Genomic DNA, 105103 nt, shown 5'->3' with positions numbered 1-105103 from the left:
GACGAGCAGGCGGCCAGGCAGCCGTCGGACGCCGGATGACGCGACGATGAGGCTGGTCAGCCGGCGCGCCCGCGCGCAGTGGCCGCTGCTGGCAGCCCTCCTCGGGGTCGTCACGATCGGCGCGACACTGCTGGGTACCTGCACCCTGTTGGTCACCCGCACCGCCGAGCGGGCGCTGGAGGTCGCCATGGCCCGCGCCGCCCCCGCCGCCGTCGACGTGACCGTCTACACCGGCACCGTCGAGGGCCGGGACACGTCGTCCGTCGCCGCCGACACCCGCACCGTGGTGGCCTCCACGCTCGCCCCGTTTCCGGTGACGACAACCGCGCGGGCGTCGACGGTGCTGCGGGCGCTGCCGCCCGCGCTCGCCGCTGGCACCACAGTGCCGGCCCAGGCGTACCTGTCCGGGCTGGACGACCTGCCGACCCGAGCCGAGCTGGTCACCGGGCGCTGGCCACAGCACCCAGGCGACGCGGTGCTGCTGGAGTCCACCGCACAACTGCTCGGCCTCACCCCCGGCCGCCGGGTACGCCTCGGCGCCGAACTGGCCCACGCGCCCGTCCCGGCCGTCGACGTGGTCGTCGTCGGTGTGGCGCGCCCGCTGCCGGGGCGCGGCTGGGACCGCGACCCGCTGGCCGCGGCCGGCTCCGCCACCGGCTACCGGGACGGACGCTTCCAGCAGCCGGTCAACGCCTACGGCCCCTTCCTCGTCGACCTCGCCGACCTGGTCACCACCGGTGCCACAGTCGACCGGCTGGAGGTCACCGCCCATCCGGACCTGTCCGACAGCAACCGCCACGACCTGGAAACCGTGGCCGGGGCCGTCGGCAGTGCCGACGACCGGCTGGCGGGCACCCTCGGCGACCGCGTCCGGCTCGCACGTGTCGCCTCCGAACTGCCACTGACCCTGCGGGCCGCCGACGACCAACGGCACGTCACCGCCGCCGTCGTCCTGGCCATCGCCGTCCTCGGCGGTGTCCTGGCCGCGACGGCACTCGTCCTCGCCGGTCGTCTGACCACTGGCATACGTGCCGACGAGACTGCCCTGCGGTCCGCCCTGGGCACCAGCCGTCGCCAACTCGCCGCCACCGCGACACTCGAGGCCGGGCTCGTCGCCGCCGTCGCCGCCGCGATCGCGATACCGGCCTCGTCGGCCCTGCACGCCGGCCTGACCCACCTGCCGCCGCTGGACGGTGCCGGCCTGACCGTCCGGCCGGCGATCGCCGGTGCCCAGGTCCTCGCGGTCGCCGGCGGCGCGCTGGTGCTCGCCGCTGTACTCATCGTCCTGGCCGTCCGGCCCGTCCCGGCAGCCGGCGACCAACGAACCCGCCGCGAACTGCTGGCCCGATCCGGCGCCGACCTGATACTCGCGGTGTTCGCCGCCGCCGGCTGGTGGCAGCTGTACGCGCAGTCCACCGCCGCCAGCCCACGCGCCGACGCGGTCCGGGTGCTCGCGCCGGCGCTGTTGCTCATCGCAGGCGCCGCCCTGGCTCTCCGGGTGGTACTGCCCGCCCTTCGCGGCGCCGACCGGCTGGCGTACCGCGCCCGCGGGCTGGCGCTTCCGCTGGCGGTCTCCGAGGCCGCCCGCCGGCCACAAGCGGGCGCCGCCGGACTGCTCGACGGACTGGCCTGCGCGGCCGGAACCTTCGGCCTCGCCTTCGACGACACGTGGCACCAGTCGCAGCGCGACCAGGCCGCGCTCGCCGTCGGCACCGACCTCGCACTCACCCTCGGCACGGCGCCGGTGGCCGGAGACGGCGCGATCGTCAGCGCGGCCACCGCGGGGGCCGTGAGTCCGGCCCTCGACCGTGGCACCGCCGTCGGTCAGTGGCTCGGCAGCGCCGGCGACGCGCCGCGCCTGGTCGCCGTCGACACCACCCGCGCCGACGCGCTGCTGCGCGGGCGGCTGGACAACGACCGCGGATGGGCGGACGTGGGCGCCACGCTGGCGCCACGCACCCGGGTCGACGGCCTCGCCGTTCCGGCTGGCGCCCCACTCGTCCTGACCGGGACCGCCGCCGGCGACACCCCGCTCTCCGTGACGCCCCGGCTGATGCTGCAGGACGCCACCGGCCTACGCACGTCCTGCACCGGTCCCGCCGTACCGCTCGACGGCCAGGACTTCCGGCTGCCCGCCTGCGCGACGGCTGACGGGCTGCGCCTCGTCGCGGTCGCCCTGCCGGTCACCGCCGACGCGGTCGGCGGACCCGTCGCCGTCGCCGTCACACTCACCGTGCCGCCCGCCGGGTCGGCGGAGAGGCCCGCTGACGGATCGGAGTGGACCGCCACGTCCGCGCCGCCGGTCCCGAGCAGGTTGAGTGACCCGACCGTCACGGTGTCCGCCACCCCGACGGGGACCACGCTGCGAATGGCCGCGACCGTCGACCTCGGCGGCGCCGAGGACGCCGCCCGGACCCTCGTCGCCACCGCCTTCCCGGACCCCGGCCCGGTGCCCGTCGCCGTCTCCGCCCGCTTCGCCAGCGAGGTCGGAGCCGAGAACGGCAGCAAGCTCAGCGTCACTGTCGGCATCACGCCCGTCCCGGTCGTCGTCACCGAGGTCGTGCCGACCGTACCGTCCGCCCCCGGCGCCGTCGCCGTCCTTGCCGACCTGGACACGCTGTCGCGCGCACGTGCCGTCACCGGCGACCTGACGTTCCCGGTCGACGCCTGGTGGGTCGGCCACCCAGCCGGCCCCGGTGCCGCCGAGCGGGCCACCGCCCTGCACCTGGGCACCGTCGCGACCCGCGAGGCGGAGACCGCCCGCCTCACCGGCGGCCCGCTGCTCGCCGGGCTGCCGGCCGCGCTGCGCCTCATCGTTCCGGCCGCGGCCCTGCTGCTGCTCGCCGGCGTCGTCCTGCACGTCACCTGTGACCTCCAGGTCCGCGCCGTCGAGGTGACGCGGCTGCGCGGCCTGGGGATGTCCCGGCGCGGCATCCGGGCCGTGCTGCTCGGCCAGCACGCCGGCGTTCTGCTGCCCCTGCTCGCGGCGGGCGCGGCCGTCGGCGCGCTCGCCACCCGCGTCGTCGCTCCCCTGCTCGTGCGCTCCGAAACCGGTGCCGCGCCCGTCCCGGCCACCCAGCCACACTGGCCGTGGCCGGCCGAGGCCGCACTGCTCGCCGTACTGCTGGCCGGATGCGTGCTGGCGGTCGCCGCCGTGGTCACCGTCCAGGTCCGCCGGGCCGACGCCGCGCACCTGCGGGTGGCCCCGTGAACCGGTGGCTGACCCGCCGGTGGCCGGCGCTGCACTGGCCCAGCATCCGTGGCCGTGGCCGTACCGACGCCGGTCCGCTGCTGCTCGCCGCCGCCGTCATCGCGGCCGTCGCGCTGCTCGCCGGGGCCGCACCGGCGCTGCTCCGCGCCGCCGCCGACAACGCCGTCCAGGACACGGTCCGCCGCGCCGGCAACGACGCGAACGTCCTCGTACACGCCAACTGGGAACGCGACGACGGGCCGACCGGCGGGCGGGTCCGGATGCCCAGCCTCGCCGAGGACCTCGACAACTTGCGCGCCCGGGCGACATCCGCGCTCGGGCCCGATCTGGACGCCGCGCTGCTCCCGCCCCTCGCCGCTGTCAACGGCCCGATCCTCAACATCACCGACGGTAGCGCGCCACGTACCTTCCAGTTCACCTACCTGGCCGGTGACGCCGGCGGCCCGGACGTGACCTGGGTCGCCGGCAGCCCGCCCGGCCCCGCCGTCTCCGACGATTACGTCGAGGTCCCCTACGACGGACCGCCCTGGCCGGTGCAGGTCGGCCTCTCCGAGGCGGACGCCGCCGCACTCGACCTCGGCCCCGGCGATCGATTCCCGGTCACTGACGGCAAGGGTCGCGACAAGGACGTCCGGATCAGCGGAATCTACCGACCCACGGACAGCGCCGACCCGGCCTGGCGGCTCGCCCCGGCGCTCCTGCGCCCCGTGCCCGGCGCCGACGGCATGGGAACCACCCGGTTCGGCGGCCTGCTGTCGCGCGAGTCGTTACCGGACGCCCGGCTCGCCATCGACGAGGACCAACTGCGGCGCACCGTCCACTTCGCACCCGTTCCCGGCGCGCTCACCTGGGACGCCACCGCGGCGCTCGCCAGCCAGGTGGTCAAGCTCAAGGCGACGTCCGGCTCATCAAGCGACCGCGAGCAGTCCCTGAAGTGGGAATCGCAACTCGACACCGCCCTGCGCGACGCCCGTGCCCGCAACAGCGCCGCTTCCACACAGGCCGCCGTCCTGCTCGCCGGGGTACTGACCGCCACGGTGCTGGTCCTGCTGCTCGCCGCCGACCTGCTGGTCCGCCGCCGTACGCCGGTGCTGAGCGCCACCCGGCAGCGTGGGGCGGCGCTACCCGACCTCGGTGCGGAACTGATCATCGAGTCCACAGTGGTGTCGGTGTCGGCCGCCGCCGTCGGGCTCACGCTCGCCCGCGCGGCCGCTCCGGGCGTCTCCTTGACCTGGGCCGTTCCCGTGGTCCTGGCCGGCGCCGTCGCCGGGCCGGCGTTCGGCATCCTCGCCGCCGCCCGCGCCAGCCGGGACCGGCGCCAACCCGCCAACCCGGCCGCTCGGCGCTGGATCCGGGCCACCGGTCAGTTGCGCCGCGCCGCAGTGGAAGCCGCTGTCCTGATCGCCGCGGTCGCCGCCTTCGTCACACTGCACCAGCGCGGGCTCCTGCCCGTCGCCTCCGACGCTGACACCGGTGAGCTGACCGGCGATCTCGTCCTGCCGGTCAGCGCCCTCGCTCTGGGTGCGCTCGTCGGCGCGCTCGTCCTGCTCCGGCTACTGCCCCTCGGGGCGCGGTTCGCGCTCCGCCAGGCCCTGCGCTCGCGCCGTCCGCTGGCGGTGTTCAGTGCCGCCCAGGCGACCACAACGGCCGGACGCGCGCTGCCGCTGCTTGTTCTGGTCAGCACCACGGCGCTCGCGTCGTTCGCGCTCATCCTCGGCGCCACAGTCACCCGAGGGCTGACCGACGGCGCGTGGAGCACCGTCGGCGCAGACGCCCGCCTCGACGTCGGCGCCGACGCCGAGGCCGCCACGCCCGCACTCGCCGAGCGCATCGCCGCCGCACCAGGGGTAGAGCGGGTTGTCGTCGCACAGGTGACCGACTCGGCACGCGTCTTCGCCGAATCGACGCTGCTCACCCCACGCCTGGTCATCGTGGACACCGCCGCGTTCCAGCGCCTGCTGGCCACCACTCCGCTGCCCGACGCGCCGGCGTTGGCCCGGCTCACGGCTCCCGGTCCTGGCCCCGGGGAGGTCCCGGTGCTGGTCCGCTCGAGTGGCGGCGATCTGCGCACCGGCACGCGGCTGCAGCTACCCCGGGACGGCGCCCCGACCATCCGGCTCGCCGCAGTCGGTACCGCTCCCTCCGTCGGCGGCGCCGACGACGTCGTCATCGTGGACGCCGCGGCCCTCGCCGACGCCGGGCTGCCCGCCGTTCCGAACACCGTCTGGGTGACCGGCCCCGGCGCGGGGCGGGCCGTGTCGAACACCGGAGTCACCTCCGACGTCGTGCTGCGTGCGGACGTCCTGCGGGCGCAGCGGGTGGCTCCGCTGACGGCAGGGCTGGTACGGCTGGCGTGGACGACCGCCGCGGTGCTGCTGGCGCTGGGGTTGCTCGGCCTCACGCTCGCCGCCGCCGCCGGCGCCTCGGAGCGGTGGCAGACCCTGACCCGACTGCGGACCCTCGGCCTGCGGCCACGCGACGCCCGCTGGGTCGCCGCCGGAGAGCTGCTGCCGCCGGTAGTGGTCACCGCGGTGTACGGCCCGCTACTCGGGGCCCTGCTCGCACGCCTGACGCTCGGCCCGCTCGACCTGCGGCGACTCACCGGCCAGGCCGCCGACCCGACGGCGGTCCTGCCGTGGTGGCTGCTGGGCCTGGTGAGCGTGGCGCTGCTGGCGACGGCCGCCACCGTCGTACCTGTCGAGTCGGCGCTGCGGCGCCGCGACCGGCTGAGCGAGGTGCTCCGCGCCGGGGAGTGACCGATGGTCTCTCCGCCCGTGCGGGAAGCAGAAACGCCGAGACCCGTTACCGATATCGGTAACGGGTCATCTGATCCGCTTGCATGGATGGTGGGCGATACTGGGTTTGAACCAGTGACCTCTTCCGTGTCAAGGAAGCGCGCTCCCACTGCGCCAATCGCCCGTGGCGGCCCCGTGGGGCGCATCGCGAGCGGACGACGGGATTCGAACCCGCGACCCTCACCTTGGCAAGGTGATGCGCTACCAGCTGCGCTACGTCCGCACGTCCCCGGCAAGCGCCGGCGACAGGTGAACTCTACCCGATGCCAAGATCGCTTGGAACGGCACCCTGGCCGGTCGCGGTTGCGCTGGTACCCGCCGGGGTACTGAAGGGCTCGACAGCGCACCACACCCCCTTAAGGAGGCTGTCGTGGGTATCGGCACCAGCATCTTCCTGATCGCGCTCGGCGCGATCCTCACCTTCGCACTGGACGCGAGCGTCGGCGGTATCAACCTCGACGTGGTCGGCTGGATCCTGATGGGCGCCGGCGTGCTCGGCCTGATCATGACCACGCTGATCTGGGGTCGCCGCCGCCAGGTCGTCACCACCACCGAGCAGCCGGTGGAGTACCGCCAGGTCGAGGAGCGGCGGGACATCGCACCGCCGCTGTGACCCGGCCAGCTCCACCGCTGGCGGAACCGCCAGACCACCGTGATTCCGGGCCGGCCGCCTCGCCGAAGGCGGCCGGCCTTTCGCACCGACAACCCCACGCCGGGCAGGCGTCGCCGTCGGCGATTGGACCACAGTGCTCCGGCGGTGCCGGCGGCGGCGGAATCAGAACTCGATGACCAACCGGCCGCGTACCCCTCCCGCTTCCAGGAGTTGATGCGCGCAGGCCGCCTCCTGCGGCGGGAACCGGCCGGCGACCCGCAGGGTCAGCACACCCTCCTCGGCGAGTCGCCGAAGCAGGTCGAGCTTGTCGCGGCGCCCGTCGTACTCGTGCACGTACGCGGAAACCATGGTGATCCTCCGCTGGTCGGCCTGCGCCCGCAGCACCGGATCGGGCCCGCCGCGCAGCAGCGCCACGGCACCACCCTCGCGCACGGCGGGCAGCAACGCGCCACCGAGCAACGCGGTGTCGACAGCGGCGTCCACCCCGTCCGGGGCATGCTCGCGGAAGCGGTCGGCGACGCCCGGACCTCGGGTCACCGTCACGTCGGCACCGAGCGCGGCGACCAGTTCGGCGTCACCCGGCGCCGCGTCGGCAAACACCCGGTGACCGGCGGCCTTGGCGAGCTGTACCGCGTACCCGCCGACGGCACCGGCCGCGCCGGTCACCGCGAGGGTGCTGCCGGGCGGCAGCCGCAACTGGTCCAGGGCGTGCAGGGCGGTCAACCCGTTCAACGGCAGGGTGGCCGCCTCGGCGGGTGACACGCCCGCCGGAGCGGGCACCACCCAGGCTTCCGGGAGCACTACCCATTCGGCGTACCCGCCACCGGCCGCCCTCGTCGGGTTGACCATGGCCATCACCGGGTCACCCGGGGCGAGTACGCCACTGGTGTCGGAGCCCACCTCGTCGATGGTGCCGGCGATGTCCTGGCCGGGCAACAGCGGGTCGCTGCCGTGCAGTCGCACCGGCGTCATACCGGCCCGGATCAGCGTGTCCGCCGGGTTGACCGCCGCGGCGCGTACCCGGATGCGGACCTCACCGGGGCCGGCGTGCGGCGTCGGAAGCTCGACCACCCGCAGCACCTCGGGCCCGCCGTAGCGCAGCAGTCCGACCGCTCTCATGCTCGACTCCTCATTCGGGTGACCGGCCGACCACCGTGTCCGGCGGTCAGTTCAGGCAGGTGAGCGCGACCTCGGCGTACCGCGTCAGCGCCGCCCGGTCCGGGTTGATGGCACCCATCACCCGCAGGCCCTGGAGACTGGTGACCAGGAAGCCGGCCAGGTCGGTGGCGCTGCGGTCGGTGGTGATCTGACCCCGCAACTGCGCCTCGGCGAGCAGGTCGTAGAGCGCCAACTCCAGGGACTGGGTGGTCGAGCGAAGCCGCTCGGCGACCCGCACATCCTGGTGTGCCCGTTCCATCGACGCCCCGACGATGAGGCAGGAGAGGTGCCGGCCGTCGCCGGTGATGTCGTCCACCGTGCCGATGAACACCTCACGGATCACCGCCCGCGCGTCGTTGCCCGAGCGCAGCAGATCGACCATCGGTGTGGCGTAGCGCTGCCGGTACAGGTCGAGCACCGCCAGGTAGAGGCCGTCCTTGCTGCCGAACGCCGCGTAGATCGAGCCGCTGCCCAGGCCGGTCGCCTCGGAGAGGTCCCGCATGGAGGTGCCCTCGTAGCCCTTGCTCCGGAACACGTCCATGGCAGCGTCGACCGCGGCGTCGAGGTCGAACTCACGGGTGCGGGCCATGGCTGAACGCTACCCGCTATCTGGAACGATCGACAAAGTACCGCCGGTCACAGCCGCCGATCCGAGCCGTTTCCGCTGGCCGTGGGCGTGCCGACCCCGCGTTACGATCCAGATCATGGAGCCTCTCGACACGGTGCTGGCCGCGCACCGGGCGTACCTGCTCGGTTGGAACATCGGTGTCGCCGGCGGGCCGGACCTCCCGACCTACCGCAGTGACGTGCCGCACGCACCCCTCAACGGCGTGCTGCGGGTGGTCGGGCGCACCCCGTGGGACGCGCTCACCGAGGCCCGGAAGCGCCTGCACGGCGTACCCCGGATCTGGTGGGTCGGCCCGGACAGCGACGCCGGCGCCGCGGACGGCCTGGTCTCCCTCGGCGCGGTGCAGGTCGCCCGCATGCCGATCATGACCGTGGGGATCGGGTCGGTGGCCGAGGCGCCGACTCCGGCCGGCGTGCAGATCGCCGAGACCACCGACCTCGCCGCGTTCGTCCCGGCCTATGCCCGGGTGTCCGGAATCCCGGCGGACGGCGTGGCGGCGACGATCGAACGGGAGAAGGCGTTCACCGGCGACGGCACCGTGCTCCGGCTGGCCGGTCGCCTCGACGACGGCCGGGTCGTCGCGACGGCCGTCGCCTGGATCAGCCACGGTCTGGTCACCCTCTACTTCGTCGGCACCCAGCCGGAGCAGCGCCGCAGGGGCATCGGCGCGGCCATGACCAGGGCCGCGCTCCATCTGGCTGGCGAGCGGGGCGCCCGCACCGCCGCCCTCACCTCGTCGGCCGTCGGCGAGTCGGTCTACCGCGGCCTCGGTTTCCGGCCGGTGGGCGAGTTCCGCCTGTTGACCTTCTGAGAGCGAGCGCGCTACCCGGCGAGCCCGAGTGGATCACGGGGGTGGCTGTCCGCCGGAAACCATTGACTACAGGGTTCGGACAGCGTTGTCTTTTACTGGCGCCTGGGGAGGTACGACAGTGATCGACGATGTGTCCCTCGTGTTCTGCGTGACCGCCGACGTGTCGGTGCGCGAACGGATGGTCCGACGCCTGGACGGACTGGGCACCCTGGTCATCTGCACCGACCTCGCGGAGCTGCAGGCGATGATCGGCGGGCCGGTCATCAGCGGACCGGGACGGCTCCCCAGCCCCACCACGGCGTCCGCCCCCGCTCCAGCCCCAGCCGCTCCAGCCGTCGGCGTGGCCGGCCAGATCAACCTCGGTGACCTCACCATCGACCCGCTCGACCATCGGGTGACGTGGCGCAAAGAACCGCTGGCCCTGACCCGACTCGAGCGCAACCTGCTCACCCAACTCGCCACCGCACCGGTCGGAGTCTGGACGTACCAGCGGCTCTTCGAATCGGTCTGGGGCTGCGCGTTCCTCGGCGACACGTCGATCCTGCACTCGGCCGTGAAGCGGTTACGGCGCAAACTGCACGCCGTCGACGACGCCCTGTGTGTGCACACCGTGCGAGGCATCGGCTACCGGCTCAGCGTCGACTGATGACGTGGCGCCACAAGCGAAACGGCTCGTCACCGGGTCTTCCGGTGACGAGCCGTTCTCCTCTGGTGGGCGATACTGGGTTTGAACCAGTGACCTCTTCCGTGTCAAGGAAGCGCGCTCCCACTGCGCCAATCGCCCGTGCTTGTTGCCGAGGTGGGGACGGGATTTGAACCCGCGTACACGGCTTTGCAGGCCGTTGCCTCGCCTCTCGGCCACCCCACCGAGGTTGCCCCCGTCATACGTGGCGGCAGCTCCGAGCGGACGACGGGATTCGAACCCGCGACCCTCACCTTGGCAAGGTGATGCGCTACCAGCTGCGCTACGTCCGCACGCCCCCGGACGTTCCCGGGTGACGGATGAGAACTTTAGCCGAGTGGGTGTTTGACTGCCAACTCGGGGTCGCCTCGGCGCGTCCCGGGTGGCCGGGGCTGGAGCGGAGTCACTCTCGGCCGGCTTCCTAGGTGGCTGGCCCGGTGCCGGGATCCAGCACTGACCGTCACACTCAGACATTCCTCGGCAATGATCGTCATCATCGCGTCGCATGCCCGACCGTCGACGTCTCCACTACCCGACACCGGGCAGCGGACCTCGACGAACACTCTCCGTGGAACGACCGACGACCCCCGAAAGAAGTGTCCGGCTTCCGACTGTCACCGCGTGAATCGGCGCGTGGTGGTAACTGTTCGTGTTCGGTCGGATGGGCTACGGTAACGGTCGTGACGAGACGTGCGGCCGAGATCCGCCTGGATGCCCTGCTGCGCACCGCCTGCGACGTGATCGTGGAGCGCGGTCTGGCCAACACCCGGACGGCGGACGTGGCGAATGCCGCGGGCGTGAGTCAGGCGTTGGTCTTCTACCACTTCGCCACCAAGGAGCGGCTGCTCGCGCAGGCCTTCGCGTACGCGGTCGAGCAGGATCTGGCCCGCCTGGACGCGGTGACCCGCTCCTCGGCCACACCGCTGACCAAGCTCCGCCGGATCCTCAAGCTCTACACCCCGGCCGGGCGGGCGACCTCCTGGTCCATGTGGATCGACGGCTGGTCCGAGTCGCTGCGTACCCCCGAGTTGGAGAAGGTCTCCCGGCGGCTCGACCTGCGCTGGCGACAGGACCTGGCCGCGGTGATCACCGCCGGGGTGGCCGACGGCACCTTCCAGTGCGCCGACCCCGACGGGGCCGCCTGGCGGATCAGCGCGGTGATGGACGGCCTCGCCGTCCAACTCGCCGTGCACGACCGGGTGATCTCCCGCCGCCAGTTCGGCGAGTGGGTCCGGCTGGTCACCTCCCGAGAGCTCGGCCTGGACCCGGCCGACCTGGACTGAGCTGGGCAGCCAGCACCGATCCCCCCGCACCGGGCCGGGCAAAACGGGCTCAGTCCGCCCCGTCGACCGGAACAATCGGCAGCATGGACCTCCTGGAGGCGTACCGCCGGAGCCTGGCCGAATTCATCGACCGGGTGGATCAGATCGAGCCCGGCCAGTGGTCCGACCCGACACCCTGCTCGGACTGGGACGTCCGCACGCTCGTCAACCATGTGGTGACCGAGGACCGGTGGAGCGTTCCGCTGCTCGCCGGCCGGACCATCGACGAGGTCGGCGACCGGCTCGACGGTGACCAACTCGGCGCCGACCCGATCGCGACGGCCCGGGAGGCCGCCGCGCAGGCCGAGATCGCCGCCACCCACCCCGGCACGATCGATCGCACAGTGCACCTCTCCGGCGGCGACACCCCGGCCACCGAGTACCTCCAGCAACTCCTCGCCGAGCACCTCGTGCACAGCTGGGACGTGGCGGTGGCGATCGGCGCACAGCCCCGGCTCGACCCGGACGCGGTGCACGCCGCCGCCCAGTGGTTCGCCGGCCAGATCGACGCCTACCGGCGCAACAAGCTCGTCCACACCGGCGTACGGGTGCCCGACGACGCCGACGAGCAGGACCACCTGCTGGCCGCGTTCGGCCGCGACCCCGACTGGGCGCCGAGCGACTGAGCAGATCTCGATCTGTTGGTGCGACAGCGGCTCGGGACCTTGCCGTGACCTCGGGAGACTGATATCCACAGATGCGCATGCGTCACCGCGCATCTGTGGTCGGCGACTGGCCGACCATCTCGCTCCCACGAGGAGGTCCCGTGCCACAACCGGAGTGGTCACCCCCGATGAGCCGGCGTCGACGCCGGCTCATCGCCATCCTGGCGACGACGGCGACGGTCGCCGCGCTGCTCCCCACCGGCGTGAGCACCGCGGCCCCCACCGGCGGCGCGGCGTCCACCGAGCGCCGGTCCGGGCCGTTCGCCGAGGGACACACGCCCGCCGACGCCGACAACCGCACCGGTACGGCGGCACCCGACGCCCGCCAACGCGGCCTGGCCCGCGCCGTGGACCCCGACGTCCGGTGGAACCGGCTCGGCACCCCGCAGGCGCTCGGCCCCGGTCGTACTCCGCTCGCCAGCGGGCTGCCCGCCGACCCGGAGGCCGCCGCCCGCGCCTACCTGGCCGCCAACCGCTACCTGTTCGGCATGGACGCCGCGACGGTGGACAGCATGGAACGGGTGCTGGTCCGGCCGATCGGCAGCGGCACAGTGGTCACCCTGAGGCAACGCTTCGGGGACCTGCCCGCCGGGCCGGACGGCCTCGTCACCCTCGCGGTCGCCGACGGCGCGGTGCTCTCGGTCAGCTCCTCACTGGCCCGCAACACCGGCACACCAGCGCCGGCGACCCGCACCCCCGAGCAGGCGTACGCCGCCGCGCTCGCCGACGCCAAGCTGACCGCCGACACGGTGGCCAGCCACACCATCCGGTCGGTGGCAGTGCCCACACCGCTGGACGGGCCACGGGCCGCCTACGAGGTGACCATGATCGGCGCGGACACCGAGCACCCGGCCGCCTTCACCAGCTATGTGGACGGCAGCACCGGGCAGGTGCTGGTCCGCGAGGACCTCGTCGACTTCGACTCCGACAATCCGAGCTGGGCGGTCTTCCCGGCCACCCCGCCCCGCGACCTCGGCCCCGGGCAGGACCCCCGGGTGCGCTGGTGCGGCGACCCGGCCCCCGGCTGCCAGGCCGCCTGGCGTGACCCGGCCACCGGCCAACCGTGGGACGTCGACGCAGCCACCGGCACGCCGACCTTCACCTCGCGCGGCAACTCGGCCAACACGGTGCTGTCCTGGGGTGCGAACACCCCGGTCGTGCCGGCCCCCACCAGCCCGGAACGCCGCTACGAGTACCCCTTCACCGACCAGTGGCACCAGGCCAAGTGCAACCCGAGCGTGTTCACCTCGACCCAGCGCAACGACGCGGACGCGTCGATCGCCAACCTCTTCGCCATGCACAGCCGGATGCACGACTGGTCGTACCAGCTGGGCTTCACCGAGTCGGCGTGGAACCTCCAGGCGGTCAACCTCACCCCGTCCGGGCTGGGCGGTGACGCCGAGCAGGGCCGCGCCCAGCAGGGCGCGCTGAGCGGCAACCGGAACAACGCCAACCAGGGCACCCCGCGCGACGGGCTGCCGCCGACCACAAACATGTACCTGTGGCAGCCGCAGGCGGGCGGGCCGTACCCGCCGTGCGTGGACGGCGACTACGACATGACGGTGATCGGTCACGAGTACACCCACGCGATCACCAACCGGATGATCGCCGGCCCGGACAGCGGGATCAGCGGCCACCAGGGCGGGGCGATGGGTGAGTCCTGGGGCGACCTGCTCGCCGCCGAGTACCTCTACCAGCACGGGCTGCGCGCGCCCGGCGAGACGCCCTTCATCACCGGCGGCTACGTCACCGGCAACCTGGTCAGCGGCATCCGCAACTACGACCTGAGCCGCAGCCCGCTCAACTACTCCGACATCGGCTACAACACCGCCGGCCCGGCGGTGCACGCCGACGGGGAGATCTGGGGCGCCACCAACTTCCGGGTCCGCTCCGCCCTGGTGAAGCGGTACGGCCTCGGCACCCCGCAACGGCAGCTCGACTGCGCGCTGGGCAAGGTCGCGGCAGATCAGTGCCCGGGCAACCGGCGCTGGTCACAGCTGGTCTTCGACTCGTTCCTGCTCCAGGCCGCCAGCCAGGTCAGCATGCTCGACATGCGCGACAACATGCTCACCGCCGACCTGCTCCGCTTCGGCGGCGCGAACCAGGACCTCATCTGGGCCGAGTTCGCGCGCTCCGGGATGGGCCGGGACGCCGCCACCAACGGTGCCGGCGACACCGACCCGACGCCGAGTTTCGCCTCGCCGCGCGGTGGCAACGCGACGCTCACCCTGCGTCCGCGCGGGGACAGCGCCGAAGCACCTGTCCGCGTGTACGTCGGCGCGTACGAGGCGCGGGCCGTGCCGGTGGCCGACACCGACCCGGCGACGCCGATCCCGGACACGGTGGAGATGGTGGCCGGCACGTACGACCTGCTCGCCGTGGCCCCCGGGTTCGGACACCAGCGGCTCAGCGTGGTCGCCAAGTCCGGTCAGGACGGGTACGTCGACCTGCGAATGAGCCGCAACCTCGCCTCCACCGCGTCCGGCGCCACAGTCACCGGCGACGGGGTCAACCTGGACCGGGTCGTCGACGACACCGAGGCGACGAACTGGGCCAGCCTGGACGGGGTCGCCGGCCGGCAGCTCACCGTGGCGCTGCCGGGCGACGCCCCGCAGACGGTCAAGCGGGTGAACGTCAGCGCGATGCTGCGCCCGGCGATCACCGGTGACGCCGACACCGGCGCCCAGAACGCGCTCAGTGCCCTGCGCTCGTTCGCGGTGTCCGCCTGCAACGCGACGACCACCGACTGCACGGATCCGACGCGTTGGCAACGCATCTACACCAGCGCGGGGGACGCGTTCCCCGGCGGGGCGTACCGGGCGTACAGCCGCGACATCAACCTCCGGACGTTCGCGGTACCCACCACCCTCGCCACCCACCTGCGCCTCGAGGTGCTGGCGAGCCAGTGCACCGGCGGCCCGAACTACGCGGGCGAGCAGGACGACGACCCGGCCACGACGACGGACTGCGCGACTGCCAGCCCGGCCCGGAGCCAGGTCAGGATCGCCGAGTTCCAGGCGTTCTCGAAGTGACACGGTGGGGCCGGCGGATGTCCGCCGGCCCCACCGTGCTCGATCAGCGGTGCGCCCGACGCCAGGGGTCGGCGACGGCCGGGCGCTCCCAGCGCCGGTCCACCGGGGGGTCGTCGGCCTCGTCGGCGTCCCCGGCCACGGCCCGGGTCAGGTGTCGCAGCCGCAGCAGCAGCCCCACCCCGAGGAAGAGCAGCAGACCGCCGAGCAGGAAGGCGACCTGCACCACGCCGAACGCGCCGGACTGCGAGACCGGGCGGTTGGCCGCCGGTGGCGCGGCGTCGGCGGCCTGCTCCGCGACCGGCTCCTCCGTCGCCGTACTCTCGCCCTCGGCCGGAGCGCTCGCGGATTCGGTGGGCTCCGGCGGGGTCGCCGTCGGCTTCGGCTTGCTGGTCGGGGCACCGCCCACCCCCACCACCGAGCGGGTGGCGGTCTGCCGGGCCAACAGGCGCAGGTTGGCGTCGTACGCCTCGGCGGCGAGGGTGACCCGCCCCTGGGTGACGTCCTCGTCGAAGGCCACCCGGTAGCGGGCCGTGACAGTGCGGCCCGGGCAGAGCGTGCCCGGGTCGAGCTGCCGGTCGGTCAACCGGGCCACGTCACCCTCGGTACGGATCTCCAGCGGAAAGTCGCCGGTCTCCTCCACCCGGTCCATCTTCACCTGGTCGAGCCGGAGGCCCCCCTGCACGGTGAGCACCATCGACCAGCGCACCTTCGCGCACCTGGCGCGCCGGTCGGTCTGGGAGACCACCGCGGAGATCGTCCGCACCTGCTCACCGGCGGTGAACCGTCCCGGCAAACCGCTCATCTCGGTGGTGAAGGCCGCCTGTGCCGGGGCGGCCACCGCCAGCTCCACCCCGCTCAGACAGGCCAGCACCACCCCTGCCCTCAGCGCATACCGCCACACCGTCACCACCGCCGTCCTCCGTTCGGTCGCCTCCACCCCGCAACGCTAGAAGCGGGGCACCGCGCCGACCAGACGGGTGTGTTCGCACCGGACGGCAAGGACGGGGTGGCTTTTCACCGACCGTGGTGAACCGGTCACCGCTCCCCCGCGACACGCCGGGAGTCGGGCCGCTGGGAGAATCGCACCGTGTCCGAGCTCTCCAGCACGTTCGTCCGGCTGCACGCCCGGCTGGCCCCGGTCCCCTTCGTTCCCGAGGTGCTGCTGCACCAGGCGGACGAGCCGATCGGCCTGTGGGAGCTGACCGAGGGCGAGTTCTCCAGCGACCGGCCGCCGCCGTTCTGGGCGTTCGCCTGGGCCGGCGGGCAGGCCCTCGCCCGTCACGTCACCGACCACCCGGAGCTGGTCGCCGGCCGGCGGGTGCTCGACCTCGCCTCCGGCTCCGGCCTGGTCGCCATCGCCGCCGCCCGCGCCGGCGCGGCGTCCGTGCGGGCCGTCGAGGTGGACGAGCTGGCGGTGGCGGCGGTCGCCCTCAACGCGGAGGCCAACGGGGTACGCGTCGACGCCGAGTTCGGCGACATCCTCGACGGCGACGCCGGGGACGCCGAGGTGGTGCTCGCCGGAGACGTCTTCTACAGCGACGCGATGGCCCGCCGGGTGCTGCGGTTCCTGCTGCGCGCCGCCCGAGCCGGCGCGCCGGCGCTGGTCGGTGACCCCGGCCGGGCGTTCCTGCCCCGGGACCGCTTCGACGAGGTGGCCGGGTACGACGTGCCGGTGCCGGAGGCGCTGGAGAGTGTGCGGGTGAAGCGCACCACCGTCTGGCGGCTGCGGGCCGGGCTGCCGAGGGCCTCCGGCTAGCGTGTCCGGGTGCTGTTCCGCAGCTGGGCGCAGGTGGCCGACGCCGCATGGCCGGACGTGGCCCGGGTGCCGGACCACGTCGGCGGCACCCACCTGGTCGTGACCCGGCACCCGCTGGTCCGCCAGGTCCTCGCCGACCCGGTGACCTACCGGCCGGACAACGCGCTGGACGCGGTGACGCCGATGCCGGTGACCGCGCTGCGGGTGCTCGCCGGGCACCGGTTCCGGTTGCCGCCGACCCTGGCGAACAACTCGGGTGTCAGCCATCCGCAGATCCGGGCGATCGTCGCGCAGGCGTTGCACCCCGCCCGGGTGGCCGCCCAGCGGCAGTGGCTCACCGCGCTGGTCCGGGACCGGGTCGCCCGGATCGGCGCCGCGCTCGACGCCGGCGAACCGGTCGACCTGTACGCGGACCTCGCCGCCGACCTGCCGCTGCTGGTGCTGGCCCGGCTGGTCGAGTTGCCGGACGCGCCGGTCGGCGCGGTCAAGGAGTTCGCCCGCGCCGCGCTGGAGTTGTTCTGGGCACCGCTGGACGCCGACCGGCAGGTGGCGCTCGCCGCCGAGGTGGGCCGGTTCCACCGGGTACTGCGGGACTTCGCGGCCGTCGGTGGCGGTCTGGCCGCTGAGCTGCGCGCGGCCGGGCACCCGCCGGACGTGGTGGTCGGCGCGCTCTTCTTCCTGTTGGTCGCCGGGCAGGAGACCACCTCGCAGTTCCTCACCCTGCTCCTGCACCGGCTGGCGAACGAGCCAGTGGTCCGGGCCGGCCTACGCAGCGGCGAGGTCGCGGTGGCCGACGTGGTGGAGGAGGGGTTGCGGCTGGAACCACCGATCGTCACCTGGCGGCGGGTGGCGACGACGGAGAGCACCCTGGGCGGCACGCGGGTGCCGGCGGGCAGCAGCCTCGTGCTGTGGCTGGGCCGCGCCGGTCGGGACCCGGCGGTGGTGGAGTCGCCCGACGAGTTCCGTCCGGGTCAGCGTGGATCACGCCGGCACCTGGCGTTCGGGGCGGGGGCGCACCGCTGCGTCGGGGACGTGCTGGCCCGGATGGAGGCGGCCGTGGTGGTGGCCGAGGCCGCGCCGCTGCTGGACGGGGTGACGGTGCTCCGTCCGCCCTGGTGCCCGGACAATCTCACCTTCCGGATGCCGGACGCGTTCGTGGTCCGCCGCTCGCCCGGGGTCACCGGGCTGACCGGATCCTGACATCCGCTCGGTATGTTTCCGGGCGTGTCAGCCATCCCCACCCGTCGGATCCCTGCCGTCGTAACGCTTCTGGTCCTGCTGACGTTGACTGCCTGCACGGTCGGTCCCGGTCACCCGGCGCACGCTCGGCAGGTCACCGCGGCCCAGCCGACTCCGTCCGCCTCGGCGCCGACCCCCTCGGCCTCGCCGTCCCCGACCGCGAAACCCGCGTTCAAGAGCCTGGCCTGGTACGTGTCCCAGGTGCCGACGTTTCCCGAGGCACCGCAGCCGCAACCGGTGACGCTGCCCGCTACCGGTTCGGCGGCGTTCTGGCATCGCCTGCCGACCGACCAGAAGGTCGCCTTCATCACCATCGACGACGGTGGGCTGGCCCGCCCGCCGGAAGTGATCGACTTCATCTGGGAGGCGCGTATCCCGGTGACCATGTTCCTCAACTCGCCGGCGGCGGCGGAGCACACCGACTACTTCCGGCAGATCGAGGCGGTGGGCGGGGTCGTGGAGAACCACACCATCAGGCACAACTCGCTGGCCGGCCGGTCGTACGACTACCAGAAGCAGGAGATCTGCGGTGCCGCCGACAAGCTGGAGGAGCTGTTCGGCAAGCGACCCACCCTGTTCCGCCCACCGTTCGGCGAACATGACAGCACCACGCTGCGGGCCGCGCACGACTGCGGCGCGAAGGCGGTCTTCCACTGGACCGAGACCGTCCACGAGGGGAAGGTGCGCTACCAGACCCCGGAGAAGGTGGTCCAACCCGGCGACGTGCTGCTGATGCACTTTCGACCGGCGCTGATGGACGACCTGCTCGCGGCGTTGAGGGCGATCCACCGGGCCGGGCTCACCCCGGCACTGCTGGAGCAGTACGTACGGTGATCGGCCCGTCGCCGACCTGACGAAAGTCAGGGGTGGGTGGTGCCGTTCGGGCGCGGTGGGGTGGCAGGTCGCTCGCCTAGCGTCAGCGCATGATCACACTACGTGGGTTGACGAAACGGTTCGGGCCGACAGTCGCGGTCGACGCGTTGACAGTCGACATCGCGCCCGGCCGGGTCACCGGCTTCCTCGGCCCGAACGGCGCCGGCAAGTCCACCACCATGCGCATGATCCTCGGGCTGGACCGACCCACCGCCGGGCAGGCCCTGGTGGGCGGGCGCGCGTACCGGGAGCTGCGCCGGCCGCTGCACGAGGTGGGCGCGCTGCTCGACGCCCGGGCCATCCACCCGGCCCGGTCCGGCCGGGCGCACCTGCGCGCCATGGCGCACAGCAACGGCATCCCCGCCCGCCGGGTCGACGAGGTGCTGGACACCGTCGGGCTGGACGGACGGGCCGCCGGCAAGCCCGGCCGGGCCCTCTCCCTCGGCATGGGCCAACGACTCGGCATCGCCGGGGCGCTGCTCGGCGACCCGCCGGTGCTGATGTTCGACGAGCCGGTGAACGGCCTCGACCCGGACGGGGTGCGCTGGGTGCGGCAGCTGACGCGCTCACTGGCCGACGAGGGGCGGACGGTCTTCGTCTCCAGCCACCTGATGAGCGAGATGCAGCTCACCGCCGACCAGCTCGTGGTGATCGGCCGGGGACGACTGCTCGCCGACTCGCCGATCGGCGAGGTGATCGCCCGCAGCACGGTAGCGGTCCGGGTCCGCAGCCCACACCCGGACGGGCTGGCCGCGCTCGCCGCGCGCCTCACCGCCGCCGGGGCGAGCGTCGAGACCGCCGACCGCAACGAGCTGACCGTCACCGGCGTCACCGCCGACCAGGTCGGCGACCTGGCCCACGAACTGGGAGTACGACTGCACGAGCTGAGCGCGCACGCCGCGTCGCTGGAGCAGGCGTTCATGGAGCTGACCGCCGACAGCGTCGAGTACGACGGCGGTCCGACCGAGGGTGGGCAACGATGAGCACGCAGACCGACGCGGGCACCCGCCCCGCCAGCACGCCGGCCGCAGGTGCGCCGGCCACCTTCCGGGGGGCGGTGGCCGCCGAGTGGACCAAGCTCTCCTCGGTGCGGAGCACCTGGTGGACGGCACTGGCCGGGCTGCTGGTGATGTTCGCGAGCGCCGGCCAACTGGCCATCTACGTCGCCAACGACAACACCAACGACGACCCGACCGACGACCGGGGGATCGTCACCGTCGGCAGCGTGCTGATCGACTCGGTCGAGCTGACCCAGTACGTGGTGCTGGCGCTGGGCCTGCTCGCGATCACCGCCGAGTTCACCAGTGGCACCATCCGGACCACGTTGCAGTGCACCCCGTCGCGCGGTCGGGTGCTGCTGTCCAAGGCCGCGGTCGCAGGGGCGGTCACCTTCGTCCTCGGGCTGGTGCTCGGCGGCGTCGGCACCCTGGTGGCCCGACCGGTGCTCGGCGAGTGGGGCAGCGCCCCGGCCGCCGACACGATCGGCGACATCGTGGCGGTGGCGACCTACCTGGCGCTGGTCGGCGTGCTCGCCCTGGGCCTCGGCGCCGCGTTGCGCAGCGCGGTGCTCACCCTCACCGTGCTCCTCGCCACCCTGATGATCGTGCCGCTCTCCCTTCAGGAGCCGGACATCGACGTGCTGAACCGGATCGCCGACGTGTTCCCCGGCGTGGCCGGCGGGCACTTCCTGGCCGGCGACACCGAGCCGTACCCGAGCGTGGTCGGGCTGCTCCTGCTCGCCGGGTGGGCCGCCGCCGCGCTGCTGCTGGGCCGGGCCGCACTGCGCCGCCGCGACGCGTAGGGCCGGCGAGCTGGGCGGAGGCCGACCGGCCCCCGCTCAGCCGTCGACCAGCCCCGCCTCGTACGCGAGGATCGCCGCCTGCACCCGGTTACGTACGTCCAGCCGGGTGAAGATGCTGGTCAGGTAGCTCTTCACGGTGCCCTCCACGAGGTGCAGCCGGCGGGCGATCTCGGCGTTGGAGAGGCCCGCCCCGACCAGGGCCAGCACCTCCCGTTCCCGCTCGGTCAGCCCGGCCGTCCGGTCCCGGGCGGCGGGTCGGCGGGCCAGCCGGCCAGCCCCCAGCTCGATCACCCGGCGGGCCACCCTCGGCGACAGGTACGCACCACCGTCGGCGACGGCGTGCACGCCCGCGATCAGCTCACGTGGGTCGCCGGCCTTGAGCAGGAACCCGCTGGCGCCGTGCCCGAGCGCCCGGGCCACGTGGTCGTCCTCGCCGAAGGTGGTCAGCATGATCGTCGCGGTGTCCGGCACGACCCGGCGGATCTCGGCGGCGGCGGCCAGCCCGTCCAGCCGCGGCATCCGGATGTCCAGCAACGCGACCCGGGGTCGGTGGGCCCGGACCAGCTCCACCGCCGCGTGCCCGTCGCCGGCCTCGGCGACCACCTCGATGCCGGGATCGCTGGCGAGGATGGCCCGGACGCCGGCCCGGACCATCGCCTCGTCGTCGGCCAGCACCACCCGGATCGGCGGTGCCCCGGTCGTGTCGGTGTCCACTACGCGATCCACTCCTTGCTGACCAGCCGGCCATCGGTGAAACAGAGTCGCCAGGTCGGCGCCGCGAGGGGGAAGTTGCCGTCGGTGTAGTACTCGCAGCCGGCCCGGTCGACCGGTGTCTGGCGATCCAACTGCCGCCGGGGCAGCCCGACCAGCTCGGACCGGGCCGCGCCGACGCGCATCTGGTCGAAGGTGGCCCGGTCCAGCACCGTCCCGGCGGTCGCCACCGGGTAGTAGACGAACGAGAGCACCAGGGCGAAACCGACCGGGGCGACGAGCGCCACCAGCAGGCTGCGCCGAACCCGCCGCCGGGCGTCGTGCAGCCGCCGCTCGGCGTCCACCGGCCGCTCCGCCGGACCCGGGCGCTCGTCGGACCAGGACGCAAGCCCGGCCTCGGCCGCCGACCCGATCGCCTCGGACGCCGCCGCGGTGGCCGGCAACACCGCCCGTACGGCGAACCCGCCGTCGGCCCGGTGGCCGGCGTCGAGCGTCCCGCCGGCGAGGCGGACCCGCTCGGCGAGGGCGAGCAGCCCACTGCCCTGCGAGGGCGGAGCGGGCAGCGGCCCGGCCGGCGGAGCCTCGTTGACGACTGTCACCTCGACCCGGTCACCGTCGCGGGTGAGGCGTACGTCGACCGGGGCGCCCGGCGCGTACCGGGCGGCGTTGGTCAGCGCCTCCCGGACGATCCGGTGCGCCGCGTGACCGGTCATCGCCGGTAGGTCCGCGACCGCCGGGGCGGCGTCCACCCGTACCGCCATGCCGGCCTCCCGGGCACCGTCGACCAGGTCGGCCACGGTCTCGCCGCTCGGACGCAGCGACGCGCCAGCCTCCTCGCGGAGCACCCCGATGATCTCGTGCAGTCGCTCGGTGGCGGCGGAGACGCTGGCCCGCAACTCCCCCGCCGCGGCCCGGTGCCTGTCGTCCAGGTCGGCGGCGACCTCCAGGGCTGCGGCGCGCAACGCGATCAGGCTGAGGTCGTGACCGAGCGAGTCGTGCATCTCCCCGGCGATCCGGGCCCGCTCACGCAGTCGGATCCGCTCGGCGGCACCCCGCTGCTCGCGGGTCAGCGCGTCGACGTGCCGGCGACCGGCGTCGGTCAACTCCTGCTGCTGGCGCCGGTACCGGCCGACCAACCAGGGGAACACGGCGGCGAAGAGCAGCACCGAGGCGAGTAGGAACCAGGTTGCCGCGCCGGCGCCGAGCAACCCCAGGTTGAGCGCCGTGCCACCGGCCGTGATCAGCACGAAGACCATGATCGCCGGACCCACTGTGGCGCTGCGCCGCCCGGCGAGATAGCTGAAGACCGGAATGGCGAACACGAAGTTGCCGTCGACCAACGACCCGAGCACCGCCAGCACCAGGGCGACCAACGGTTGACGTCGACTCGCCACCACCGCCACACCGAGCAGCAGCAGCTTGCCGACCAACAGCGGAAACGTGTACCGCGTATAGGGCGGGCTGGCCTCGGCGTAGCCGACCGGGGCGGCCACCACCGCCCAGAGCAGCACGTCCAGCAGCAGGCGACGCCGCCGGTGCAGCCAAGCCGGCGGCGGGGAGTCGAGGATCCGCACGGCGGTCAGGCTACCCACGCCCGACCTGCGCGGACACCGACGAAAGTCAGGTGTTCAGCCGCTCTCCTCGGCCCAGACCCGCCAGTCGTCAAGCACGCCGTGCAGGGCCGGGGTGAGCCAACCCGGCGCGGACCGCCGGAACACGCCCGGGTCCATCGCGCCGGCGCCGTCCGGCAGCGCGCCGAGCAGATTCGGTACCAGGTCGGTGAGGTTGGTCCAGTGCACCAACTCCGGCCGGGCCGGCCAGGCTCCGATCACCACACCGGCCGGCACCGCCCTACGGTCCAACGCCTCCAGGGTCAACGCCGTGTGGTTGAGCGTGCCCAACCCGGCGCGGGCGACCACCACCGCTGGCGCGCCGAGCGACACCGCCAGGTCGGCCATCGTCCACGGCTCCCCCGACGGTCGCAGCCCCATCGGAACCAGCAACCCGCCCGCGCCCTCGATCAACACGAGGTCGTGCTTGTCGGCCTCCGCGCGGACGGCGTCCACCGCCGCGTACAACTCCAACGGCGGCAGGTCGGCCACCCGCGCGGCGGCCAACGGGGCGAGCGGATCCGGGTAGCTGGCCAGGGTCCGACCGGTCAGCGGCGCAGCCAGCCGATTCACCGCGTCCACATCGCCGGGCTCACCGCCGGCCGTACCGGTCTGACCGGGTTTGATCACCGCCACCCGCAGCCCGGCGGCCTGCGCGGCGGCCGCGATCGCCGCGGTCACCACCGTCTTGCCGACCTCGGTGTCCGTCCCGGTAACGAGCACCGACCCCGCCCACCCGGTCACGGCGCCACCTCGGTTCGCGACTGCGGGGCTCGCAAACCCCGCTCACTCCTGGCGCTCACGGCGCGGTGTCCACTATGACGTCCAGCGCCCGCTCGAACTCCGCCCGGGGCACCCCCGCGCTGACCGTGAGGCGCAGGCGGGAGCGGCTGTCCGGGGTGGATGGTGGCCGGAAACAGCCCACCGCGACGCCCCGGTCCCGGCAGTCCGCGGCCCACGCGGTCGCCGCCTCCGGCCCCGGGGCGGTCACCGAGATCACCGCCGCGTCCGGGGCGGAGACGGTCAGCCCGGCCGCCCGCAGCCGGCCGACCGCCAGTCCCACCCGGTCGGAGAGTTCGGCGCGCAGGTCGTCGCCGGCCTGGGCGAGCCGCAGCGCCGCGTGCACACCGGCGGCGACCGCCGGCGGCAGTGCCGTGTCGAAGATGAACGTGCGCCCGGTCTCGACCAGATGCCGGACGAACTCGGCCGGGCCGGCGACAACGCCACCCGCGCCACCGAGCGCCTTGGACAGGGTGGCGGTGACCACCACGTCCGGCTCGCCGGCCAGCGCGGTGGCCGCCACCGCGCCCGCGCCGGCCGGGCCGGTCAGGCCCAGCGCGTGCGCGTCGTCGACCAGCAGCAGCGCGCCGTGACGGCGGGCCACGGCGTGCAGCCGAGCCAGCGGGGCGAGGTCACCGTCGACCGAGAAGACCGACTCGGTCACCACCACCGCCGGGCGGCCGGGAGCGGCGGCGAGCGCGGCGGCCACCGCGTCGACGTCGGCGTGCGGGGTGACCACCGTCTCGGCACCCGAGATGCGGCAGCCGTCGATCAGCGACGCGTGGTTGTGCGCGTCGGAGACGAGCAGCGTCCGAGGTTGGACGAGCGCCCGCAGCGCGCCGAGGTTGGCCAGATAGCCGGACGAGAAGACCAGGGCGCCATCGGTGCCCAGCCAGCGGGCCAGGTCCTCCTCCAGCGCCCGGTGCGCGTCGGTGGAGCCCCGGACCAGTCGCGACCCGGTAGCCCCCAGCCCGTACGCCGACAGGGCCGCCGTGGCCGCGGCGATGACGTCCGGGTGGGTGGCCAGGCCGAGGTAGTCGTTGCCGGCCAGATCGGTCATCTGATCGTCGGCCGGACGCGGATGCAGTCGCCTGGTGAGCCCGGCCTTCGCCCGCAGCTCCGCGCGGCGGTCGAGCGCCGCCAGCCAGTCCGCCACCGTCACCCTCCCCCGCTGTGCGTGCCGGTCAGCCCGACACCCGCCGGGCGAAATTACCACCCGCCGGCACCAGCCCGACGATTCCACTCGGTGCGAGTGCCGACCGGGCCGCCAGGGCATTCCGGCTGATCGGGCGGCCCCAGGCCTGTGCGAGAGTCCCCGGCCGGCCTACGACGGACCCAGACAACGACCGGCCGCGTTGGATGTTCGTCTGGATACAACACCGGTATCCAGACGAACATCCGCCTTGCCGGACCGCCGCCTGGACTCCGTCTCGGCTCGACCGGGGACTCTCGCGCAGGCCTAGTAGGGTACGAGCCATGTCAGAGATCCTCGACCAGGCCCGGACCCAGGTCCTGGGTGACGGTGTCGGCCTCGATCAGGCCGGCATCCTCGCCGTGCTGAGCCTGCCCGACGAGCACCTGCCCGCCGCCCTCCAGCTCGCTCACGACGTGCGGATGCGCTGGTGCGGCCCGGAGGTCGAGGTCGAGGGGATCGTCTCGCTCAAGACCGGCGGCTGCCCGGAAGACTGCCACTTCTGCTCGCAGTCGGGCCTGTTCACCTCGCCGGTGCGCTCGGTCTGGCTGGACATCCCGTCGCTGGTCGAGGCGGCGAAGCAGACCGCCGCGACCGGGGCGACCGAGTTCTGCATCGTCGCCGCGGTCCGCGGTCCGGACGCCCGGCTGATGAAGCAGATGCGCGAGGGCGTCGCCGCCATCAAGGCGGCCGTCGACATCCAGGTCGCCGCGTCGCTGGGCATGCTCAGCAAGGAGCAGGTCGACGACCTGGTCGACATGGGCGTGCACCGCTACAACCACAATCTGGAGACCTGTAAGTCGTACTTCCCCAACGTGGTCACCACGCACTCGTGGGAGGAGCGCTGGGAGACGCTGCGGATGGTGCGCGACTCCGGCATGGAGGTGTGCTGCGGTGGCATCCTCGGCCTCGGCGAGACCGTCGAGCAGCGGGCCGAGTTCGCCGCGCAGCTCGCCGAGCTGAACCCGCACGAGGTGCCACTCAACTTCCTCAACCCGCGTCCCGGCACTCCGCTCGGTGACCGTCCGGTGGTGGAGGGCAAGGACGCACTGCGGGCCATCGCCGCGTTCCGGCTGGCCATGCCGCGCACCATCCTGCGGTACGCCGGTGGTCGCGAGATCACCCTCGGCGACCTCGGCACCCGTGACGGTCTGCTCGGCGGCATCAACGCGGTGATCGTCGGCAACTACCTGACCACGCTGGGTCGACCGGCGACGGCAGACCTGGAGCTGCTGGACGAGTTGAAGATGCCGGTCAAGGCGCTGTCCGCCACGCTGTGACGACAATGACGACGACGGAGCTGTGGTGTGACCGGTGCGGTGAGTCGGCGACGGCCACCGCCCATCCGGCCTGCGCGTCGGCCCGTCAGTTGGAGCCGCCCCGGTTCTGCCCACGCTGCCGTCGCCGGATGAAGGTGCAGGTGCTGCCGGTGGGCTGGGCGGCGGTCTGCGTCGAGCACGGCGAGATCCAGGGCTGAGCCGGTGCTGCGGGGGCGGGCGGTGACACTACGACCGGCGACGGTCGCGGACGTGCCGGCCCTCGCGGCGATCCGGGCCGACCCGGAGGTACGCAGGTGGTGGCGGGGCGGCGACGACCTGGCCGACTCCGTGCGCGCCGACCTCGCCGACGACGACCTGCACGTGTACGCGATCGAGCACGACGGCCGGGTGATCGGCGCGATCCAGTGGTACGCCGAGGCGGACCCGGACTACCGGCACGCCAGCCTGGACGTCTTCCTCGACCCGGAGGAGCGCGGCGCCGGCCTCGGCGGTGACGCCATCCGCACCCTGGCCCGACACCTGATCGACGAGTACGGCCACCACCGCTTCACCATCGACCCGGCCGCGGCGAACAGCGCCGCCATCCGGGCGTACGCGAAGGTTGGTTTCCGCCCGGTGGGGGTGCTGCGCCGCTACGAGCGTGGCGCGGACGGCCGCTGGCACGACGGCCTGTTGATGGACCTGCTCGCCGACGACCTGGTGGAGTGACTCAGGCGTCCCACAGCAGGTGGCCGTCGGGCAGTCGGCGGGCGCCCTCGGCCGGCCGGTGCGGGCTGATGCGGCCGTCCGGCATCAGGTGCGCCACGGGGACTCCGCCGCCCAGCGTCGCGACGTCGGCGATCAACCGCCGGTGGCAGCGCCACCACACGCTCTCGCTGCACATGATCGCGGTGGTCCGACGGTCCACCCCGGCGAGCACCTCGGCGAGCGCGTCGTCGAACTCGGCCGTCCGCGTGTGGGCGGCGTACGCCCGGAACGCCGCGACCGTCCACCAGGTGTCCGGCTCCGGCTCCCCGGCGGGGACGTGGCGTCGTCCGCCGAGCCGCGGCTCCCAGCGGTAGTCGACGCCCCACTCGGGCAGCCACAGTTCGAGTTCCTCGCGGCGGACGTCCGGGTTGGTGCGGCTGGCTGGGTATCGCCGCACGTCCACCACCTGGGCGATCCCGGCTCCGGTCAGCAACTCTCCCAGCCGGCCCCGATCGGCGGCGCCGTGCCCGACGGTCAGCAACTCCCGCACGGTGTTGGCTTGCCCGGAATTCCGCCGACCTATCCCACCCGAGTCCGCCCGCGACGGCCGGGCGCCGCGGATCTTGGACAGTTACCGCCCGCGAGCCCGCGAGCGGTAACTGTCCAAGATCTCGTCGCGGTGTCGGTCAGGCGATGGCGCACTGGGTGTTGTTGACGGTGAAGGCTGTCGGTTTCGGGTTGGCGCCGCTGTACGTGCCGTTGAAGCCGAAGCTCACCGACGCGCCCGGGGCGATCGTGCCGTTGTAGGACAGGTTCGTGGCGGTGACCGCCGCCCCGCTCTGGCTGATCGTCGCCGACCAGCCCTGACTGACGCTCTGCCCACCGGGGAAGCTGAACCGTAGGGTCCAACCGTTGATCGCGGTGGTGCCGGTGTTGGTGATCGACACGTTGGCGGTGAAGCCGCTGCCCCAGTCGGTGGTGGCGTACCCGACCGTGCAGGTGCCGCCGACCGGCGGGGCCGCTGTGGTCACCGCGACCGGCGTGGACGCCGCGGAGGTGTTGCCCGCCGCGTCCACTGCCACCACGTAGAACTGGTACGCCGTCGAGGCGGTCAATCCGGACACCGCCTGGGTGGTGCCGGTCGGCGAGCCGACCAGCGCGTCGGTGGCGCCGGCCTCGCGGTAGACCCGGTAACCGGTGACGCCCACGTTGTCGGTCGACGGGGTCCAGGCCAGTGTGAGCCCGGTGGCGGTGACGGCCGAGGCGACCGGCGTGCCGGGGGTGCTCGGCGCTGTGGTGTCGGCGGTGCCGGTCGGTGGCGTGGTCACGCTGAGCTTCGGCGAGGCGGCCGACTCGTTGCCCGCGCCGTCGCGAGCCACGATGGTGTACTCGAACGTCCGCTCCGGCAGCAGCGTGGTGATGGTGATCGAGTTTTCGGTGACCCGTCGGGTCGCCACCACGTCGTTACCGACCATGAACTCGCGGACGTCGTACCCGGCGAGGCCGCTGCCGCCGCTGTCAGTGGACGGCGCCCAGGTCAGGGTGACAGTGCGGGGGCCGAGGTTGGACGCCACCGGGGTGCCGGGGACGGTCGGCTTGGTGGTGTCCGGTACGACCGGGCCCGGCTCCTCACCCCAGACGCGGGTGGCGCCGGAGTAGAGCGGGACCTTCCGGTTGGGCCCGGCGGTGGCCTGGTACGACGGGTCGTTTGTCGGGTCCCAGGTGCCGCCCTCCGGCACACCGATCTTGAACTGGACCTCCATCCGGTGCTGCGACTGACCCGCCGGGGCGATGGTGTGCCCGGCGCAGTCCACCTCGACGTACCAGATGTCGCCGCTGAACTGCTTGGCGGTGGTCGGGGACGGGCAGCCCTGGGTGTAGCCGGCGGTGACCTGCACCGGGCCGGTGCCGTCGGGCCGGAAGTAGTACCGGAACCGGCCGTCGGTCAGCGCGCGGGCCGGGAACGCGGACTTGTTGTAGACCATCACCTTGAGCCCGGTGGCCCGAGGTTCGGCCTGCGTCACAGTGGTCTCGACTGTCAGCTCGTCGATGTCCGGCGTCTCGGCGACCGGGAAGTTCGCCAGCGGCGTTCCGCCGTACTCGGAGGTCAGCCGAACCAGCGCGGACGTGAAGCCGGCGTTGTAGTCGGTGGCCACCTCGTTCATCACGTAGTCCGAGCGGCTGTCGCTGTACGCGTCGTTGGCCGAGGACGGGCCGCCGACCAGCGCGCCGTAGAGGGTGTGCCGGGTCTCCACCGGCACGGTCTGGCTGTCCCACCAGGAGCCGTGTGCGGTGCGGTGGTGCGGGTTCTTCGGTGCGTTGGCGCCGAACCCGATGACGTAGCTGGAGTTACGGGGGTTGTCGCCGAGCGCGTAGTTGATCTGCCGGACGGCGAAGTCGTGGTAGCGCGCCTTGCGGGTGGTGTCGGTGGTCTTGTCGCTGTAGACCAGCGCGGCGAAGGAGGTGTTCGCGGCGTAGCGCAGCGCGCCCCAGGAGTCGAGCACCGCCATCCCGCCGGGCGAATACGGAACCCGCTGCCCGTTCACGCCGACGGTCCAGTAGTCCAGCCACCGGTTGGCGTCGTCGACGTACTTCTGCTTGCCGGTCAGGTTGGCCAGCAGCACGTACGCGCCGAACTGCTTGTTGTCCCAGGCGATGGTCCACTTGTAGGAGCGGGTGGTGGACTGGTTCTCCGTGCCGAGCTTGTCGTACTCACTCTCGGCCTTGGTCAGGTAGCTGGCCTCGCCGGTGGCCCGGTGCAGCCAGATCGCGGCCCAGACCAGCTCGTCCTGCCAGCCGCTCCACGAGCGGTAGAAGCTGGTGGCGTCGGTGATGCACTCGTGGTAGGCCTTCCGCACCGTGTCGGCGAAGGTGTAAAGCTGCCGGGCGTGCCCGAGCAGCTTGTCCGCGTAGGCGGCGTCGGTGGGCCGGAACACCATCGAGGAGGCGGCCATCGCGGCCGCCGTCTCCCCCGCCAGGTCCGCGCCGCCACAGCTCGCATCGATCTTGTACGCGGGCCGCGCCATCGGCATCACCTCGGCCGGACCCCACCACTTGTGGTCGTCGTCGCCCTTGCCGACCTGTCCGTAGAGGACGTTTGCCGACGGGTGTGCCTTGATGAAGTAGTCGTTGACGAAGCGCAGGTTGTTGAGCAGGTGCGGCAGTTGCCCGGAGGAGGTGTAGCCGCTGCGGTACTCGACAGCGCCCCAGGCGAGCATCGTGGCGCTGAACGCCATCGGGAAACCGAACTTGACGTGGTCGCCGGCGTCGTACCAGCCGCCGGTGAGGTCCACACCCGCGCTGGCGCCGTCGGTGAGGGCGCTGTCTCCGCGCCAGGAGACCCGGTTCCAGTCGGGCAGTCGACCGGACTGCTGCGCCTCGTAGAAGAGCAGCGACTTCTGCAACGCCTCGGCGTAGTTGTAGGTCGCCGCCGGCGCGGCAGCGGCGGGCCCGGACGGTGGCGCGGTCACCGCGAGGGACGCGCCGGTGAGCAGCGCGACGCCGAGGGCCAGCAGCCGCCGCGGCCAGGGCTGGTCGGCGGCCGGCGACCGGCCGGGCTGGCCGCTGAACGGCCGGGTCAGGTGGCGCATGGCGGACTCCTGTCGGAGGCGCCGCCGGCGGTCGCACCGACGCGGGACGGCGTACGGGCGGCACGGCCACCGGCGACAGCGGGGTGGCGGTGTGACCACGGGTCATGGAAGCGCTCCCATGGATAACCGACAATGTAATGGGCGGGTCGCTGGTTGGGAAGCCTGCCAACCGGGGCCGGTGCGTGCGACGCCGCTTCCGTACTCGCGAGTAACCAGTGCGGACCATCTCACACCATCGACGCGCTTCGATTAATGCTCGCCGTTTGCGCAGCTCACGACGGGAGCCTCCGCGAAGACTGTCGCGCTGTTCGAGCGCTCCGGCGGCCAGCCAGACGAACGTACTGTTGCTGACCCACTACCAAGCGCGAGACAGTACCGCTCACCAGCGGTGCCGTCGACGCCGCCGCTCCCTGGTCAACCCTGAGGAGAAGCGATGGCACCACGACTCGCCGACGACACCGCCTGGACCGACATCCTGGCCCGCGCGGTGGCCGCCACCCCGGAGGCGTTCGGCGCCGAGGTAGGCGGCGTCACCACACTGCACAACCTGGTCGAGGGCGAATGGCGGGCGGTCGGCCAGCCCACCCCGGTCCGCACCCCGGTGGACAACACCGTCCTCATCAACCTGCCCCGGGTCGACGCGACCACCGCGCGCGCCGCGGTCGCCCACGCCGCCGCCGCGCACCGGGCCTGGGCCCAGACCCCGCTGGCCGACCGCAAGGCCCGGGTCGCCGAGGCCCTGGACTCGCTCACCGCCCACCGCGACCTGCTCGCCCTGCTGCTGGTGTGGGAGATCGGCAAGCCGTGGCGGCTGGCCTGCGCCGACGTGGACCGGGCGCTCGACGGCGTCCGCTGGTACGCGGGCGAGATCGACCGGATGCTCGCCGACGGCCGCGAGCCGCTGCCCGGCCCGGTCAGCAACATCGCGTCGTGGAACTACCCGATGAGCGTGCTGGTGCACGCCGAGCTGGTGCAGCTCCTGGCCGGCAACGCGGTCATCGCCAAGACTCCGTCCCAGGGCGGCGCGGTGTGCCTGACCGTCGCGCACGCGCTGATGCGCCGGGCCGGGCTGCCCGCCACACTCGTCTCCGGCAGCGGCGGGGAGCTGTCCGAGGTGCTGGTCCGGGCACCCGAGATCGGCGCTGTGGCGTTCGTCGGCGGTCGGTCCAACGGCGGCAAGGTGGCCGCCGCGCTGCTCGACAGCGACAAGCGGCACTTCATCGAGCAGGAAGGTCTCAACGCCTGGGGCATCTGGAACTTCTCCCAGTGGGACCTACTCGCCACGCACCTCAGGAAGGGCTTCGAGTACGGCAAGCAGCGCTGCACCGCGTACCCCCGGTTCGTGGTGCAACGCGACCTGGTCGACGAATTCCTCGACATGTACCTGCCGGTCGTCCGCTCGGTCCGCTTCGGTCACCCGCTCGCCGTCGGCGACGACTGGGCCACCGGTGACCCGCTGCCCGAGCTGGACTTCGGTCCGCTGATCAGCGCCGCCAAGGCCGACGAGCTACGCCGCACCGTCGACGAGGCGGTCCGCGGCGGCGCGATCCCACTGCACCGGGGCAAGCTCACCGGCGCGCCGTTCCTGCCCGGGCAGGACACCTCGGCGTACGTGGCACCGTCGGTGCTGCTCGCCCCGCCCGGACGGTCCCGGCTGATGCACGCCGAGCCGTTCGGTCCGGTCGACACGATCGTCGTGGTGGACACCACCGACGAGCTGCTGGCCGCCATGAACGCCTCCAACGGTGCGCTGGTGGCGTCGCTGGCCTGCGACGACACCGACGAGGCCGGCAAGCTCGCCGTGGACCTTCAGGCGTTCAAGGTGGGCATCAACAAACCACGCTCACGCGGTGACCGGGACGAACCGTTCGGCGGCCGGGGCGCCTCCTGGAAGGGCGCGTTCGTCGGCGGCGACCTGCTGGTGCAGGCAGTCACCGTCGGCGGCGACAGGCGGCTCTACGGCAACTTCCCCGACTACAACAGCTACCCCACCACCTGAGCACCGCAACGGGAGAGGCCCCCTTGTGGACGCTGGCGCGCACAAGGGGCCCTCGTCGGGCCCTAGACGCCCGGCGTGACGAACGCGGCCTTCCGGTCCGCCGGCGCGGCGACAACGAGCGGGACGGTGAGGGTGAGCAGCCCGCCGTCGCGCTCCGTCGCGGCGGGCCTGCCCAGCCGGTGCAGCGTACGCAGCATCGGGTCGTTGGTGGCCTGCACGTGCAACACCAGCGCCGCGTACCCGGACCGGTCGGCGTGCTGGACCACCCGGCGCAGCAACGCCGAGCCGAGCCCGCGCCGCTGCCAGTCGTCTCGCACCAGCAGCGCCACCTCGGCCTCGTCGCCCTCGCCGAGCAGGTTCGCCATGGCGACCACCGACTCGGCAGTGCCGTCGGCGCCGGTGGTGCTGGCGATCAGCGTCAGCCCTCGGCTCGGCTCCAGCAGTCGACGCAGGCGGGCCGGCTGCGGCAGCGCCGCGCCGCCCAGGTAACGCCGCTGCCGCGTACGGGGTGAGCACGCCTCGTGCAGCTCCGCCACGCCGGACAGATCGTGGGCGCTGGCTGGCCGGACGGCCACCTCCGCGCCGTCGGGCAGCACCACTGTGACCTGTTCGGCGGCCCGGCGCGCCACTGTGGCGGCCAGCTCGACAAGGGCCTGCGCCCGCGCGTACTCCGCCGGGGTGAAGTCGGGCGCGGCCCGGCGCAGCGCGAACGAACCGCCCGCCGGGTCGGCCAACAGCATGGCGGCCCCGGTGATCCCCCGCTCGCCGCCCACCGACGCCGGTCGCCAACTGACGACGTCGGCGGCGAGCAGGGTCTGCAACGCCTCGCCCGTCGCGTCCGGGTCACGCACCAGCCGGTTGGCCAGCCCGAGCACCCGGGTGGGCTGGTCGGCCAGACCACGCGCCTCACTGCGCGCCACCCAGCAGTCCCGGCCCCGACCACGCTCGACCGCGGCGATCAGCTCGGCCTCGTCGAGCGCGTCCGGCGCGTCGACCAGGAAATCGTCCACCGCGCCCTGCTCGGTGGGCTGCACCTGCACGGTGAGGATGTTGACCCCACGCAGCGCGAGGCTCGCCGTGAGCACCGACAGGTAACCCGGTCGGTCGTCCACAGTCGCTCGGATCCGCCACAACGTCATGGTTGGCTCCCTTCCCCGGTAAGAGCCTCATCCCCGCCTGTTGCCGCCCGGTTGCCCGGCGGTGTCGGCCCGGGAACTCCTCGGGTCGCTCAGGGGCCGGCGACCACCGGCGGCGCGCCGACGAGATCGAGTCGGTCACCGAGGATCACCGCGCAGGCGCGGACGAGCTGGGTGAGCCGATCCACCTCGGTGCTGTGGAACGCCGCGGCGGAGAGGGTCTCGCTGCGTTCACGGGCCACCACCAGCACCAGGCCCGCCCGGCCGAACGGCGCGATCGCGTGGTGGGTGCCGTCGGGCGTGGTCATCGACCGGCCGCGCAGCGGGGTCACCTCCGGCAACCGCGGGGGTATGGGGGCACGCCAGCTCGCGTGCCCCACTGTCGCCCCACCGCCCCCGCTCCGCGAGGCCCAGTCGACCGGCACCACGGCGGCCACGGCCCAGTCGGCGGCCAGCAGCCCCGGCACCGCGTCGACCAGGGTGGCCAACCCGTCGGCCGGGTTGGCCGCGACCTGGGCCAACAGCTCCGCGTCCTGGCCGGTGGTGGTGGGCGCGCCGATCGCCCGCCACACACCGTCCACCCGCACTCCGGGGATCGCCGCGAGGCCAGCCAGCAGCCGCTCCACCCGCGCCGCGCCCGGCCAGACGACAGTGAAGTCGTCCACGGCACGCCCGCCGAGCCGTTCGAGGACCACCACCTGGACGATGTCCGCCCCGGAGACGCCCAAGGTGCGGGCGACCTGACCGAGGGTGCCCGGACGGTCCGGCAGGGTGACCCGAACTCGCAGCAACATGTCTGTCCCTCCGCTCGGCGGGCCGGCAAAAAGAGCGGCCGGCAGGCTGACCCCAGCCTGGTAGTTGACCATTTCGTCCCTGTTGCAGGGGCATGTCCCGAGCGGAAACTCTGACCTTGACAACGTGAGCGGGCTGCCATCAACTAGTCGGATGAGCGATCCGGCCGTCGACGCGTCACGGCCGAGGGCCGATTCCGTCTCCCCGGCGGGGCTGGCCCTGGACCGTCTCGCCGACCATCTGGCAACGCACCGACCCGAGCTGGCCGTCGGGCCGCTGCGCGCCCAGCTGATCGCGGGCGGCAAGTCCAACCTCACCTACCTGCTGCGCCTCGGCGACCGCGAGGTGGTGCTGCGCCGCCCACCGCTGGGGCACGTGCTGGCGACCGCGCACGACATGGCACGCGAGTTCCGGGTCATCTCGGCGCTGGCGCCGACCGAGGTGCCGGTCCCGGGCGCGCTGCTGCTCTGCACCGACCCCGAGGTGATCGGCGCGCCGTTCTACCTCATGGAGCGGATGCCCGGCGAGGTGTTCCGCACCCGCGCGCAAACCGACCCACTGGGCGACGAGCGTCGCCGGGCCCTCGCCATGGCGATGATGGACACGCTCGCCGCGCTGCACAGCGTCGACCCGTCCAGCGTCGGGTTGGCTGACTTCGGCCGCCCCGAGGGCTACCTCGCCCGGCAGGTCCGCCGCTGGGCCGGGCAGCTCGACCGCTCCCGCAGCCGCCCGCTGCCCGGCATCGACGAGCTGCGTGACCTGCTCGCGGCGACCGCCCCGGAGGGCGCGAACGCCGGCCGGATCGTGCACGGCGACTACCGACTGGACAACCTCCTCGCCTCGGCCGACCCGGTCGCCGTGCACGCGGTGCTCGACTGGGAGATGGCCACCCTCGGCGACCCCCTCGCCGACCTGGGGCTACTACTGACGTACTGGGACGTGCTCGGTGGCAGCGACACCGCCGCGGGCAACCCCGTCGCCGACGGGCTCGGCCCGCGCGCCGGCTTTCCCACCGGCGGCGAGCTGATCGACAGGTACGCCGGTCGCAGCGATGTCGACGTCGGGCCGCTGCACTGGCACGTGGCGCTGGGCTGCTTCAAGCTCGCTGTCATCTGCGAGGGCATCCACTACCGCCACACGCTCGGGCAGACGCTCGGCGAGGGCTTCGACCGGATCGGCGAGATGGTGGCACCGCTGGTCGCGCACGGGCTGACCGCCGCCAGGGAGCGGTGATGGACTTCTCATACGACAGCCGGACCGAGGAACTGCGCGCCGAGCTGACCCGGTTCCTGACCGAGCACGTCTACCCGGCCGAGGCCGTGCACGCCGAGCAGGTGGCCACCGGGGACCCGTGGTCGCGTACCCCGGTGTTGGCCGAGCTGAAGGCGGAGGCCCGCAAGCGCGGCCTGTGGAACCTCTTCCTGCCCGACCCGCGCTACGGCGCCGGTCTGACCAACCTCCAGTACGCTCCCCTGGCCGAGCTGACCGGGCGCAGCCCGCACCTCGCGCCGGAGGCGGTCAACTGCGCGGCACCGGACACCGGCAACATGGAGCTGCTGGCCGAGTTCGGTTCGGAGGCGCAGCAGAAGCGCTGGCTGATGCCGCTGCTGGAGGGTGAGATCCGCTCGGCGTTCTGCATGACCGAGCCCGACGTCGCGTCCTCCGACGCCACGAACATCGCCACCCGGATCACCCGCGACGGCGACGAGTACGTGATCAACGGACGGAAGTGGTGGTCGTCCGGGGCCATGGACCCGCGCTGCGAGATCTTCATCGTGATGGGCAAGACCGACCCCGCCGCCGACCGGCACCGCCAGCAGAGCATGGTGCTGGTCCCCCGGGACACCCCCGGGGTGACAGTGCGCCGGGGCATGACCGTCTTCGGCTACACCGACGGTTCTCACGGCGGGCACGCCGAGATCGACTTCACCGACGTCCGGGTGCCAGCGGAGAACCTGATCGGCGCCGAGGGCACCGGCTTCGCCATCGCCCAGGCCCGGCTGGGGCCCGGCCGGATCCACCACTGCATGCGATTGATCGGAATGGCTGAGCGGGCATTGGAGCTGCTCTGCCGCCGCGCCAACGAACGGATCGCGTTCGGCCGACCGCTGGCCGAGCAGGGCGTGGTCCGGGAGTGGATCGCCGAGTCCCGGGTCCGCATCGAGCAGGCCCGGCTGCTGGTGCTCAAGACAGCCTGGTTGATGGACACCGTCGGTAACAAGGGCGCGCACACCGAGATCCAGGCCATCAAGATCGGCACGCCGGCCATGGCGGAGTGGGTGATCGACAAGGCCATCCAGGCCTACGGCGGCGCCGGTGTCAGCCAGGACACGCCACTGGCCGCCCTCTGGGCGCAAACCCGCACCCTGCGCCTCGCCGACGGCCCCGACGAGGTGCACCGCAACTCCCTGGCCAAGCGCGAACTCCGCCGCTGGACCCCGTAACCCCCTTCCCGTGTGGGGGTGGTGGTGGGTTAGGCGGAGGCTCGATGGACCAGTTGGGTGTCCAGGAGGATGTGGGAGGCGGGTAGCTCCTCGCCACGGATCCGGGCCACCAGCAGGCGGGCCATCTGCCGGCCCATCTCCTCCACCGGCTGGAAGACAGTGGTCAACGGCGGCTCCGCCCGCAGGGCGATCGTCGCGTCGTCGAAGCCGATCACCGCGACGTCCTGCGGCACCCGCCGGCCGGCCTCGCGCAGGGTACGCAGCGCACCGAACGCCATGAGGTCGGAGGCGACGAAGACCGCGTCCAGGTCCGGACAGGCGTCCAGCAGGCGACGCATGGCGGCCGCGCCGCTGCCCTCGCTGAAGTCGCCGTACGCGATCAGGTCGGGGTTGACGCCGGCCCCGGTGGCCTTGACCGCCTCGGTGTAGCCGGTCAGCCGGGCCAGGCCGACGCCCATGTCCTGCGTTCCGGCGATGGTGGCGATGCGCCGCCGCCCCTGCCGGGCCAGGTACTCCACCGCCTGCCGGGCCCCGCCAACGTTGTCCACGTCGACAAACCAGGCCGGTTGGGCGCCGGGTTGCAGCATCCGGGCGGGCCGACCGCCGAGCACGGCCGGCAGGCCGCGCTCCTCCAGCAACGTCGGCAGCGGGTCGGAGTCGTGCAACGACAGCAGCAGTACGCCGTCGACGTGCTGGTTGGTGAGGTGGTGCTCGACCCGCTCCCGTTCCACCGGCGACTGGGCCATGGCCAGCCAGAGCTGCATCGGCGTCTCCAGCAGCCCGGAGCTGATCCCCCGCACGATGCTGGCGAAGAACGGCTCGGTGAAGACCCGCTCGCCGGATTCGGACACCACCAGCGCGACGGAGTCGGTCCGCTGGGTGACGAGCGCACGGGCGGCCCGGTTCGGCACGTACCCCAGCTCTGCGATGGCCTGTTGGACCGCGGCCCGGGCCTCCGGGCTGACCTGGGGCGAGCCGTTGACCACGCGGGAGACCGTGCCCCGACCGACGCCGGCACGCGCCGCGACCGCGTCGAGGGTCGGGCGCCCGAGCGACCGGGTGCGCTGCGTTGTCATCGTCTGCTCCTCCGACGGCGGGCGGACCCGGCGCCACCTGCGAGAGGTGGACGCCGGGGCCGTCCTGATGGCTGGCCCGAGCCTATTGTGCGGCCAGACCGTTGCGCCGGATCACCGAGGCGTACCACTTGGCGCTGGACTTGGGGGTGCGAACCTGGCTGTCGTAGTCGACGTGGATCATGCCGAACCGCTTGGTGTAACCCCAGGCCCATTCGAAATTATCCATCAGCGACCAGGCAAAGTATCCCCGCAGAGGCACTCCGGCGTCGATCGCCTCGTGGGCGGCGCGCAGGTGGGCGTCGAAGTAGGCCAGCCGGTCGACGTCGTCGACCTGCCCGTCGACCACCGAGTCGACGAACGCGGAACCGTTTTCGGTGACGTACAGGGGCAGGTCGGTGTAGCCGTTCACCCGACGCAGCGTCTCGGTCAGACCCGGGGCGTCGATCTCCCAGCCCATGTCGGTGACCGGAACGCCACGGGTGACGAACCGGACGTCCTCGCTGCCCGGCCAGCACGAGGGGGCCGGGTCGGCCGCCACGCCCTCGACCGGCGCGGCGACCACGTGGCGGCTGTAGTAGTTGACCCCGACCAGGTCCAGCGGCGTGGAGATGGTCGCCAGGTCGCCGTCGCGCACGTGCGCGAAGTCGGTCACCGTGCTGAGGTCGGCCACCAGGTCCTCCGGGTACGACCCGCGCAATAGCGGATCCAGGAAGAACCGGTTGGCCAAGCCGTCGATCCGCCGGGCGGCGTCGGAGTCGGCGGGACTGTCACTGGCCGGGTCGACCGGGTAGAGGTTGACGGTCACGCCCACCTCGGCGGCCGGGCGGGCGGCCCGCAGTGCCTGCACGGCCAGGCCGTGACCGAGCATCAGGTGGTGTCCGGCACGCACCGCGTCCGCTCCGTCGGTGCGGCCGGGGGCGTGCACGCCGGAGCCGTAGCCGAGGAACGCCGAGCACCACGGCTCGTTCAGCGTGGTCCAGTAGCGCACCCGGTCACCGAGCGCGTCGGCCACCAGCGTCGTGTAGTCGGCGAACCGGGCGGCGGTGTCCCGCGCCGGCCAGCCGCCGGCGTCTTCCAACGGCTGCGGCAGGTCCCAGTGGTAGAGGGTGAGCCACGGCTCGATGCCGTTGGCCAGCAGCTCGTCCACCAGTCGCCGGTAGAAGTCCAGGCCGCCCGGGTTGGCCGCGCCGGTGCCGGTGGGCTGCACCCGGGACCAGGAGACCGAGAAACGGTACGACTTCAGGCCCAGCTCGGCCATCAGCGCGACGTCGTCGCCGAGGCGGTGGTAGTGGTCGCACGCGACGTCCCCGGTGTGCCCGGCGACGACCCGACCCTCGGTGTGGCTGAAGGTGTCCCAGATCGACGGGGCGCGGCCGTCCACGGCCGCCGCCCCCTCGATCTGGTACGCCGCCGTCGCGGCCCCCCAGAGAAATCCGGGTGGAAAGGTCAGCCCGGGGCGCTCGTCGAGGACGTCGACGGCGGGTGGGCTGGCGGGGTTGCTCACGACTTGACGGCACCTTCCATGATCCCGCCGATGATCTGGCGGCCGAACACGAGAAAGACGATTACCAGGGGGATGGTGCCGATCGCCGTGGCGGCGAACACCTGGGAGTAGTCGGTGTAGTAGGCGTACGAGAGGAAGGAGAGCGAGACCTGGAGGGTCGGGTTCTCCGGGGTGAGGATGGCGTACGGCCAGATGAACGAGTTCCAGGTCTCCATGAAGGTCAGCAGACCGAGCACGCCGGCGGCGGGACGTAGCGCGGGCAGCACGATGCTCCAGTAGATCCGGAACGTGCTCGCCCCGTCGACGCGGCCGGCCTCGATCAGCTCGTCGGAGATGGCCTGGCTCGCGTACTGCCGCATCATGAACACGCCGAAGGCGCTGACCAGGAACGGCACGGTGACCGCGTAGAGGGTGTCGTACCATCCCAGGTCCTGCATCATGGACCAGAGCGGGATGAGGCCCATCTGGGTCGGGATCATCATGGTGACGATGATCGCCAGCAGGAGGGCGTTGCTGCCCCGGAACTTCAGCTTGGCGAAGGCGAACCCCGCCAGTGAACCGGTGAGCACCACCGACACGGTGACCACCGAGGAGACGATGATCGAGTTCATCATGCCGGTGAGGAAGTTGGCGGCGTCGTTGTCGAGCACCCGCCCGAAGTTGTCACCGAACGCGCCACCGGGGGTCAGCGGCGGCGGCACGTCGTTGATGTTGTCCAGGCTGCGACTGCCGATCACCAGCATGTAGTAGAACGGGTAGATCGACAGCAGCGCCGCCAGGACGAGCGCCAGGTAGGTCAGCGGGCTGGTGCGCCACAGGCGCTGGGAAGCCGAGATCATCGATCTCTCCTCACTTCGCCGAGCGGCGGACGAGTAGGAAGTTGAACAGCGACACCACGATGATGATCATGAAGATCGCCCAGGCAACCGCTGCTCCGTAGCCGGCGGTGTTCAGGTTCACGATGCCCATCTCGTACATGTACATGGCCAGCGTCTGGAACTCCCGCTGGTTGCCGCCGATGATGTTGCCGTTGCCGAAGAGCAGGGGCTCGGTGAAGAGCTGCATGCCGCCGATCGTGGACAGGATGACCACGAAGATGAAGGTGGGCTTGAGCATGGGCAGGGTGATCTGCCAGAACTGTCGCCACGGGCTGGCGCCATCGATCTCCGCGGCCTCGTAGAGGTCCTTCGGGATCGCCTGCATGCCGGCGAGCAGGATCAGGGTGTTGTACCCGGTCCACCGCCAGTTGACCATGGAAGAGATGGCCGTCCAGGAGCTCCACCGGTGCCCGTCCCAGTCGACCGGGTCGACACCGACGAAGCTGAGCAGCCAGTTGAACAGGCCGAACTCCCGCTGGAACAACATCCCGAAGACGATCGCGACCGCGGCCACCGACACCACGTTCGGCATGAAGATGGCCATCCGGAAGAAGGTCTTGGCGCGCAGGAGGGTCCGGTTGAGCAGGTTCGCCAGGAAGAGGGCGAGCAACAACTGCGGGATGGTCGACAGGGCGAAGATGCCGAACGTGTTGACCAGCGCGTTCCAGAAGTACTCGTCGGACACCAGCCGGGTGTAGTTGTCGAAGCCGATGAACGTGTGCTCGCCGATCATGTCCCAGTCGTGCAGCGACATCCAGGCGGTACGCAGCATCGGGTACAGCCCGAATAAGCCGAAGATCAGGAAGAACGGGGCGATGTAGAGGTACGGCGAGTACTTGACATCGAGGCGGTTGAGTAACCTTCCCCGTCGACGTCGGCGGTCGACGTCGGGAGAAGGCGGTGCTGCTGGCGACGGCCGTGCCGTCGTGGCCGACAGGCTCATGCGAGTTTCCTTTTCCGGCGAGGCCCGGGGGCCCTCGCGCAGGGCGCTACGCGGAGGGGACCGGCCGGTGGCGTCCGGGAAGCCCCGAACGCCACCGGCAGGGAATCACTCAGAAGGCACCCTGAGTCTTGGCGTCCTTCGTGAACTGCTCCCAGGCCTTGGCCTTGTCGGCCTGCCCGTTCTCGAACGCCCGCAGGGCCGGCTCGAGCGCGTTCTCCTTCACCGCCTGGTGCTTCGGGCCCAGGTGGATCGGCTGGATCTTGGCGACGCTCTCCCCGAAGATCTTGCCGGTCGGCGCGTTGCTGAAGTACTCGTTGGTGTAGCTGAGGAAGGCGTCGTTCTTCAGCGCCTCCAGGTTGGTGGGCAGCGGGCCCTTGAGCTTGAAGGCCTCGACCTGGCTCTTCGCATTGGTCAGGTACTCGGCGAGCTTCGCAGCCTCGCTCGGGTACTTGCTCTGCGCCGGAACCGCGAGCCACGAGCCGCCCCAGTTACCGCCGCCGCCCGGCACGGACGCGACATCCCACTTGCCCTTGTTGGCCGGACCGGAGTTGTCCGACACGATGCCGAGCATCCAGGACGGGCAGAAGGTCGCCGCGAAGGTGCCCTGCTTGAAGCCACCCGACCACTCCGGCGACCAGGTGGACGCCTTGGCGGAGATGTCCGCCATCGAGGTGGCGGTGTCCCAGGCGTTCTTCACCGCGGGGCTGGTGTCCGCGATGATGTTGTCTTCCTTGTCGTAGAACAGGTCACCGTTGCCCTGGAAGAGCACCCCGTTGGAGACGGCGGTGATCGAGTCGATGAACGCCTTGCCGCCGCTGCCCTGCTTGTACTTCAGACCGGCGTCGTGGAAGCCCTTCCAGTCCGGCCAGAGCGCCGACACCTGGTCGCGCTCGGCGGGCAGGCCGGCCGCCTGGAACAGGTCCTTGCGGTAGCAGACGGCGAGGCTGCCGACGTCGGTCGGCAGGCCGATCAGCCGGCCGTCCGGCGCCTTGCCCAGCTCCCACTTCCAGGGCAGGAATTCCTTCGAGTGGTCGGCGACCAGCGGAGTGAGGTCGGCCCAGTTGCGCGCGTTGGGCTTGAACTCGTTGAGGATGCCCTCTTCCAGGGCGGTGACGTCCGCCGCGCCCTTGCCGGTGGCCAGGTAGCGGACCAGCTTCGGCCGGTACTCACCGAGCTGCGCGGTCTTGCGCAGCTCGACCTTGATGCCGGTGTCCTTCTCGTACTGCTTGACGAGCTCGTCGTAGCCCATCTCGCCGAAGGTGTCGACGACCAGCTTGGCCGGCTTCTCGCCGGCCGCCGGCTTGTCGTCGTCGTTGCCGCAGGCTGCGAGACCGCTGACCGCGGTGATCGCGGCCAGGGCAGCGGCCGCCAGGCGGGTACGCCGCGTGGTGACACTCATTCGCTGACCCCTCTTTCCGGTGGTGAGGCTGATGTGTGTGGTGGGGGGTGCTCATCGCGCCGGGCCGGGGTCCGTGAGTGACACACACCACCTCCGGGAGCGCTCCCATGAGATTGCCGGCGGGTAACGGGAGTGTCAATAGGACGTTGGGAGCGTTCCCAGATCGTTACCGCTGACCACTCCCACCGCACCCACCCCAACCACACCCCCCGCCCCACCTCGGTGATCAAGAGGTTTCGGTCAGGAAAGGTGGCGCCGCTGACGCAAACTTCTTGATCAACAACACCCGGCCCCGGAGGGCCGGGCGGGGGCGGTCAGCAGAAGCGGCGCAGGAGGGTGGTTGCGCGGGTGGGGTCGAATCGGGACGGGTCGAAGGTCGAACCCGCCCAGTCGCGCAGCATCGCGTGGCGGGAACTGGCGGGGTCGGCCGTGGCGTCCTGGTCGTCCAGGGCTTCCAGGAGCGCCTGGTAGCCCAACGGCCCGCCGACACCCTCCGGCGGGCAGGCCCGCTCGCCGGTCAGGCAGACCGGATACCGCTCGTCGGGGTCGGCGGTCAACGCGTCCTCCACGACCAGGTCGTGTTCCCACCAGTCGCCGAAGTCGTACGTGTAGGAGAACCGGCTGCCCTTGCCGAGCACCGCGTCGAGCCGCACGTCCAGCTCGTCGTGCAACGCCAACTCCCCGTCCGGGTCCGGCTCGCCGTACTGCATCGCGTCGATCTCGAACGAGTGCAGGTGGCAGTCCCGCCAACCCATCGCGTGCTGCACCACCCGGTGCAGCCGGTCCAGCGTGTAGCCGGCCGGCACGAGCACCCGGCGCCACACCGGCGGGCGGGTCCCGGCGAGGGACATCTTCAGCTGGAAGATCTGACGCGACATGCTGTCCTGTCCTCCCGCGGCTTAGGCTGCCAGCATGATCTGCCGAGCGTGCCGGGCCCGGCGACACGACGACTGCCCGGGCCGGAACTGGTGCGACTGCCAGCACCGTACCGCCGAACCCACCCCTCCGGTCACCGGTCCGGCCGGCGAATGACCGTCGGAATTCCGATCCGACGGCTCTGGCCCGAGCCGTCGACGCAGCCGCTCGACGACGCCACGCTGACCGCCCTCTACGGCCGTGCCGACGAGCCCCGACTGCGGATGAACTTCGTGACCAGCCTGGACGGCGCGGTCACCGTGGACGGCTACTCCGCCGGGCTCTCCGGCGAGCCGGACAAGCGCGTGTTCGGTCTGCTGCGGATGACCTGCGACGCCCTGGTCGTGGCCGCCGGAACACTCCGCCACGAGGGGTACCGGGCGGTCCGGCTCAACGAGCGCCGCCGCGCCTGGCGTCGCGAGAACGGGCTGACCGAGTACCCGACGCTGGTGGTCGTCTCCGGTTCGCTCGACCTGGATCCGGCACAGGCCGCCTTCGCCGACGCGCCGACCCGCCCGGTGGTGCTCACCCACAGCGCCGCCGATCCGCCGCCCGGGCTGACCGACGTCGCCGACGTGCTGCGCTGCGGCGCCGAGCGGGTCGACCTGGCCGCCGGCCTCGCCGAGCTGCACCGCCGCGGGCTCACCCAACTGCTCTGCGAGGGCGGCCCACACCTGTTCGGCGCACTCACCGCCGCCGACCTGGTGGACGAGCTGTGCCTCACCGTCTCGCCGCTACTGGCCGGGCCCGGCCCCGGCCGGATCACCGCGGGAGACGCCGCACCTCCCCGGCACCTGCCACTGCGCCACGTGCTCGCCGCCGAGGACGGCGTCCTCCTGCTCCGCCACGCCCGTCCGTGACCCGCCGTCGCCCGGTCGCACACCCACCGTCGTCAGTGTGACGGCGCATGGTGTCGTCCGCCGCGTCGCGTGGCGACCTGTCGTACTCCTCGGGCAGGATGCAGGGCATGCGCGCCGACCGTGATGCCCGACCGACCCGAGCCGCCCGATGACCGACGCCGAGCTCGACAGCCCGGGCGAGGTGGTCGGGCGGGTGCTGGGCACCGCCGACGCCACCCCGTTGCAGTTCTGGACGGCCGTGGCGCCCGGCAGTTACCTCCAGCTCGACGACGTCGTGGTCACGCGACGGGAGCTGCCGGACCGGGAGCCGGTGACGATCGCCGGGGTGGTCACCCAGGTCCGCGCTCGGCACGAGGGCGCGCAGTTCGAGTCCGACGTGTTCGCCATCGCCGACGGCACGCTGCCCGCGCAGGTGCAGGAGGCGGCCGAGGTGACCACCACCCGGGTCGATCCCGAGCTGTACGTGCCGCCGACCCCGGGCGCGGTGGTGCACCGGGCCGAGGGGGACGCCCGGGCCCGCGCGCTGCACTTCGACCGGATGGAGCGGCGCATCCCGATGGGGATGGGTCGCGACGGGGTCCCGGTCTACCTCAACGCCGACTTCCTCGACGGCAGTCGGGGTGCGCACGTCTCCATCTCCGGCATCTCCGGGGTGGCCACCAAGACCAGCTTCGCCACGTTCCTGCTCTACTCGGTGTTCCGCTCCGGCGTGCTGGGCGGCGACGCGGTCAACGCCAAGGCGCTGATCTTCAACGTCAAGGGTGAGGATCTGCTCTTCCTGGACCACCCCAACACCCGCCTCGACGAGCCCACCCGCGCGGCGTACGCGAAGCTCGGGTTGAGCGCCGGCGCGTTCCCCGACGTGCGGGTGTACGCCCCGCCGCGCCCCGGCGACTCGGCCGGCACGCCGGATGTGAGCAGCCGGCTCACCGGCGTCGACAGCTTCTACTGGACGCTGAGCGAGTTCTGCACCGACCGCCTGCTGCCGTACGTCTTCGCCGACGCCGACGACGAGCGCCAGCAGTACACGATGGTGGTCCACTCGGTGGCCGCGCACCTGGCCCGCTACGCCCAGCCCGCCGACGGCGGGGTGAGCATCGACGGGGTCCGGCTCGGCTCCTACGGCGATCTGGTCGACCACATCGTCGATCAGCTCAACGACGACGAGACCCGCTCCGACTGGGCGGGCAGCGCGGTGGGGCTGGGCACCGTCAACGCGTTCGCCCGGCGGTTGATCGGCAGCAAGAAGGACCTGGCCCGGCTGATCCGCGGCGACCTCGCCACCCGCCGGCCCCACTCGATCAACACGAGCGAGTCGGCCCAGGTCACCGTGGTCGACCTGCACAACCTTCCCGACCGCGCGCAGCGGTTCGTGGTCGGTGTGACGCTCAAGAGCGAGTTCGAGCGCAAGGAGAAGTCCGGCACCGCCAAGCCGCTGCTCTTCGTCGTCCTCGACGAGCTCAACAAGTACGCCCCCCGGGAGGGCTCCTCGCCGATCAAGGAGGTCCTTCTGGACATCGCCGAGCGGGGCCGTTCGCTCGGGGTGATCCTGATCGGCGCGCAGCAGACGGCGAGCGAGGTGGAGCGGCGGATCGTCACCAACTCGGCGATCCGGGTGGTCGGCCGGCTCGACCCGGCCGAGGCGTCCCGCCCGGAGTACGGCTTCCTCCCGCCCGCGCAGCGTCAGCGGGCGTTGCTGGCCAAGCCGGGCACCATGTTCGTCAACCAGCCGGACATCCCGGTGCCACTCTGTCTGGAGTTCCCGTTCCCGGCCTGGGCCACCCGGGTCTCCGAGGCGGGCCGGGCACCTTCGGAGACGCTGCGTTCGATCACCCAGTCCGCCGACCCGTTCGCCGTGGTGGGCTCCGGCGGTGGCACCGACGACGACATCCCGTTCTAGCTAGGGGCCAGCACAGCCATGAAGATCCTGCACACCTCCGACTGGCACGTGGGAAAGGTGCTCAAGGGGCAGTCCCGGGCCGACGAGCACAAGGCCGTGCTGGCCGGGGTGATCGAGATCGCCCGTGCCGAACAGCCGGATCTGGTGATCGTCGCCGGTGACCTCTACGACACCGCCGCGCCCAGCTCGGAGGCGACCCGCCTGGTCACCAGGGCGTTGACGGCGCTGCGGCGGACCGGCGCGGACGTGGTGGCCATCGGCGGCAACCACGACAACGGCCCGGCGCTGGACGCGCTGCGCCCGTGGGCCGACGCCGCCGGCATCACCCTGCGCGGCGGGGTGCGGGAAAATCCGGACGAGCACGTCATCGACGGCACCACCGCCGGTGGCGAGCGGTGGCGGCTGGCCGCGTTGCCGTTCCTGTCCCAGCGGTACGCGGTGCGCGCGTTGGAGATGTACGAGCTGACCGCCGCGGAGACCAACCAGACGTACGCCGACCACCTGGGCCGGGTGCTGGGGCGACTGACCGAGGGTTTCACCGAACCGGACCGGGTGCACCTGGTCACCGCGCACCTGACGGTGACCGGTGCGGCCACCGGTGGTGGCGAGCGCGACGCGCACACCGTGTTGGGCTACGCCGTTCCGGCCACCGTCTTTCCGGCCACCGCGCACTACGTGGCGCTGGGTCACCTGCACCGGGCGCAGCGGGTCGCGGGCCCCTGCCCGGTGCGGTACAGCGGCAGTCCGCTCGCTGTGGACTTCGGTGAGCAGGAGAACATCCCCTCGGTGACGATGGTCGAGGTGACGGCCAGCACCGCCGCCCGGGTACGGGAGGTGCCGGTGACGGCGGCGAGCGCGCTGCGCACGGTGCGGGGCACCCTCGCCCAGCTCGCCGAGATCGAGGCACCGGACGCGTGGCTGCGGGTGTACGTGCGGGAGCAACCCCGCGCCGGCCTGCGCGAGGAGATCCAGGAGCTGCTCCCCCGGGCCCTGGAGATCCGGATCGACCCGGAGCTGTTGGCCGCCCCGGGCAGCGGCGCGCGCATCGCCCAGCGCTCGGGGCGTTCGCCCCGGGAGTTGTTCGCCGACTACCTGGACAGCCGGGGCCACGCCGACGAGGGTGTCCGGGAGCTCTTCGACGAGCTTTTCGAGGAGGTCGAGCACTGATGCGTCCGATGCGGTTGGACATGGCCGGGTTCACGGTCTTCCGGGACGAGACCACAGTCGACTTCACCGACGCCGACTTCTTCGCGCTGATCGGCCCGACCGGTTCGGGCAAGTCGACGGTGCTGGACGCGATCTGCTTCGCCCTCTACGGCATGGTGCCCCGCTGGGGTGGCGCCCGGGGGTTGGCGAACGCGCTCGCGCCGTCCGCGACCGAGGCGCGGGTGCGGTTGGTCTTCGAGTCCGGCGGCGCCCGGTACGTGGCGACCCGGGTGGTCCGCCGGGACGGCCGGGGCAACGTGAAGACCGCGAACGCCGGGTTGCAGCTGATGCCGGCCGGCTTCGACGTGACCAAACTGGACACCGGGTTGAGCCCGGACGACCTCGGCGAGGTGGTGGCCGGCACCCCCGCCGAGATGGAGCAGGCGGTGCTGGAGGCGGTCGGGCTGCCGTACGAGCAGTTCACCAGCTGTGTCGTGCTGCCACAGGGGCAGTTCGCCGACTTCCTGCACGCCAAGCCGGCGACTCGGCAACAGATCCTGGTCAACCTGCTGGGCCTCGGCGTCTACGAGGACGTGCAGAAGAAGGCGACGGCGCGCGCCGCGCAGGCGGAGGCCCGGCTGGAGGCGGTCGACCAGGTGCTCGCCGGGTTGACCGGCGTGGACGACGAGTCGGTGGCCGAGGCCGACGCCCGGGTGGAGCGGATGGCCGAGCTGGCGGCGGCGGTGGCCGAGGCGGTGCCGGAGCTGGCGGCGGCCCGGGTCACCGCACGGGAGGCCGCGGCGGCGCTGACCGCGCTGGACGGCGAGCTGACAGTGCTGACCGGGGTGCGCGCCCCGGCTGGGGTGACCGCTGTCGCTCGCGCGGTCGCTGCGGCGCGGGCCGACGCCGAGGCGGCGGCGACCGGGGTGTCGCTGGCCGAGGAGCGGGAGGACAAGCTGCGCGGCGAGCTGGCCGCCGCCGGTGACGAGAGCGCGCTGCGACTGCAACTGCGGGCGTACGACGATCGGGATCGGCTGTCCGGCGAGGCCGACACGGTCCGGGCGACGGTACGCGCGGCGAGTGACGAGCACGCGGCCGCGGTGGCGGCGCTGGCGGCCGCGCGGGTGGTCGCCGAGCGGGCCGACACCGAGCTGGAGTCGGCCTTCCGGGCGCACGAGGAGGCGAAGGCCACCGACCTGGCGGTGAGCCTGCGGGTGCACCTGCATGCCGGTGCGGCGTGCCCGGTGTGCGAGCAGCCGGTGGCCGAGGTGCCGGCGGTGCCGGCCGATTCGGCGGTGGCCGCCGCGACGGCGGCGGGCAAGGCCGCGCGGGCCGCGACCAAGGCGGCGCAGGCGACAGTGCAGGAGCGGGACACGGCGGCGCGGGAGCTGGAGCGGCTGCTGGTGCAGGCGCGCGCCCGGCAGGAGCAGGTGGAGGCCCGGCTGGCCGAGCTGGACGGGCAGCTCTCCGGTGCGGCCGAGCCGGCCGTCTTGCGCCGGGAGTTGGCGGAGCACGCCCGGCTGCGACGCGCGTTGGAGGAGGCGGCGACAGCGGTCCGGGCCGGCCGCGAGGCCGCTCGGCAGGCCCGGGCCGCTGTGGACGCCGCCGAGGAGCGGCTGCGGGCGGCGTGGCGGGCCTTTGACACCGCCCGGGACGGGTTGGCGCGGTTCGGCCCACCGGCGACCGATCGGGACGACGTGGCTGCCGCGTGGGCGGCGCTGACCGAGTGGGCGACCACCGAGGCGGACCGCCGCCGCGCCGAGCGGGCCGGTCGGGCCGCCGCCGTGGCGCAGGCCGAGTCGGTGGCCGACGGCGTGCAGCGGGCCATCGCGGGCATCTTCGCCGCCGCCGACGTGCCGGTCGGGGACGACCCGGTGCACGCGGCGACGGTGGCGGTGGAGCGGGCCGACGCCGACCGGCGGCGGCTGCACGAGCGTCGCGAGCAGGCCGGGACGTTGCGCGAGCAGCGGGCGGGGCACGAGCGGGAGGCGCAGGTGGCGCGCGCGCTCGCCGGGCACCTGCGGGCCAACAACTTCGAGCGGTGGTTGCTGGCCGAGGCGCTGGACCTGTTGGTCGACGGCGCGTCGGGGATCCTGCGCGAGTTGTCCTCCGGGCAGTACGAGCTGGTGCACGACAAGGGCGAGTTCGTGGTGGTCGACCACCATGACGCGGGGCTGCGTCGCGGCGTGCGCACCCTGTCCGGGGGTGAGACGTTCCAGGCGTCGCTGGCGCTGGCGTTGGCGCTCTCCGAGCAGTTGGCCGGGATGTCCACCACGGCGGCGAGCCTGGAGTCGATCGTCCTGGACGAGGGTTTCGGCACGCTCGACGCCGCCACCCTGGACACGGTGGCGGCGACCCTGGAGAACCTGGCGGCCCGGGGCGATCGGATGGTCGGCGTGGTCACCCACGTGCCGGCGTTGGCCGAGCGGATCCCGGTCCGCTTCGAGGTGCGCAAGGATGCCCGGTCCGCGCGCGTGGAGCGGACGGGCCGGTGAGCGCGAGGAGTGCAGCGCAGCGGAGCCCCGCAGTCGCGAACGAAGGGCCAGCCCGGTGAGCGCGAGGGGTGCAGCGCGGATGGAACGGTCCGGCCGGTGAGTGACGCCGCGTTCTTCGTGGATTCGTGGGATCCGGCGTACGGGGCGTCGTTCGAGGCGTCCGCCGCCGGGCCGGCCGCGCCGAGCAGCGCGCAGGTCGACGCGGACGTGGAGTTGCCCGCCGTGGACTGGCGGGCGATCGGGGTACGCCCGGGGGTGCGGGCGCCCGACGTGGTGTTGCTTGTCGACGGGGTTCGCCGCATCGACGCGAGCATCTGGACGGCGGAGACCGACGGCCTGTCGTTCCCCGGGTTGGCCGCCTCGTACGCGGCCGGGGTCGTCCGGTGTGACCTGGGGCGGGGTGCGGCGCAGTTGGCGGGCACCCGGGTCGGTCGGGGCCTGTTCACGGCGAGCCCGTCGGCGCAGGACGTGGTGGCGGGAGCAATCCGTTACCCGGTGCACCGGGTGGGTGGCACCGGTGAGCTGGCGAAGTTGCCGGCCGCCGTGCAGGGCCCGCTGACCGCGTTGGAGGTGGCGGTGTCCGACGCCGCCCGGGTCGACGGTGACCTGTTGGTGGTGGACGGCCCGCTGCGCAGTCGTCGGCAGTTGCCGCGCACCCTGGGCTACATCAAGACCCAGCACAGTCAGTACCTGGATGCCCGGCTGACCGCTGTGGTGACGGGTATGGCGTCGGGTGAGCGGTCCCCGGTGTTCCGGCTCGGCACCGCCTGGGGTGGTTGGTCGTGGTATTTGCGGCTTCCGGTGGCGATCGGCGCGCCGTGGGCGGGCGTCGTTCGGGTGGAGTGCTCCGCCGACCTGCCCGTCGAGGCGGCGATCGAGCTGGCCGACCTGTCCCTGGTGACCCTGCCCCGCTTCGCTTCCACCCCGTACAAGGATCCGCGGGCCCCGCAGAACCTGATCCCGATCGCCGGCCTGGAGCGCCGACTGCGGGCCCTGCTCGGCGACTCCCGGCTGCTGCACCGTGCGTTGACCGCCGCGGCCCGCGCCGCCCGATGAGCGCGGATACTGGTTCCGGTGGGGCGTAAACGGGCGGGTGACCGGGTGGTCGAGCAGGTGGACACCGGGCTGGCGGAGTTGGTGCCGGATCCGGACCGGGCCGGCTCGTGGACGCTGCTGCTGGACGGCGCGCCGCAGTCGCACGTCGACCTGAATGACCCCACTCACCTCGAGTTCGAGTACGTGCGACGGTTGGCCGCCGCCGTGGATCTGATCGCACCGGCCGGTGCGCCGCTGCGGGTGCTGCATCTGGGTGGCGGCGCGCTGACCCTGCCCCGGTACGTCTCCGCCACCCGACCCCTGTCTACCCAGCGGGTGTCCGAGGTGGACGGTGCGCTGGTGGAACTGGTTCGACGGGCGCTGCCGTGGCCGTCCGACGCCCGTTTGCGGGTACGGGTGGAGGACGCCCGGGCGGTGCTGGCGTCCACCCGGGAGGCCAGCTACGACGTGGTGGTCGCCGACGTGTTCGCCGGTGCGCGTACGCCGGCCCACCTCACGTCGGTGGAGTACGCGGCCGAGGTGGCCCGGGTGCTTCGCCCCGGCGGTTGGTACCTGGCGAACCTGGCCGACGGTCCGCCGCTGCGGCACGCCCGTGGGCAGGTAGCCACTGTCCGTTCGGTGCTGCCGCAGGCCTGTCTGGTCGGGGACGCGGCGGTGCTGCGGGGGCGCCGGTACGGCAATCTGGTGCTGGTCGCCGGGCGGTCCACACCACCGGTGCCGGAGCTGACCAGACGCGCTGCCGGCGACTGGTTCCCCGGCCGGGTGGTGGCCGGCGACGACCTGGACCGTTTCGTCGGTGGCGCGCAGGTGGTGCGGGACGCCGACGCGACCGGCTCCGATCCGCCACCGCCGGGGCTGTTCTCGGTTCGCCGCTGACCGTCCACTCGACAGCGGCGGGGAAGTTTTTTCGTCGTTCGTTGATCCGCTGGGGTCGGCGCTGCGTACCACCGGGCGGCCCACCTCGTGGGCCGGCGTTGGTCACGGACATCCCGGAGGTCTGCATGCACGCGGTGGCGGCCGGTTGGCATGGCGACGCGGTACGCGCTGACTGGTTGTCGGCGCGGCCCTCGTCACGGTCAACCTCGTCTGCCCGGGGGGTCGACGCGCGGGCGACGCCTCGCCAGAATGGTCCGGTGACGCCGCGACCGGCGCCCGGGCGCCATCAGGCGACGACGACCGAGGCCAGCCACTCCGACCAGTTGATCCGTCAGCTCTATGCCGAGCACGCCGGCCCGTTGCTGATGTTCGTCATGCGCCTCACCGGGGGGGACCGGCAGCGCGCGGAGGACATCGTCCAGGAGACGCTGCTGCGGGCCTGGCGCAACGCGCACCGTCTGGGCACCCAGGGGCAGGGTTCGCTGCGGCCGTGGCTGGTCACTGTGGCCCGCCGCATCGCCATCGACGAGCACCGCAGCCAGGAGGCCCGGCCGCCGGAGACGTACGACCGGGACCTCACCGCGTTCGCCGAGGCGGACAGCACCGACCGGGTGCTGCGGACCATGACGGTGGCGGACGCGCTGCGGACGCTCAGTCAGTCGCACCGGGAGATTCTGATCTCGACGTACTTCCGGGGGCGGACGGTGCCGGAGGCCGCCGAGGAGTTGGGCCTGCCGCTCGGCACCGCCAAGTCGAGGGTCTACTACGCGCTGCGCGCGCTGCGCACGGCTCTGCAGGAGCGGGGGGTGACAGAATGAGCCGGCCGGACCACATGGACGTCGCGGCGTACGCGCTCGGTGTGCTCGACGAGCAGGACACTGAGCGGTTCGAGGAGCATCTCGCCACCTGCTGGGCGTGCGCGGCCGAGTTGGAGACGATGGTGCCGGTGGTCGGGCTGCTGTCCGACATCGACGGCGAGACGATGATGGCGCTGGAGCAGACGGCGACCGACCCGGCCCTGCTGGACCGGACGCTCGGCGCGGTCCGGGCCGACCGGCGGCGTACCCGGTTTCGTCACATGCTCGCGACGGCCGCCGCGGTGGTGGTCTTCGGCGGTCTGACCGGGTACGGCTTCGTCAGCGTGACCGGCAACGGGCAAGCGCCGGGGGTGCTTGCCGAGTCGACGCCGAGCGCGCCGAACGACCCGCCGACGAGCGTGCCGACGGCCGCGCCGAGCGGCCCGGGTGTGGGCGGCACCGAGGTGGAGGGCGACCAGGTCGAGGCGACCGACCCGACCACCGGTGTGCAGACCACCATGTTCCTGGTGACCAAGGACTATGGCACCCGGATCAATTTCAGCCTGCGGAAGCTGCCCGGCCCACGTATCTGCCGACTGGTGGTGGTACGCAAGAACGCCACCACCGAGGTCATCTCGACCTGGTCGGTGCCGGAGGGCGGCTATGGCACCAACACCCGGCCGCAGGGTCTTGAGCTGAGCGCCTCGACGTCGGCTCTACCGAAGGACATCAAGCAGCTCCAGGTGCAGTCGGTGGATGCCAACGGCGTGGCGAGTCCGCTGGTCACCGTACCCATGTAAGAGTGCCTGCCGCATCGGCGCCGGTCATTGTGACAATGACCGGCGCCGATCTGTCGTTGGGCGCAGGATCCCTCGCGGGGGCGTACGCATGGCGGCCGGAAACGGTTCAATCGGTTTACGTGAAATTGACCACTGTTACTACTTCAACCTTGACAGCCTGCCCGCCGTACCTATGGGTGAACTGTCAAGAATGAGGAGGGCACGTGGCACAGATGAAGCGGACCGTCATCGTCGCGAGCGCGATGGTCGCACTAACGGCCTGCGCTCCCGCGGGTTACGACGGGGCGAACTCGAGCGCGGCCGAGCCGGTCGCCGTCGCCGCGGCCGAGCCCACCGCGACGGTTGAACCTGAGGCATCGGCTTCCGCGGAGGCGTCCGCCGCCGACGCCCCGCCCGCGGACGTCGACCTGACGGAGAAGTTGGTCGGTAAGAGTGTCGCCCGGATGGGCAAGGTGGTCACCGACCAGGACGGCTGGATCCTGTACCGCTTCGACAAGGACACCGCCGACCCGCCGTCGTCGAACTGCGTCGACAAGTGCGCCGAGGTGTGGCCCCCGGCACTGACCGACGGCAACCCGGAACTCACCGGCGTCTCGGACGACAAGGTCGGCAGCGTGACCCGGCAGGACGGCACCCGTCAGCTCACCATCGCTGGCTGGCCGGTCTACCGCTACATCGGTGACAAGAAGCCCGGCCAGTGGAAGGGCCAGGCCGTCGGTGGCACCTGGTTCGTGGTCCAGCCGGACGGCAAGAAGAACCTGAGCTGCCTGCCCAAGGGCACGCCGAAGGCGGTCGCACCGCCGGCGGACAGCGGCTCGAACGACGCCGGCGGCGCGGGCTACTCGTACTGAGCCTGGTCGCCCACGAGGGCACGGTGGTCGGTCGTCGCCGGGGAGGGCGCGACCGGCCACCGTCGTGTCCGGGGTGGGTTCCCAGGCCGGACCGGTACGGCGGTCGCCAGCCCCCACGGTGACCTGGCAGAGTGGCGGGGTGACCGCTACCGAACCCGCCGCGACCAGGGTGCTGCGCCCGCCGGTCGGCTACCGGCTGTCCGCCTCGGTCCGCGCGCTCACCTTCAGCCCGTACGATCCGTGCGCCCGGGTGGCGGCCGGCACCTTCTGGTGGGCCACCCGCACCCCGGACGGTCCGGCCACGCTCGCGCTGCGACCGACTGGCGGCGAGTTGCTCGCGGAGGGGTACGGCCCCGGCGCGGAGCACGTCCTCGCCCGCGCCGACGCGATCGCCGGGCTGCGCGACGACCTGACCGGCTTCACCGAACTGGCCGCGGCGCACCCGCTGGTCGCCCGGCTGGCCCGGGAGCACCGGGGCCTCCGGATGCCCGCCACCGGGGAGGTCTTCCCCCGACTGCTGCGCGCGGTCTTCGAGCAGAAGGTCACCGGCAAGGAGGCCTACCGGGCGTACTCGGCGATGGTGCGGCACTTCCGGGAGCCGGCTCCCGGCCCGTTACAGCCGCTGCTCCTGCCGCCCGAGGCAGCCACCGTCGCCGCGGCCCCGTACTGGGTGTTCCACCCGTTCGGGGTCGAGCAGCGCCGAGCCGACACGCTCCGTCGCGCCGCGGCGCTCGCCGACCGCCTGGAGCGCAGCACCGACGCCGCCGACGCCACCCGCCGGCTGACCGCGATCCCCGGCATCGGGCCGTGGACGGCCGCCGAGGTGGTCCGGATCGCGTACGGCGACCCGGACGCGGTCAGCGTGGGCGACTACCACATCCCGAACACCGTGGCCTGGGCGCTCGCCGGCGAACCGAGGGGCGACGACGGCCGGATGATGGCCCTGCTGGAGCCGTTCCGAGGCCACCGGGGCCGGGTGTGTCTGCTGCTGGAGGCGGCCGGCATCCGGGCACCGAAGTACGGCCCGCGCGCCCCGATCCGCTCGTTCGCCCGGTTCTGAGTCGCTCCGGCGCCAGGTGTTCAGCGACCCGCACAGAGCCGACGCAGGGTGCGGCCGAGCCACCAGGCGTACGTGTGCTGCACGGCCCGGACCGCCGGGCCTCCGACGCGGGTGAACCAGCGGTCCGGCAGGCTGAACGCGCGGACCTCGAACCAGACCGCGCCGCTGTCGTCACGGACGACCTCGAACGCCTCCTCGCCCCGCTCCGGGTGCCCGGGCAGGGTGCCGTAGCCGAAACCGGCGAGCGTGGGCGAGTCCGCACTCCAGACCACCTGGCACGGCCCCCAGACGCGGGCCGGGCCGACACCGAGGCCGGAGGTCACCAGCACACCGGCGGTGGCTCTCGGCGCGTCGGTGCGGATCCGGACGCCGGCGGCGCGGTGCAGCCGCCAGCTCAGCACCGCGTCGGCGGCGGTCTCGAAGCAGCCGCCGGGCAACGGATACCGGTGGCGCAGGTGGTGGTACCCGCCGGGCAGCGGCCCGTGCCGGGTCGACCCCACCTCCGGGTACGTCAGCTCGGCCACCGTTGCCCCCTCGACCTCGACCGGACACGGGTCAGGGTACGACCGGCGCGGTCAGCCCCGCTCGCAGCGACGCCTGAGCCCGTCGGCCTCCATCCGCACATAGCGGCGGAACCGTCCGCCGTACAGCCAGCCGATCAGGCCGGCCAGCGGGCCGGACTGGCTGAAGGCCAACTCGACGCGGGTACGCCCGTCGGGCAGCGGCAGCAGCCGGTGCTCTGCGGTGGTCCGCACACCCGGCGCGTCGGAGACCCAGACGAACTCCCGCCGCTCGGTCAGCTCGGTGACCCGCCAGACCGCCGGCCGCAGCTTCGGCTGGGTCAGTCGTGCGGTAGCGCCGACGGTCAGCGGCCCCGGCTCCCCCCGCTCGGCCCGGGTCGCCGAGTCCGTCCACTCGGGCCAGCGGGGCACGTCGACAAGCACCGCCCAGACCTGCTCGGCATCCGCGGCGATCTCGGTATCGGCCTCGAACCGCATGGTGTCCCCTCCCCCGCGGCGCCGCTCGGCACCGCCACGGGTGCAGACGAGGCCGCCGGGAGCATTGTGACACCGGCGTTCAGCGCCGTCCGTCCCTCCTCAGTGGAGGCACCCGGGCCCGGCACCCGGTAGTTCCCGGCCGCACGACGCCGCCCGCGCCGATCAGGCGGCCTCGCGCAGGTCGGCCAGGGTGAGCGGGGTACGCCGACGCAACAGCTCCTCCAGCTCGGGCACCGAGCCGACCTCGCCGAGCACGTTCCGGCCGCCGCCGAACCGCTCCGGGTAGCGGCGGGTCAGCCGGAAGCGGTAGCGGCCCCGGATCAGCTCGACGCTCACCCGCCACCGCCCGCAGCAGTCACAGACCCACTCGGACACCTCGCGAAAGTAGCTCTGACCTGGGGTTGTTCGATTCGCCCGGTGGGGACGAGCGACGCGGAGGGCGACACGCCGCCCCGCCATCCACGGTGATCTGCCTCACGACTGTCGGCACCGTCTGATTGACTGGTCGGCGTGGACCTGCCGATCAACCCTCCGGTCGAGCCGATGCTGGCCAAGAGCGTTCCCAAGCTGCCCACCACGCCCGGGGTGACCTACGAGCCCAAGTGGGACGGGTTCCTTAACTGAACTCCAGCGGAGGACCCGATCGGACCTACGCGCACCTGTTGGTGGACCAGTTGCGCTGGCTGGATTTCGAGGCCTGCGGCCGGAGCCGGTGACCATCCGGGATCTTCAGCGGTACATGGCGGCGGTGGGTGCCGAGTACACGGGCTCGTTCGGGAAGCCATGGCGATGAGACTCCACCGGCCGGGAGTGCCGTGCAGGAGCCCGCAGGCCTCATCGACGAACCGCCCCCTGGCATCTAGCAGGACGGACGGATTGCAGCACAGAAAGCTTACGTAAAGGTCGGTGGCGACTGACCTGACGTTTGTGGCGCACCGCCTTCGGCGAGCTTGCGGCGCCTCGCGAAGCGAGCCAGCCGGTGCCCCCGCCGATGAGGGCCACGACGAGGAGGACAATCGCCTTTCTCTCGGCTCGGAGTTGGCACCGCGGCTCTCGAGGGCTCCACCGCGTAGCAGGTGACGACCCCCATGCCTGCCCGTTGTATTAGCAGCCGGGCCAACAGCACTGTCGACCAAGATGGTCTATTCGATCATGACGCAGCCTTGACGCCGGGCCGCCATCCCTCGACGAAACGCTGGACTGGCCGATGCGATGGACAGTGGTCCATGATGGTGCGATGGGGCGTGCGAGCGACAACCGGATCTGGCGGTCCGTCACGGTGGTCATTACCGGCCTACTAGTTGCCGGAATCGGAGTGTTCCTCGCAGCCGAGGGGTTGGACAACGCCGACAAGTGGGCCAGCATAATGGCGTTGTTCGTCGCGATTGCGGGGCTGGGTCTCTCCGCGTGGGGCGGGTTCGTTGCGAATCGGGGCATGGCCAGACAACGGTTACACGGGTCGATAGTCGGTGGCGGAGTGGCGCAGGTGCGCGGGGCCCGGGGCAGCGTGCACATCGGCCGAACGGCCGACGACTTACCTCATCCCCTAGCCTCCACCGCCGGGGCTGCTCCATCGGGGCCCACGATCGACGGCGGTGATCAGTCGGTTACGAATACTTGGACGGCCGGACCGGTACGGCAAGTTGACGATGTCGGCGGCGACGTCGACATCGACAGGTGAGCCCGCTTTGGCGGCCTTCGGCCGCGCAGACGGTATCCCAGAGCGTCGTTCTCGGCGACTTGATCCAGGTTTCACATGTCGAGGGCAGCGTCACGGTCGGTACGGAGCTACCTGCCTACCGGGTGGTACCGGCAAATCTCGAGCCGGTAGCGCTCTCGCCTGAGCGCGCGCGGGCACAGCCCAGCCGCCTTCTGCTGGCCCGCCATCAGATCGTGCCGTTCGCCGGGCGAAGCCAAACCCTCAATGACCTGGCCATGTGGATGCGTAGCCCCGAGCCGGTAGCGGTACGACTGATTCACGCGGCTGGCGGCCAAGGCAAGTCTCGCCTCGCTGCGGAAATGGCAACACGGCACGCGAGTGCGGGCTGGACCGTTTGGCAGGCGACACTCGGGCCCGCTCCGCAGCCACAGGCACGAGCCCTAGATCTGCCCGGCAGGGCAGTGCTAGCGATTGTCGACTACGCCGACCGCTGGCCCTTCTCAACGCTGCTGGCGTTGCTCAGCGCAATGCAGCAGTGCAATGCAAAGGCCGGGGTGGTGGTTCGCGCACTGCTGCTGGCCCGGTCGGCCAAGCACTGGTGGCCTGCTGTAGCCGATCGAGCTGAGGCCGACTTGCAGGCCGCTACGGACGAGCTTGCGCTGCCCTCGCTTGTTGGTGGGAATTGTAATCCCGACGCTCTGTTCATTGCTGCGGCAGACCGCTTCGCCAGGGCGCTGGGATCGGAGCATGCCGGCGGGTGGCCGGTACCGGACCTCGGCGGGCCGGCGTTCGCCCGCCTGCTCGCGATCCACATGAGCGCCCTCGCGACGGTTGAAGCATTGCGCCACGGCGATTCCCCGCCAACATCTTCTTATGCGGTATCGGCCTACCTACTGCGGCGTGAGCAGCGCTACTGGCACGAGATGTGGACACGCGAAACTCCGCTGTCTACCTTGCCTCAGACGATGCACCGGGCTGTCTTCATGGCGACGTTGATTGGAGCGTTGCCGAGGCTCGACGCCAGACGGGCGCTAGTTGGTGCCGCCCTGGCGACTGATGTCACGGCGGCCGACAAGATCATTGACGACCACAGCGTGTGCCACCCGCCGACGGACCCAAAGCTGGTGATGGAGGCGTTGCATCCGGACCGGCTGGGCGAGGACTTCATCGCACTCTCCGTGCCCGGCCATTCTCACCACGATGCCGGCCTCACTGACGACTGGACCCAGACGGCACCGGCCGCGTTTCTGGCCGGGCATGGAAAAGCGCCGGTGTCGACGGTGAACGCCATCAGCGTTCTGGTAGAGACAGCGCGTCGGTGGCCCCATGTCGCCACTCGCGTGCTATATCCACTCCTGCGTGCTCACCCGCACCTGGCCTTAGCCGCAGGAGGAGCAACCGTCGTCCGACTCACGGGACTGCCCAGCATCGACATGAGAGTGTTGGAAGCCCTCGAACCATTGCTGCCGGATGGACCGCACCTCGATTTTGATGTTGCAGCCGCTGCCGTCAGCGATCGGCTTACTCACCATCGCCTCGCCCGGACAAGCGATCCAGCTGCACGCGCCCACCTACACAACATGCACTCTCTTCAGCTGGCCAAAGCCGCACGGCATCACGAGGCGCTTCTGGAAACCGAAGAAGCCATCAACCTTTATCGTGAGGTGACCGAGAAAGACGTGGCGGCCCTGCCTCAGCTGGCGGAGGCGCTTAACACCCGCGGCGTTCTCCTGTCGGCACTGGATCAACCACAGGAGGCGCTGGCACCCACCGAAGAAGCAACGGGCATCATGCGACTTCTCGCCCAAGCGGACCCTGCAACATGGGAGCCTATGCTTGCCGCGGCGCTGACGAATCTCGCCGTCCGGATGTCGGAGCTTGACCGGTGGCCAGAGGCATTACCGCCAGACATCGAGGCGCTGGAAATCTACCGGCGTTTGGCCAAGTCGGACCCCCTTCGCTGGGAACCGCAGCTTGCCATGTCACTGCTCAACAACGCCGTGCGATGGGCAGCGTTCAACCAGTTGGGCGAAGCCCTAGCCGTGGCCCGAGAGTCTGTGGCGATCCGCCGTCGGCTGGCGACTGCCGAGCCGGCCGCTCACCTAGCCGGCCTTGCGAGATCTCTGATCAACCTCGGTGCATGGCTCTTCGAGTCGAAGCAGGCAACGGAGGCCCTGAGTCCGATACGGGAGGCCGAGGGAATCTTCCGGCAGCTCGCGACAACGCACCCGGCCGTTCACCTTGCTGATCTCGCGACGTCGTTGACTGCTCTCGGTAACGTCATGGTGCAGTCGGAGCGGGCGGCAGAAGCGCTCCCCTTTCTAGAGGAAGCGGTCGTATTGTGCCGCTCAGATCCTAAAGCTGATGCCGAGGGGAGTTCTGCCATGCTCATTCTTGCCTTGAGCCTTCTCGGCGCAGCGCTCCTAGAGGCAGGTGAGCCGGAACGGGGGTTGGCCACGCTCGAACAAGCAGCCGAGGCTCGTAGGATCAGAGCTGCCTCAGGCTCTGCGACTTCACTGTCTGAATTGGCCTCGTCACTGGCCAACTTGGGACTCCGGCGGGTGCAGTCAGGTCAGCAGGACCAAGGGCTGGATGCAGTCGAAGAGGCGATAGAGGTTCGTAGGCGGTTGATCCAACTGGGATCCGACGGCCAACTGCGTGAGTTGGCACTCTTACTCTGGGCATATGCCGAGTTGTGCGTAGGATCGGAGCTCAGATTTCCGCAGGCACAACAGGCCGTGGTTGAGGCGATTTCCATTTACTTATCACCGGCAGTAGTCGATCCCGCATATCGACATCGACTGCTTGGGATGTACCGCACAAAGGCTACGATCCTGGATGAACTTGGTCAGACTAGCGCCGCAAACGCGCTGTGGCTCATCATCGACAGCTTCTCCGTGGACGAGGAAGACGGCTAGAACGGCCGCCGCAATTTCACTGAGAGACGCTCATTGGGCGCCCAGACGTACAAAATTCGACACGACCGCAGTTAAGGACCATCGCGGGTTCCGTCACGCGCTGCAGCACCATCGCGCCTCCCTTAGGAGTTAGCAAGGATGAACCGAATGAATGAAGATGCGACAACGAGCGCACGGTATCTAACCCTCACACTTGAATCGAACAGGAGGTCCTCAAGGCCGGGCAGTAAAGCCCCGGCCGTCGGCCGACCTCGTGCTGCGCCGGACCGCCCGAGCGGGCGGGCGGAGGCGGTCGGTCGGCATCGTCAGCCGCGCTGCCGGTGGCGAGCGCGCCGGCCCCTGATTGCGAACGCAGACGTTGTTTGGTGAGGATGGTCGAGGCGTGTGGAGCCTTGCATCTGGACCGCTGCGCTGAGCACGTCTCCCACTTCCCGCCTGGTGACGCCCACTTGAAGCACGGCGATGAGCGGAACGCCTGCGCCATCATCTGCTGGCACCCGCCTACAAGGCTCAGAAAGTTAGGAATCTTTAGTCGCTCGTGAGCACGTCGGCGAGGTTGAAGCGGACCGGGCGTTCGAGCTGGGCGTACGTGCACGACTGCGGCTCGCGGTCCGGGCGCCAGCGCTCGAACTGGGCGGTGTGGCGGAACCGTTCGCCCTCCATGTAGTCGTAGCGGACTTCAACCACGCGTTCCGGACGCAGCGGGACGAACGACAGATCCTTACCGGCGTTCCACCGGCTTTGTTCGTTGCGCCGCGGGGTGCGCTCACCCTGCTCGTGCGCGGCCCAGTTCCAAGGGTGCCCGTCGAACGTCGTGACCATATGCTGCAATTCCACGAACAGCTCCTGCCGCACGGCCATCGAAAAGGCACCGATGACGCCCACGGAGACCAGCGTGCCCTCGTCGTTGTAGAGACCGAGCAGCAGCGAACCGATCCGTTCGTCGCCGGATTTGTGTAGCCGGTAGCCGGCGACGACGCAGTCTGCGGTGCGCTTGTGCTTGATCTTCGTCATTACGCGTTTGTCGGGTTGGTAGGTCAACTCGGGGTCCTTGGCGATGAGCCCGTCGAGGCCGGCACCCTCGAACTGGCCGAACCAGCGCCGGGCCGTGTCCTCGTTGCGGGTGATCGGAGTGATGTGGATCGGCGGCTGAGCGCCTGCCAGGGCCCGGTCGAGCATCTCACGCCGCTCGATGAACGGCCGCTCGGTCAGATCCTCGTCGCCGAGGGCAAGCAGATCGAACGCGACGAAGCTGGCCGGGGTCTGCTCGGCGAGCAGCTTTACCCGGCTGGCGGCGGGGTGGATGCGCTGCTGCAGCGCTTCGAAGTCGAGGGTGTTGCGGGTGGTGTCGGCGACGATGATCTCGCCGTCGATGACGGCCCGGTCTGGGAAGTTCGCCAGGACCGCCTGGACGACTTCGGGGAAGTAGCGGGTCATCGGCTTGGTGTTGCGGCTGCCGATCTCTACCTCGTTGCCGTCCCGAAAAATCACCGCTCTAAATCCGTCCCACTTCGGTTCATAGCATTGATGAACTGGGATTTCACCGATGGGCTTGGCGAGCATGGGCAGGACGGGAGGCATGACGGGCAGGTCCATGAGGGCATCCTCTCTCGTTAGCCGGTGATCCTGTCCAGAGCATCGGGACGGATCAGTTGGGAGTCTGCTTCGGCGCGGCGTCGGCGAAGATGGGTCAGGCTTTCCTCGAGCGCGGCGACCTCGCCGAGCCAGACTTTCTCACGAGCTTCGACGAGGCGGGCCTCCGCGTTGGTGGTCATCTCCTCAATGCGTCCGAGCTGAGCAGGGTCGATTTTGAGGAATCGACAGCGGGTGCAGGCATGTTCGTGGACGCAGGGCGTGCCGTAGGGGCGGTGGCAGTCGCCGAGGGCGACCTTGCGCAGCAGGAAGTGCTGCTCGAACTCGGTCCATTCCTCTCCGGTGGCTGGGCGCATCTCGGCGTCGGGGCGTAGGTGGCGGCGGCGTTCGACGAGCGCGTCGTGGGCGGCGATGAGGTGCTCGGGGAAGACTGCCGTGTAGCCCCGTGTGGTGTCGAGACTTAGATGGCCGAGCAAGGATCCGACGATGTGCAGCGGAAGTCCCGCACTGACCAGTTCCGTGGTAAATAGACGTCGGAAGTCGTGCGGTGTGAACACGGCTTCGTCGTTGTCGCCCAAGCCAGCCCAGGCGGCTGTTGTGATCAGAAGCCGGCGGACGTATGCCGGCGAGAGCACTTCTTGACGGGTGCCGAGGCGGCGCGCGAACAGGTGCGGAAGCGGCTCGCCGTGCACCTTCTCGTGCGGGTCGTAGCGGATCGACAGCGGAACCTGCCCCGTAGTGGGGTCCTTCACGCGGCGCTGCACTGCCAGGAGCACGGTCACCAATTCCGGGCTCATCGGGATGAGCCGTTCGGCATCGGTCTTGGACGGAACAATGTGCAAGAGCGGGACGAGGGTGTTCGTACTCGGCGGAGTGTAGTGCCGCAGTGAAAGCTGCGTCAGCTCAAGCAGTTCCTCGATCCGGACGCCAGTCAGCCGCAGGGTATGGGCTACCGCCCAAGCCCAGAAAGCGTCGTCTTCCGAGCGGCTGATGTTCACCCGGCCGCCCTCCAGGGGGACCGGCCGCGCTGCCTGTTCCTGCTCGACGATCTTCGCCCAGATCAGCGAAGGCCGAAGGTAGTCGTATCTGGTTGCGTGTTGGCATCGTCTGAACGTCACACCATCAATTCCGAACGTCGCCCCTTCGCCGGCACCCAGGGCGGCTTCCATCAGCTTGCGTCCCCAGTTGCGGCGTTCGTCAGCGGCCGCGAGGAAGCGAGGAAGCAGCGGCGTCAGCGCCCTGGTGCGGGCCTGCGTAGTCGCCTTCTGCATGCGCTTCGCTTTGGCAGCCGCCCGGGACTCTGTACGAGGCACTGGGCATGGGGCCACCCAGACGCCCCAGCGAGTGGGGTCGTCGTGGGCCCACTCGGAGAGGTCCCGGTAGAAGGCTCGGACCCCGAATAGGGTCGAGTGGATCTCTCGGCGGGCCTTGCCGTCGGTGGTGATCGCGAACTGTTCCCGCCACGCGGCAATTGTCTCCGACGACAGCCGCAGGTCGGACTGCTCGGGGTTGATCTGCAACACTTGCCACCAGAAAATCCGCACCAGGCGGTAGGCCAGCCCGGTGAGCGATGCATAGTCCATGCCGGGCTTGAGCTCGGTGAGGTAGTCGACGAACAGGTCGCGGACACCTGACTTCGGAATGCCGTAGCGGTCGACGAGCGTGGCAACGGAGTGCTGCCGGCTGTTGCCCTTCGCCGACCATGCCGCTCGTAAGGTTGCTGGCTCTCCTGTGAACACACCGAGGGCGACTAGCAGTTCCCAGGCGAGGTGCTCGCGCCGATGCCGTCCCGAGGTGCGGACGACGTCGGCGTAGTGCAGCAGCTCTTCACCGCGCAGGTCGGCGAGTGGCTTACCGGTGCGGATCATCACCCGCGTGATGCACTGCTCGGCGTCGATCTGCTGCCTGGCCACGGCCTGTCGATATGCCGGCAGAGCACGCAGTTGCTCCAGCGGGCCGCTCGAATCGATCTCGACGAAACGACGTAGGCCGGCTGCGCCCGGCCGGCACTCGAGTAGCCATGCGAACGATGGCCGGATCACTCTGGCCTGGATCAGGTGGTAGGCGCCGATCGTGACCTCCCCCAAGCTCTTCGCCGCGATGGCCGGGAAACCAGCGCGCGCCCATGTCCGCGGGGCTGCGTCCGCGCCGCTCGACAACCAGCGCTCCTCCCAGGTGTCACCATCGAAGTCAGTCAGCCAGTCAAGGATCCGTTGCGTGCGCCGGCGCATCGTTGCCTCTGCGGCGGCCGTGGGTGCCAGGCAGGGTCCCAACCGCTCGACGGCCGCTGCGGTGGTGTCGTCGGAGTCGAGGTGCTGCAGCCGGTGGCCGGCGGCGCCGTCCATTAGCGGTGGGGGTGGCAGACCGGCATCGTAGGCCAGCAGCAACCGCTGCTTTCCGGCCGGGCCGAACCGGTCGTCGGGCGGGATCATCTGCGCGAGCACCGACCCTGGCGCAGACAACAGCTGGATCCGGCGCCCACTGGCCTGCCGCGTAACGGTTGCCTGCTGCTGGGATGGCGGGACCGTGCTCACGGATTGGGCGTCGACCGTCGTGTCGGTCACGTCGGCAACCCGAGCAGTTCGAGAACGTCGTTCGCCTCGTAGCCGGGGTCCAGGCCAGGTGGCGGCGCGGCGGGCCGAGCGTAGTGCTCGAGAACCTTGCCGACCAGATCCTCCAGCCTCGGCCGGGTGTAGATCTGGGTCGTCGTGACACTCGCGTGCCGCAGTAGCGTCTGAACATCCACAAGCGTGAATGCCGGATCCGCCAGCAGTCGCTGAGCGGCAGTGTGCCGGAAGTCGTGCAAGGTCCAGTTCGTGCCCAACCGTGCGTTCGCCCGTAACAGCACCGCCCGCGCCGCGTGGTAGCCCAGCGGCCGCGGCCGTCGATGCCGTGTCCACCACACCGGGCCGCCCTCAGCGGCCAATGGAGTCTCCGCCAGGTAAAGGGCCAGCCACACGAATGAGTCGATGCTGGCCGGGATCGCCTCCCGTAAACGGCTACCCTTACTCACCACCGTGATCGTCCGCGCGCCCACGTCGATGTCACCGTGGCGTAGTCCCAGCAACTCCCCTGCCCTGGCACCCGATGTGAGCCAGAACGACACCAGCGCCCGGTCCCTGTTGCACTGCAACTGCTCGAACAATGCGTCCGCCGCATCGTCCGGCATCGCCTTCCACGTCGCCTGCGGTGTCTTCTGCCGGTAGGTCGCCCGCCGGTGCAGGACGAAATTCTCCATTGGATTGTGATGGGCGACCAACCGCCCGCCGTCGCGGCCGCGCTGCGCCGGAACCGGATTCACCAACGGACCGAAATCGCCCCTGCAGGCATGCTCGTAGAAGCCAAACAACACCGTCAGCTGATGGTTGATCGTGCGACTCGCGTAATGGCGGCCCAGCACCGACTTACCCGTGTGTGGATTCACCGACCCCGGCGCCGGGGCGTCCGGCCTGCGGCGTAGCCGCTGCGGATTCGGCGTCTCACGAAGAAATTCGACGAACGCGCGCACGTCCACCCGCTCCGCTCGCTCCCAGAGCACCAACCGCTCACGCACGAAGCGAAACCACCGCAGCAACGCGAACGCGTAACTGCGTAGCGTGGCCGGACTGCAATCCGACGCCGCCAGCTCCCGCAGATAAGACGACGCCGCAGCGTGCTCGGTATCGGGGAAGATCACTCGCCAGCGCAAGCCGAGACTGTGTTCCTCGACCCGGCCGAGCCGCTGCGCCCTCACACGCACCATCATCCCCTGCAAGCAGAGCTCGATCTTGGAGACTCGCCGCACCCATGTCGTTCACGGATGGCTACCGCTCCGAAACCCGAACGCGATGCCCTAACGATCGTTGATCCAGCCAGATTGGTGGTATGGGATGCGATGCCGTACGAGGCAAGCCTAGGCGACCTGGTTGTCGTGTTTCTCGTCGCACCGTACCGGATCCCGTGCCGGGGTAGCAGGCTGACAAGGTGGGGCAGTATGAGGTGACAACCGGGTCATGTCAGCGAGCGCCGTCGGTGCAAGCAGCGCTGGCGAGTTCGCCCAGCGGAACATCAACAGCATGTGCGATGGCGTGCAGGACGCCAATGCTGGGATTGATCCTTCCTTGTTCAACCTCGGTCAGCATCCGTCGAGAGATGCCGCTGCGCTCGGCGAGGCCGTCGAGCGTGAGACCGGCTGCATATCTTGCGTTCGCCACTGCGTGTCCAAGCGCCGCGAGGTCAACAGGTGGCGGCGGCTCGATCACAAGGTTCAGGCAAGTCGCAGCCAGCAGCCTTGTCAGTGCATGATAATGCCCTAGATGTCGGGCGACACACTGCCGCCTATCAGTCCCCGCTGCTACCTCTGCGGAGCGAATCGATGCCAGGCAACCAGCAGAGCGCGGCGGCCTCGACGATACCGTTGGCCGCCAGTAAACCTCGGCCGCAACGGGTCGATCAGCCACCCGACCGTGTGGCGCTCTTGCGGCTCTTCGACCACTACCATCCATCCGTGCCATGGGTGAGGTCGCCCACCATCCCTCACCGGCAGGCTGCCCTGCGTCGCGCGGTCTGGCGGTTACTCGTCGAGACTGCCAAAGAGAACATGCAAGTCGCCATGTCAGCGACACAGATTGCGGCGGCCATCGGAGAGGCCTCAGGGCAACGCCCCACCCACAGAGCCAACGTTCAACAGGCGTTGAGGTGGCTCATAGAGGCCGGACTACTGACAGTCATCGAACAGGGAAACGGAGAGCGTTGCAACACGTACCTGCTTCGGGTTCGGCGCTCGGAACCGGTAGTCCGACGGCAGCGTCGTCCGCAAGATCCTCGGCTGCGAGCTTTCGACGAACGGGCTGCCGCTTGGAGCCCACAAAGGCGCCGCACCTGGCGGGCGGTGTGGCAGGCCGTACTTGCGTCGACCGACAACGGTGGTCATTTCCCGGGCGACGTTGCAGCTCTCGCTGATGCGGCGAGTGACAAGCTAGGCTTCGATATTGCCGACGTGACCGTCGCGAAGATCTTGGGATGGAGCGTCGCCACCCAGCTGACTGATCTGGTTCGGCCCGGCCGGGCGGCCATTTATCGCGTCAGGGCATGACGGGCGGATCGCGGCCTGCCTCGGCATCGCGGGCGGAATCGGCCAGGCTACCGCCCGTCTGTCCTGGGATCGATGGTGGTGGAGGTCAACGCGCGGTCCGGTTCACCGACCACGTCGTGCACTCCAATGCCAGCCTGTCGAGTTGCGGCACCATCTCGGCCAGCGCTGGACTGGATCATTCGCGACTTCACCGCCGGCGCGATGTTTCTACGCGAGCCAGTGCGCCTCGTTACGGCGATCAGCCGCGCCCTGCTGCCCGACCGCAGCGGCACTGCCACCGCGATGCGCCCAGCGCACCTTAGCGAGGCAGGGATCTAGCTGTCGGATACTGAACGCGAGATCGGGTTCGCGGTAGGTAGCCAACCAGAGCGGATCTTCCTAGACTGCGGGCGTGGCTGACGTCGAGGTCGCACCCCCAACAAGCCGTGAGCAGGATGCCGTCCGAGTCCTCCTGATCATCGCCGCTACCGCCGGGCCGATGCCGCAAAGCGCCGCGCCTGACCCGATGCTCGCCGACGCGGTGGCGGTCTTGGAGACCCAGGTGAAACTCCAGAAGGTCGATTTTTGGGTGCGAAACCCCGACTTCCTCGCTGCGACGCTGCTGAAGGATTACGAGACCAGCCGCGAGCCGTACCTGCTGCAGTTGGCGGAAGAAATCCTCACCTCCGAGGAGCCAGAGGTACGCCGGTATCCCATGATTCGGTACCTGTTTGGGGCGTACGAGCAACTCGACGACGCACTGGCCGTGTTGCGAAGCGCCGGCCTCATCATCCGTCGGAAACGCGGAACGCCCGGCCACGTCCAACAGCACGACTACTTCCTCACTGCACGAGGCAGGCAGGCCGTCGACACGATCCTCACCACCGAGCCGGTCTTCACCTACTACGTCCAGCGGGTAAATCTGGTAGCCGCGCTCACCGAGGGCTACGGCGGCACCGAGCTGAAGGCCCGCCAGTACCTGCACGAAGAATACCGGGAGACGCCGATCGGCGACCGAATCGGCAGTATCGCGGCGCAGACCAGGGCCCGGCTGGCAGAGCTGAAGGCCGAAGCGGCTGAAACCGCGGAGCAGTGATGGACAACGACGACGATTCGCGTGACCTACCGGACCGCATCGCGCTGAAGGCAGAGGTTAGCCGCCAGCAGGTGCTGGAGGTATTCCAAGAGTATGGGTTGCCGCTGGCTAGCTCGGCAGCACTCCCTCGCCCGATCTCAGTAAGCCGCCTTCGCGTCGCTGGCGACCGCACGGTGGAACCCAGGGGTGCTTTCGATACCACCCTAAGCTTCGGGAGTGGCCTGACCGCACTCGTTGCCCACAACTTCAAGGGCAAGACCAGTGTTCTGGAACTGATCACCTGGTGCTTGCGGGGAAGACACCGCGATGATCTTCAGGGTGTCGTTAAATCATGGATCTCGCAGCTGGACTGTGACGCTGTCGTGGCAGGTCGCGCTCTTGGCTTCCGGCTTACCATGGACCATGGCGGCATCACTGACGGCCGTATCCTTTCGGCGCCTACCATCGATGCCCTGCTAGACCTCCGAGAGGCCGATCACGACCTGGGCGTGACAGAGGTCGTCGCAGTCCAAGACGCAGCCGCGTACGGGGACGCAGTAGCGGGTCTGATGTTGGACTTGTTGAACCTGGGCCGTCTCGAAAACGCATCGACACAGGCGGCGAGCGGGCGAGCAGCACACGGATGGCCCGCCTACTTCGGAGCGCTCTATCTCCCTGTTGGCGGCGACCGGGCGCTGCTCGGTGACATCGTGATGGGAGGGCTGGCGGGCCGACTCCTTCAAGTCTTCGTTGACCTTCCGAGCGCCGCTCTTCTGACCCGGGTCAAGGCCATCCGCGACTCCCGTGCCGCCAGCGCGAAGGCAGAATCCGCCGACGTCGCGCGCCTCCGGGCCCGGCAAGCTCAACAGTACGAGGAAACCCTTCGGCAACTGGCGGATGCTCATGAACGGCTGCGCGAAATCACCGCCGAAGCGGAGCCCACCGAGTCGGCTTCTTCACTGGCGGCCACTGTGGCGCGGCTCGGCTCGGAGTTGTTGGAGGCCGAGACTCGGCTTAGAGCCGCCCGACAGACACATGAGCTGCTCAAGGCCCAACGCCAGAGCGACGAGAAGACGCTGAACAACCTGCGGGAGAGCGCAGTCGCTCGTGCGCTGTTCCACGCGCTAGACCCGATCGCGTGCCCTCGGTGCGAGGCACCCGTGACGAGCGCTCGTCGGGCGGCAGAGAGCGCGGCGCACAGTTGTGCCGTGTGCGCGAGCTCAATCGCCTTGGTCAACGACGAGGACGGGGATCGGATTGAGCAAGAGGCGCAGGACCGTCTGAAGGCAAGTCAGCAGGCCGAGCAAGCGGCCATAGCGGAGTTGACTGCAGCATCCGGCAACGCCCAAGTGCTACGTCAGAGGCTGGCCTTGGTTGAGGACGGGCTCCGACTCGCCGAGCAGGCATCGCAGGTCGGCGAGCGCGCAGATCTAATGGCCTTCATCGCACGCATGGAGGGCATGCTCACCGTATTAACGCCTCCAGACAACACCACGGTCGGCATAGTCGACGACGTGCAGCGTGTCCTCGATGCCGCGATCAAGCTTCTAGAGACCGACGGGAACAGGGCAAGTGCAAGTCTCTTCGATGCCCTTAACAGCGAGATTGTCGAAGCGGCTAGGCGGTTCGGGATGACCGACCTGGACCGGGTCAAGATTGACAGAGCGGCTCGGCTTCAAGTCTACAAGGTCGGCGGACCGCGTGAGTGGTTCAGCAACCAGAGCAACGGCGAACGGCTACGGCTGCGCATCGCGGTCGTGGTGGCCTTGCTGCGGGTTGGGACGCGATTCGGTCTCGCTACACACCCCGGCTTGCTCCTTATCGACAGTCCCAAGGCCGAGGAAGTCCAAGACGTTGATGCGATCGCCCTCTTCGCCGAGCTAGAGCAGGCCGCTGCGGACCTACCGGGCCTACAGGTCATCCTCACCACTGCGGACGAGCCCCTCACACGCAGGATCCTGAGCCGATCCAACATCATTGCGCCAGCGGCACCAGGCGGGCCATTGTGGTAGCCATCTGCTGACGTTCCACCGGGCGCGGGTTCTGCGACAACAGGAGGTGGAGGTGAACGCTTTAGATCAACTCCTGGCGGACGCGGCTGCGCAGGACACTGCTCCACCGCTCACCGAGTTGTTGCGCCGCCTTCCTACCGATGGCCAGACCAATGCCATACGCGACAGTGCAGCCGGTCCACTCGGCCACCTCACCTGCCAGTCCACCGCCCACGCGCTTGAGATCGGTACACTGCCCGGCAGCGAAATCGTTGACGCCTTGCTCACGGGCCTCACCCACCAACGCAGTCTGCTGACCCTGAACGACGCAGTCGACGCCCTGCTGAACAGCGGGCCATTCGTGCAACAGTTCGGCCAACGACTGTGCGACGCGCTCCTCCGTGGGCACACCGATGCGCTCGACCAACAGCCGCTCCTCGCCGCCGGCCACCTCGAAGGCGCGCTTCGCCTTGCCATCGTTAAGGCAGCCCGGCCGGTCCGCGTACTCAGTGCGCTCGAACTCGACGACGTCACGCGGATCGACCCCGAATACGCCGAGCGCCTTCCGCGGCTTCTCGGCGCCGCGCTCGACCGTTGGGGAACTGACGAGAACCTCGCACCTCCGCTGCGCCAAGATCTCGATAGCCTGCGTGAGGTCCCGGATGCCGCAGCGGACGCCACGTTCGAGTACGGCCTGGACCTGCTACGCCGCGCCGCGAACGAACAAGCAGGAAACGTCCTCACTCTGCTTGTTCAGGCTCGCGAGCAGATGGCAACTGCCGTCGCGGCCGAGGAAAACCGTGATGATGCGGCGCTTTATGGTGCCGGTCTTGACGCCATCATGGCCTTCTCTCGAGCCGACCGCGACCTGCTAGTCGCCTCCCGCGACTCGGTGTCGTCCCTGCTGAACAAGCGGGACGCTTGGCTTCGAGGGCTGCATACTCCCGAATGGCGCCGGCCTCGACGTGAGGCGGAGCGAGCATGGGCCAGGCTGGTACTCATTCTTGAGAACGCCGCCGAGCAGGTCGCCGTGCCAGCTTGGCTGAACGTCTGGGAAGCGCTCGCAGCCGTGCTCGAGGCGTACGAACTTGACCGGGAAGTCATCCCGGTGCCGGGTATGTCCAACGCACCAGGGCTAGAAGCTGTCATTCGTCCGACCGTCGAGCAGAGGATCGTGCGGGAGCAGTCGCTGCTGGCGGGCCTGAGGCAAGCCGCCGAGGTGGCGGCCTCCTCAGAGGACCCCCCCATCGATGCCGAACAGCTGCAGGTTTTACTGAATCGTGTTGATGTCTTGACAGAGCGGCCGACCGATCAACGGCACGCGCGCGAGACCGGCACCGCATCGGAGGGAGACCCATCGGCGCTCGCACGACTAATTGAGCGGGCACCATCCCTGGTAGCCAGGCTTGGCCCAGAGAAGGCAATGCGCGCGGCTCAGGGCATGACGGACGAAGCCCTCGGCCTCATGGAGGGCGTCGCATACCGCGAAAGCTTCGACGCCGCTGCAGGACCTCAGGTAGACCTAATCCGGCGGAAGCTAGAGGACGACCTAGCCGAATGCCCCGACTACGTCGGCCGAGTCCGTCAGTACTTCGGTCTGCTCACCTGGGAACTGGCCACCTTCCTCGCCGCACGCCACGACATGCAGTTGACGGGCGCACTTGCGTACCTGAAGCCCTTCCCGGCTAGGAAGGCCCCTCATGAGGAGAAGCTGCAGGTCGACTACTTCGACTGGTTACAACGCGGCAAGCTTGTGGGACGAGTGCAGTTTGAGGTGTCGCACGTGGCGACCGGCCGCGTCGACATCCAGGCCGGCTTTGGCACGATCCGCTTCTATATCGAGATCAAACGCGAACTTACCGACGCTAGTAACGATGCGCTGGAGCATTCCTACCTGACCCAAGCCGGAGACTACGCCGGAACCAATCCGGCACTGGGGCAGCTCGTAGTGCTAGACCTTACCGATCACAGCGACGGTGTCCGGCACCTCCGCGAGACCGCTTGGGTCGCTAGGCGTCGCCCGACCGGCAGCAGCATCGACCGTTTCGTCGTGGTAGGTGTGGTGATAGGCAATCGCGACACCCCGCGCTCGTACTCGGACTGACCTCCGCGATCAACTTAGGAGTTGTCGGTGCTCAGGACGATTGAGTACGCAAACCACCTTGCCAAGGATCACCGCCCGGTCCCCTGGGATGACCGCGTAGAGCGGATTGCGAGGCAGCAGCTCGACCTTCCGAGCGCGGCGGCGGTACACCTTGACGGTGGCCTCGCCATCGATCAGCGCCGCGACGATATCGCCGTTATCGGCAACCACCTGCTGTCGCACAACGATAATGTCCCCATCGGCGATGCCCGCCTCAACCATGGAGTCGCCTCGAACGTGCAACGCGAACAGCGTGCCTCGGCCGACCAATTCGGACGGCAAGGTCAGAATCTCCTCGATCTGCTCCTCGGCGAGGACCGGGACACCGGCAGCGATGCTCCCGACCAGCGGGACTCGGACACCACGGCGCATGCCTGGGCCATCGGTCAAGGCTACGCCTCGCAATGGCCGGGCGTCGACGGCGCGCGGACCGTGGGCGGCGCGCCGAACGAGGCCAAGCTGCTGGAGCACCTTCAGATGGTGCGCCACCGATGATGGGGAGCTGAGCCCGACCGCAGCACCAATCTCCCGTACCGTCGGTGGATACCCGTCGCGCTGGACCCGCTCGCGGATCACTTCCAAGATGTGCTGTTGCCGAGGACTCAGCCCGGGTGGACTCGATACCGCATCCGAGGACGTCATACCGGGACGATACCTCCAGCTTCAAACATATGTGCTAATGACGCGCGACGCCCGCATGTCCCCAGGTTCGAGCCGGGACAGGGCATGACCCGGAGGCTGTGCCGCCGGGTGTCCGGGTGCCGGGCGGTCAGGGCCGCGATGGTGGCCGCGAGGATGCAGATCGCCACCGCGGCGAAGGCGGCGATGACGACGATGCAACCCCATCCGAGGTGGGCGAGGACATCAGGCATGACGGGCTTGCTCCTGCTGGTCGGTGATGGTGGCCCGGAGGGTGAACCGGCCCGCCGCGGTGGCGGCGCAGGAGTAAGAATCCGCCACCGGATGCCCCTCTGTCGCGCCCTTCTGTGGCGCCCCTTCTCCCTCACCACGACCACATAGAGGTAGCTATAGGTATCAGGGACTTTGTGGTCGTGGTGGGGGTGTCGCCTCGGGGGTGAATTTGGATTTGCCACCCCGCGGCCCGCCGTCCCGACCCGTTGACCGGTCCCCTTCGGTGACGTGGGCTTCGTCGTCCGGGGTGAGGTCCGGTCTGACTTCTGGCCTGCCGAGGGCGATCTGTTGGATCTGGGCCTCCCAGGCGAAGTTGGTGCTTACTTGATGGCGGGCCATCAGCCATTCCCGCCAGCCATCGAGTCCGGGCTACGACGGACAGCGATACTTGCCACCTGGGCACCGATAGGTGGCACCACGATCGCGCCAGCGATCTTGCGAGTTGAGCCGAGGCGCGGTAGTCGTCACATAGGCAGGCTTGTTGTCAGCTGCGTGTTCGAGGCCGGGAACCGATCTTGGGCGAGGAGGCCGGCGACCGCGCAGCCACCCGTCGGCCATACAGTTCCCCTCCTCTGCTCACGCCGAGTAGTCGGGAGATGCGGCCGGCGCTCGGATCGCGGCCAGATGAGTGCAGCGATCACTCCGTCAGTCTGCTTGCACGCTGATGTGTTTGCCCGATTCGCTGCGTTGGTTTGTCGGGTTGGTGGTTGCCCGCGAACGTTGGACAGTGGTCCGCTAGCCGCGATTGAGGACCGTTTCGGGGGGAAAGGCGGACGCGTGTGGGTGTCGTGCTGCGGTTGACGCAGACCGCGACGGGTGACGGTCAGCATGTGGTGACAACGGGCCTGACCGGGCTGGCGGGTTACGCCGAGGCGTCGGCGAAGAGCCGATTCGCGTTGTCGATCACCGACGATGATCGGGAGCGGATCCGCTGGTATCTGGAGGACTTCCTGGAGTATCCGCTCGACCCGGCCCCGGCGATCGCGGCCGCTGTAGAGAGGCGGTTGGCCGAGATCGGGACCCAGCTGTTCAAGCTGGTGTTCGCCAACGAGGAGGCGCGCGAGCTGTGGGCCGACGTCCGGAAAGTGCTGCACACGGTGCGGGTCGAGGTTGCCTGCGAGGTCGACGCGGCGACGATGCTGCCGTGGGAGCTCCTGCGCGACCCGCGTACCGACCGGCCGGTCGTGCTGGAGGCCGCCGAGTACGTCCGGGTCAACGCCCAGCCCGCTAGGCGGGTGCCGCTGCCGACGGCCGATGACACCGGGCGGCTGCGCCTGCTGCTTGTGATCTGCCGGCCGGGCGGGGCCGACGACGTACCGTTCCGCTCGGTGGGGGCGCTGCTGCTCAAGTCCGCCCAGGCTCGGCAGGTCCTCGACCTGACGGTGCTGCGCCCGCCGACGTTCGCCGCGCTGTCGGCGGTACTGGAGCAGGCACACGTCGCGGGGCAGCCGTTCCACGTCGTGCACTTCGACGGGCACGGCACCTACCTGCCGTCGAGCCGGTTGCAGTCCGGCGGCGGCGTGCCAATCGGTGCTGCCACGTACGGGCTGCTGTCCCCGCTGCGGGAGGGCTCCCACGGATACCTGCTGTTCGAGGATCCGACCGCTAAGAACAACCAGCAACTCATCGACGGTCCGGCCCTGGGCGCGCTGCTGGCAGCCACCGGCGTCGGGGTGCTGGTGCTCAACGCCTGCCGCTCGGCGTACGCCGAGGCCGCCGAACGGCCGCGCACCGACCAGCCCGACGACGTGCACGCCTTGGTCCGCGGATACGGGTCGTTCGCACTGGAGGTCAGCGACGCCGGAGTCGCCGGGGTCGTGGCGATGCGCTACAGCGTTTACGTCGTGACCGCGGCGCAGTTCGTCGCCGACCTCTACGCCGCGCTGCTGGCCGGACGGTCGCTGGGCAGCGCCGTGTCGGTAGGCCGGCGCCAATTGGCGGCCCAGCCGAACCGGTCGATCGCATTCGACCCGCGCCCGTTGCAGGACTGGTCGGTGCCGGTGGTCTACGAGACGGCGCCGGTCACATTGCTGCGCGCGGCGCCGGAAGCGGTGCGGATCACCGTGGCAGGCCCCGGCGCCGGCACGGCAGACGTCGGCGCCGCCGGGCTGCCCCCCGGCCCCGATGTCGGGTTCTTCGGCCGCGACGAGACTCTACTGGCGCTGGACAGGGCGTTCGACACCTACCACGTCGTACTGCTGCACGCCTACGCCGGCAGCGGGAAGACGTCCACGGCGGTCGAGTTCGCCCACTGGTACACGGCAACCGGTGGGCTCACCGACCGGGCCAGCGGCGAACGCGGGCCGATACTCTTCGCCTCGTTGGAGCAGCACACGCCTCTGATGGCGCTGCTCAACCAGCTCGGCGCCGCATTCGACCCCGTGTTACAGGCCAGCGGGGTCCAGTGGCTGAGCCGCTCGTACACCGAGCGGCGGAAAGCAGCCCTGCAAGTGCTGACGCAGGTGCCGGTGCTGTGGATCTGGGACAACGTCGAGCCGGTCGCCGGGTTCCCGGCCAGGACACCGTCGGCGTGGACCGCCGACGAGCAGCGCGAGTTGCGCGACTTCCTGCAGGCGGTGTCGCGCACGCGGGCGCGGGTGCTGTTGACCTCGCGGCGCGACGAACGCGGCTGGCTGGGCAACCTTCCCGCCCGGGTCCGGCTGCCCAGCATGCCGATGCGCGAACGCATCCAGTTCACTCAAGGTCTAGCCGCCCGGCACGGCCACCGGATCACCGACGTGGCGGACTGGCGGCTGCTGCTGCGCTATAGCGACGGTAACCCGCTCACCATCAGTGTGGTGGTCGGGCAGGCGCTACGTGCTGGATACACCACCAAGGCGCAGATCGAGGATTTCGTGGCCCGGCTCCGGGCCGGCGAGGCCGACCTGGACGACGCCGACGAGGCGCAGGGCCGGTCGCGGTCACTGGCCGCCTCTCTCACCTACGGGCTGACCGCCGCCTTCACAGAACCGGAACGCACCCAACTAGCGTTCCTAGGCCTGTTCCAGGACACCGTCAGTGTCGACGCCCTGGCGATCATGGGCGACGATCGCAACCCGTCAGCGTTGCCGGCGCTGGCCGGGTTGACCCGCGAGGCCGGGATCAGTCTGCTCGACCGGGCAGCCGAGATCGGGCTGCTCACCGCCCTCGGCGGCGGCTACTACGCGATCCACCCGGCGATGCCGTGGTTCTTCCGCCGGCTTCACGCCTCAACAGCCGCATCCGACCTCGACGCGGCGGCTCGGGTCCGGGACGCCTACACCTCCGCCATCACCGAAATTGGCCGCTCCTATCACCGTTGGTACTTTGAGGGCGACGCCGAGGTGATGAACATGCTGCGGCTGGAGGAAGCGAACCTGCTTCACGCGCGGTCCCTCGCCCGCGCCGCCGGCCGGTGGCCCGACGTGATCGAATGCATGCAGGGCCTGCGTAATCTCTACGAACAGGCCGGGCGCGGCGCGGAGTGGGCTCGACTCGTCGACGAGCTCGTGCCGGACCTCGTCGACCCGGACACCGGCGGCCCCCGACTCGGCCACGCCGAACAGTGGGTGCTGCTCACCGAGTACCGGGTCGAGATCGCCAACGCATGCGGGGACTGGACCGCAGCGCTACAGCTGCAGCGAGCCCGCGTCGACCACGATCGGCGGGAGGCCGCCACGGCGCTGGCCGCCGCCCAAGACCGGCGCACCGAAGCAGACCGCAACCTCATCCGCAATCTCGCAGCCGGCGAGCTCGCCCTCGGGAATATCCTGCGCACCCAGCAGGACCCTGGCTGCGTGACCCACTTCGAGCGTGCCGCCGACCTGGCGCGTGACCTCGGCGACCACCAAGGAGAGAACGAGGTCGCGTTCAATCTCGGCCACACCTACCTGACCATCCCGTCGCTGCGGGACCTGGACCGGGCCGAGCACTGGTACCGCCGCGCCCTTGACCTCACCGACGAACAGGACCGGGTCCGCCGTTTCCGCCGCACCGCACAGCTCGGTGAGGTGGAGTACCAGCGGTTCTGCGATGCCCGCGATGCCGGGCAGCAGGAGGCGGTGCTGCTGGAGCACCTCAACGCCGCCGCCGAACTGTGCCGGGACGCCTTGGAGCTGCTTCCCGTTGACGCGCACTCGGCCCTCGCCGCGGGCCACTACAGGCTCGGCGTCGTCCATGCCGAGGCTGGCGAGAACGAGACCGCGTTGCCCCACTTCCAGCAGGCTATCCGCCTTTGGGAGGTGGTCAGCGACCGCAATCACGCCGGGAGAGCCCGCTATTCGGTCGCGGTTTTGTTCGCCCGCGCAGGCCGCACTGGCGACGCGCTGCTGTATGCCCGCGCTGCCCTGGCCGACTACTCCTCCCACGGCGCCGACGCCACCGCGGACATCGAGCAGGTTCAGCATCTCGTCGCGCTGCTGAACTCTCCCGCCGATCCGACACCGACCGGAGCGCCATGACCAGCACAGCAAATGAGCCGTACCGGTCGGACCCGGTCCCCGGCTGGGGGGACAATGTCGCGTCCTGGCCGTGGCAACCCTGGCTGGAACACGACGTGCAACTCGGCTGGAAGAAGGCCGGCGACTGCCCCTACTGCGAGCACCCCATGACCGTCTACCAGACTAAGCAGCGCTACGCCTCGCAGGTGGACTGGAAGCACGCTCAGTGCAACTGCGGGTACCCACACGAGGGCCGACCGGCCGACGAACCCGTCAAAGGCTGCGGGCAGCAGGCCGACATCCGCGCGGTTTCATCGTGACCGGGCAACCACCGCCCCATCCGCAGTCGCGGCCGCACCAGCCCGGCCCACCCGACGCGGCGAGTGGGACAAGGCCGCAGTGATCTTCGCAACCGAACAACTCACCCGGGTCCGGGCATCGGCGACCGCTTGGACCGGCACCGTCGGCACGCTGCTCGGCCTGTTCGGCGCCGTCGCCGTCGTCGGCGGCACCACAAAGCTCGCCGACGTGCCAAACTCAACGCTGCGATGGGTCATCGTCAGCCTGGTCACGATCGCCGGACTGCTGGCCGGCGCGTCCGTCGTGTCCGGCGTTCGGGCCGCCCACGGGGCCAGTCTCCGAACCTCTGACAACTGGTCGGGCAGCGCCTACCGGGCCGCCGTCGTCAAGAACACCGACGACGCGCTCAACTGCCTGCGGTGGGCCCGATGGACCGGCCTGGCCGCCGCGCTCACCATCTTTTCGATCGGGCTCCTTGGGCTGATTAGCGTCGCCCTGCAATCCAAGCAGACAGCCACCACAACCGCCGTCGTCGTCGACCAGACCGGCACGGCCACCTGCGGGCCGATCGGACGAACTACCGACGGTCAGCTCACCGTCAACGGCACTCCGGTCGGCAAGGTCCGCGACATCACCCCGGTCACTGCCTGCCCCCCTGAGCACCGATAGCTATGCCCATCAGCATGCGGCCGGGGTGAGAAAAAGGGGATCTTCAGGTCGGGCCGCCTGTTGGAGTCAGTGTCGAGCCGGCTGATCATGGGCTCAAACGCTCCCGCGGCGGGTTGACCACGAAGCTGCACCTGGGCTGCGCGCAAGGCCAGAATCCCTCGCCGCCGTCCGTACTAAAAGCACTTAAGGCGTCGTCGGATCCGCGAGGTGATCTTGGAGTCGGCTGTGACGAAACTGGTAAACTCCTCCGGCTTGGCGTAGCACCCCACGATCATGCGCTTCCCTCAGGAAGACCATAAGCCTTAATGGGGTCGTTCGGCTCATTGCCAATCCAGCTCGAGTGATGACGAATATTCCCCACGCGTGAGGAAGTGCATACATTAGCGCGACCGTAAGCCCTGCCGCGAGAGCGCTCGGAAGCCCGGCGGGGGCCTGCGGCACCGGAAAGGCAAGTCCAGCTACAAGGCCCGCCGCAAGTCCTCCCATTGCCCCATCCACGAGTGTGGCAGTCCGATCTTCAGCCAATAGGCTCACTGGACTAACGGCCCTCTCGTCGCGACCTCCTGTAAATGTTACTGCAGTTACAAAAGTGAAGATCACCGCCATTGTCGAGCCTATCGCAAATCCAAGCATCGAATCCAGGGCGCGCCAGGTCAGCAAACCGGCCGCCAGACCGACCGTCGATCCGAACAGGAGCGCCACGAAGACGCGTCGCCCTGGGAGGCGCCTAAGCTTCATACGAGAAGCGTGTCCCCATTTTTGATTGGTCAGCGCCAAAGCCGTAAATAATGCCGCCATGGGCCCTGATTCTAGCCCCGCCATGATCGCAACATCAGCTCCGTTATCAAGCCCGGCCGCGAGCCCTACCACCAGCCCCACGATTGGCCAAATCGCGAGTGCAGAAACAATTTGAATCGCCCCCCTTGGGAGACTTTCCGAGAGTCGCCACCAGGCCAGATCGTAGGTGCGCTGGCGCTGAAGTAGACGAGCGAGGCCAGCTAACCGACGGCGTGCTTGTTCCGCTTCAGCCGGGGTTCGAGAAGATCGCTTCCCGACCGCAGTAGTATAAACAGCGGCAACTAGTTTCCCTAAAAGATGTCTTTCAATGCCAGCTTGTTCAATGGCCCACGGAGCCTCAAGGAGTTGAGCTGGATCGGTGGCCGGGTGTCGGTACACTGTCCGCGCGAGCCAAACCATCAACGGTGTCGAGAGGGCGTTGGTGAGTGGTGTATCGGTGGAGCTAGTAAGGTGGACGGCAACGTCGTTCCAACGCGACGTTTGGTCGCTGCCCTCCACCAGGTATCGGGCTACATCGTTCGGACTGAGCGGCTGCAGTTCGACGACTGCGGCATGGGCGAGCGATCCCGCAGCCTTAACCGCCGCCTCATAAGGTTCCGTACGGCTGGTTATCACGTACTTCTGTCCTGCGCCGGCTGATGCTGCAATTGCAGCGAGGGCCGCACTGTGTTGTGCAGGGGCTATCTCGTCAAGACCGTCGAGGATCGGCATGATTCGTCCGTCCGCAACTAGGTCGCGAGCAAGGGTTCGCCATGTCCCGTCAGGAGCCTGCACAGCCCGAGCGAGGGAGGGGGTATCGGCGGCAACGCGCTCGGCGATCCAGTCGTCCAACGGCTGGTCGGGGTTCCACCCGGCAATTGGCAGCAGCACCGGCACCGGGTCCGGGCCCACCCGGCGTTTAAGTAATTGGAGAGCCAACTGAAGCATTAAGATGGACTTGCCCGCTCCTGGCTCACCAACGACAACCAGTCGCCGCAGCGAGCCTGGTTTAGTTAATACTTCGGCCAACTGGTCATGTGCCCCGTCCAAAGACAGCGGCCTGGCACCTGGCCTTTCCATCACCGAGGCCCAACTAGCCATCACCGCCCGCGCGCGAGGACTAACGTGCCAGCGCACGGGAAGAAGCCAAGGGTCTCGAATTCCACGTGCGGTCTCCTCCGCCTTCCACTGCTCCGTCTGCGCTCGGGCCAAACTGCGGAGGGCTGCGTCGGTCAACTCGCCGGGAAGCCCTGCTGCGGCGCTTCCCTTGCGCCACAACCAAACCAGCAGCGAGACCATCGCCACGATTCCGGCAATGACCAAGCCAAAAATGCTTGAGTATTGATCGGCATTTTCCCGACCCTCGTGTCGCAAGAACCACGCCAGGGCGGCTCCGACGGCCAGAAATGCCACCAGGACAGCAAAAAACCACAGACGAGGGCGTCTCCACCAGACAGGCACGACGACAGCATGGCTAGCCCGCCCTGTGAGTTGCACCCTCCTTATGGCTTGGATTTCGGCAGGAATGTGCCGCCCGTGATCGAGTAGGGCGTCAAACGCTGGCGTCGCGGACCAGGGTCCCGTCTCCTGCGGGCTGGCCTTAACGTCCACCACCTCGACTCAGCGAACTTCGAGCTGCTGGATCCGACCGCCGGCTACCCGGGTCAGCGAGCGGACCGTTGGAGTGCAGGACGTGCGCCAGGTCGACGCCTGCATAACCGCCGCCCTGGAGCGGCATGAGGTGGGGGTGCGCTTGACCGCCTCACTGTGGCCGCATGTCGACGCGGTCGTCGCAGCCGGAGGTGAGTTCAGTCCGTAGCGGACCTGGTTGATCACCCGGGGTTGCGACGCGTGCACGCTTGCGGCATCCTGGGTTGCCACGGACGGCGACTGCGTGGTGTCGCCTAGCAATCTTCCTTAGGGAAGATGACGGGGGAATCGTGGAGCAGCCTTCGCTCGCCCGCAGACGGCACACAGGTCGAACCGTGTTGCTGCTCTGGGCTGCAGGTCCAGTCTTCGAACTGCCCGTTGTAGCTCTCGCGATCTCTTCCTTCCCTGACGTGGCCTCCGAAGCGGCCTTCGGCTCGGCAGGATCGCAGGCCGTGGCGTTGGCTGCGTTGGTGCTTGTGCTGACGGCGGTTGCGCTCGCATGGGTCAGGGCTGTAGCAGGCCTACGTCGAGCTGTAGCTGTGCTGCTGGGTATCGCATCGGGGCTTCTAGCCGTGCTGATGCTCGGCTTCGGCATGAGCGGCACATGGGTTGTCTTCGCCGTACTACTTGCGCACTCCACCGGTGCAACGGCGGTCATCGGATGGTTGCTCGTGCGTAGGTCCAGTCCTACCCAGCCGTCGCGGTTAGGCCAGTGATAGCCGGATGAGCGACGACCTCCTTGCCCGACTGCAGCGGATCCAAGGGCATGCGCTGAATCTTCAAGCCGCGATGCAGTCACAGCCCCGGCCTAACGAGGGACGCGGAACCGACCCGACTGGTTGCATCACCGTTGTGGTCGGCCCCGACGGCCTGCCTTCAGACATCGAGGTCAGAGCCGGTTGGCAGCGTCACGTGGCCGCCGAAGAGCTTGGTTCCGTGGTGCTGCTCGTCTTCGAGGAGGCGACTGCTCAGGCAACGCGAGCGTGGTCTGAGTCCTTCGACCTTGACGCGTGGCGGTTTCGAGCTGAGGCAGCACGAGCGGGAGAGCAGGAGGGCGCAGGGCTGCCGCCCTTGGATCAGACCCAGGCGTTCGGTAGTCCGCGCGACCCGCTGACGCTGACTGAGGAAGCGCTCAAGGCCCTGAAGGCGACGCGAGACCAGGCCGCTGCGGCACCCGTGATGTTGACTGGTTGGGACGGTGAGCGCACTGTCTCGATCACCGTCGCCCCTGGCGGGCTGCAGGGTTGCACGATCAATCCGCGATGGGCTACGCGGAACGGTGCTTCAGCTCTTAACGCGGCTCTGAGGGAGGCGTTGAGGGAGGCCCGCGCGGCGATGGAGGAACACGCCGCGCGTCGCAGGGCAGAGGCTCAAGGGCTCGACGACTTGGCGCGTGAGGCACTGGCCACCCTCGCCAGATTCCAGGACTTGAACAACTCACCCGAGGAGGGCTGAGATGCCGCCTCCGAGCCGTCAACAGGTCACCGTCGCCACGGACGCTCTGCGTACGGAGGCCGCAGAGTGGGACCGGCAGAGCGCGGCGATGTCGGCAGTCGTACCGAAGGTTGCCGGCATGGAACTCGGGCGGGTTGAGGCCGGCCTCTTCCAACTCATCGTCTCGCCCTACAACGAGATCGTTCAGCACGTAAGCCAGCGCTGCCAAGAAGGCCAAGCCGCCATGACGGAGGTGGCGACCACGCTTCGGAAGGTCGCCGACACCTACGACGAGGAAGACCGCAGCAACGATCACAAGCTCCGGAACCTTTACTGATGAGGGCATGACGTGGACTTCAGTAAGGCACAGTTCGAGGGGTTGCTGACCGACATCAGCGCAGGCTTGGACGACCTGAGCGTGCGCCTCGACCAGATCGGACCAGCCGCTGCCGCCGCCGCCAACCGTTGGTATATCCCGCCGGGCGTGGCCGATTCGATCTTGTGGCTGGGCAGAGAGACCGTCAAGGTCGGCAGGCAAGCCCTCGACTTCCTCATCGACCTCATGAAGGGCGCCACCGCCCCCCTCTTCATGTTCAAGGACGCCTGGGACTGGATGGACGTCCGCGGCTCCGCCTCCGGTATCGCCAGCGCACTGACGGAACAACACCTCGTTGTCGACGACTCCGACTGGTCGGGCAAGGCACGAAACGCCTACGTCAACAGCGTGGCCAGTCACGCCGACGCGGCATCCAGGATCACCGCCATCGCGGCGAGCACGTCAGGGCATCTCCTTGCCTGCGCGGCAGCCGGTGCAGCCTTCTACACCACCCTGGCAGTTGTTCTGGCGAAGCTCATTGTCGCCGCGATCGCGGCGATAGCGGCGTTTGGGTCCGCCGTCTTCTCGTGGGTAGGTGCCGGCATCGTCTTGGAAGAGGCAGGCGTCAACACCGCGATCATCGCAACCGCGATCGTCACCCTGTCCGCCTTCCTCGCCGCCCAGGCAACCAGCATGGTCAACCTGCACGGCGAGGCAGTGGACAGCAGATCCTTCCCCGGAGGCAAGTGGCCCTCGCCCAACTCATCCACCTACAGCGACGCCACCGTGAAGGACGGGGACGCCGACTGGTCGCTCGATCCCAACTAACTCTTGCCGCCCCATGCCACAAGATCCCTGCACGAACATAGGTCACATTCCCTGCTGCCTGCGTGCCTCGGGTATCTCGCCAACGCCACCCTGTGGCCGCTTCTTGGTCGCTTCACAGACCAGGTGAGCACCCGCGTCTACCGCCTGTCGCACGGTCAGTGAGCCATCAGCAGGGCTTGGATTAATGATCTCTCGATACAATCGCCCGCACTCGGAGAACATTACTAAATGCTCCAAGGCCTAACCCGGCAGCCCGCCTCCGCGTATTCGCCGAGTAAGTAACCGTTCTGGCCGGACTGCCATCAGTAACGCTTAATGGTGAGGCCCTCAACCGGCCCAGTGTCAGCAAGCTGGATAGTTTTGGTCAAAGATACCGTGATTCGCCTGCCGCGGAGCGGTCTCAGGTCGATTCCCGGCGGTGATTCGAGGATCATCAGTTGTCGTAGCGCCTGCAGCCGGGCGAGGGGCGTGAGATCGAATGGTCGTTCGCTGCCATCGTTAGGCTGCTGCCAGGCGCCGATTGTGAGCGACCGCAAACGGCGAAGGTCGGCCAGCGGCGCGAGATCACGTACCCAGTTGTCCTGAATACCCAAATGCTTCAGCTCTTCAAGCCGCCGCAACAGCCTCAGATCGCGCAGCCACTCACATGTGACCAAGCTAAGCCAGGTTAGGTGGGGCAACATTTGGGTCAGCTGGTCAAGCCCGCCCACCGGTTCAGCCACACCGTCCAGCACCAACCCGTCTAGCCGGACCAGCCCGGTCAGTACCGCGAGATCGGGTGAGGCAGCGCCGGCCAGAAACAAGAACTCGAGTTTTTTGCAGCCGGCGATGAACCCAAGGTCACCGATAGGTGCCCTAATCAGCCAAAGACCCCGCAGCTCGGTCAGATCACCGATCATGTTTAGGTCTTGATCGTCAGCGAGGCGACGCAGCCATAATCGGCGCAGATCAGGCAGGGCCGTCAGGATCGACAAATCCGCTCGACCATCCTCAAGCCAGAGGTCGACGCTCTGCAGTCCTGGGTGTCCGGTCAGCCAATTCAGATCGCCTGTGAAGCCTTGCCTGAGATAGAGACTTCGTAGCTGCGGCACCCCGGACAACTGGGCCAGATCCAGCGAATCATACAGGTCGAGGTGGCTGGCGGTTAGCCGCTTCAGCAAAGGTAGCGCCGGCAGCAAGCCGGCGCTGTGCACGGTAACCTCGCCGTTTTCGAGGGGGGCGCCGGAAAGTACCTGGTCGGCGTATTGGAACGGGTCGAAGTATTCCCACACGGCGATCAGTTCCTGCTGGACGCGTCGGCGCGGGTCGGCAGCGATGCCTGCCAGTACATCCATAGCAGCTGGCCCGTTGACCAGCGCCGTGGCCCTGATCACCGCAACGGCTTGTGCTTCGGTTAGGCCCTCAAACCTGGTGGTGGTCAGCTCGGCGAGGAGCGGTTCGCCGACTCCGGCCAGCGACCGGGCCTCCACCGTCGAGCGGGGCGGCAACAGTACGTGTAGTCCGGCGCGCACCCGGTCCAGGAGCTCAGGTGGTTCAACGGATGGAGCGGTCTCCAAGCAGGCCGCAGCGAGCAGCCGTAGCCGTCTGGCCTGTCGCAGTTCAGTGTTGGCGCGGTCGAGGATGCCGGTGAGCAGCGTCCGACGTACCGGAGCGTTGGCGTGTCCGACGGCGAGGACGACGGTTTCCCGCCAGGTGTCAAGATGCGCGTGGTTGATCAGCGCGCCAGCGTGCCCCTGCTCGGCGGCCTCTCGGGCGGCCAAGTATTCCTGGAAGGTGCGGTGAACAAAATGAACCCGGTCAGGGACCGTTTCAAGCAGGATCCCGCTTCTCTGTAAGAGATTGTCCAACACTACGGTGGCGGGCGCGGCTACCTGGCGCATGCCCGCCAGTCGTTGGGTCAGCTGCTGCAATGCCTCGTCGCGGGTTAGCTCGACGCGGCCGTTGAGAGTCAGCCACCACGCGAGCTGTTGCAGGAGCTGCAGACGATCTCGGCTGTTGAGATCCGGCAGGCTAGTTCGCACTCCACGCTGAACGTCGCGACGTTCCAGCAGCATGTTAACGGCTGCCTGGTAAATGTCCATTCGGTTGCGAGGCAGCTGGCTGTCGCGGTCGAGGTTAAGCGCACATAGCATCGCGCACAGCAGCGGGCTGGCAGCCAAGGCCTGCAGGTGAGCCGTCCCATCGACCTGGGCCAACAGGCGCTGCTCATACCCAGCCAGCTCGTGCGGCTCGCATGGAACGTCACCGGCAGCGCGGACCGCCTCATGCCAATGCCGTATCAGGGCACGCACGTCAGCCGGGCCCATCCGTTCCAGGTTCGCCGCGGTGAAATCCTCACCCTGCAACCAACGCCCCGCGGCAGCCGCAGGCCGGGAGGTAACCACCACCCGGAGCTTCGGATACGCCGCCAGCAGCCCCCGCAGCCACTCACGCACTCCCCGGCGTTCCCCTTCGGGCACCTCGTCGACCCCGTCAACGCACAGCACTGCCCTGTCCGCCAGCCGTCGGTGTACCCAGCCGCTGGGCATCAATCCCACCAACGGCTCGGCCACGCCATCGAGAAACTCCTCTGGTCGGGGCAGTGGACGGCCGACGTAGCCGCGCAATCGGATCAGGAACGGAATCGAACCGTTCCAGTTGGTCAATTCCCCGACGAAACCAGCACGCGCAGCGCTCACCGCGATCCACTGCAGCAGCGTGGTCTTGCCAGAGCCCGCCTGCCCACGGATTAGGAGTCGTCGCGCACCACCCAGGGCCCGTTCAACGCGGACTGAGGCGTCATCTAGACCACCGAGGTCGCGGCGCAGCAGTCCAGGATCCCACCGTACGTCGCGCAATGACCCATGCCCCGTGGTTCCACTAACAGCGAGACTGATGTAGGCGGCGCTAAGAGGGGTTCGTAGCCGGTACCGATGTATGTCTACCCCGAATAACTCGAGAAAATTCAGTGTAATGAGTAGATGGCCGAGATAGCGGTCCCGAAACTGTCCGTCGAGGTCGGTGCCGGCCGGGGCGTCCAGAGTGACCGTCGGGAGGCGAGCCAGAACCTGCGACAGAACCGCAGCAACCTCGGTGAGGCGCTCCAGCAACTCGACACTTGCCCGCCCCTGGAACGGCCGAAGCTGCACCACCAGCTGGGTTAGGCAGGCACACGACTCCTCCAGGGCCACCACGTAAAGACGTCCTGCCAACTCGCCCAGTCCGGCGTGTTCGGGCACGGTAGGCAGTGCTTGGCGTAGCCGGGCAGCTAGCCGGACCGGGTCAATGTCGTCAGCGAACAACGCCTCATCGGACAGATCTGCAGCGGAAAACGTGTCGGCGACCGCATCGAAAGCCGCAGCCACCTCGTGATCGGCGAGCCCAGCGTACCGACCATGAACCAGTGGACGCAGGCGTTCGTACACCGCGTCGACGATCTCGTCCACCCGCCGGGTCGCCCGGCGGCGCCCCAGGTCATCAAAGATCCCAGAATTGACCAAGTCGATCAGCGAGCTGGAACGTTCCCGCTGGTCGCGGCGTCGTCCAACCCACCAGTTCAATGCTGGCGTTATCGCAGAGGTGGCCGCCCGCAGCAACGCAGTCTCCACGACACCCACATTGGCCTCCGGTAGTTGAGCCCTGACGCACGGTACCTGCCCGGCGCGCGCAAGGGCAGGGGCATCCGGCCCGCCACCATGCGCCGAAAGAAGATATTGAAGGGCAGAGCTACTCCGCACATCCCTTGCGGGAGCGCGGCTGGGCACTGCGAACCTTGCGACTAACCCGATGACTGGTCGGCGGCGCCGGGTCGGCGGATGGGTCCGGGCTGCGTTCGGACAGGATCACCGGCCCGGTGTCGCGGCCGCGCAGGAGTTGGGACAAGCAGGTGTGCGGTGCCCAAGCCCCCAGCGGATCCATTGGGTGTCGCCGCTGTTGAAGCGGATCGGGTGCCCGGGGGACGCTGTCGGTGATCGGACGGATGTGGATGGTTGCGCAGGTGATCGGACTTGGCCAGGCTGACGTGCTCCGGGTGATGCTGCCCGGTCGTCGAAGGGCGGATGAGGGTGGATATCGAGCTCGCGGACGCGGTGGCAGCGGTGCGGGAGGAGTTGGTGGAGGCGGCGTGGCGTGGTCGGGGGCAGCCGGTCGGGTTCGTGGTGGGGCCGATAGAGATGGAGTTCATCGTCGAGCTGCGCGCTGATGCGAAGGCGAAGGCGGGGTTCAAGGCGTGGGTGTTGGGCTCAGCGGAGGTGCAGGCGGGTGTGTCACGGGGGCGTACGCACAAGGTGAAGGTGACGGTGACCCCGAAAGACCCCGGCGGCGGTGACCTGTTGATCGCTGCTGACGCTGAGGGTTTTGGGCCGGGTGATGTGTCCGGGCATGTCGGGCGCTGACCCTGGGACTCGACCGGACGACCGGTCGCCCGGTGCGGGGGTGAACGCTCAGCGGGTGGTGTCGGTCTCGGGCGGGCCGTCGCGAGGGTCGGGGTATGTGATCGCGGATCGGCTGGTGCTGACCTCCGCGCACGCCACCGTCGAGGTCGGGCAGTCGGTGCAAGTGTTCCCGGCGGGCAGTCCGCGCACGTTCACCGCGCAGGTGGTGTGGCGGGGCACGGCGCGCGGGCGCGACGACGCGGCCATAGTGCAGGTCGTCGACCCAGACTGGGTCGCGCCAGCCGGTCGGGCACCGCGTTGGGGGCGGCTGGTCACCGACCGACCGGCCTTCGCACATGCGCGGGGATTTCCTGACTGGGCGCAGCCCGACGGGCACGCCGACACGTGGGGGGTCACCGGCACGATCAATCCGGGCAGCCGGGTCGTGGCCGACCAGTACGTACTAGCCCTGGACGGTGAGCCTCCCACCTCTGAGGGTTCACCGTGGGCGGGGTTGTCAGGTGGTGGCCTGTTCTGCGGACCGCTGCTGGTCGGGGTCGCCGTCGCCGATGTAGCCGGCGGCGGGCACGGTCATCTGACCGCCGTGCCAATGTCGCTACTGGTCCGCGACCCGCGGGTGAGGCAGGTGCTGGCAGGGCACGGCCTGGCCGACACGATGCTGGACCCGGTGGAGTTACGCGAGCTGGCAGAGCCCACCGCGGTGCGTGGGCAGTCCCCGGCTGCGCTGCTGACAGCGCAGGCGCAGGTCGTCGGGTTCCGCGGCCGTGAGCTGATCCTGGACAAGTTGCTGGAGTGGTGTGCCGGTGACGACGGATTCGGGATGTGGTTGTGGCACGCCAGCGGGGGGCAGGGCAAGACCCGCCTCGGGGTGGAGTTGGCCCGCAGGTTGTCCGCGCGGCGGTGGGCAACGCTGTGGCTGCGCGGCAACGTCAGGGGATCCCTGTTGGAGGTCCTCGCTGAGGTCACGGTGCCACTGTTGGTCGTCGTTGACTACGCCGAGACCCGCACCGGGCAACTCGCCGAGGTGTTACGCGCTTGTACCGGGCACAGTGGGGCGACCCAGGTTCGGGTGTTGCTGCTGGCCCGCACCGCCGGTGACTGGTGGAGCGCGTTGTCTGCCGCAGATCGGCACAGCGAACACCTTTTCGACACCGCCCGCACCACCCTCCTGCCGGTCCTTGACCCCGAACCGGGCGCCTACCGGCAGGCCGTCGCCGACCTCGCCGTAGCTCTGGCCGCGCTGCCGGCCCACCGAGGCAACGACTGGCCCGACATAGCCGCTCGGCTCGCCCAAGACGGCACCCGGGTTGCCAGCAGCGGGCCGGTCTCCGTGCTGACGGTCCAGATGACGGCTCTGGCCGATCTGCTTGACACCGCCCTGGCCGCCGGTGTTCCACAGGACCGGGCGGGCAGGCCGGTTGAGGACCGGCTGCTAGACCACGAACACCGCTGGTGGTGGGCCACCGCCCGCGCCGAGCACCTGTTCCCAGACCTGTTCGGCAAGAAGACTCTTATCGACGCCCTGAGCATCGCGATCCTATTCGGCGCCGACGACCACGAGCACGCCGACGCCCTGCTGCGGCAGCTGCCCTCTCTGGCCGATCAGAGCCGCGACCGCCGCGACCGGGTCCAGGCCTGGATCGGCCGTCTATACCCGCCACCGGTTGACGGCGGCAATTGCCGGTGGAGCAGCCTGCAACCCGACCGGCTCGCCGAACGGGTCACCGGCCTGCACCTGCAAGAACACCCCCAACTGCCCGACCCGCTGCTGTCGGCGGCCACTGCGGTTCAGCGCCGCCAGCTGATCACCGTGTATACCCGGGCCGCAGCCCAAGCGGCCTTCAACCGAGCCCTCGACAAGCCATTAACCGATCTGGTCCTGCGCTACCCCCACCTACTCGCCGGACCAGCGATCGACGTCACCACCAAGGTCGAGTTCCCCGGCCCGCTCGTCAGCGCGCTGCGGCAGTTGACCGCCGATCCACAAACCAGCATCGACGAATTGACCGCCATGTCCGACCGGCTTCCCGCGGTCAGCCACAATCTGGCCGAATTGGCCGGCGAACTCACCCAACGCCTCGTCGACGAGTACCGCCACCACGTCACCAACGACCCGGACGCATTCCTGCCCGACCTGGCCACATCGTTGAACAACCTCTCCGTCGATCTGGGTGCGCTGGGTCGGCGGGAAGACGGGCTGGCCGCCAGCAAGGAAGCCGTCACCATCCGCCGGCAGTTGGCCGCGGCCCGCCCGGAAGCGTTCCTGCCCGACCTGGCCACATCGTTGAACAACCTCTCCGTCGATCTGGGTGCGCTGGGTCGGCGGGAAGACGGGCTGGCCGCCAGCAAGGAAGCCGTCACCATCCGCCGGCAGTTGGCCGCGGCCCGCCCGGAAGCGTTCCTGCCCGACCTGGCCGCGTCGTTGAACAACCTCTCCGTCGATCTGGGTGCGCTGGGCCGGCGGGAGGACGGCCTGGCCGCGATCGAGGAAGCCGTCGAGGCCTACCGGGAGTTGGCCGCCCGATGGCCCGCTGTCTTTCAGCCTCACCTCGACCGATCGATGGCTGTTCTTGCCTGGCTGAAAGATCTCGACGGGGAAGGGTGAGCACGGGTACGCGATGACGGTCCGTCATCCGACGCTCCCGGTGGCCTGTTTGCGATCAGGCCGCCTTTCGCGCCAAAGCGGGACCGCCCCCAACGTCCCGCCGCCCCGAGCACCTTCCCGCCCAGCCCTCTCGGTCGGTGCCTCGATGACATGGCCTTGAGGACGCCGACGTGTCAAGAACCCGCTGGCACGCTTTCACGGGCCGACCCTCGCCCCTTCTTGACATGCTCAAGGTGCGTTGCCTCTCCGAGCGTGTGCTCATGGGGGATGCTGCGGATAGGCAATCCGGGCAGCCACCGAGGTTCTCTGGAGATCATGGACTTTTGGAGAGCGCGCAGATTCTCGGCCTGGCGCTGCGGCTGCTGTCCGACCCGAGTCAGGTAAATCTGATGCGGTCGGTAAACCGGCACCCCGACCAGGCTCGCGAATCCGGCGACGGATCGTCGCACACCGACGTTCACCTCGGGCTCAGGCTCGGGCACGATGACTGCGATGGGACCGTGCCGAAGACGAGCTCTTCGGCGGTGACCTCAGCACGATACCCTCAGGCATTTGCGGTACACCCGACGCGGCCCGCCGCTTCCCCTCGCGGTCCACCATGTGAGGCTTCGATGGGCTCGTCAGATTCCTCGCCCGCGTCTACTCTGGATCGCGAAGGTCAGCCGCCGGTGGGTCAATGGATAGTTAGGCGAACCGGCTGAAACCTCGCCTTCTCCGGAAGGCCGACCAGTGGGGAAGTTTCTAATTTGGGGACCTTGAAGAGATGAGTCGTCGGGCCGACTTTCCGCCAGCAGTTCGCAAGATTATTGCCGAAAGAGCTGGCTATCAATGCTCAGTACTGAACTGTGGTCGTCTCACCATCGGTCCCGCGCCCGACGGTAGCGCGACAGTCCGCACAGGAATGGCCGCGCACATTTTTGCCGCCGCGCCGAATGGGCCCCGCGGGACCGGCGGCCTCTCTCCTGCCGAGAGGAGCGAGCCAGAGAACGGCATCTGGTGCTGCTATACGCACGGCAAGGCGATCGACTCGGAGTCGGGAAGCCTTTATTCCGCAACGCAGCTCAAAGCTTGGAAGCGACTCCATGAGGCCCGGAAGGGCGCAGAGGTCACCGGCGTGGCCTCGGATAGCTACGGGCTCGTCGAGCTGATTAGGATTGATTCGGCACCAGCCTCCTTGGCGGGAAGAACGTTCAACCTCGGTATGCGTAACATCATTACGGGCCCCAACGCTAGCGGAAAATCTGTACTCACTCGCCTCATCGCAAGCGTCTCCCATCCAGACCACGTCGCCAAGATGTCTCGTCGTCAGGACGTCGACATTGCAGTTAAGTGGTTCGATCCCAACAACCACGATGTAGCCACGAGCGGGCGGGCCGGCGAGGTGAGCCATGTTCTGGACGGACGATCGGTGCCCTATGTTGCCAGACCTTACAAAACGATCCTGCTGTCGCTCGACACAGGTGATTCGCTAGAGCACATCGCCAGCCTGGCTCAGATGTTAGATCTGAACATCGCGTCCACAAAAGCTCTGCTGCGCTTGCTTCCGGAGGCGAGCGATGTGATCCGGGAGATCCAGATTGTTGGGGACCGTGTCGAATGGGTCTTGAATCTTCAAGGACGCCTCATTCGAGAGACACGACCAAGTCATCTTCCTGCCTTGCTAAGCGCTCAACTGCTAGTCGAGTTGGCCAGTGCACACGCCCGCCACCACGCCCGCGTAGAGCCGACCTTCCTGCTGATCGACGGACTGTTTGGCAGGTTCCACGACATGAACGTAGTTCGCTCGACGTTGGAAAGGCTTGAGTCGGCGGCAGAGCATGCACAGGTTGCCGTGGTCACTGCATCCCGTCAGGTAGCCGACTGCGCCACGGACTGGACGATCGCCGAACTTGAAGGCGGACGTGGCTCGGAGTTCAGGTGCCCAGTTGATTTCGAGGTCCAGACGACGCTTGACATCCCTGGCCGCTGATCCCAGCAGTAGCGGCACCCGGAGATCAGGGAGGATCAGGGGAGGTGCCAGCGGTTTCATCGTTGGCGTCCTGGCCGGCACGGGCTGCGTGCTTCGGCGCCTCGGGCCAGCAGTACTCGCAGCATGATGATCCACCATGCTCTGTCAAATCCGGCACATGCCTGACGACCTAGCGGAAAACTGCGGGACATCGTCAGCCGGATCGCTCACGAGATGCTCGGACGCCCGCCACGACGTACTCCAGCACCCAGCGCGAGCGATGCGGCAGGTTCTTCCGCGTCGAGCGCCCGGAAGCCTGCCAGCATCGTTGACCTTCGTGCGGCCATCGACGCCCTCCTGCGAACCGCGAGCGTATAAGTGCCGTCTCATACTCGTTTCAGCGAAGCTGCTGCTAGCGTGGAAGGCGCAGGACGCTCGAGCCTGGGCTCCCGCGCCCGCCTTAGGGCCCGCCGCGAGCGGGCCCTTCGTGCACTCCGGTTCGGAACCCGTAGGTCCAAGTTCAAAGCCGTTGATGGCAGCGGAACGGCAGGATGGGTCCGTGCCGAACAACCGCCCGAATCGGTGCAGCACCACCTGCGCCGGCGCTCGACACGCACACCACCGAGCATTGGCCGCAGCTGCAGGTGCAGGTGCAGGTGCAGGTGCAGGTGCAGGTGCAGGTGGCCATAGGGGATCGCGCCGGCGACGAGGCCGCGCGGCGGCGGACGATGTGCCAGGCCAGCGTACGCCGGAAACGAGACGCGGCGACCGGGCCGTGCGGGTCCGGTGGGATGCGCTAGCCAAAGCCCCTGGCGTCCCAGTAGGCGTTGACCCAATCGATCAGTGTGGCCGTGTCTCGGGCAGTCGCGCCGTGGCAGCTCAAGGTCGCTGGCTGGGCATTCCAGGAAGTCCGAGAGCCACCGGCATCCGCTGTTGGAAACGCGTTCATAGACCGCTGGGCCGACTGCGTCGCCCGTGCAGCAGAGGGAGACCCGGCGTTTGCCGAGAGCCCTCTAGAGGATCAGCCGGAGAGGAGTTGGCGAAATTAACGCCACGACCGGGTAACCAGGGGTATGACACCCCGGCACTGGAAGGCGAAAGACCATATCTTAGCGCCCAAGATCCTGCCGCAGGTTGCCGTCGAAGGGCAACGCGACGGCAACACCAGCAGTATGGGCGCAGTCCGGGATGAACGGTCATCGTGAGTCGCGCGGCGGTAAAGTGCAACCTGTGCCAGCCGCCGTGGTCCAACACCGGGGCCAGCAGAGTTTGAAGACGCCCGCGAACGAGGACAGAAGCACCGGGATGACGTCACCAAGCGAGCAGAGGACGACGTTGCCACCCGATTGGGCCGCACCCAGCTTTGTCATTGCGCCCAGTGCTCTACCAGCAGTCCAAGCACCACCGACCGCTTCACCCATCGGTGCGTACACCCCGGAGCCCACTCGCTGGTCTCGCCGAAGCTGGCCGGCTCGTAGAGCTCTGGACGCTCGCTCAATGACAGCCCGGATTTCGCGGACAGCGGTTCCATGGTCTGCCGACAGCGCAGCGTCGGGCTCGTGTAAATCGCGTCGATCGATCGCGCCTGCCAGAGCCTGCGCTTGTTCATGGCGGAGTTGGCTCAGTGGACGGAACTCGTGGTTCCCGGTCCAGGATCACGGGACGCTGACGCACAGTGAGGAAACAGAGTGTACGTAATCTCCGTGTCGTTAAGCATGGGCCACCTTACGAAAGGACCTTCACCAACCGACCAACGTGCTCCGTGGCGATCACCGTCCGGGCCGGAGTTCAGTCAACAGACCGGTGCATCGTGTTCCGCGACGGCGACGAGGTCGAGTTGGCCAGCCGGGGCGGCAAGTCGATGACCCGCTACTTCCCCGAGGTGGTCGAGCAGGCCCGCCGGCAGTTGCCGGAGCGCTGCGCTGTCGACGGGGAGTTGATCGTGATTCGACGCGACGGGCCGAGCGGCCAGCCCCGGCTGGATTTCGAGCTGCTGGCCCAGCGCGTCCACCCGGCCGCGTCCCGGGTGAAGATGCTGGCCGAGACCACCCCGGCCGACTTCGTCGCGTTCGACCTGCTGGCGATCGGTGACGAGGCCCTGCTCGACCAGCCCTACCCGCGCCGCCGGGAGCGGCTGGTCGAGGCGCTGGCCGGGGTGCGCCCGCCGGTGCACGTCACCCAGGTCACCACCGACCCGGACACCGCGCGGCGCTGGTTCGACGTCTTCGAGGGCGCCGGGCTGGACGGTTTGATCGTCAAGCCGGCCGACCTGCCGTACGAGCCGGGCAAGCGACTGATGTTCAAGGTCAAGCATGCCCGCACCGCGGACGCGGTGGTGGCCGGCTTCCGCTGGCACAAGTCCGGCCCAGTGGTGGGCTCGCTGCTGCTCGGCCTGTACGACGACGCCGGGGTCCTGCACCACGTGGGCGTGAGCGCGTCGTTCAGCATGACCCGCCGCGCCGAGTTGCTCGACGAGTTGGCGCCCTATCGGGACACCGGCGGCGAGCACCCGTGGGTGCACGGCGACCACGAGCGTGGCCAACGCATCCCCGGTGGGGTCAGCCGGTGGACCGGCACGAAGAACCTGGAGTGGGAGCCGGTGCGCCCCGAGTTGGTGGTCGAGGTGGGCTACGACGCCATGGAGGGCGAGCGGTTCCGGCACACCGCGCAGTTCGTTCGGTGGCGCCCGGACCGCGACCCCCGATCCTGCCGCTACGACCAGCTCGACCGGCCGATCCGCTTCGACGTGGACCAGGTGTTGCGCGGCGACCCGGCGGCCACCGTGGACCGAGCCGCCACCGGCTCGGCGTAGCCTGGCCGTCGACCCGATTCCGGAGGACCACGTGACCCGCACCGCCGACCAGCCTCGGATGGCGTCCAGCCGCCGGGTCCGTCGCACTCTGGCCGCCTTCGTCGTCGCCGCGCTGCTCACCGCCGGTTGCACGCTGCCGGCGTTCGCGCCGCGCACCGAGGTGGAGGGCGCGGCCGCCCCGACCGGCAGCGCACCGAACTGGCGGCCCTGCCCGGAGGTGCCCGACGAGTTGGTCGGGCGGAGCGCACCGAACATGCGCTACGAGTGCACCCGGATCGCGGTGCCCCGTGACTGGGGAACCGGCGGCGGGGCGAGCGCCGGCCCGGGCGCCGGGCAGACCTTCGAGATCGCCCTGCTGCGCGCCCGGTCCACCAAGCAGCGCGACCGGGTGGGCTCCTTGGTGATCAACCCGGGCGGTCCGGGCGGTTCCGGTGTCGACACCGCCGTCTACCTCTCCTTCGGCTCCCAGTTCGGCGGGCTGCCCGCCTCGATCACCGAGCGCTTCGACATCGTCGGCTTCGACCCGCGCGGGGTCTCCCGGTCCAGCCCGGTCAAGTGCATCTCCGACGCCGACCTGGACGCCAGCTTCGGTTTCGACCCGGACCCGACGAGCCAGTCGGCATTCGACGGCTTCGTCGGCCTGAGCCAGCGGATCGGGCGCGGCTGCGGCGACCGCTACGGCGACCAGTTGCCGCTGTACGGCACCGAGCAGGCCGCCCGCGACATGGACGCGGTACGCGCCGCCGTGGGCGACGACAAGCTCACCTACCTGGGCTACTCGTACGGCACCCTGCTCGGCGCCACGTACGCCCAGCTCTACCCGCAGCGGGTGCGGGCGCTGGTGCTCGACGGCGCTGTCGACCCGCAGCAGCGACTGGTCGAGGGCTCGGAGAGCCAGGCCCGCGGCTTCGAACGGGCCTTCTCCAACTTCACCCGCTGGTGCGCGGCGAACGCCGGCCGCTGCCCGATCGCCCCGGACGCCCGCGCCGCTGTCACCTCGGCCATCGACAAGGCCAAGGTCTCCCCGGTACGCGGCGACGACGGGCGGGAGGCCACCGCCGGCTGGGTGTTCTACGCCGTCATCTCCTCGCTCTACACCGAATCAGGCTGGCAGGAGCTGGCCCAGGCGATCGACAAGCTTGCCGAGGGCGACCCGAAGGACGTGTTCCGACTCGCCGACGCGTACGCCGGCCGGGAGGACGACGGCCACTACTCGAACCTGTTCGACGCCAACCTGGCCATCAACTGCGCCGACGAGACGGAGAAGCCGAGCCGGGAGCAGATCCGACGGTTGCAGTCCGAGTGGCGCGGAAAATACCCGCTGTTCGGGCCGGCGTTGGCGGTCGGCATGCTGAGCTGCGTCGAATGGCCGGGCGGGCGTGACCCGTACCCGACCGGGAAGGCGAACGGCGCACCGCCGATCGTGGTGGTGGGCACCACCGGCGACCCGGCGACACCGTACGAGCAGACCCCGCGGCTCGCCTCGATGCTGGGTGTCGGTCGGGTGCTCACCTGGGAGGGCGAGGGACACACCGCGTACCCACAGACGTCCTGCATCACCAACGCCGTCGACGCGTACCTGATCGACCTGACGGTGCCACCGGAGGGGCAGCGCTGCCCGGCCCGCTGACCGGCTGGGTCGGCGGCAGTGGGGGCAGATCGATCCCCTGCCGGGCGGCCAACTCCTCCAGCAGCGCCCGCATCCGGCGCACGTCGGCCTTGAGCTGCTCCTGCTCCTCATGCTCGAAGGCGTTGTCGTCGACGATGAGCCGGCTCGCGAAGTGCGCGGTGATCAGCGGGATGACCAGCAGCACCATTGTCGAGATGAGCAGCGCGGCCAGTGTGCGGCCCGCCCAGGTGGTCGGCGAGATGTCGCCGTATCCGACGGTGGAGGCGGTCACCACAGCCCACCAGACGGCGTCGGCCGGGCTGCGATCCTCGACCTCGCCGTAGATGACCCCGGCGACCACGATCATCAACAGGTACGAGGTGATCAGCGTGCGGGGCGAGTTGGCGAACCACACCAACGCCTGGTACACCCAGCGGAACGGCAGTAGCACTAGCTCCATGCCGCCCCATGCTGCCCGCTGCCCGCAACCGGCACAGGCCCATTCGCCGGTTTCGCTGTGCCAGGATCACCGGCATGAGCGACGTGACCTACCGGGAGGCGGTCCGGGATGACCTGCCCGCCGTCATCGCCCTGCTCGCCGACGACGTCCTGGGCAAGGCCCGCGACTTCACCGAGGTCGACGAGGCGTACGAGAGGGCGTTCGCGGACATCAGCGCCGATCCGCGCAACCAGCTCATCGTGGCCGAGCAGGATGGCGAGATGGTCGGCTGCCTGCAGATCACCTACATCCCCGGCCTCGGTCGGCACGGCGCCGAACGGTCCCTGATCGAGTCGGTCCGGGTCCGCTCCGACCAGCGTGGTCAGGGGCTGGGCCGGGAGCTGATGACCTGGGCCATCGACCAGGCTCGCCAGCGTGGCTGCGCGCTGGTGCAGCTCACCACCGACAAGACCCGCGAGGACGCGCACCGCTTCTACCTGGGCCTTGGCTTCAAGGCCAGCCACGAGGGCATGAAGCTCGCACTCTGACCAGCGGCGCTGACGTCTCGGGCGGCCTCCGCTACTGCTGGACGGACGCTTTGGAGCTGATGTCGCAGACGAGTCACCCGTCCGGCGATTCGTTTACGACATCAGCTCCAAAGCGAGCGCGGACCGCCATCGGCCGCCCAGCGTCCCGAAGGGAGCCGGCGCCCTACGTCACAGTTGTAGGCTCCGGCCGTCGCGGGGCACCGTCGACAGCCCGCCCTCCGGCGGGGTCAGCCGTCGACCAGGCGGCCGTCGCGCAGGACGAGCACCCGGTCGGCGAGGTCGATCAGGGCCGGGTCGTGCGTGGCCACCAGGGCCGTCATGCCGCGGGCGTGCACCACCGCGCGCAGCAGGTCCATGATGGATCGGCCGGTCTCCGAGTCGAGCTGACCGGTTGGTTCGTCGGCGATGAGCAGGTCCGGCTCGTTGGCCAACGCACGGGCCACCGCGACCCGCTGCTGCTGGCCACCGGAAAGCTCGTACGGGCGCTGCGCGGCGTGCCCGCCCAGGCCGACCAGTTCCAGCAGCACCGCCACGCGCTCCTCCCGCTGCGCGGCCGGCACCTGCGCCAGCCGCAACGGCACGCCCACGTTCTCGGCGGCGGAGAGGATCGGCACCAGCCCGAAGGTCTGGAACACGAACCCGACGGTGCCCCGGCGCAGCCGCAGCAGCTCCGCCTCCCCGGCCGAGGTGACCTCGTGCCCGGCCACCACCACCTGGCCGGTGTCCGGCCGGTCCAGCCCGCCGATCAGGTTCAGCAGAGTGGTCTTGCCGGCCCCGGACCGACCTCGGATGGCGACCAACTCGCCCCGGTTGGCAGTGAACGACACGTCCCGCACGGCGTGCACGGCGTGCTCACCACGACCGAAGGTCCGGCTGACCCCACTGACCCGGACCACCTCGTCGGGGTGCACCGAGGGTGCACCGCCGAAGCCGGCCGCGCCGGTCACCACCATGTTCTGCCGGCTCATGCCCGCGCCCCCCGCTCGTCCGAGGCCCGGTTGCCGGGCCGTACCTGCACATGGTCCGGCTCCAGGTCGAGCCGGACCCGCTCCTTCAGCGAGAGCGCGTCGACGAACGCGGCGGGCAGCTGCATCCGACCGTTGCGGTCCAGCACCGCGTACTCCTCGCTGACCAGTTCGGTGTTGCCGTCCGCGTCGATCCGCGCGGTCCGGCGTACCTCGGAGGCGGTCCGGCCGTCGCGGATCGCGACGGTCCGGCGGACCTGTGTGGCCACGGCGTGGTCGTGGGTGACGACCACGATGGTCACGCCCAGTTCCGCGTTGATGGTGCGCAGCGCCGCGAAGACCTCCGCGCCGGTCGCCTCGTCCAGCTCACCGGTCGGCTCGTCGGCGAAGAGCACCTCCGGGTCGTTGGCCACCGCCACCGCCACCGCGACCCGCTGCTGTTCGCCGCCGCTGAGCTGCCCCGGGCGCCGGTCTGCGCAGTAGCCCACACCGACCAGGTCGAGCAGTTCCCGGGCCCGCTCCCGGCGGGCCTTGCCGCTGCGCTTGCCGGCCAACTGCATCGGCAGCTCGACGTTCTCCAGCGCGCTGAGGTACGGCAGCAGGTTGCGGCCGGTCTGCTGCCAGACGAACCCGACCAACTGCCGGCGGTAGCTCAGCCGTCGCTTCGCGGAGAGCGAGAGCAGGTCGTAGTCGGCCACCCGGGCGATCCCGGCGGTCGGGGTGTCCAGGCCGGAGAGGATGTTGAGCAGGGTCGACTTGCCCGAACCGGAGGCACCGACGATCGCCACCAGCTCACCCCGGTCGATGACCAGGTCGAGCCCCTGCAGGGCGACCACCTCCACCCCCTCGGTCTTGAAGATGCGCACCAGGCCGTCGCAGACGATGTGCCCGCGTAGGCGGTCCTGCCCGCCGGCCCGCTCGGCGGCGCGTTGCGCTGCCCGCTGTTGCAGGGCGGCCAGGTCAGGCACCAGTGGAGTCTGGGCGGTAGCGGTCATCTCAGCTCTCCTCTCCGAGCCGAAGCACCTCTCCGAGGCGCAACCGGCGGTTGTTCAGGGCTTCGACGGCGACCGCGAAGCCGAGGGCGACCGCCCCGAGCGCGAGCACCGCGGCGACCAGGCTGGGCTCGAAAGCCACCCGGACCGGCACGCCACTGGTGAACGCGGACAGGCCGAGCACCGGGTTGAGCAGCAGGGGCAGCACCGCACCGACCAGCGCGCCGGTCAGCACCGACACCGCGACCAGCGGGGTCAACTCGACCAGCAACAGCCCTCGCCACTGCCGGCGGGACAGGCCGAGGGTGCGCAGCCGGGACAGCACCTGGCCCCGGGCCCGCGCGCCGGCCAACACGGTGAACGCGATGGCCAACAGCCCGAGCACTGTGCCCCCGGCGGCGCCGGCCACGAATCCGAAGGCCAGCACCCCGTTCGCCCCGCCCTCGCCGAGATCCCGGCGGACGTCCGCCCGGGTGTCGACGATGACCCCGATGATCCGTTCCCGACCGGTGACAGTGCCGTCCCGCTGGTAGCGCTCCTGCCCCTGGTCGCCGGCGACGCGCAGCGCCTCGGCGTCCAGCGAGTCCCCGGCGATCAGCAGGCTGGTCGGCACGGGTGTGGTGGTACGCGTCGGCAGGGCCTGCCAGGGCAGGATCACGAACCGGCTGGCGTTCGCCGCCAGCATCGGGAAACCGTCCTCCGTGCCGGCCACCCGGAACTCGTACCGCTGGCCCTGCACGGAGATGAAGGCGGAGTCGTCCAGCCCGGCCTTGGCCAGGTCGGCGGCGACCGCCGGTGAGACGATCGCCGGCAGCGGCAACGGGCCGGGCCCGGCGGTGCGCAGCGCGGCCGGAATCGACAGGTCCACCTGGGAATCGTGGGCCACCTTGTCCAACCCCGGGCCGTCGACCAGCAGCACGTCCGTCTGCCCGATGAAGGCGTCGGTGCCGACAGCGTCGGACGCCAACCGCTCATCGTCCTCGTACAACACCCGGGTGACGGCCCGGACCCCCGGCAGACGGCCCAGCTCGTCGATGGTGTCGGGTGCGAAGCGCTCCCCGCGCATCACCGCGTCGGCGGGCACGATCTGCGCGGCGGCCCGTTCCCGGCTCGCGTCGACGCCGGCGGCCACGACCGCGCAGAACGCCGCGGTGCCGATCGCCAGCACCACCACGACCAGCGGGGCGGCGACCGCCGCGCGGCCGGCGCGGGCCGTGCCGAGGAAGGCCACGCTGCCCCGGGTCCGCGCGGCAAGCCGGCTGACCAGCAACAACGGCCAGGGGTACGCGCGCAGCGCCAGCACCGCCGCCGCGACCGCGAGGAGCACCGGCACCGACACGAGCAGCGGGTCCACCTCGCCGAGGGTCAGGCCACGCCGACGCAGCAGCACCGCGGCGAGCCCGGCCAGGAGCAGCAGGGAGACCTCGACGGTGAGCCGACGGGCCGACGGCCGCACCCGGATCAGGTCCCGGCGCCCCGCGCCGCCGGCCGGTACGGCCAGCGTCGCCAACGGCAGTGCCAGCGTGACCAGCACGGTCACGCCGATGACGTACGGCGTGGTCGGGTCCGGGGCACCGGGGAACAGGGTGCCCAGCCACCAGCCCAGCACGGCGGCGACCGGCACCACCAGTACCGACTCGGCGAGGCTACGCCGGGCGCCGGCGGTGGCCCCGCCGCCCCGAGCGCGCAACAGCGCGAACTCCGAGCGACGTCGTCTGATGGCGAGGCTGGCCGCGAGCACGATGAGCCCCGCCAGGGTGGCCAGGACGCCAGCCGCGATCACCGCGAGCAGGGTCCGGACGGCGTCCATCTGGGCGGCGAACGCGCGCAACGGAACGTCGGCGCCCTGGGTCAGGGTGATCCCCGTCGGCTGGTTGCGCTGCATCACCTGAAGGCCGTCGATCATCTTGTCCAGCTCGCGGGCGTCGATCCGGTCGACGCCCAGTCGGTACCGCCAGTTGGACTGGATCGGCCAGCCCTCCGCGGCCCGCTTGTTGAGGGGCGACTGCGCGACGACGCCGACGATGACGAACGGCTGGCCGTCACCCTGCGGTTCGATGATCCGCAGCAGCTGTGGGAGCCCGTCCCAGATGCCGTTGGCGCGGTCGACGGGGCGGAACAGCCCGGTCACCACCAGCGGCACACCGTTGATGAGTCTGCCCTTGTCATCGGTGTTGCCGATGCGCAGTTGGCTGCCGGCGCGCAGGTTGAGCTTGCGGGCCACGTCGACGTCGAGCGCCACCTCGATCGGCCGGTCGGGAACGTAGGTCTCGCTCGGCCACGCCCCCTCGACGAGGGTGCTGGCGCCCTGTATGTCGGGCATGGCCCGCAGGCCCATGTCGACCAGCAGGTTGCGGGCCGCCAGGTCCGGTCCGACCACGCGGGCCTCGGCGGTCTCGACGCTGTACCACCGCTCGGTCACAGCCGTTCGCACCGGCGGCGGCATCTCCGCGGCCAGGGCGTCGAACCGTTCGGCGGCGTCGCCCATCGCCGTCCGCCGCGACGTCGCGGGCTCAAGGCTGGTGGTGTACGAGATGTCCCGGCGGGCGGCCGGCTCGCTGTTGAGTTGTGCTCGCAGCCCCTGTTCGGCGAGCCGGTTGACCAGCCGGGGCACTCCACTGATCAGCAGCGTGACCACCAGGGTCAGCACCGCCAGCAGCAGGAACTGCCCCCCGTACGCCCGGACCCGCCGGACGGCCGCCCCGACGCTCATCGTTCTCCCCCGATTCGCAGCTGTACCGCCGCCACCCGCTGACGGATGCCGGTGGCGATGAACGCGCTGAAGGCGAGCGCCGCCAGCAGCAGACCGACAGCGGTCAGACCGATCGGCACCCAGGGCAGCACGAACGCCGCCGGGGGTGTCGGCCGGCCGGCGGCCGGGGTGAGGATGACCAGTGGGGCCATCGTCGCGCCGACCGCGGTGCCGAGTAACAGCCCGACGCCCACGCCGATGCCGGCGAGGAACGTCTGTTCGGCCAGCAGCGCCCGGGCCATCAGCCGGGGCGTGGCGCCGAGGGTGTGCAGGACCGCGAACTCGCCGAGCCGACGCCGGGCGGTGGCCCACACGTCCACCATCAGGCCGACGAGGGCGAGCAGCACCGCGCCGAGCGCGGCGGCCAGCATGCCGGTACGCGAGCCGCGCCAATACGGGTCGTCGGCGGCCGCCTCGATGGCCGCCTCCCGGTTGAGCACTGTGACGCCCGGGAGCGCGCTGACAGCCTGGGCGGCGGCGTTCGCGTCGGCGGCGCCGACCCACCATTCCGGTACGGGTCGCACCGCGCCGCTGCTCCGGATCATCGCGTCGACAGCGGCCGGCAGGTCCAGCAGGACGCCTTCGCCGGTGGTGGCCGGCACGGCGTCCAGCTCGCCGACCAGGTGCACCGGCAGCGTCGCCCCGGACAGGGTCAGGTCGACGGTGTCGCCGACGCGCAGGCTCAGCGCGTTGCGGACCCCGGAGGTCATCAACACCGGTACGGGCTTGTTGTCTCCGCCCGCCACGACAGCGAACCGGGTGGGCGGCTGGTACGCGAACTGCCCGCCGGGAATCACCTCCACGGCGTGGACCGCTGCGAACCCGGCCCCGGTGGTCTGCACCGGCGTGGAGTTCACGCCGGGGGCCGTCAGCGCCCAGCCGCCGCTCAGCTCGGCGGGTCGGGTCGTGCCGTCGCCGTTGACCACCGCCAACCCGTCCAACTGGAGTCGGTAGGCGTTGCCGGCCGCCAGCCCGCCGTCGGCTTCGAACCCGGCCAGCCGCAGTCGCGCACCGCCCAGGTCGGGCAGTTGTACGGAGAACCGGGTGGCCCGGCCGTCACCGTCGGCGTTGGCCGCCGGCAGCCGCAGGGCAAGCCCGTCGGGGGTGGTGACCAGCAGCGTCACCGCGACCTTCAGCGACCGGGCGGCGTTGCTCACCGGGGTACGGACCGTGCCGGTGATCTCACGCGCCCCGGCGGGCAGTTCGACACCGGCGGGGGCCCCGCGCTCATCGATCATGCGCTGGTACTGCTCCGACGCCGATCCGTCGCCGAGGCGGTCGGCGAGCCGGACGACGCCCGGGGCGCTGGCCGGGTCGACACCGATCACGGTCGCCGGCAGGTTCTCCCGTCCGACCCGGATCTCGTCGCGCCACGCCGGCAGTACCCGGTCCACGCTCGGCAGCGCGGCGAGTTCACCGGCCCGGTTCGGGGGGGCGCCTCCGGTCCGTTCGGTCACCCGGAGGTCGGCGCCGACAGTGTGGCCGGCCTGCTCGACCTGGGACCGCTCGCCGGTGCTGATCAGCGACCAGGCCAGGGTGCTGCCGCCGACGGCGAGGGCGAGCAGCAGCACCGGGCCGGCGTGGGGACGCCGGCCGGCCTGCCACATGCCGAACATGGTGGCGGTCCAGGGACGTCGGTCGACGAACCGCTCCGCGAACCGGGTGAGCGGCGGGAGCACCCGCAACGCCAGTACGGCACCGGCCAGCACGCCGAGCGTCGGGGCGGCGACCAGCAGCGGGTCGAGCCCGAGCTGACCACCCGAGCCGGCCAGCGGGGAGGCGTACCGGCGTAGCTGCACCCAGGCGAGCACGGCGAGCGCCACGAGCACCAGGTCGACGCTGGCACGTTGGACGCTCGCGGCCCGGTTCGGCCGGGATCGGGCCGCCATGTCGGCGACGTACGTCCCGGCGCCACGCAGCGTCGGAAGGACCATGGCGACGAGGCAGCCGGCCGCGGTGGCC

Annotated in this window: 78 protein-coding genes, 5 tRNA genes and 1 pseudogene; 46 read left to right on the top strand and 38 right to left on the bottom strand. The window is 70.1% G+C overall.

From position 1 onward, the window contains the following. Positions 1 to 46: 46 nt before the first annotated feature. Together KBX08_RS11785 and KBX08_RS11780 are read left to right on the top strand one after the other, a co-directional pair. Positions 47 to 3211, top strand: a complete 3165-nt coding sequence (locus KBX08_RS11785; RefSeq protein ID WP_210783262.1) for a permease — start codon at positions 47 to 49, stop codon at positions 3209 to 3211. Further along, positions 3208 to 5967: an FtsX-like permease family protein gene (locus KBX08_RS11780; RefSeq protein WP_210783246.1), complete on the top strand. Its 2760-nt coding sequence runs from the start codon at positions 3208 to 3210 to the stop codon at positions 5965 to 5967. Before KBX08_RS11785 ends, KBX08_RS11780 begins: the two co-directional genes overlap by 4 nt. Positions 5968 to 6055: 88 nt before the next feature. On the opposite strand, the gene KBX08_RS11775 is transcribed toward KBX08_RS11780, so the two are convergent. Together KBX08_RS11775 and KBX08_RS11770 are read right to left on the bottom strand one after the other, a co-directional pair. After that, positions 6056 to 6130 (bottom strand) — tRNA-Val (locus KBX08_RS11775). Between the two features lie 26 nt (positions 6131 to 6156). After that, positions 6157 to 6229: transfer RNA gene (locus KBX08_RS11770), tRNA-Gly, on the bottom strand. Positions 6230 to 6376: 147 nt separating this feature from the next. Here KBX08_RS11770 and KBX08_RS11765 point away from each other — a divergent pair. Beyond that, positions 6377 to 6619: a DUF6458 family protein gene (locus tag KBX08_RS11765; protein WP_091400768.1), complete on the top strand. Its 243-nt coding sequence runs from the start codon at positions 6377 to 6379 to the stop codon at positions 6617 to 6619. A 162-nt stretch (positions 6620 to 6781) separates the two neighbouring features. Here KBX08_RS11765 and KBX08_RS11760 read toward each other — a convergent pair whose 3' ends face one another. Beyond that, positions 6782 to 7738: an NADP-dependent oxidoreductase gene (locus tag KBX08_RS11760; protein ID WP_210783243.1), complete on the bottom strand. Its 957-nt coding sequence runs from the start codon at positions 7736 to 7738 to the stop codon at positions 6782 to 6784. A 46-nt stretch (positions 7739 to 7784) separates the two neighbouring features. Next, the gene (locus tag KBX08_RS11755; RefSeq protein ID WP_112585044.1) at positions 7785 to 8366 is read right to left on the bottom strand and encodes a TetR/AcrR family transcriptional regulator; all 582 of its coding nucleotides are present in this window, start codon (positions 8364 to 8366) and stop codon (positions 7785 to 7787) included. A 115-nt stretch (positions 8367 to 8481) separates the two neighbouring features. Here KBX08_RS11755 and KBX08_RS11750 point away from each other — a divergent pair, with 115 nt between their 5' ends. Beyond that, the gene (locus KBX08_RS11750; protein WP_210783239.1) at positions 8482 to 9216 is read left to right on the top strand and encodes a GNAT family N-acetyltransferase; all 735 of its coding nucleotides are present in this window, start codon (positions 8482 to 8484) and stop codon (positions 9214 to 9216) included. 160 nt (positions 9217 to 9376) lie between these two features. Then, a complete protein-coding gene (locus tag KBX08_RS11745; protein WP_238690982.1) occupies positions 9377 to 9862 on the top strand; it encodes a winged helix-turn-helix domain-containing protein in 486 nt (161 codons plus the stop codon). A gap of 63 nt (positions 9863 to 9925) precedes the next feature. Here KBX08_RS11745 and KBX08_RS11740 read toward each other — a convergent pair. The 3 genes from KBX08_RS11740 to KBX08_RS11730 form a co-directional block, all read right to left on the bottom strand. Next, positions 9926 to 10000, bottom strand: a tRNA-Val gene (locus KBX08_RS11740). A 13-nt stretch (positions 10001 to 10013) separates the two neighbouring features. Further along, positions 10014 to 10084 (bottom strand) — tRNA-Cys (locus KBX08_RS11735). Between the two features lie 34 nt (positions 10085 to 10118). Continuing rightward, positions 10119 to 10191 (bottom strand) — tRNA-Gly (locus KBX08_RS11730). A 387-nt stretch (positions 10192 to 10578) separates the two neighbouring features. Here KBX08_RS11730 and KBX08_RS11725 point away from each other — a divergent pair. From KBX08_RS11725 to KBX08_RS11715, 3 genes are all read left to right on the top strand, one after another. Beyond that, positions 10579 to 11181 (top strand): TetR/AcrR family transcriptional regulator, encoded by a 603-nt coding sequence (locus KBX08_RS11725; RefSeq protein WP_210783237.1) that lies wholly within the window; start codon positions 10579 to 10581, stop codon positions 11179 to 11181. A gap of 83 nt (positions 11182 to 11264) precedes the next feature. After that, positions 11265 to 11846: a TIGR03086 family metal-binding protein gene (locus KBX08_RS11720; protein ID WP_210783235.1), complete on the top strand. Its 582-nt coding sequence runs from the start codon at positions 11265 to 11267 to the stop codon at positions 11844 to 11846. 140 nt (positions 11847 to 11986) lie between these two features. Then, the gene (locus KBX08_RS11715; protein WP_210783232.1) at positions 11987 to 14917 is read left to right on the top strand and encodes a M36 family metallopeptidase; all 2931 of its coding nucleotides are present in this window, start codon (positions 11987 to 11989) and stop codon (positions 14915 to 14917) included. A 43-nt stretch (positions 14918 to 14960) separates the two neighbouring features. On the opposite strand, the gene KBX08_RS11710 is transcribed toward KBX08_RS11715, so the two are convergent. After that, complete coding sequence (locus KBX08_RS11710; protein ID WP_238690941.1) at positions 14961 to 15854, bottom strand: hypothetical protein; 894 nt, start codon at positions 15852 to 15854, stop codon at positions 14961 to 14963. Between the two features lie 150 nt (positions 15855 to 16004). On the opposite strand from KBX08_RS11710, the gene KBX08_RS11705 reads away from it, so the two are divergent. The 5 genes from KBX08_RS11705 to KBX08_RS11685 all read left to right on the top strand — a co-directional run bounded on the left by KBX08_RS11705 (position 16005) and on the right by KBX08_RS11685 (position 20586). Beyond that, positions 16005 to 16673, top strand: coding sequence for a methyltransferase (locus KBX08_RS11705; RefSeq protein ID WP_210783230.1), 669 nt, complete (start codon positions 16005 to 16007; stop codon positions 16671 to 16673). A 9-nt stretch (positions 16674 to 16682) separates the two neighbouring features. Continuing rightward, positions 16683 to 17873, top strand: coding sequence for a cytochrome P450 (locus KBX08_RS11700; RefSeq protein WP_210783226.1), 1191 nt, complete (start codon positions 16683 to 16685; stop codon positions 17871 to 17873). 24 nt (positions 17874 to 17897) lie between these two features. Further along, a complete protein-coding gene (locus KBX08_RS11695; RefSeq protein WP_238690940.1) occupies positions 17898 to 18746 on the top strand; it encodes a polysaccharide deacetylase family protein in 849 nt (282 codons plus the stop codon). Positions 18747 to 18835: 89 nt separating this feature from the next. Further along, the gene (locus tag KBX08_RS11690; RefSeq protein WP_210783221.1) at positions 18836 to 19768 is read left to right on the top strand and encodes an ABC transporter ATP-binding protein; all 933 of its coding nucleotides are present in this window, start codon (positions 18836 to 18838) and stop codon (positions 19766 to 19768) included. Further along, positions 19765 to 20586 (top strand): ABC transporter permease subunit, encoded by an 822-nt coding sequence (locus tag KBX08_RS11685; RefSeq protein ID WP_210783219.1) that lies wholly within the window; start codon positions 19765 to 19767, stop codon positions 20584 to 20586. The genes KBX08_RS11690 and KBX08_RS11685 overlap by 4 nt, the downstream gene beginning before the upstream one ends. A 36-nt stretch (positions 20587 to 20622) precedes the next feature. Here the strand turns inward: KBX08_RS11685 and KBX08_RS11680 are convergent, their stop codons facing one another. The 4 genes from KBX08_RS11680 to KBX08_RS11665 all read right to left on the bottom strand — a co-directional run bounded on the left by KBX08_RS11680 (position 20623) and on the right by KBX08_RS11665 (position 24843). Beyond that, entirely contained in the window at positions 20623 to 21300 is a 678-nt protein-coding gene (locus tag KBX08_RS11680) for a response regulator transcription factor (protein WP_210783217.1), read from the bottom strand. Further along, the gene (locus KBX08_RS11675) at positions 21300 to 22871 is read right to left on the bottom strand and encodes a histidine kinase (protein ID WP_307850515.1); all 1572 of its coding nucleotides are present in this window, start codon (positions 22869 to 22871) and stop codon (positions 21300 to 21302) included. The genes KBX08_RS11680 and KBX08_RS11675 overlap by 1 nt, the downstream gene beginning before the upstream one ends. 54 nt (positions 22872 to 22925) lie before the next feature. Next, positions 22926 to 23630: a dethiobiotin synthase gene (gene bioD, locus KBX08_RS11670; RefSeq protein ID WP_112585576.1), complete on the bottom strand. Its 705-nt coding sequence runs from the start codon at positions 23628 to 23630 to the stop codon at positions 22926 to 22928. A gap of 76 nt (positions 23631 to 23706) precedes the next feature. Next, positions 23707 to 24843 (bottom strand): 8-amino-7-oxononanoate synthase, encoded by a 1137-nt coding sequence (locus KBX08_RS11665; RefSeq protein ID WP_210783213.1) that lies wholly within the window; start codon positions 24841 to 24843, stop codon positions 23707 to 23709. A gap of 320 nt (positions 24844 to 25163) precedes the next feature. Here KBX08_RS11665 and bioB point away from each other — a divergent pair, with 320 nt between their 5' ends. Genes bioB through KBX08_RS11650 form a run of 3 tightly spaced genes read left to right on the top strand, consistent with a single transcriptional unit; the run spans position 25164 to position 26867 of the window. After that, entirely contained in the window at positions 25164 to 26159 is a 996-nt protein-coding gene (bioB, locus tag KBX08_RS11660) for a biotin synthase BioB (protein ID WP_210783211.1), read from the top strand. A gap of 5 nt (positions 26160 to 26164) precedes the next feature. Further along, positions 26165 to 26356 (top strand): hypothetical protein, encoded by a 192-nt coding sequence (locus KBX08_RS11655; protein ID WP_210783209.1) that lies wholly within the window; start codon positions 26165 to 26167, stop codon positions 26354 to 26356. A 4-nt stretch (positions 26357 to 26360) separates the two neighbouring features. Next, positions 26361 to 26867, top strand: coding sequence for a GNAT family N-acetyltransferase (locus tag KBX08_RS11650; protein WP_210783207.1), 507 nt, complete (start codon positions 26361 to 26363; stop codon positions 26865 to 26867). 1 nt (position 26868) lies between these two features. Here the strand turns inward: KBX08_RS11650 and KBX08_RS11645 are convergent, their stop codons facing one another. Both KBX08_RS11645 and KBX08_RS11640 read right to left on the bottom strand, forming a co-directional pair. Further along, positions 26869 to 27396, bottom strand: coding sequence for a DUF488 family protein (locus KBX08_RS11645; RefSeq protein ID WP_210783205.1), 528 nt, complete (start codon positions 27394 to 27396; stop codon positions 26869 to 26871). A 136-nt stretch (positions 27397 to 27532) separates the two neighbouring features. Further along, entirely contained in the window at positions 27533 to 30436 is a 2904-nt protein-coding gene (locus KBX08_RS11640; protein ID WP_210783203.1) for a glycoside hydrolase family 9 protein, read from the bottom strand. Positions 30437 to 30869: 433 nt separating this feature from the next. On the opposite strand from KBX08_RS11640, the gene KBX08_RS11635 reads away from it, so the two are divergent. After that, positions 30870 to 32435, top strand: coding sequence for an aldehyde dehydrogenase family protein (locus KBX08_RS11635; protein ID WP_210783201.1), 1566 nt, complete (start codon positions 30870 to 30872; stop codon positions 32433 to 32435). 62 nt (positions 32436 to 32497) lie between these two features. Here KBX08_RS11635 and KBX08_RS11630 read toward each other — a convergent pair whose 3' ends face one another. Then, complete coding sequence (locus KBX08_RS11630; RefSeq protein WP_210783199.1) at positions 32498 to 33574, bottom strand: GNAT family N-acetyltransferase; 1077 nt, start codon at positions 33572 to 33574, stop codon at positions 32498 to 32500. Positions 33575 to 33663: 89 nt separating this feature from the next. Beyond that, complete coding sequence (locus KBX08_RS11625; protein ID WP_210783197.1) at positions 33664 to 34365, bottom strand: amino acid-binding protein; 702 nt, start codon at positions 34363 to 34365, stop codon at positions 33664 to 33666. A gap of 151 nt (positions 34366 to 34516) precedes the next feature. On the opposite strand from KBX08_RS11625, the gene KBX08_RS11620 reads away from it, so the two are divergent. Then, complete coding sequence (locus KBX08_RS11620) at positions 34517 to 35596, top strand: phosphotransferase family protein (RefSeq protein WP_210783195.1); 1080 nt, start codon at positions 34517 to 34519, stop codon at positions 35594 to 35596. Then, positions 35596 to 36807: an acyl-CoA dehydrogenase family protein gene (locus KBX08_RS11615; protein ID WP_210783193.1), complete on the top strand. Its 1212-nt coding sequence runs from the start codon at positions 35596 to 35598 to the stop codon at positions 36805 to 36807. The genes KBX08_RS11620 and KBX08_RS11615 overlap by 1 nt, the downstream gene beginning before the upstream one ends. Before the next feature lie 29 nt (positions 36808 to 36836). Here KBX08_RS11615 and KBX08_RS11610 read toward each other — a convergent pair whose 3' ends face one another. From KBX08_RS11610 to KBX08_RS11585, 6 genes are all read right to left on the bottom strand, one after another. Beyond that, positions 36837 to 37883 (bottom strand): LacI family DNA-binding transcriptional regulator, encoded by a 1047-nt coding sequence (locus KBX08_RS11610; protein WP_210783191.1) that lies wholly within the window; start codon positions 37881 to 37883, stop codon positions 36837 to 36839. Between the two features lie 82 nt (positions 37884 to 37965). Continuing rightward, on the bottom strand, positions 37966 to 39387 hold the full coding sequence (locus KBX08_RS11605; protein WP_210783189.1) for a GH1 family beta-glucosidase: 1422 nt from the start codon (positions 39385 to 39387) through the stop codon (positions 37966 to 37968). Beyond that, positions 39384 to 40226, bottom strand: coding sequence for a carbohydrate ABC transporter permease (locus tag KBX08_RS11600; protein WP_210783187.1), 843 nt, complete (start codon positions 40224 to 40226; stop codon positions 39384 to 39386). The genes KBX08_RS11605 and KBX08_RS11600 overlap by 4 nt, the downstream gene beginning before the upstream one ends. Before the next feature lie 10 nt (positions 40227 to 40236). Continuing rightward, on the bottom strand, positions 40237 to 41208 hold the full coding sequence (locus KBX08_RS11595) for a carbohydrate ABC transporter permease (protein WP_210783186.1): 972 nt from the start codon (positions 41206 to 41208) through the stop codon (positions 40237 to 40239). A 109-nt stretch (positions 41209 to 41317) separates the two neighbouring features. Beyond that, positions 41318 to 42607 (bottom strand): ABC transporter substrate-binding protein, encoded by a 1290-nt coding sequence (locus KBX08_RS11590; RefSeq protein ID WP_210783184.1) that lies wholly within the window; start codon positions 42605 to 42607, stop codon positions 41318 to 41320. 314 nt (positions 42608 to 42921) lie between these two features. Then, positions 42922 to 43485: a plasmid pRiA4b ORF-3 family protein gene (locus tag KBX08_RS11585; protein WP_210783183.1), complete on the bottom strand. Its 564-nt coding sequence runs from the start codon at positions 43483 to 43485 to the stop codon at positions 42922 to 42924. A gap of 150 nt (positions 43486 to 43635) precedes the next feature. On the opposite strand from KBX08_RS11585, the gene KBX08_RS11580 reads away from it, so the two are divergent. The 10 genes from KBX08_RS11580 to KBX08_RS11535 all read left to right on the top strand — a co-directional run bounded on the left by KBX08_RS11580 (position 43636) and on the right by KBX08_RS11535 (position 55363). Beyond that, positions 43636 to 44382 carry a pyrimidine reductase family protein gene (locus tag KBX08_RS11580; protein WP_210783182.1) on the top strand — a complete coding sequence of 249 codons (747 nt, stop codon included), beginning with the start codon at positions 43636 to 43638 and terminating at the stop codon, positions 44380 to 44382. A 148-nt stretch (positions 44383 to 44530) separates the two neighbouring features. Beyond that, the gene (locus tag KBX08_RS11575) at positions 44531 to 46282 is read left to right on the top strand and encodes an ATP-binding protein (protein ID WP_210783180.1); all 1752 of its coding nucleotides are present in this window, start codon (positions 44531 to 44533) and stop codon (positions 46280 to 46282) included. An 18-nt stretch (positions 46283 to 46300) separates the two neighbouring features. Further along, a complete protein-coding gene (locus KBX08_RS11570) occupies positions 46301 to 47449 on the top strand; it encodes an exonuclease SbcCD subunit D (RefSeq protein WP_112675573.1) in 1149 nt (382 codons plus the stop codon). Continuing rightward, positions 47449 to 49923 carry an AAA family ATPase gene (locus tag KBX08_RS11565; RefSeq protein WP_210783178.1) on the top strand — a complete coding sequence of 825 codons (2475 nt, stop codon included), beginning with the start codon at positions 47449 to 47451 and terminating at the stop codon, positions 49921 to 49923. Before KBX08_RS11570 ends, KBX08_RS11565 begins: the two co-directional genes overlap by 1 nt. Before the next feature lie 96 nt (positions 49924 to 50019). After that, complete coding sequence (locus KBX08_RS11560) at positions 50020 to 50979, top strand: hypothetical protein (RefSeq protein WP_091400698.1); 960 nt, start codon at positions 50020 to 50022, stop codon at positions 50977 to 50979. A gap of 18 nt (positions 50980 to 50997) precedes the next feature. Further along, complete coding sequence (locus tag KBX08_RS11555; protein ID WP_210783176.1) at positions 50998 to 51855, top strand: spermidine synthase; 858 nt, start codon at positions 50998 to 51000, stop codon at positions 51853 to 51855. Between the two features lie 125 nt (positions 51856 to 51980). After that, a complete protein-coding gene (locus KBX08_RS11550; protein WP_091400696.1) occupies positions 51981 to 52673 on the top strand; it encodes a sigma-70 family RNA polymerase sigma factor in 693 nt (230 codons plus the stop codon). Beyond that, complete coding sequence (locus KBX08_RS11545) at positions 52670 to 53452, top strand: anti-sigma factor (protein ID WP_210783174.1); 783 nt, start codon at positions 52670 to 52672, stop codon at positions 53450 to 53452. Before KBX08_RS11550 ends, KBX08_RS11545 begins: the two co-directional genes overlap by 4 nt. A 203-nt stretch (positions 53453 to 53655) precedes the next feature. Continuing rightward, complete coding sequence (locus KBX08_RS11540) at positions 53656 to 54303, top strand: hypothetical protein (RefSeq protein WP_210783172.1); 648 nt, start codon at positions 53656 to 53658, stop codon at positions 54301 to 54303. 139 nt (positions 54304 to 54442) lie between these two features. Next, complete coding sequence (locus KBX08_RS11535) at positions 54443 to 55363, top strand: DNA-3-methyladenine glycosylase (RefSeq protein ID WP_210783170.1); 921 nt, start codon at positions 54443 to 54445, stop codon at positions 55361 to 55363. Between the two features lie 20 nt (positions 55364 to 55383). Here the strand turns inward: KBX08_RS11535 and KBX08_RS11530 are convergent, their stop codons facing one another. From KBX08_RS11530 to KBX08_RS11520, 3 genes are all read right to left on the bottom strand, one after another. Next, positions 55384 to 55887 (bottom strand): DUF1990 family protein, encoded by a 504-nt coding sequence (locus KBX08_RS11530; RefSeq protein WP_210783168.1) that lies wholly within the window; start codon positions 55885 to 55887, stop codon positions 55384 to 55386. Between the two features lie 51 nt (positions 55888 to 55938). Beyond that, entirely contained in the window at positions 55939 to 56361 is a 423-nt protein-coding gene (locus KBX08_RS11525; RefSeq protein WP_210783166.1) for an SRPBCC family protein, read from the bottom strand. A gap of 162 nt (positions 56362 to 56523) precedes the next feature. Next, positions 56524 to 56736 carry a hypothetical protein gene (locus KBX08_RS11520; protein ID WP_124858806.1) on the bottom strand — a complete coding sequence of 71 codons (213 nt, stop codon included), beginning with the start codon at positions 56734 to 56736 and terminating at the stop codon, positions 56524 to 56526. Positions 56737 to 57598: 862 nt separating this feature from the next. Here KBX08_RS11520 and KBX08_RS11515 point away from each other — a divergent pair. Next, positions 57599 to 58042 (top strand): hypothetical protein, encoded by a 444-nt coding sequence (locus KBX08_RS11515; protein ID WP_210783164.1) that lies wholly within the window; start codon positions 57599 to 57601, stop codon positions 58040 to 58042. A gap of 59 nt (positions 58043 to 58101) precedes the next feature. Next, positions 58102 to 60939 carry a tetratricopeptide repeat protein gene (locus KBX08_RS11510; RefSeq protein WP_210783162.1) on the top strand — a complete coding sequence of 946 codons (2838 nt, stop codon included), beginning with the start codon at positions 58102 to 58104 and terminating at the stop codon, positions 60937 to 60939. Between the two features lie 528 nt (positions 60940 to 61467). Here KBX08_RS11510 and KBX08_RS11505 read toward each other — a convergent pair. The 4 genes from KBX08_RS11505 to KBX08_RS34680 all read right to left on the bottom strand — a co-directional run bounded on the left by KBX08_RS11505 (position 61468) and on the right by KBX08_RS34680 (position 66773). Next, positions 61468 to 62535 (bottom strand): ATP-dependent DNA ligase, encoded by a 1068-nt coding sequence (locus KBX08_RS11505; RefSeq protein WP_210783160.1) that lies wholly within the window; start codon positions 62533 to 62535, stop codon positions 61468 to 61470. A 17-nt stretch (positions 62536 to 62552) separates the two neighbouring features. Next, positions 62553 to 65096, bottom strand: a complete 2544-nt coding sequence (locus tag KBX08_RS34685) for a tyrosine-type recombinase/integrase (protein WP_210783158.1) — start codon at positions 65094 to 65096, stop codon at positions 62553 to 62555. Next, positions 65093 to 66277, bottom strand: coding sequence for a tyrosine-type recombinase/integrase (locus KBX08_RS11495; protein WP_210783156.1), 1185 nt, complete (start codon positions 66275 to 66277; stop codon positions 65093 to 65095). Before KBX08_RS11495 ends, KBX08_RS34685 begins: the two co-directional genes overlap by 4 nt. A 250-nt stretch (positions 66278 to 66527) precedes the next feature. Beyond that, a complete protein-coding gene (locus tag KBX08_RS34680; protein ID WP_210783154.1) occupies positions 66528 to 66773 on the bottom strand; it encodes a helix-turn-helix domain-containing protein in 246 nt (81 codons plus the stop codon). 1224 nt (positions 66774 to 67997) lie between these two features. On the opposite strand from KBX08_RS34680, the gene KBX08_RS11485 reads away from it, so the two are divergent. From KBX08_RS11485 to KBX08_RS11475, 3 genes are read left to right on the top strand one after another with little or no spacing between them, the layout of a single operon-like run. Next, positions 67998 to 68681 carry a hypothetical protein gene (locus KBX08_RS11485; protein WP_307850512.1) on the top strand — a complete coding sequence of 228 codons (684 nt, stop codon included), beginning with the start codon at positions 67998 to 68000 and terminating at the stop codon, positions 68679 to 68681. After that, positions 68681 to 70672: an ATP-binding protein gene (locus tag KBX08_RS11480; protein WP_210783152.1), complete on the top strand. Its 1992-nt coding sequence runs from the start codon at positions 68681 to 68683 to the stop codon at positions 70670 to 70672. The genes KBX08_RS11485 and KBX08_RS11480 overlap by 1 nt, the downstream gene beginning before the upstream one ends. Positions 70673 to 70718: 46 nt before the next feature. Continuing rightward, positions 70719 to 72755, top strand: coding sequence for a hypothetical protein (locus KBX08_RS11475; protein WP_210783150.1), 2037 nt, complete (start codon positions 70719 to 70721; stop codon positions 72753 to 72755). A 9-nt stretch (positions 72756 to 72764) separates the two neighbouring features. On the opposite strand, the gene lexA is transcribed toward KBX08_RS11475, so the two are convergent. Beyond that, a complete protein-coding gene (lexA, locus tag KBX08_RS11470; RefSeq protein WP_210783148.1) occupies positions 72765 to 73436 on the bottom strand; it encodes a transcriptional repressor LexA in 672 nt (223 codons plus the stop codon). A gap of 1049 nt (positions 73437 to 74485) precedes the next feature. Here lexA and KBX08_RS11465 point away from each other — a divergent pair. From KBX08_RS11465 to KBX08_RS11455, 3 genes are all read left to right on the top strand, one after another. Continuing rightward, complete coding sequence (locus KBX08_RS11465; protein ID WP_210783146.1) at positions 74486 to 78145, top strand: CHAT domain-containing protein; 3660 nt, start codon at positions 74486 to 74488, stop codon at positions 78143 to 78145. Then, positions 78142 to 78444 (top strand): hypothetical protein, encoded by a 303-nt coding sequence (locus KBX08_RS11460; RefSeq protein WP_210783144.1) that lies wholly within the window; start codon positions 78142 to 78144, stop codon positions 78442 to 78444. Before KBX08_RS11465 ends, KBX08_RS11460 begins: the two co-directional genes overlap by 4 nt. Before the next feature lie 79 nt (positions 78445 to 78523). After that, positions 78524 to 79093: a hypothetical protein gene (locus KBX08_RS11455; RefSeq protein WP_210783142.1), complete on the top strand. Its 570-nt coding sequence runs from the start codon at positions 78524 to 78526 to the stop codon at positions 79091 to 79093. Positions 79094 to 79276: 183 nt separating this feature from the next. On the opposite strand, the gene KBX08_RS11450 is transcribed toward KBX08_RS11455, so the two are convergent. Continuing rightward, the gene (locus KBX08_RS11450; RefSeq protein ID WP_210783140.1) at positions 79277 to 81244 is read right to left on the bottom strand and encodes an NACHT domain-containing NTPase; all 1968 of its coding nucleotides are present in this window, start codon (positions 81242 to 81244) and stop codon (positions 79277 to 79279) included. Positions 81245 to 82243: 999 nt separating this feature from the next. Here KBX08_RS11450 and KBX08_RS11445 point away from each other — a divergent pair. Genes KBX08_RS11445 through KBX08_RS11435 form a run of 3 tightly spaced genes read left to right on the top strand, consistent with a single transcriptional unit; the run spans position 82244 to position 84098 of the window. Further along, positions 82244 to 82975 (top strand): hypothetical protein, encoded by a 732-nt coding sequence (locus KBX08_RS11445; RefSeq protein WP_210783138.1) that lies wholly within the window; start codon positions 82244 to 82246, stop codon positions 82973 to 82975. Between the two features lies 1 nt (position 82976). Then, a complete protein-coding gene (locus tag KBX08_RS11440; RefSeq protein WP_210783136.1) occupies positions 82977 to 83291 on the top strand; it encodes a type VII secretion target in 315 nt (104 codons plus the stop codon). Between the two features lie 12 nt (positions 83292 to 83303). Next, positions 83304 to 84098, top strand: a complete 795-nt coding sequence (locus tag KBX08_RS11435; protein WP_210783134.1) for a hypothetical protein — start codon at positions 83304 to 83306, stop codon at positions 84096 to 84098. A gap of 302 nt (positions 84099 to 84400) precedes the next feature. Here the strand turns inward: KBX08_RS11435 and KBX08_RS11430 are convergent, their stop codons facing one another. After that, complete coding sequence (locus KBX08_RS11430; RefSeq protein ID WP_210783132.1) at positions 84401 to 87685, bottom strand: NACHT domain-containing NTPase; 3285 nt, start codon at positions 87683 to 87685, stop codon at positions 84401 to 84403. Positions 87686 to 88141: 456 nt separating this feature from the next. On the opposite strand from KBX08_RS11430, the gene KBX08_RS11425 reads away from it, so the two are divergent. The 3 genes from KBX08_RS11425 to KBX08_RS11415 all read left to right on the top strand — a co-directional run bounded on the left by KBX08_RS11425 (position 88142) and on the right by KBX08_RS11415 (position 93045). After that, a complete protein-coding gene (locus KBX08_RS11425; protein WP_210783130.1) occupies positions 88142 to 88471 on the top strand; it encodes a trypco2 family protein in 330 nt (109 codons plus the stop codon). A gap of 97 nt (positions 88472 to 88568) precedes the next feature. Next, positions 88569 to 91076, top strand: a complete 2508-nt coding sequence (locus tag KBX08_RS34675) for a tetratricopeptide repeat protein (RefSeq protein ID WP_210783128.1) — start codon at positions 88569 to 88571, stop codon at positions 91074 to 91076. Between the two features lie 763 nt (positions 91077 to 91839). Further along, entirely contained in the window at positions 91840 to 93045 is a 1206-nt protein-coding gene (locus KBX08_RS11415) for a hypothetical protein (RefSeq protein ID WP_210783126.1), read from the top strand. Positions 93046 to 94390: 1345 nt separating this feature from the next. Here the strand turns inward: KBX08_RS11415 and KBX08_RS11410 are convergent. Beyond that, a complete protein-coding gene (locus KBX08_RS11410) occupies positions 94391 to 94633 on the bottom strand; it encodes a histidine phosphatase family protein (protein WP_210783123.1) in 243 nt (80 codons plus the stop codon). 192 nt (positions 94634 to 94825) lie between these two features. Here KBX08_RS11410 and KBX08_RS11405 point away from each other — a divergent pair. Both KBX08_RS11405 and KBX08_RS11400 read left to right on the top strand, forming a co-directional pair. Next, a pseudogene (locus KBX08_RS11405) lies at positions 94826 to 95836 on the top strand (ATP-dependent DNA ligase); the annotation flags it as partial. Between the two features lie 58 nt (positions 95837 to 95894). Then, positions 95895 to 97466, top strand: a complete 1572-nt coding sequence (locus KBX08_RS11400) for an alpha/beta hydrolase (RefSeq protein ID WP_210783252.1) — start codon at positions 95895 to 95897, stop codon at positions 97464 to 97466. On the opposite strand, the gene KBX08_RS11395 is transcribed toward KBX08_RS11400, so the two are convergent. After that, positions 97393 to 97905: an ion channel gene (locus KBX08_RS11395; RefSeq protein WP_210783121.1), complete on the bottom strand. Its 513-nt coding sequence runs from the start codon at positions 97903 to 97905 to the stop codon at positions 97393 to 97395. The two genes, KBX08_RS11400 and KBX08_RS11395, sit on opposite strands and share 74 nt — an antisense overlap. A gap of 74 nt (positions 97906 to 97979) precedes the next feature. Here KBX08_RS11395 and KBX08_RS11390 point away from each other — a divergent pair, with 74 nt between their 5' ends. Beyond that, positions 97980 to 98432, top strand: a complete 453-nt coding sequence (locus KBX08_RS11390; protein ID WP_210783119.1) for a GNAT family N-acetyltransferase — start codon at positions 97980 to 97982, stop codon at positions 98430 to 98432. A gap of 227 nt (positions 98433 to 98659) precedes the next feature. Here the strand turns inward: KBX08_RS11390 and KBX08_RS11385 are convergent, their stop codons facing one another. From KBX08_RS11385 to KBX08_RS11370, 4 genes are all read right to left on the bottom strand, one after another. Continuing rightward, complete coding sequence (locus KBX08_RS11385) at positions 98660 to 99385, bottom strand: ABC transporter ATP-binding protein (protein ID WP_210783249.1); 726 nt, start codon at positions 99383 to 99385, stop codon at positions 98660 to 98662. Between the two features lie 11 nt (positions 99386 to 99396). Next, complete coding sequence (locus KBX08_RS11380; RefSeq protein WP_210783117.1) at positions 99397 to 100392, bottom strand: ABC transporter ATP-binding protein; 996 nt, start codon at positions 100390 to 100392, stop codon at positions 99397 to 99399. Between the two features lies 1 nt (position 100393). After that, the gene (locus KBX08_RS11375) at positions 100394 to 103102 is read right to left on the bottom strand and encodes an FtsX-like permease family protein (protein ID WP_210783115.1); all 2709 of its coding nucleotides are present in this window, start codon (positions 103100 to 103102) and stop codon (positions 100394 to 100396) included. Beyond that, the coding region (locus tag KBX08_RS11370; RefSeq protein WP_210783113.1) for an FtsX-like permease family protein at positions 103099 to 105103 on the bottom strand (2005 nt) is incomplete at its 5' end. The genes KBX08_RS11370 and KBX08_RS11375, both read right to left, overlap by 4 nt.

The sequence above is a fragment of the Micromonospora sp. H61 genome, from assembly GCF_018070325.1.
Classification (GTDB): domain Bacteria; phylum Actinomycetota; class Actinomycetes; order Mycobacteriales; family Micromonosporaceae; genus Micromonospora; species Micromonospora salmantinae.
This window is presented reverse-complemented; position numbering and strand designations above follow the sequence as displayed.

Bases quoted from the DNA above. Each gene is read 5' to 3' on its own strand.
- KBX08_RS11410 (WP_210783123.1), bottom strand. From the start codon at position 94,633: ATGAACAAGCGCAGGCTCTGGCAGGCGCGATCGATCGACGCGATTTAC.
- KBX08_RS11685 (WP_210783219.1), top strand. From the start codon at position 19,765: ATGAGCACGCAGACCGACGCGGGCACCCGCCCCGCCAGCACGCCGGCC.
- KBX08_RS11390 (WP_210783119.1), top strand. From the start codon at position 97,980: ATGAGCGACGTGACCTACCGGGAGGCGGTCCGGGATGACCTGCCCGCC.
- KBX08_RS11480 (WP_210783152.1), top strand. From the start codon at position 68,681: ATGGACAACGACGACGATTCGCGTGACCTACCGGACCGCATCGCGCTG.
- KBX08_RS11785 (WP_210783262.1), top strand. From the start codon at position 47: ATGAGGCTGGTCAGCCGGCGCGCCCGCGCGCAGTGGCCGCTGCTGGCA.
- KBX08_RS11610 (WP_210783191.1), bottom strand. From the start codon at position 37,883: ATGACAACGCAGCGCACCCGGTCGCTCGGGCGCCCGACCCTCGACGCG.
- KBX08_RS11590 (WP_210783184.1), bottom strand. From the start codon at position 42,607: ATGAGTGTCACCACGCGGCGTACCCGCCTGGCGGCCGCTGCCCTGGCC.
- KBX08_RS11690 (WP_210783221.1), top strand. From the start codon at position 18,836: ATGATCACACTACGTGGGTTGACGAAACGGTTCGGGCCGACAGTCGCG.
- KBX08_RS11630 (WP_210783199.1), bottom strand. From the start codon at position 33,574: ATGACGTTGTGGCGGATCCGAGCGACTGTGGACGACCGACCGGGTTAC.
- KBX08_RS11720 (WP_210783235.1), top strand. From the start codon at position 11,265: ATGGACCTCCTGGAGGCGTACCGCCGGAGCCTGGCCGAATTCATCGAC.
- KBX08_RS11400 (WP_210783252.1), top strand. From the start codon at position 95,895: ATGGCGTCCAGCCGCCGGGTCCGTCGCACTCTGGCCGCCTTCGTCGTC.
- KBX08_RS11600 (WP_210783187.1), bottom strand. From the start codon at position 40,226: ATGATCTCGGCTTCCCAGCGCCTGTGGCGCACCAGCCCGCTGACCTAC.
- KBX08_RS11615 (WP_210783193.1), top strand. From the start codon at position 35,596: ATGGACTTCTCATACGACAGCCGGACCGAGGAACTGCGCGCCGAGCTG.
- KBX08_RS11760 (WP_210783243.1), bottom strand. From the start codon at position 7,738: ATGAGAGCGGTCGGACTGCTGCGCTACGGCGGGCCCGAGGTGCTGCGG.
- lexA (WP_210783148.1), bottom strand. From the start codon at position 73,436: ATGACGTCCTCGGATGCGGTATCGAGTCCACCCGGGCTGAGTCCTCGG.
- KBX08_RS11440 (WP_210783136.1), top strand. From the start codon at position 82,977: ATGCCGCCTCCGAGCCGTCAACAGGTCACCGTCGCCACGGACGCTCTG.
- KBX08_RS11505 (WP_210783160.1), bottom strand. From the start codon at position 62,535: ATGGACCTGCCCGTCATGCCTCCCGTCCTGCCCATGCTCGCCAAGCCC.
- KBX08_RS11640 (WP_210783203.1), bottom strand. From the start codon at position 30,436: ATGCGCCACCTGACCCGGCCGTTCAGCGGCCAGCCCGGCCGGTCGCCG.
- KBX08_RS11565 (WP_210783178.1), top strand. From the start codon at position 47,449: ATGCGTCCGATGCGGTTGGACATGGCCGGGTTCACGGTCTTCCGGGAC.
- KBX08_RS11750 (WP_210783239.1), top strand. From the start codon at position 8,482: ATGGAGCCTCTCGACACGGTGCTGGCCGCGCACCGGGCGTACCTGCTC.
- KBX08_RS11445 (WP_210783138.1), top strand. From the start codon at position 82,244: ATGAGCGACGACCTCCTTGCCCGACTGCAGCGGATCCAAGGGCATGCG.
- KBX08_RS11525 (WP_210783166.1), bottom strand. From the start codon at position 56,361: ATGCGGTTCGAGGCCGATACCGAGATCGCCGCGGATGCCGAGCAGGTC.
- KBX08_RS11375 (WP_210783115.1), bottom strand. From the start codon at position 103,102: ATGAGCGTCGGGGCGGCCGTCCGGCGGGTCCGGGCGTACGGGGGGCAG.
- KBX08_RS11570 (WP_112675573.1), top strand. From the start codon at position 46,301: ATGAAGATCCTGCACACCTCCGACTGGCACGTGGGAAAGGTGCTCAAG.
- KBX08_RS11495 (WP_210783156.1), bottom strand. From the start codon at position 66,277: ATGATGGTGCGTGTGAGGGCGCAGCGGCTCGGCCGGGTCGAGGAACAC.
- bioB (WP_210783211.1), top strand. From the start codon at position 25,164: ATGTCAGAGATCCTCGACCAGGCCCGGACCCAGGTCCTGGGTGACGGT.
- KBX08_RS11585 (WP_210783183.1), bottom strand. From the start codon at position 43,485: ATGTCGCGTCAGATCTTCCAGCTGAAGATGTCCCTCGCCGGGACCCGC.
- KBX08_RS11415 (WP_210783126.1), top strand. From the start codon at position 91,840: ATGAGTCGTCGGGCCGACTTTCCGCCAGCAGTTCGCAAGATTATTGCC.
- KBX08_RS11380 (WP_210783117.1), bottom strand. From the start codon at position 100,392: ATGACCGCTACCGCCCAGACTCCACTGGTGCCTGACCTGGCCGCCCTG.
- KBX08_RS11515 (WP_210783164.1), top strand. From the start codon at position 57,599: ATGGGGCGTGCGAGCGACAACCGGATCTGGCGGTCCGTCACGGTGGTC.
- KBX08_RS11395 (WP_210783121.1), bottom strand. From the start codon at position 97,905: ATGGAGCTAGTGCTACTGCCGTTCCGCTGGGTGTACCAGGCGTTGGTG.
- KBX08_RS11545 (WP_210783174.1), top strand. From the start codon at position 52,670: ATGAGCCGGCCGGACCACATGGACGTCGCGGCGTACGCGCTCGGTGTG.
- KBX08_RS11625 (WP_210783197.1), bottom strand. From the start codon at position 34,365: ATGTTGCTGCGAGTTCGGGTCACCCTGCCGGACCGTCCGGGCACCCTC.
- KBX08_RS11755 (WP_112585044.1), bottom strand. From the start codon at position 8,366: ATGGCCCGCACCCGTGAGTTCGACCTCGACGCCGCGGTCGACGCTGCC.
- KBX08_RS11635 (WP_210783201.1), top strand. From the start codon at position 30,870: ATGGCACCACGACTCGCCGACGACACCGCCTGGACCGACATCCTGGCC.
- KBX08_RS11655 (WP_210783209.1), top strand. From the start codon at position 26,165: ATGACGACGACGGAGCTGTGGTGTGACCGGTGCGGTGAGTCGGCGACG.
- KBX08_RS11385 (WP_210783249.1), bottom strand. From the start codon at position 99,385: ATGGTGGTGACCGGCGCGGCCGGCTTCGGCGGTGCACCCTCGGTGCAC.
- KBX08_RS11580 (WP_210783182.1), top strand. From the start codon at position 43,636: ATGACCGTCGGAATTCCGATCCGACGGCTCTGGCCCGAGCCGTCGACG.
- KBX08_RS11575 (WP_210783180.1), top strand. From the start codon at position 44,531: ATGACCGACGCCGAGCTCGACAGCCCGGGCGAGGTGGTCGGGCGGGTG.
- KBX08_RS11620 (WP_210783195.1), top strand. From the start codon at position 34,517: ATGAGCGATCCGGCCGTCGACGCGTCACGGCCGAGGGCCGATTCCGTC.
- KBX08_RS11460 (WP_210783144.1), top strand. From the start codon at position 78,142: ATGACCAGCACAGCAAATGAGCCGTACCGGTCGGACCCGGTCCCCGGC.
- KBX08_RS11595 (WP_210783186.1), bottom strand. From the start codon at position 41,208: ATGAGCCTGTCGGCCACGACGGCACGGCCGTCGCCAGCAGCACCGCCT.
- KBX08_RS11550 (WP_091400696.1), top strand. From the start codon at position 51,981: ATGCACGCGGTGGCGGCCGGTTGGCATGGCGACGCGGTACGCGCTGAC.